Here is a 111169-nt window from a genome sequence, read left to right on the forward strand (position 1 = left end):
TTCTGCCGGTCGCCCAAGGGAGCGTCGTCGGCGACCATGGCCTGGGCGTTCTTGGTGGTGGCCAGGCTTTCACCGGTGAGCATGCTTTCGTCGGCCGCCACCGACTGGCTGTGCACCAGCCGGATATCGGCCGGCACCTTGTCGCCCGACGCCAGCATCACTAGGTCGCCGGGCACCAATTCTTCGATATCGACGGTCTTGGGCGCGCCGTCGCGGATCACCTTCGCCGTGCCCTTGACCATCTTGCGCAAGGCGGCGGCGGCGCGCGTGGCCGATACCTCCTGGATCGTGCCGATCACCGCGTTGAGCAGCAGGACGGCGACGATGAACACGCCGCTCGACATCTGGCCGAGCAGGAACGACACCGCCGCCGCGATCACCAGGATGTAGATGAACGGGCTTCGGAACTGGCGGAAGAACAGCGCCAGCGGCCCGGGCAGCGGCGGTTCGGGCAAGCGGTTGGGGCCATGTCGAGCCAGGGCGTCGGCAGCGGCGACGCTGGTCAGGCCCTCGTTCCGGGTCGCGGGCGCTGCTGCGCGGTTCAGGCCTTCCTGGCTGTCCATGGCGTCGCTTTCCTGTGGCGCTGTTTGACTCTTATATTGCAGCGCACACTAGCCGGTTCAAGCGACGGCCGCGTTACATGCCGCAGGCGTCCGAGATCGCGTTGTGCGCTGCGGTGAAGCCGCTCAGCGAATAGGTGTCGGTGGTCCGGGTGCCGCGGCTCGACGTGCCGGTGACCACCAGCTTGAGCCCGCGCTTCATGGCCTGGACCATCTTCGAATCGGCCTTGGCGTCATAGTTCCAGGCGCCGTCGCCCTGGGTGAACATCTCGAAGCTGGTCTTGCCGTCGATGGTGGCGCGCACGGTGGAGCCGTCCTTGAGCGGATAGCCCACATCGATGTTCACCTCGTCGCGGATTTTCAGCGACGGCTTGTGGCTGACCAGGATGTAGATGTCGCCGCGGGTGACGTTCTTGCGGCTGGCCTGCCATTTGTCCGGCTGCGAGACCATGAAACAGACCTTGGAGCCGTCGGAATAGAGCGCGCGCATGGCGTCCCAGTCCTTGTAGGAGCCGAGCAGGTGCTTTTGCTTCACCGACTGGGCCTCAGCCGCCGGCGCCGGCGTCATCAGCGCCACGCCCAACGCCGCCGCCATGGCGGCGACGCCTGCGCGCCAAGCCCTGGGAAACCGCCGCGAAGTCGCTGTCGTCATGCCTGTCCTCGTTGTTGCTTGCGTTGCTTGGGCCGCCCGTGGACGTGCGCGGGCAGCGGCTCGGCCGGACCGCCGGGCATCAAGGGGCGCTCGGCGAAGCGGCCGTGGGCGATCAGCCGGTCGTACATCACGATCGCGCCGGCGGTCGCCACGTTGAGCGAAAATTGGGTCGGAATCTTGATCACATGGTCGCAGCGGGCGAGCAACGCCGGGCTCAGGTCGACCCGCTCGGAGCCCAGGATATAGGCTGCCTTGGGCGGGTGATGAAAGCTCGGCATGGCGACCGCGTCGTCGGTGATCTCGACGCCCACTAACCGGCAGCCGCGCGGTAGCACCAGGGCGTCGAGGCTGTCATATTCGTAATAGGGTACGGTGTCGGCGACCCGGCTGGTATCGGCGAAGCGCTTGGCCTGGTCTGCCGGCAGCGGGTTGCGCCCGGCCCGGGCGCCGGCGGCCTCGTGGTCGTCGGCATTGGCGCGGTTGGCCGGGATGGGGGCGGCTTGGGGGGGCTTGTAGTCCGGCCGGATCGCGAACGCGAAGGCGGCGCCGAAGCCATGGGCGGTGCGGATCAGATTGCCCATATTGCCGGCCTTGGACACGCCGTCGATCCCGATTGCGAAATAGCCGCGCATGACACTCCTTCCCCGACCAAAGCATGGCGCGTGCGCGCGCCCGGCTCTCTCTTAACGCCGCAGCGCGCGCGCGCCAAGGCCGCCGCTGCCGGTTGACGGGGTCGGTTGCCCGTGCCACTTCCCAAGGCCAGAACAAGCCATGGAGGGTTTGGGAGCATGGTGAACAAAGTCTATGCCTCGGCGGCCGAGGCGCTCGACGGGTTGCTGGTCGACGGGATGACGGTGATGGCTGGCGGCTTCGGCCTGTGCGGTATCCCCGAATTGTGCATCGCCGCCATGCACGACAAGGGCGTGCGCGACCTGACCGTGATCTCGAACAATTGCGGCGTCGACGATTTCGGCCTCGGCATCCTGCTCCAGGCGCGCCAGATCAAGAAGATGGTCAGCTCCTATGTGGGCGAGAACAAGGAGTTCGAGCGCCAGTATCTCAATGGCGAGCTCGACTTGGAGTTCAACCCCCAGGGCACGCTGGCCGAGCGCATCCGCGCCGGCGGCGCCGGCATCCCCGGCTTCTACACCAAAACGGGCGTCGGCACGCTGGTCGCCGAGGGCAAGGAACACAAGGACTTCGACGGCGAAACCTATATCCTGGAGCGCGGGCTGACCGCCGACCTGGCGATCGTCAAGGCGTGGAAGGGCGACACCGACGGCAATCTGGTGTTTCGCAAGACGGCGCGGAATTTCAACCCGGAGATGGCCACCGCCGCCCGGGTGACGGTGGTGGAAGTGGAGGAACTGGTCGAGGTCGGCGAACTCGACCCCGACGGCATCCACACGCCGGGCATCTTCGTCCACCGCATCGTCCAGGGCGCGCACGAAAAGCGCATCGAAAAGCGCACCCTGCGCGAGGACTGAGCCCGGGCGCCGAGCCCGCACCCCGATCGAGAGGCTGAGGGCGCCCGTTCGGGCGTCGAGATGGAGGGACCCAATGCCCTGGACACGCGAACAGATGGCCGCGCGCGCGGCCGAGGAACTGGAAGACGGCTTCTACGTCAATCTCGGCATCGGCATTCCGACCCTGGTGGCCAATTACATCCCCGCCGACAAGGATGTGACCCTGCAGTCCGAAAACGGTATGCTCGGCATGGGACCGTTTCCCACCGAGGCCGAGGTCGACCCCGACCTGATCAATGCGGGCAAGCAGACGATCACCCAGATCAAGCGGTCGAGCTATTTCTCGTCGGCCGACAGCTTCGCGATGATCCGCGGCGGCCACATCGACCTGTCGATCCTCGGCGCCATGGAAGTGGCCGAGAATGGCGACATCGCCAACTGGATGATCCCGGGCAAGATGGTCAAGGGCATGGGCGGCGCTATGGACCTGGTGGCCGGCGTCAAGCGCGTGGTGGTGGTCATGGACCACACCAACAAGGCCGGCGAGCCCAAGCTGCTGAAGCGGTGCACCCTGCCGCTCACCGGCACCGGCGTGGTCGACCGCATCGTGACCAATCTGGGCGTGCTCGACGTGGTCGAGGGCGGCCTGAAGATCGTCGAATGCGCGCCCGAGGTGCGGGAAGCGGACATCCGCGCCGCCACCGAGGCCGCCATCGTCTGACCGGCTGTCGGTCGGTCCAGCCCGGCAATGGCGCCATAGGCCGCGTCGGGGCGACACCCGCCCCGTCATGGCGAGCGCCAGCGACGCCATCCATGGTCGCTCGCCCCGGGCCCTGGTGTCGCCGGGTATGCGCCGGCGGCGGCGGGGAGACCGCCGCCCTGGTCGGTGCGTGTTGGCATCGTCGGTTGGATGGCTTCGCTGGCGCTCGCCATGACGAGGGGGTGCGGCCGGCCGGGGCCTTGGTGGGGCTGTAGCGGCAGCGCGGGTGGAGACGTGGCCGGCCCGCCCGCGCCGTCGCGCGGGTCTTGGTCAGCTCAGCAACAGCACGATGAGCGCGCCGACCAGGGCGCCGATCACCCCGGCGGTCATCGGATGCGGGCGGTCGGGGCCCTTGAGGGCTGCCAGACTGCGCGGGTCGATGGGCAGGCCGTCGCGCTCGGCGCGTTCGAGCAGCCGGGCGCCGGCGCGCGCCAGGTCGGGCAGGCGGCCGATCGAGCGCCCGGCCTCGATCAGCGTGTCGGCGGCCTGGGCTTCAAGCCCGTATTGATCGCGGATCCAGCTTTCGATCACCGGCCGGCTCGACGCCCACAGATTGACCCGCGGGTCGAGCGTCGAGGCCAGGCCCTCGACCATCACCATGCTGCGCTGGAGCATCAGCAGTTGCGGCTGGGTCTCCATGTCGAACGCGGCGGTGGTGGCGAACAGTTGCGCCAGCATGTCGCCGGCGGAGATTTCTTCCACCGGTCGGTCGTGCACCGGTTCGGCGATGGCGCGCAGGGCCATGGCGAAATCGGCCACCGAGCGGTCGCCGGGCACATAGCCGGCCTTGAAGTGGCTCTTGGCCGCGCGCATGTAGTCGCGCTCCTGGAACGCCCACAGGATCTCGGCCAGATAAAGCGCCGACTCGCGGTCGAGCCGGCCCATGATGCCGAAATCGAGCGCCACCAGCGTGCCGTCGGCTTCGACCAGGAAATTGCCCTGGTGCAGGTCGGCGTGGAAATAGCCGTCGCGCATCGCCTGCTTGAGGAAGATCTGCACCACCCGTTCGGCCAGCGCGTGGCGGTCATGGCCGCGGGCGTCGAGGGTCGCCATGTCCGACAGCGGCGTGCCGTCGATCCACTCCATGGTCATCACCCGGCGGGCGGTGCGGTGCCAATCGATCTCGGGCACCCGATAGTGCGGTTCGCCGAGCATGGTCTCGCGCAGTTCCGACGCCGCGGCGGCTTCGAGGCGCAGGTCCAACTCGCGCTCGACGCCTTCGCGCAGGGTCTCGACCACGTCGGTGGCGCGCAGCCGGCGCGCCTCGGGGCTCAGCCGCTCGGCCCATTTGGCGGCCCAGGCGAAGGCGTCCAGGTCGCGGGCGAATTGCGTGCGGATGCCCGGCCGCGCCACTTTGACCGCCACGTCGCGGCCGTCGGCGGTGCGCGCCTTGTGGACCTGGGCGATCGACGCGGCGGCCACCGCGCGGTCGTCGAAGCGCGGGAACAGGCTGTCCACCGGCTGGCCCAGATCCTCTTCGATCACCTTGCGCGCCGCCTCGCCCGAGAACGGCGGCAGCCGGTCCTGCAGGGCGCCCAACTCCACCGCCAGGCCGGGGCCGACGATGTCGGGCCGGGTCGCCAGGGTCTGGCCCAGTTTCACATAGGCCGGCCCGAGCGCGTGGAGCGCGGCGACCAGGCGCTTGCCCTCGTCGGCCTCGTCGTCGCGGCCGGGGGCCGGCAGGGCGGCGAGCGACACCAACAGGCGCGCGGGCCAAGGCAGGGGCCCTAAGCGGCGAACGGCGAACCAGGCGCCGTGGCGCTTGAGCACCCACAGGACACGGGCGAAGCGGGCGGCGTGGCGCAGGGCGGCGAGCATCGTCGGCGCGGCTCCCTCGTTAAAGCTTGCGGCCGGAATGCAGCGCCACCACCCCGCCGGTCATGCGCCGGTAGCGCGCATGGGCGAAGCCGGCGTCGCGCATCATGCCGGCGAACTGGTCGGGGCCGGGGAACTGGCGGATCGATTCGACCAGATACTGGTAGCTCTCCCGGTCGCCGGCGATCATCTGGCCGATGCGCGGGATCACCGCGAAGGAATAGCGCTCGTAAAGCCGGTCGAGCGGCTTGATCGCCAGCTGCGAGAATTCCAGGCACAAGAAGCGCCCGCCGGGCTTGAGCACGCGCCGGGCTTCGCGCAGGGCGGCCATCCGGTCGGTGACGTTGCGGATGCCGAAGGCGATGGTATAGGCGTTGAAGCTGGCGTCGGGAAACGGCAGCGTCTCGGCATTGGCGGTCACCCAGTCCAGGTCGAGCCCGCGCTTGTCGGCGCGCCGCCGGCCCTCGGCCAACATCGCTTCGTTGATGTCGGACACGGTGATCTGGGCGCCGGGGGCGGCATTGGCGATGCGAAAGGCGATGTCGCCGGTGCCGCCGGCCACGTCCAGGAAGGTTTCGTGGGCGTGCGGGCGCAGGGTGTGGATCAGCGAATCTTTCCACAACCGGTGGGTGCCCGCCGACATCAAGTCGTTCATCAAGTCGTAGCGGCCGGCGACCGAATCGAAGACATTGCGCACCAAGCCCTGCTTTTCGGTGCGGGCCACGGTGCGGAAGCCGAAATCGATGGTCTGGCCTGGGTCTTTGGTCTGCGTCATTGTGCGATTTCCTTGGATCGGGCCGCGACCCTAGCCCAACGAAGCCGGACTTGCCATGCCCGAACTCCCCGAAGTTGAAACCGTGCGGCGCGGCTTGATGCCGCTTCTGACCGGCCGGCGACTGGTCCGCGTCGAGGCGCGCCGGCCCGACCTGCGCTTTCCCTTGCCCGCCGATTTCGCCGAGCGCCTGACCGGGTGCCGCGTCGCCGCCATCGACCGGCGCTCGAAGTATCTGTTGATCCGCACCGAAGGCGGTCCGGTGCTGCTGGTCCATCTGGGCATGTCGGGCCGGTTCGTCAGCGGCCCGCACAACCAGGTGCCGCCGCCCGGCCGCCACGATCATCTGCTGTTCGACACCGACGACGGTACCCGGCTTCTGTTCCACGACCCGCGCCGCTTCGGCATGGCCGATCTGGTGGCGCCTGCGGACCTGCCCGCCCACCGCCTGATCGCCGGATTGGGGCCCGAGCCCCTCGGCCCCGACTTCACCGTCGCGGCGCTGGCCGCCGGGCTCGCCGGCCGGCGCGCGCCCATGAAGGCGGCGTTGCTCGACCAGCGGCTGGTCGCCGGGCTCGGCAATATCTATGTGTGCGAGGCGCTGTTTCGTGCCGGTATCTCGCCGCGTCGGCGGGCGGGCAATGTGGCGGCGGCGCGGGTGCGCCGGCTTCATGGCGCCATCCGCGCGGTGCTCGAAGACGCGATCGCCAGCGGCGGGTCGAGCCTGCGCGACTTCGTCCGCATCAATGGCGAGTTGGGCTATTTCCAGCATCGGTTCGATGTTTATGGCCGGGCCGGTGAGCCCTGCCGCGTTGACGGCTGCGGCGCCACGGTCCAGCGTATCGTCCAGTCCAACCGATCGAGCTTCTATTGCCCGCGATGCCAACACTGACCCGCACCCTATGCCTTTGTCTCGTCCTTTCCTGGTCGTCGGCCGCGACTGCGGCGGCCGGGACCGCGCCGCCGCCGGCCGCCGAGGCGACGGCGTTCGTGGCCGGCCTGCCCGACGTGCCGCGGATGCCCGGGCTGGCCGAGGCCGCCGACGCGCGGCTGGTCTTCGACACGCCCGAGGGCGCGATCCTGGCCGCCACCCTGGTCGGCGAGCCGGGCGCCGACGCGGTGCGGCGGTTCTACCGGCGCACCCTGCCGACGCTCGGCTGGCAGCGCGCCGGGGCCGACCGCTACGCCCGCGACGGCCAGTGTCTGACGCTCGATATCGATCGGGCCGAGGGCGTGACGCGTCTGGTGGTCTCGGTCCAGCCCTGCGACGGCTGAGCATGGCTTGGCCCCCTTGGGCATGGGGGCGCGTTGCCGGCGCTGGGGCGCCCATTTCGGCGCCGTCGGCCGTCCGGGTAAGCCGCCGTCGGGGCGCCGGCAGCGGCGCATTTGCGGCGGCGTTCGGGGTCGCGGCGCCGGGGTTGGAGCGAAAATGGGTTTAAATCGCGGGGAGGCGGCGATATGGAAGGCCGCTGTCACGGCGGCTCCGGCCGGCCGGTGGCCGCTCATGCCCCAAGCCTTGGGCGGCCGGCCGCCCAAGGCGCGCCGGACCAGCGAATGAACGGTCGGGAGAGGCCTTATGTCTTACGAAACCCTGGTGTTCGAGAAGCGCGACGCGGTGGCCATCGTCACCCTCAACCGCCCGGACGCCTATAATGCGCTCAACGCGCAGATGATGACCGAACTGACCCATGCGTTGCGCGCCATCGAGGCCGACGACGAGATCGGCTGCACCATCATCACCGGCAGCCAGAAGGCGTTCGCCGCCGGGGCGGACATCAAGGAGATGGCGTCCAAGTCCTACATGGACGTGTTCATGGCGGACTTCATCACCGCCAATTGGGAAGAGGCGTCGCGCACGCGCAAGCCGTTGATCGCTGCGGTGGCGGGCTATGCGCTCGGCGGCGGCTGCGAGCTGGCGATGATGTGCGATATCATCATCGCGGCCGAAAACGCCAAGTTCGGCCAGCCGGAAATCAAGCTCGGGGTGATCCCGGGCGCCGGCGGCACCCAGCGCCTGACCCGCGCGGTCGGCAAGGCCAAGGCCATGGACATGGTGCTGACCGGCCGGCGCATCGACGCCGAGGAGGCCGAACGCGCCGGTTTGGTGGCGCGAGTCGTCCCCACCGAGGAATTGCTCGACGAGGCCCTGAAGACCGCCGAGACCATCGCTGAACTGTCGCGCCCGGCGGTGATGCTGGCCAAGGAATCGGTCGATCGGGCCTATGAGACCACGCTGGCCGAGGGCATCCGGTTCGAGCGTCGGGTGTTCCACTCGCTGTTCGCCACCGAGGACCAGAAGGAAGGCATGGCGGCGTTCGTCGAAAAGCGGTCGCCGCAGTTCAAGAATCGCTGAAGCCGGCGGCCGGCGGCGCCCAACGGCCCTTTGAGGGCGGTTGACCGGCGTCTCGGCCGATGATAGAGACACGGCTTCTTTTTGCACAGGCGCGGCCGGCTGCGTGCGGCCGGCCTCGGCCCGCTTGTCCCGTGCGGGCGTCAGTCAGGTAAATGAGGAACAGACCCCATGGCGAATACGCCCCAGGCACGCAAGCGCGTGCGCCAGAATGAAATCCGTCGCCAGCGCAATCACGCGCGGATGAGCCGGATTCGCACCTTCGTCAAGCAGGTGGAAACCGCCATCGCCTCGGGCGACAAGGCGTCGGCCGAAACCGCCCTGCGCGAAGCCCAGCCGGAAATCATGACCGGCGTGTCCAAGGGTGTGATGCACAAGAATACCGCGTCGCGGAAGGTGTCGCGCCTGGCCCGGCGCGTGCGCGACATGGTGCCGGCGTAGTAAAGCAGCCGGTCCGCCGGTTTCGGCTGGCCTGAGTCGCCTCCACAGACCCGTTTTTGACACCCGCGCTCCCGCTTGCCGGGGGTGCGGGCGTTTGCGTTTTCGGGCGCCCGGCGCCGGGGGGCGCCCGGCACCCTGCGTCGCGCAGATTTTGGGGGTTTGTGCCGTCCGTCCACCATTTCTTGAGTCCAGCGGATTCTTTCCGCGAGGGGTCTTGCGGGGGCTCGCGGGCCACGATACTGTCATGGCCCACGTGCAGATGGGCCGTGTGCAAGTGGAGCTGGGGAGATTAGTGATTTGGATTTTAGCTTTTCCCAATCATTAATACGCTCGCGACCGCCCGTCTTCTTCGGGTTTCTTTAGTCAAATCATCCTCTTCTTATTGAAGTGGGGCATGCCGGTCCTGCCGGCGGCGGGTTTTGTTGTGGCTTTTGTCGTCGCCTGAGGTGTCGGCAGAACCGTGCCTCGTGGCGGGGCGCGCGGTCTAGGCGGTGCAGGCGGCGATGTCGGATCAGGTCAGGCGGTCGGGGGACAACGACATGGAGGAACGGGCAGAGGTGGCGCACGACGACCCGCGGCAGCAGAGCCGGGCCCGGCAACCGGGCGGGGCTGTGTCGGCGCCCGCCTGGCAGAATGCGTGCGCCTATCTGCGCCGCGAGGTCGGCGAGGACGTGTTCAAAAGCTGGTTTGAGACGCTCGAATTCGCCGGCATCGAGGGCGACACGGCGGTGTTGCACGTGTCGACCCGGTTCAATCGCGACTGGCTGCGCGACAATTTCGGTGACCGGCTGCGCAGCGCGCTCAATTATGCCGGCTTCAAGGTGGCCCGCGTCCGGCTCGATCTGGCCGCCGGGCGACCAGCGGCCGCCGCCGCGCCTCACGCCCCACCCCCGGCGCCAACGCCAGCGCCGGCCCACCCCCAAGCCGGTGCCGCGTCGGCGGCATCCGCCGCGCCGGCGCGCAGCGGCCCGGCCAGCGTAGGGCAGGCGGCGGCCTCGGTGGCGCGCCAGGCCGGGCCGTCGACCGGCGCCGGCGAGGCGGTGCTCGAACCGCGCTACACCTTCGACCGGTTCGTGGTCGGCAAGTCCAACGAGCTGGCCTATGCCGCCGCCAGCCGGGTCGCCGACGCCGGCGAGGTGCCGTTCAACCCGCTGTTTCTTCACGGCGGCGTCGGCCTGGGCAAGACCCACCTGATGCATGCCATCGCCTGGGCGGTGCGCCAGCGCTCGCCCGAAAAGCGGGTCATGTACCTGTCGGCCGAGCGCTTCATGCTGCAGTTCATCCACGCCATGCGCCACCAGGATTCGGTGCGCTTCAAGGAGCAGTTCCAGAAGATCGACCTGCTGATGATCGACGACGTGCAGTTCATCGCCCACAAGGACCGCACCCAGGAAGAATTCTTCCACACCTTCAACGCCCTGGTCGACAACCGCCGGCAGGTGGTGATCTCCGCCGACCGCTCGCCCACCGACCTCGAAGGGATCGAGGAGCGGATCATTTCGCGCCTCGGCTGGGGCCTGGTCGCCGACATTCACCCGACCGACTACGAACTGCGCCTGGGCATCCTGCAATCGAAGGCGGAAAAGGCCGCCCACGTCACCTTCCCCGACGATGTGCTGGATTTCCTGGCCTATCGGATCACGTCCAACGTGCGCGAGCTTGAAGGCGCGTTCAACCGGGTGCTGGCCTATGCCGAGCTGGTCGGCCGGCCGGTCAGCCGCGACATGGCGCGCGAGGTGTTGCAGGATCTGCTGCGCGCCAACGACCGCAAGGTGTCGATCGAGGACATCCAGAAGGCGGTCGCCGACTATTACAATCTGCGCCTGACCGAGATGCTGTCGCAGCGCCGCGCGCGCACCATCGCCCGGCCGCGCCAGGTGGCCATGTATCTGTCGAAGCAGTTGACCAGCCGGTCGCTGCCCGAGATCGGCCGCAAATTCGCCGGCCGCGACCACACCACGGTCATGCACGCGGTCAAGACGATCGAGAATCTGCGCCAGACCGACAGCGCCATCGAAGACGATATCAACCGCCTGACCCGCGCCCTGATGGGCTGAGGCGCCCGCATCCGTGGTCTTGTCGGCGGGCGTGTCGGTGGCCTCGTCCAAAAGCCACGCGACGCTCGTTCTACCCTGGCGCGCAGTGCTGCTCGCCTGCCTTGCCTTGACCGTTTCAGTCCTCTAGGTTTGGCGGCCCGCAGCCGGCGGTGGGCAGGCGTCCCGCCGGGCCCGTCTTGATGGTGCCGTCCAGGGGTCCCCGACCGGTGGCCGCCAGGGACGCCAGTCGAGGGCCCGTTGCAGGACCATCGCACCGGCGGCGTTTCACAACGAGAACAAAGCACCCGGCATGAAGCTCACCATCGAACGGTCGTCCCTTCTCAAGTCCCTCGGCCACGTGCACTCGGTGGTCGAACGACGCAACACCATCCCGATTCTGTCCAACGTGCTGCTCGACGCGGCCGACGGCCGGCTGTCGCTGACCGCCACCGACCTGGACCTGGCCATCGTCGAGGCGACCGAGGCCCACGGCATCGAGCCCGGCGCCACCACGGTGCCGGCGCACACCCTCTATGACATCGTGCGCAAGTTGCCCGATGGCGCCGAGGTGTCGCTGTCGCTCGACGACAATCAGCGCCTGACCATCGAGGCCGGGCGCTCCAGCTTCAAGCTCGCCTGCCTGCCGCGCGACGACTTCCCGTCGATGACCGACGGCGACCTGCCGCACAATTTCGCCCTGCCGGCGGTCGAATTGAAGCGCCTGATCGACAAGACCCGCTTCGCCATCTCGACCGAAGAGACGCGCTATTATCTCAACGGCATCTATCTGCATGTGGCCCAGGGTGCGGACGGCCCGGTGCTGCGCGCCGTGGCCACCGACGGCCACCGGCTCGCCCAGGCCGACACCGTGGTGCCCGAAGGCGCCGCCGAGATGCCGGGCGTCATCGTGCCGCGCAAGACCGTGGGCGAGATCCGCAAGCTGATCGACGAGTTCGAGGGCGATGTGGAGGTGGCGTTGTCGGATACCAAGATCCGCTTCGGCTTCGGCCAGGCGGTGGTCACCTCCAAGCTGATCGACGGCACCTTCCCCGACTATTCGCGGGTCATCCCCAAGGGCAACGAGAAGGAGCTGTCGCTCGACTGCCGGGCGTTCGCCAATGCGGTCGACCGGGTGTCGACGATTTCCACCGACAAGTCGCGGGCGGTCAAGCTGTCGCTCGGCGACGACAGCATCACCCTGTCGGTGACCAGCCCGGAAAACGGCACCGCGACCGAGGAACTGGCCGCCGCCTATCAGGCCGAGGCCATGGATATCGGCTTCAATTCGCGCTATCTTCTCGATATCCTTGGCCAGGTGGAAGGCGACACCGTGGCCGCCCGGCTGGCCAGCCCCGACGCGCCCACCGTGGTCACCGACGAAGCCGACCAGGCCGCCCTCTACGTTCTGATGCCGATGCGGGTGTGACCCGGGTGACCAGCCAGCGCGGCGACACCGGCTCGGGGCAGACTGGCGCGGGTCAGGCCAGATCGGGTCAGGCCGGCTTGGGCCAGATTGGCCCGGATCAGTCTGGTCCGGATCAGTTTGGCCCGGCGCCCACGGCAAAGCCGGCCCGTGCGGCGGCGCCCGTGGCGGCGGCCGGCACGACCGAGATGACGGCGACGACCGGCGGGACCGAGATGACCGGCACGGCCGGTACGGCCGCCGCGTCTCGCTCGTCCATGGCGGCGTTGCCGGGGCCGGCGGTGGCGCGACTGCGGCTGAGCGATTTTCGCTGCTATGCGACCCTCGACCTGGACCTGGTGGCCGACCCGGCGCGGCCGGTGGTGCTCACCGGTCCCAATGGCGCCGGCAAGACCAATGTGCTCGAAGCGCTGTCGTTCCTGAGCCCGGGGCGCGGTCTGCGCCGGGCGCGGCTGGTGGAGCCGGCGCGCCATGGCGGTGCGGGGGGATGGTCGGTGGCGGCGCGGCTGGTGGCGGCCGATGGCCCGGTCGACCTGGGCACCGGCATCGATACTGCGGCGGCGGCTGCGCAAGCCAGGGCCAAGGGGCCGGCGGGCGCGCTGGACGCCGACGCTGACGCCGACGCTGACACCGATGGCGGCGGCGACGGCGGCGACGGCGGCGCGGATGAGGGCGAACGGAGCGGCGCCGATGGCAGCCGGTTGCGGCGCCGCTGCCGGATCGACGGCACCGAGGCCAGCGGTCCGGCCGCGTTCGACGAGCGGCTGTGCCTGGTCTGGCTGACCCCGGCCATGGACGGCCTGTTCACCGACGCGGCCGGGGTGCGCCGGCGCTTTCTCGACCGGCTGGTGGGCCAGGTGGCGCCCGGCCATGCCCGCGCGCTGGGCGCTTATGAGACCGCCCAGCGCGAACGCCAGACGCTGCTCGCCGAGCGCGGCTATCTGGGCGCCGACCCCGGTTGGCTGCGCGCGCTCGAAGGCCGCATGGCCGAACACGGCGTGGCGGTGGCCGCTGCCCGCCTCGACGCGGTGCGCCGCCTGGCCGCCACCGTCGAGGCCGGGCCCGAGACGGCGTTTCCCAAGGCGCGCCTGGCGCTCGCGGGGACGATCGAGGCGGCGCTCGCCGCCGGCGCCGAGCCCGCCGCCGCGGCGGACGCCTTCCGCGCCCGGCTCAAGGCGGCGCGGGCCGAGGATGCGCGCACCGGGCGCACCGGCTGCGGGCCGCAGCGCAGCGACCTGCTGGTCGACCACGCGCCCAAGGCCATGCCGGCGCGGCTGTGTTCGACGGGCGAGCAAAAGGCGCTGTTGGTCGGCCTGGTGCTCGCCCAGGCGCGGTTGACCGCCGAGCGGCGCGGCCAGGCGCCATTGGTGTTGTTGGACGAGATCGCCGCCCATCTGGACGGCGCCCGTCGTGCGGCGCTGTTCGACGCCTTGCGGCGGCTGGGCGGCCAGGTCTGGGCCACCGGCACCGACCGGGCGCTGTTCGCAGCACTCGACGGCACGGCACAGTTTTTCGAGGTGGCCGAGGGGCATATACTGGCGGCCGGGTGACCCACCGGCCGGCCGGGACCGCCCCGCCACCCATAACCGAGACGAGGACGCAATGAGCGACGACACCCAGCCCGGCGCAGCGCCGCAAACCGACAGCTATGGCGCCGATTCCATCAAGGTGCTCAAGGGGCTGGAGGCGGTGCGCAAGCGCCCGGGCATGTATATCGGCGACACCGAGGACGGCTCGGGCCTGCACCATATGGTGTTCGAGGTCACCGACAATGCGATCGACGAATCGCTCGCCGGCCATTGCGACCTGATCCGGGTGATGCTCAACGCCGACGGCTCGGTGACCGTCGAGGACAATGGCCGCGGCATCCCGGTGGACATCCACGAGGAAGAGGGCGTCTCGGCGGCCCAGGTGATCATGACCCAGCTTCACGCCGGGGGTAAGTTCGACCAGAACAGCTACAAGGTTTCGGGCGGCCTGCACGGCGTCGGCGTGTCGGTGGTCAACGCCTTGAGCGAGTGGCTGGAACTGCGCATCTGGCGCGACGGCGGCGAGTTCACCATGCGCTTCGAGCATGGCGAGCCCCAGGGCGACCTGGCCCGGGTCGGCGACGCGGCCACCAAGACCGGCACCCAGGTGACCTTCAAGCCGTCGGAAGCGACCTTCAAGATCGTCGATTTCGAGTTCGAGAAACTGGAGCGCCGGTTCCGCGAACTGGCGTTCCTCAATTCGGGCGTCCACATCCAGCTCGAAGACCATCGCCACGCCGACCCGCGTCAGGTCAATCTGCACTATGAGGGCGGCATCACCGAGTTCGTGCGTCACATTGACCGCACCAAGACCGCCCTGGTCACCGAGCCGATCACCATCCAGGGCGAGCGCGACGGCGTCACCGTCGAATTGGCCATGGAGTGGACCGACAGCTATCACGAGAACGTCTTCTGCTTCACCAACAACATCCCGCAACGCGACGGCGGCACCCACCTGGCGGCCTTCCGTGCCGCGCTGACCCGGGCGGTCAATGCCTATGCGGGCTCGTCGGGCCAGGCCAAGAAGGCCAAGGTGTCGATCAGCGGCGACGACGCGCGCGAGGGCCTGACCGCGGTGCTGTCGGTCAAGGTGCCGGACCCGAAATTCTCGTCCCAGACCAAGGAAAAGCTGGTGTCGTCCGAGGTCCGGCCGGCGGTCGAGGCGCTGATGAACGAGCAATTGGCCACCTGGTTCGAGGAAAACCCCAATGAAGCCAAGGCGGTGATCGCCAAGGTGGTGGACGCTGCGGCGGCGCGCGAGGCGGCGCGCAAGGCGCGTGAATTGACCCGGCGCAAGGGCGCGCTCGACGTGGCGTCGCTGCCCGGCAAGCTCGCCGACTGTCAGGAGCGCGACCCGGCCAAGTCGGAACTGTTCATCGTCGAGGGCGACAGCGCCGGCGGTTCGGCCAAGCAGGGCCGCAACCGCTCATTCCAGGCGATCCTGCCCCTGCGCGGCAAGATCCTCAATGTGGAGCGCGCGCGTTTCGACCGCATGCTGGCGTCGAACGAAATCGGCACGCTGATCACCGCGCTTGGCACCGGCATCGGCCGCGACGACTTCAACGCCGAGAAGCTGCGCTACCACAAGATCATCATCATGACCGACGCCGACGTGGACGGCGCGCACATCCGCACGCTTCTGCTGACCTTCTTCTATCGGCAGATGCCCGAGTTGATCGAGCGCGGCAATCTCTACATCGCCCAGCCGCCGCTCTATAAGATCACCCGCGGCAAGTCCGAGGTCTATCTGAAGGACGACCGCGCCTTGTACGACTATCTGGTCGACCACGGCACCGAGAACACCGTGTTCACCGACGGCACCGGCGCCCAGCGCAGCGGCCAGGACCTCAAGGACGCGGTCGGCGAGGCGCGCACCATTCGCAACCTGCTCGACGCCCTGCCGTCGCGCTATGACCGCACGCTGGTGGAGTATCTGGCGCTCGCCGGCGGCCTGGACGAGACCGTCGCCGCCGACCGGGCGGCCGCCGAGGCCATGGCGGGTCGGATCGCCGAGACGCTCAACCGGCTGGCCCAGGCCGAGGAGCAGGGCGGCTGGTCGGGGCGCGCGGCCGAAGACGGCGGCTATCATTTCGAACAGACCGTGCGCGGCGTCTCCGACCACCATGTGATCGACCTGGGGCTGACCAAATCGGCCGAGGCGCGGCGGCTGTCGCCGCTGGCCCAGCGCCTGGCGCCGGCCTTCGACGGCACCGCCACCCTGACCCGCAAGGACGATGTGCGCACGGTGCTGGCGCCCACCGATTTGTTCGAGGCGGTGTTGGAGATCGGCCGCAAGGGCATCGCGCAGCAGCGCTACAAGGGCTTGGGCGAGATGAACCCCGACCAGTTGTGGGAGACCACGCTCGACCCCGAGGCGCGGTCGCTGTTGCAGGTCAAGGTCAACCAGGCCGACGAGGCCGAGCAACTGTTCGCCAAGCTGATGGGCGACGTGGTCGAACACCGGCGCAGCTTCATCCAGGACAACGCGCTCAACGTGGCCAATCTGGACATCTGATCGGCGCGCGCCCATTTGGGTCGCAAGCGCCGACCCGATGGCGCCGATCCCAGGGATAAAGGCAGGGGCCATGACCGAGAGCGAGTTCCAGTCGGAAGACGAACTGGCCGCGTTGATCGACATGATCGGCGACGGCGACCCCGACGAAACGGTGTCCCTGCAAACCATCCTCGAAAGCGTCGGCGAGCGGGGCTTCGGCTCCATGTTCATGCTGTTGGGCCTGACCATGGTGTTGCCGCTCGGCGCGCTGCCGGGGGTGCCCATGTTGCTGGGTCTGGTGGTCAGCCTGGTGGCGGTTCAGTTGGTGATCGGCCGGCGCACGGTCTGGCTGCCCCGGCGGCTGCGCCAGTTGAGCGTCCGGCGCGGTCGCTTGCAGCCGGTGCCCGTTTGGGTGCACCGGCTGGCCGAACGGATCGACGGCCTGATGGGCCGGCGCATGACCTGGGCCGCCGGGCCGTTGGGCCAGCGCGCCGCCGCCGGCCTGTGCATCCTGTTGGCGGCCAGCACCGTGCCCCTGGGGCTGATCCCGTTCGGCGTCGCCGTGCCCGGCCTGGCGATCACCGTGTTCGGGCTCGCGATCCTGGGCCGCGACGGCCTGGTGATGATCATCGGCGCCGCCTTCACCCTGGCCGCCACCGCCGCCCTCGCCATCGTCTTCCTGTAGCGCGGCGGGACCCTTGGGCGCGATTGGCCGGCAGGACAGCAGCGGCGGCGGCCGCCGCGACGGTGCCGCGCTCAGCCCAGGGCGCCAAGGTCGCCCAGCATATCCTCGCCGAACAGCCGTTGCAGGATCAGCCGGCCCTGGATCTCGGCCAGCAAGCTGGTCGCCCGGCGTATGGCGTCGGCGGGGGCGGCGCCCATGTCGGCATAGGCGCGCGCGATGCCGTCGCGCCACGCCGCCGCCGTTTGGGCGAGCGCGGGGCCGAACAGGCGCTGGCCTTCGCCCATGGACAGGGCGTTGATCAGGCAGCCGGCGGGTTCCTGGGCATAGAAGGCGCGCACCCCGGCAAGCATGGCGGCCAGGCGCTGGTCGCCCGGCGCCGGGCCGCTCAACGGCTCGATCACCAGCCGGCGCAGCCGTGCGTCGGCGCGCGCCAGGGCGGCGTGGCCCATCTCTTCCTTGCCGCCGGGAAAATGGTGATAGAGCGAGGCGCGCTTGAGCCCGGCGGCCGCCGACAGCCGGCTGAGCGACGCGCCGTCATAGCCGGCCTGGCGGAACACCCCGGCGACCGCGTCGACCGGCAGACCCGAGGGGTCGGACATGGGCTTACCTCGCATACTCGCACGACGATGGACCGGGCCACCATAGGCGCGCCGGCCCGCGCCGCCAAGCGTCGATATTTATGGAAATTACGACTTGAATGCGTCTTGGTTAAGCTTATTTGATGTCTAGTCTGCTGTTCCCTTAAGGAGATCTAAAGCTATGGCGGTTTCAGAGCGTGAAATCACAATTGGTGTTATGCGTCTCGCGGCGCAGAAGCCGGATAATTTTGCTTCGTTTACGGTTCTGTACCAAAAATTGCCAGAAATTGTTCGCCTAGACCAAGAGGACTGGGAGGGGTCAGATACAAGAAACGGTGAACCTATGTGGTATCAGATTGTGCGGAATATTAAGTGCCACTATGAATCTGAGGGAAATGCAATTCATCTGGGCTGGCTAGAGAGTGTACCGAGTCAAGGGTATAAACTTACGGCCAAAGGACGTGAATACCTTAAGCGTCTTTAGCTAGGTGTATAGGGATTTGTATCCTGGCTTAAACCACCGTAGTTCTGTGGTTTTGTTCGCATCCTTATCCCAAACAAACCAAGCATACGCTGTTGTTCCGCTGCCTTTTATGGTCGCGCCAGCAGGGTAAAACGTAATGCGTTCGCTGAAAACCCATACTCTTGATGGTGGGAATTTCGAAAAAATTGTTTTTTGTCTATGCGCGCCTTCAAGAAAAGCCAGTCTTAACAGTAGCGCAAATTTTTTTTTGGATGCGCGTATTCCACTTTCAACGAAACCCTGCGCAGAATTATATGGAGGGTTGGTTACAATGTTTTCAGAGGTAATATCTGTATCTAGAAAATTCACTCCCACATCCCCAAATCCACGATCATAAAGATCAGAGCTTTGGATGTTGTTGCCCGTTTTCTCTAGAACTTTCGACATTGCTCCGTTCCCGCAGGCGCACTCCCAAATGTTTCCGTCAAAATTTTCGTTGTCAATAAGCGCATAAGTTGCCCAGGCAGGGGTCGGGTAAAAATCCGGCCCCTCTAGGTCAGCGTATCTTTTTAGCGCCGGTTTGAAGCTGCCATTGAGATTATATGTCTTGTCCATAGCGTGTTTTAATAGTTGAATCAGCGGTTTAGTCAAGAGGCATGTGGTAAATTTTGGATCCTGTTCTGCGAAACATAGTTTTGAAAATATTCGATACTTTTTAATTTTAGTATATGCAGTGTTTTGACGCCCCTCCCCCTTTTCGCGCGCGCATACAAACGCCAAAATCGGGCGCCAGAGTAGTGCTGTTGCCGTCAGAGGAGCGAGCCCGACCGTGAGCCGTGCCCCCCGAAGCCCGAAACCATCCCGCGCCCGCTCCTCCCGTGCCCCCCGTGCCTCTCGTGGCAAGGGCGGCGAGGGCAGCGGTGGTGCCGGCGCGCCGGAGCCAGCGGCGCCCCGGCGCCCGGCCAAACGCCGCCGGCCGTTGTGGCGGCTGGCCTATTGGTCGGTGGTGGTGGGCGTCTGGGCGGCGATCGCGGGCGTCGGCGGGCTGGTCTATCTGGCCCACGATCTGCCCGACCTGAACCGCCTGCCGGCGCCCAACCAGAAGCAGGCCATCGTGGTCAAGACCGCCGGCGGCCAGACGCTCGCCACCTATGGCGCGGTCTATAACGACTGGCTGAGCTATGGCGAGATCCCCGAGGTCATGGTGCTGGCGATCCTTGCCGCCGAGGATCGCCGGTTTTTCGACCATATGGGCGTCGACCCGCGCGGCGTGGCGCGCGCCGCCCTGGCCAATATCCGCGCCGGCGCGCTGCGCCAGGGCGGCTCGACGCTGACCCAGCAATTGGCCAAGAACCTGTTCCTGACGCCCGAGCGCAGCCTCAAGCGCAAGGCCCAAGAGGTCATGGTGGCGTTCTGGCTGGAACGCACCTTCGCCAAGTCAGAGCTGCTGGAGCTTTATCTCAACCGGGTTTATTTCGGTGCCGGAACCTATGGCATCGACGCCGCCGCGCGGACCTATTACGGCCATTCGGCGCGGCGTTTGAGCCTGGCCGAGGCGGCGTTGCTGGCCGGGTTGGTCAAGGCGCCGTCGGCCTATGCGCCCACCAACGACCCCGAGCGCGCGTTCGAGCGCGCCTCGGTGGTGTTGGGCGCCATGGTCGACGCCGGCCTGATCACCGAGATGGCGGCGCGCCGCGCGCGCGCCGAGCCCGCGGCGATCCAGCCGAGCGCGCGCGCCGGCGACGTGCGCTATTTCACCGACTGGGTGGTGCGCCGGACCCGCGCGCTGACCGCCGAGACCGAGCGGCCGCTGACCGTCTACACCACCCTCGACCGACAGGCCCAGGCGGCGGCCGAACGGGCGCTCGGCGGCGCGCTGGGCACGGCGGGGCCGGCGCGCCGGGTGGCGCAAGGCGCGCTCGTTGCCCTGGCGCCCGACGGCGCGGTCCGGGCGATGACCGGCGGGCGCGCCTATGCCCGCAGCGAATACAACCGCGCGGTCCAGGCGCGCCGCCAGATGGGCTCGGCGTTCAAGCCGTTCGTCTACGCCGCCGCGCTCGAAGCCGGCATGGGCCCCGATACCTTGGTCGACGACGCACCGATCGCGGTCGACGGCTGGTCGCCGGAGAATTACGGCCGGTCCTATCGCGGCCCGGTAACCCTGTCCGAGGCGTTGAGCGTGTCGCTCAACACCGCCACCGTGCGCTTGCAGGAGCGGGTCGGGCGCGACCGCATCGTGGCCTTGGCCCGGCGCCTCGGCGTCGACGCGCCGCTCGAACCGGTGCGCAGCCTGGCGCTGGGGCCCGAGGAGATGAGCCTGCTCGACATCACCGGGGCCTATGCCCCGTTCGCCAATGGCGGCCGCGCCGCCGAGCCCTATGCGATCCTGGAGATCCACGCGCTCGACGGCGAACTGCTCTACCGCCGCCGGGCGCTGCCGCCCGAACAGGTGCTGAGCGCGGAGGTGGCGCAGACCATGGCGACCATGCTGGAAAACGTGGTCGAGTGGGGGACCGGCAAGCGCGCCCGCATCGACCGCCCGGCGGCCGGCAAGACCGGCACCAGCCAGGGCTTTCGCGACGCGGTGTTCGTCGGCTTCACCCACGATCTGGTCGCCGGCGTCTGGCTCGGCAATGACGACGACACGCCCACCGACCGGGTCACCGGCGGCACCCTGCCGGCCGACATCTGGGCCGATTTCATGATCGAAGCCCATGTGGGCCGGCCGGTGCGGCCCCTGGGCGGCGGCGCCTTGAAGGCCACTTTTACCGGCCCCGAGGCGGGCTGAGCGGCAGCTCAGGCGGCCGCCGACCGGGGCTCGCTGCCCTCGACCAGGCGATAGGCGAACAGGCCGGCGCCCGAGCGCTTGAGCCACGCCTCGGCGCGGCGGCGGTCGGGCGTGGTGCGGTCGACCAGCGCCCAGAAATGCGGCGAATGGTTCATCTGGCCCAGATGCGCCACCTCGTGGGCGGCCAGATAGTCGAGCACATAGGGCGGCGCCAGGATCAGCCGCCAGGAAAAGCTCAAGGCGCCCTTGGGGCTGGCGCTGCCCCATTGCCGGCGGGTGTCCTTGACCGTCAGCCGGGCGACCCGGTGGCTGAGCCCGAGCCGCTCGGCGTGCACCGCCACCGCCGGCACAAGGTCGGCGCGCGCCTGATCCTTTAGCCAGCGGGCGAGCCGTCGGCCGGCCAGCTCCGCCGGGCCGCCGAGCACCAGGGTGTCGTCCGCCACGCGCGGCACACGCGGGGCTTGGGGGGCGTGGCGGACGGTCACCGGCACGCCGCGCAGCGGCAGCCGCGCGCCGGGCAGCACCGGCATGGGCGCGGGCAGGCTGGCGAGGGCGGCGTGCAGCCAGTCCGCCTTGCTCTCGGCGAACGCCAGCGCCTGGGCCAGGGCCATGCGCTCGGGCACCACCAGCACGGCGTCGCCGGCGACCCGGTCGAGCTTGAGCGTCGCGCGCCGCGCCCGGGCCGAGCGGCGCACCACCAAGGTCAGCGGCCCGTGCGGGCCGGCGATGCGGGCGCGCGTCGGCTCAGCCGAACGTCTCATCGATATGGTCCTCAAGCGCGCCGGCCTGCTGTTCGGGCACCATGCGCCCGCGCACCGAGATGCCGGCGCGGTGGACGGTTTCGGGGTCGCCCGAGACCAGCGGGTGCCACCAGGCCAGACCCTGGCCCTCCTGGACCAGGCGATAGGCGCAGGTCTCGGGCAGCCAGTGGAACTGGTCGACCAATTGCGGCGACAGGATCGCGCAGTCGGGCACCCGGCGCTTGCGGTTGGCATAGTCGCGGCAGCGCACGGTGTGGCGCGACAACAGCCGGCAGCCCACATTGGTATAGTGAACCTCGCCCGTGTCGGCGTCTTCGAGCTTGTGCAGACAGCATTTGCCGCAGCCGTCGCACAGCGATTCCCATTCCTCGGCGGTCATCTGGTCGAGCCGCTTGGTGCGCCAGAACGGGGCCGCGCCGGTGCGTTCAGCCCCCGACCGCCGGGTCGGCGACGCGCTCACAGGCACGCCCCGACCCGCCGGGCGATGGCGTCCGGGCCGTCCTGGGCGGTGAAGTGGGTGATGTAGTGGCCGTCGGGGCCCATGAAGTAGATCATCGCCGCATGGTTGATCAGATAGTCGTCGCCTTCGGGATCGCCGTCGATCGCGTAATAGACCCGGTAGGCCCGGGCGGCGGCGGCCACCTGTTCGGTGCTGCCGGTCAGGCCCAGGAAGCGGTCGTGGAACAGCGACAGATAGTCGCCGACCACCTCGGGGCGGTCGCGCTTGGGGTCGACGCTGACGAACACCGGCTGCACGCGGTCGAGATCGGCGCCGGTTTCGGCCAGCCGGTCGAGGGCTGCGGTGATCCGTTGCAACTCGGTCGGGCAGACGTCGGGGCAGTGGGTGAAGCCGAAGAACAGCAGCGCGTAGCGACCGTCGAGGGCGGCTTGGGTGACCGGCGCGCCGCTGGTGTCGACCAATTCGAACGCGCCGCCGATCGGCACCGAGGGGTCGCCGGCGCAGGCACTGGCCCCGGTTGCGTCGGCGCTGTCGTTGGGGCCGGGGTCGCAGGCGGCGAGGGCTGCGGTCAGCGCCGCCAGAGCGGCAAGGCGGGGCAACGGGGCCATGATCGTCCTCCTCCACACACCGGGTACCCGCAGGCACGGCAGGCCCGCACGGGCGGACGTGGACAATCCGCGTCCGCGATCCCTATATAAGGCGTTGACGGCGGCGGCGAAAGCGATGCGCGTGACGGTGTGTCGACGGTCGCCCAGACCCGGTTCCCTTGCCCGAGGATCATCGATCATGAAAGCGCTGCGATTAGGCTTTGTCCTGGCCATGACGATCGGCGGCGCCGGCGGTGCGGCTCTGTTGGGCCCGGCCGCAGTGGCGCAGTATTCGGACGGTTATCAGTTCATCAAGGCGGTCGAGGAAGACGACCTGCTCACCGCGCGGCAGAAGATGTTCAGCGGCGCCACCGCCAACGCCCGCAACGGCGACGGCGTGCCGGTGCTGGTCATGGCGGCCGACAATGGCAGCCTGAAGATGACCGACTTTCTGCTCGAAAACGGCGCCAATGTGAACATCAAGGACCGCCAGTCGGGCGAGACCGCCTTGATGCGCTTTACCCGGCGCGGCCATCTCGCCGGCGTCGAGGCGATGCTCAAGGCCGGCGCCGACCCCGACGTCACCGACCGCAACGGCGAAACCGCGCTGATGAAGGCGGCCCGCCTGCGCCGCTTCCGGGTCGTCGAGGCGTTGCTCGACGCCGGCGCCGATGTGGACAAGACCGACTATACCGGGCGCACCGCGCTCGCCTACGCCCAGGAAAACCGGGCGCGCAACATCTCGCGGGCGTTGATGGACGCCGGCGCGCGTTAGCGCCCATGGGCGCCGAGGCGGTCCTCGCCTGGCCGGCACCGGCGCTGTTGCTCGCCGCGCTGCTGCTCGATCTGGCGCTCGGCGGGCGCCGCGGGCTCGGCCGGCTGCCGGCGCTCGACCGTCTGGCCGATCGCCTGGTCGACGCGGTCGCCCGGCCCCTGGCCCCCGACAGCGCGGTCAACGGCCTGGCCCTGCTGGGGCTCAGCATGGGCGCTTGGGGGGCCGCCGGCTGGGCGCTCGACCGCGTCGCCCTTGGCCATTGGCAGACCTGGCCGGTGTTGGTCCTGCTGCTCGCCCGGACCGTGCACCAGCGCGACACCTGGGACGCCATGCGCCGGCTGGCCCGGCGGCTCGACCGCGCGTCCGAGGGCGACCAGCATGCCGGTGTCCGGCTTGGACTGGCCGAGGGGCTGCGCCGCCTGGCCGACGGGCTGGTGGCCGGCAGCCTGGCGTTTCTGATCGCCGGCTTTGCGGGCCTGTTGGCATGGCGCGGCGCCATGGCGGTGGCCGCACGGCCCGGCGAGGCGGCGTTGGTGCGCGCGCCGGGGGCGCTCGCCCGGCCGGCGGCGCTGGCCACTCATTTGGTCGGCCTGGTCCCCGGCGCCCTCGCCTGGGCGCTGCTCCGCACCATCGGCTGGGCCGAGCCGCCGGCGCCGAGCAGTGCGTCGCGCGCGGTCTATCCCGCCGGCGACCTGTCCACCCATGCGGGCCACGGCCACGCGCTGTTCCTGTTGCCATCGAGCGCCCTGGCGCGCACGCTCAAGCTTCAGTTCCGGGTCGAGACCGGGGCCCAAGTGCTGTGGTTCGGCCCTGCCGACGGCCGCGCCCGCGCCGACATCGCCGACCTTTTGGAAGGCACCCGGCTGTTGCGCAAGGCGGTCGCCGGCGTGGTCGTGGGGCTGATGCTGGTGGTCGGCGGGCAGATGCTGTGGGCGGTCTGGGGCGGCGGTTTTGTCCCCTAACGGCGGTGTGACGGTGCGCCTCATCCCGCTGGCGGGTCGGCGCGTATAAACGGAGCGGCCGCGGCGGCTCGACCGCGCTGTCTGTCTCAAGCCCACAAGGTGCTGCCATGGCGTTCGACGACACGGCCGGGACCGCCGGCGGACCTTTCGCCCCCTGGTCCCGTACCGACGATCCGCTGACCGCGCTGCCCACCGTGCGTCTGCGGATGCTGGTGTGGATCCGCTGGTGTGCGGTGTCGGGGCAATTGGCCACCCTGCTGATCGTGCAGTACGGGCTCGGGCTGGACTATTCGATGGCGCTGCCGGTGGCCATTGTCGGTGCCACGGCGGCCTACAACCTGTCGCTGCACCTTCAGTATCCGCCGACGCACCGGCTGTCCAACCGGGCGGCCATGCTGCATATGTTGTTCGATCAACTGCAATTGATGGCGCTGCTGGGGCTGACCGGCGGCATCGCCAACCCGTTCACGGTGCTGATGGTGGTGCCGGCAACGGTCGGTGCCATCACCCTGCCGCGTTGGGCCAGCCTGCGCCTGTTCGCGGCGACGGTGATGGGGGCGACGCTGATCGCCTTCGTTTATCGGCCCTTGCCCTGGGGCGACGACCCGTTGGTGCTGAACGACACCTATCTCGCCGGCTGTTGGATCGCGGTGATGACCACGGTCAGCTTTCTGGCTGCCTATGTGGCGCAGGTGTCGGTGGAGGCGCGGCGGCGCGACCGGGCCTATGCGACGCTCGAGCGGACGCTGGCGGGCGAGCGGCAACTCTCGGCGCTCGGTGCGCTGTCGGCGGCGGCGGCGCACGAACTGGGCACGCCGCTCGGCACCATCAAGTTGGCGGCGCGCGAGATTACCCAGGAACTCGACCCCGCGGACCCGCTGTATGAGGAAGCGGCGCTGATCGACACGCAGGCCACACGGTGTCGCGACATTCTCAAGCGCATGACCGAAGCGGGGCGGCTCGACGCGCCGTCGTCGCCGTTCCCGTTCGCGTCCCCCGAAGCGTTGATGCGCGAGATCGTCGGCCCCTATGAAAGCGACGAGCGCGGCCCGGAGATCGCCATCCAGGTGGAGCGTCCCGACCTCGACCCCGGGGCCGTGCCGGTCATTCCGCGTCGGCCGGAGATCATGCAGGCGCTGGGAAATTTCGTCGAGAATGCCACCGACTTTGCACGCGACCGGGTTGACGTTAACATCCGTTGGGATCGCGACACGCTGGCCATCGCCATCGTCGACGATGGCCCGGGATTCGACGCGACGATCCTGTCGCATCTTGGCGAACCCTATGTGTCGAATCGGCGCATCGGCTCGATCGAGCGGGCGGAAGCGCATGGCGCCGGCGGGCTTGGCCTTGGAATTTTTATTGCCAAGACCCTGTTGGAGAGAACCGGTGCCCGGGTCAAATTCGTAAATACGTCCGATAAGGGGGCTCGTGTGGATGTCATCTGGCCCCGGTCTCGCCTGGATGCCCAGGGCGACCCGGGGCTCCCGGGGCCAGCGTGCTAGGCTGGCCCGCGCGTAAGGAGACGTACGATGGATATGGTAGTCGAAAAGGAAGCGCCTGTGGCGGTCGAGACCGGCACGGTCCTGGTGGTCGATGACGACAAGCCCTTCCGGGAACGGCTCAGCCGCTTCTTCGAGCGCCAGGGGTTCGACGTGGTGTCGTGCACCGGCGTGGTCGAGGCGCGCGCCCAGGCGGCGCAATTGAAGCCGGCGTTCGCGGTGGTCGACATGCGCCTGGACGACGGCAATGGCGTCGATCTGGTCGAGGAATTGCGCGCGATCCGCGCCGACATGCGGGTGGTCATCCTCACAGCCTACGGCAATCTGGCCAGCGCGGTGGCGGCGATCCGCACCGGGGCGGTGGACTATCTGGCCAAGCCCGCCGACCCCGAAGATGTGGTCAAATCGCTGACCGCCGACCGCGGCGAACGGCCCGAACCGCCGGAAAACCCCATGTCGGCCGACCGGGTGCGCTGGGAGCATATCCAGCGGGTCTATGAATTGTGCAACCGCAACGTGTCGGAGACCGCGCGGCGGCTCAACATGCACCGCCGGACCCTGCAACGCATTCTGGCCAAGCGCTCGCCGCGCTAGGGCGGCTCGGCTTGCATGGGCGGTGCGGTTCTGCCCGGTGGCTGAGCGGCTCTAGCCGGCGCCGCCGCCCGACAGGGTGGCGCTGGCGATGGCGCCTTCGAACAGCCGAAAGCCCAATTGCCGGCCGGTGTCGATGGCACTGGCGCGATTGCAACCGAACAACATGACGCGCGCCGGGCCTAAGCCGCGGATCGTCTCCGCCAGGTGCTTGATCGCCGCTTCGTCGAGCGCCTTCACCACCGTGTCGCGGAACGGTATCGTGTAAAACTCGGCCGGCAGCAGGGTCCAGGATACGGCGCCGAAGGTCAGCAGGTCGATGCCGGTGACCGCGGTGCGCAACCCTCTGGCGCGCACCTGCCGGCGCGCTTCGAGATAGCGGTCGGTGGCGTGCAGCACGTCCTCGGCGCGGAAGCCGAGAATCACCTTGCCGCGCGAGCGTTGCGCCAGCTTGGTCTCGAAACTGGCCATGGCGTCCGGGTCGAGCGCGGCGTCGAGTTCAAAATCCAGCAGCAGGGGTGTCCCGTCGTCGGTGGGCAGATTGACGCCGCCCCGGCCGATCACCTGGCGGTTGAGCGTCTGATGCAGCTTGCGTGCGTAAGCCGCGTCGGCATCGAGCCGAAACTCCGGCATCAGCCGGGCCTCCACCCGCTCAAGCGAAAAGGTGTGATAGGTCAGCACGCGGCGCGGCTCGGTGCCGCGCGCCATCATGATGATCGGTCGCGTGGTGGCGAACACACTACCGTCGAGTCGACGCAGCGCATTGGCAAGCCTGTTGAACGACAGCGGGTCGAGCGGCGTCTGGCTGCGCGCCCGGTCGCGCACCACTTTGACCGTCGGTTCCGCCGCCGCGGTGTCGTCGTCTGCTCCGCCCGCGGCCTCAGTCCTCGCCTCGGCTCCGGACCCGTCGGCGCCCGCGGGTGCGTCGGCATCGGTACGGTCGCCGGGTGTGTCTGGGATTTCGCCTGTGTCGGTGGCGGTGTCGGCGTCGCTCGGCGCCCTGACCGGTTCCGCATTCTGCCAGGGGGAGGGGGCCGCGGCGGTTGCGGCGGCCGCCGCCTCGGCGTCCTGGCGCGCCTGTTCTTCGGCGTCGGCACGTATTTGGGCGACCAGGGCTTCCATGTCGGCGCGGAACCGCTCGTAGTCGCGCTCCAGATCGTACTGGGTGACCAGCAGGTCCTGATCCACCGCCTCGGCGGCCTTGAGATAGTTGTCCTTGCGAAACAGCATCCGCTCGCGGGTGGTATAGATATCCAGATCGGCCCGCGAGGCGCCCTTGACCACCACGATGATGTCGCTATTGGCGAGGCGGAACAACTGGCCTTCATAGCGGTTGACCAGCGGGCGGATCTCTTGCGCCGCCGACCGGACGAACGCGGCTTCCCGGTGGCGTCGTTCCAGGTCCGACAGGGCCAGACGGATCGCCGAGCGCTCCTGGGTGTGCCGCCGCAGACCCTTGAGATAGTCCAGCAGCAGGTCTTCTTGGTTGGCCCGCGCGCGTTGGGTGGTTGCCGGCACTATTCGACGCCCATCAAAGAACTGAAGGATTGGGGATCGTCCGGGCATCGCCGGCCGCAGCCCGTTTGGGCTCCATGCCACAGCGCCGGCCCGGAAGAAACCCGCCCGTGAGCCGTCAGGTGGAGTGCGCCCGCCGGCGCTGCCGTTTTTCCGTGCCGCATTCCCGGTAACGCCTTGCCTTTTCGTCGCCTTCGCCCGTGTCGCCCTCGCCCCGCGTTTCCCCGTCTTCGGGCGCTCGCCCTGCGGCGCTCGCTCCATGGCGCTCGGCGTCGCGCCGCCGCCGAGGGGGAACGGCGCCGGAGGTGCGCGGGCCTGCGGACTGCGTCGCCATTGCCGCCGGGCGCTTGAAACCTGATACCTTGATCGCTTTTTACATTAGGTCACAGATCAGGGGGCCGCAAGATCGCCGGTCTGGCCCAGCCGGTTGGCGCCGAGGCGCGCCAGGCGGATCAACAGCGCCTTGCGCCGCGCCGCCGCCATCGGGACCGCCTGGGCCTCGCGCACCACCGCGCCGTCATAAGCGTCGGCGACGATCAGCCCGACCCGATCGGGTGGCGCCGCCAGGTCCAGCACCTGCGCCACCGCCAGCCCCGGTGGCACGGCGAAATAAAACCGGTCGGCGAACGCCAGATAGTCGGCCCATTTGGTGTCGGCACGCAGGTCGGCGAGCCCGGATTTCACCTCGACGATAACGATCGCCCCGTCGGCCATGACACCCATAAGATCGGCGCGCCGCCCGTTGGCGATGGTCACTTCGGCCAGCGGCGGACAGCCCAGGGCGAGCAGCAGGCGTGCGGCGCCCCGGGTTACCGCGGCGGTGACCGCCGGGCGGTCGCCGGGTGCACCGGCGGGGTCGGACAGGACTGTGCGCGGGGCTGCCATGGCAGCAGTGTAGGCGGTCAGGCTGCCGGCTGGCCAGACAAAAGAACGCAACAAGAACAAGGCGCCGGTGTGCCGGCCGCCGCTGGCATGGGCTTGTCAGCACGGGGTATGATCCGTATCCACGCCCCACGGTATCGTCTGCCCCGCGATACCGGGCGTGCCGGCATCGTCCGGGGTGCCGTCGCCGACCCATACTGACCAGCGGAGACCAATGTGACCCAAGACGAGATCGGCAAGCTTGTCCGCCATTTGCGCCAAACCTTCAACAACGATGGAATCAAGATCGCCGAGCGCAAGCAGGACGATTCCGTCGAAGTGACCATCGACGGCGAGTTCATCGGCGTGATCTACAAGGACGAGGAAGAGGGCGAGACATCCTACGCCTTCAACATGGCGATTCTCGACATCGACCTGGAAGACGCCTGAGCCGTCGGCGACCCGCCAGCGGCGGCGATCCCGGTGTTGCCGGAACTATGGTCGATCGATCTGGGTCATGGCCCATGACCCATGACCCAGATTGGCCGAAAAAGAACACGCGCAGCAGCGTTGCAGGCTGCCTTAGCGCGGGCTGGCGCCGCAGACGGTGACGGGCGCCCGGCGCGTCGATGGTGGGTAAGCCCAAGGGCCGATTGTCGATCCGGCGGCGGCCCTCTCCTGAGGACCGGTGGTCCCAGAGATTTGACCGACACTAAGACGATACCGGGCCGGGAAAATGGTGGAGCCGAGGGGAATCGAACCCCTGACCTCAGCAGTGCGATTGCTGCGCTCTCCCAACTGAGCTACGGCCCCGTGGTCGTCTCGACCGACCCGCGGGCCTTGGGAGAGACCCGGGAGGGAATGGCGCGCTCGGGAGGATTCGAACCCCCGACCCCTAGATTCGTAGTCTAGTGCTCTATCCAGCTGAGCTACGAGCGCCCATGGTATCCGGCGGGGCTTTGTTGACCCGCCCGGAATAAGCGCGGACCCTAATGAGATGCCCCGGACCATGCAAGGGGTTTTTGTCAGGGAATTTTATTGTCGCCCCAGCGGCCCGGTTGGCCTAGAGATCGGGGCCGGATTGCGCGCGGGCAAGGCCCGGTTCGCCGGCTGGTCGAGGCTCCCAGCGACCATGGCCGGATCGACAGGCAGGACGGCGCATGGGGGCGGCGATAACGCGGACGGAGGCGACGATGGCACCACAGCGTGGGCAAGGGTCGACGGCGCGGCGGCTTGGCGCAGTGCTGGCCATGGCCTTGTTGTCGGGCTGCGCGGTCGGCGGCGGCTGGCCGAAGCTCAACGACCCGCTGCCCCAGCCGGCCGATGCGGCGGTGTCGGCGCGCTTCCCGACGCCGCCGGCGCCCGAGCACCCGCCCCGGCCCGACGACCCGGCCGCCCTGTGGGACCGGGTCGCCGTCGAGCGCCGGGCGTTCGCCGCAGCGCGCGCCGACGGGCTCGACGACCCGGCCAACCGGCTGGCCGCGCAAATGCACCTGACCCGGCTCGGCCGGCTGGCGCGCGCGCTCGCCGGCGCGCCCGACAGCGGCGATGTGGCCGGCCTCGACACGTTCGTGGCCGAAGCCCGGCGCGCCCTGGCCGGCCCGCAGCCGATCGGCTGAGCCCGGGGCTCTGCCGGTGTGTCTGGGGGCTTGCCGGTCTTAGGCGTTCGGGGCGGCTTCGGCCTCCCGGGCGGCCGCCAGCGCCTTGTCCACCGCGCGCACCAGGGCGTCGGCGGCCATGGTGCCGGCAAGCGCCAGGGCCAGGGGCGCGGTTTCCTGGCGCGGGCCGGCGAGCGGCTTGGCGCCGGTGGCGAGTGCGAACACCGTGTCGCCGTCAAAGGGCGTGTGCAGCGGCCGGATTGCCCGCGCCAGCCCGTCATGGGCCATGGTCGCCAGCCGCCGGCACTGCGCCTTGTCCAGATCCAGGTTGGTCGCCACCGCGGCGAGCGTGGTGTTGGCGCCCAACAGGGCGAGCTTCGGGAACTCGATGATCGCGGGGTCGGCGGCGGGGCCGCCAGCGGCGTCGGTGGGGCTGCCGAAGCTGTTGACCGCCACCAGCACGCCCACCGCCGTGCCGTCGGCGGCGACCGCGCTGGCGGTGCCGATGCCGCCCGGCCGGTCGCCGGCCTGGGCGCCGAAGCCCGCGCCGGCCCGGCCCTGCGCCACCTCGACGCCCGCCGCCTCGGCGGCCCGGATCGCCAGGTCGCCATAGGGCGGCCGGTCCCACGCCTTGTCGCCGCCGTTGAGCAGGTCGAACAAAATCGCCGCCGGCACGCCGGGCACCGGGCGCGCGGCCACCGGCAGGCCCACGCCGCGTTCGGACAGCCAATGGCTCAGGGCGTCGGCCGCGCCGAGCCCGAACACCGACCCGCCCGACAGGCACAGCGCGTGCACCTTCTCCACCAGACAATCCGGGCGCAGCATCTCGGTCTCGCGGGTGCCGGGGCCGCCGCCGCGCACGTCGACGCCCATGGCCACCGGCGCGTCGGGCAGAATCACCGTGACGCCGGTGCGCGCGCGGGCGTCGGCGGCCTGGCCGACGCGCAGGCCGGCGATATCGGTCAGCCGATCATGGGCGCCGGGGGCGATCTCGAACCGGGTGGCGGGTTTGGCCGGGGTTTGGCTCGGGCTTCGGCCCGGGGGCTGGTTTGGGGGCTGGCTCATCGGGCGTCTCCTGGGCTCGCGGGTGGGTCGGGGCTGATGCCGGGCTGGTCAGGGTTGAGTTGGCGGGCGATTCGATAGCATGGCCGGCCGGGCGGCGTCGCGCGCCCGACCTTGCCTTGACCCTGCCCCCGGCATTGCCCCGGCATTGCCCAAGGGGCTCATGCGGCTATGATGGCAGCCCATTTCGCTGGCCCAAGGGAGGATCGAACTCATGGTGGCTATCCCGACCGCCCGCCGGCGCGCCGGTGCGCGCCCAGCTCCGACATTGGCCCGACCGCTGGTCCGGGGCCTGGCCCAGACCTTGGCCCGAACGTTCGGCCTCGCCCTGGCCGTCACCCTGGCGGCACCGGTCGCGACACCGGTTCTGGCCGCCGAGACCGAGGCGCGCACCGCGCCGGTGGCCGAGCGCCACATGGTCGCCGCCGCCAACCCGCTGGCGGTCGAGGCCGGGCTTGAGATGCTCGACAAGGGCGGCACGGCGGTCGACGCGGCGATCGCCGTGCAGATGGTGCTGGGCCTGGTCGAGCCGCAGTCGAGCGGCATCGGCGGCGGCGGTTTCCTGCTCCACTACGACCCCGAAGCCGATGCCATGGTCGCCTATGACGGCCGCGAAACCGCACCCGCCGGCCTCGACCCGCGGCTGTTCCTGGACGCCGACGGCAAGCCTTTGGGCTATATGGCGGCGGCCCTCGGCGGCGCGGCGGTCGGTGTGCCGGGCAATGTGGCGATGCTGGCCATGGCCCATGACCGCCACGGCGCGCTGCCCTGGGCCGACCTGTTCGAGCCGGCGATTCGCCTGGCCCGCGACGGCTTCGAGGTGTCGCCCCGGTTGCACAAGGTGATCGGCGACTGGCTGCGCTATGGCGGCGCGGCGGCGGGCGAGTTGGACCGCATCGGCCCGGCGCGCGACTATTTCTTCACCGCCGAGGGCGAGCCGATCCCCGAAGGCATGCTGCTCAAGAATCCGGCCTATGCCCGCACCCTGTCGCGCATCGCCCAACAAGGCCCGGCCGGCTTCTATGACGGCCCGGTGGCCGAGGCGATGGTGGACGCGGTGCAGAACGCGGTGATCCGTCCGGGCGCGCTGAGCCTCGACGACCTGGCGGGCTATGAGCCGGTGGCGCGCGAGCCGGTGTGCGGCGCCTATCGGGCGACGCGGATCTGTTCCATGGGGCCGCCGTCGTCGGGTGCGACCACGGTGCTCGCCATCCTCGGGCTGCTGGACGGCTTCGACATGGGCGGCGCCGGCGTGCAGACAGCCGAGGCTGTGCACCTGTTCGCCGAGGCCAGCCGGCTGGCCTATGCCGACCGGGGCCGCTATCTGGCCGACCCGGCGTTCGCCGACGTGCCGGTGGCGGGCCTCATCGACCCGGCCTATCTGGCCGAGCGGCGCGCGCTGATCGACCCCGATCAAGCCATGGCCGCCGAGACCGTGGTGCCGGGCACGCCGCCGTCCAAGCAATCGCTGCGCTGGGGCGACGACATCAGCCCCGAACTGCCGGCCACCTCGCATATGACGGTGGTCGACGATGCCGGGCGGGTGGTGTCGTTCACCACCACGGTGCAGATCGCCTTCGGCAGCATGCTGATGGCCGAGGGCTTCCTGCTCAACAACGAGTTGACCGACTTTTCGTTCCGTCTTGAAGACGCGGCCGGACGGCCGATCGCCAACCGGCCCGAGCCCGGCAAGCGGCCGCGCAGTTCCATGTCGCCGGTGATCGCGTTCGACGACGACGGCCGCTTCGACTTCGCCGTCGGCTCGCCGGGCGGGGGCAGCATCATCAACTATGTGGCCAAGGCGATCGTCGGCCTGGTGGACTGGGACCTGACCATGCAGCAGGCGGTGGCGCTGCCCAACATGGTCGATCGCGGCCGGGGGCTGGTGCTCGACCCGGCGCTGGAGCCCTTGGTGCCGCGGCTTGAAGCCCTGGGCCATGAGGGCATCTCCGTGCGCGCCCAGACCTCGGGCCTGCACGGCATCCGCGCGATTCGCGACGATGCGGGCCAGGTGGAGTATTACCAAGGCGGCGCCGACCCGCGCCGCGAAGGCGTCGCCCGCGGCCGCTAAACGGCCCCAGTCGGCCCCGGGGTGCCTTGGGCGCCCCGGGGCCGGCTGGATCGGTTGGCTGAACGGCTCGGCCCCGCGGGGCTTGGCCGCACCGGCTGGTGTTGGCGCGTCCTCGGCCTGGCTTTGCGGGCACGACGTAGCTTCGATCCCGGGCGCTCGGCTCGCCATGGCCTGCGGGCATCACACGGGCCGCCCATTGGCCCCGGGTTCAGGTCCGCCGCGCCTTCACTTCAGGCCAGCAGCCGGGCGATCACGTCGGTGTAGATGTCGCTGAGTGCGGCGATGTCGGCCACCGGCACCTGTTCGTCGGCCTTGTGCATGGTCGCGCCCACCAGGCCGAACTCGGCCACCGGGCAGTGGTCCTTGATGAACCGCGCGTCCGAGGTGCCGCCGCTGGTCGACAGCGTCGGCTCGACGCCGAGGCGCGCGCCGATGGCGGCCACCAGCGCGTCCGACAGCGGCCCCGGCGGGGTGACGAACGCTTCGCCGGTGACCGTCAACTCCAGCTCATAATCGGTCACGGGCACGCCGGTGGCGGCCAGGGTCTCGGCGATCCATGCCTTGAGGCCGTCGCCGGTATGGGCGTCGTTGAAGCGGATGTTGAACAACGCCTCGGCCTCGCCCGGGATCACATTGTGGGCGGGGTTGGCGATGTCGATGCTGGTCACCGCCAGCGACGACGGCTGGAAGTGCGCCGTGCCGTCGTCCAGATGCGCCTCGGCCAGCGGCATCAGCAGGCGCATGGCCTTGGTGGCCGCATTGTCGGCCAGATGGGGATAGGCCACATGGCCCTGGGCGCCGTGCACCACCAGCCGGCCGTTGAGCGAGCCGCGCCGGCCGATCTTGATCATCTCGCCCAGGCGGCCGGGGTTGGTGGGTTCGCCCACCAGGCACAGGTCGGGCACGTGGCCGGCCTCGGCCATCCACTGGAGCACCCGCACCGTGCCGTTGACCGCCGGGCCTTCCTCGTCGCCGGTGATCAGGAACGACAGGCTGCCCGGCCGCTCGGCGCCTTGGCCGTCCCTCAGGTGGCGCGACACGGCGGCGGCGAAGGCGGCGATGGCGCCCTTCATATCGGCGGCGCCGCGGCCGATCAGCCGGCCGTCGTCGGTCAGGTCGGCGGCGAACGGGTCGACCGACCAGCGCGTCGCCTGGCCCGCCGGCACCACATCGGTGTGGCCGGCGAAGCACAGATGGCGCCCCGGCCCCGCCGGGCTGTCCCAGCGCGCGAACAGATTGTCGACCCGCGCCGTGCCCGGGCTGGCGAACGGCAGCCGCCAGCAGCGAAAGCCCAGGCCTTCGAGCGTCGCCTGCACCAGGTCGAGCGCGCCCTCGTCGCGCGGCGTCACGCTGGGGCAGCGGATCAGTGCCCGCGCCAGGGTCACGGGGTCGAGCACGCCGCGCGGGTCGGCCAGCGGCGGCAGCGGGTGGGCGGCGGAAAAGGTCGGCCCGGTCATGTGCGCAACAGATCGTTGACGGCGGTCTTGGCGCGGGTCTGGGCGTCGACGCGCTTGACGATCACCGCGGCTGCGAGCGCCGGCCCCGGGCTGCCGTCGGGCAGCGGCTTGCCGGGCAGGGTGCCGGGCACCACCACCGAATAGGCCGGCACCCGGCCGCGGAACACCTCGCCGGTCTCGCGGTCGACGATCTTGGTGGACTGGCCCAGGAACACGCCCATGGACAGCACCGCCCCTTCCTCGACGATGACGCCCTCGGCCACCTCGGCGCGGGCACCGACGAACACATTGTCCTCGATGATCACCGGGGCGGCTTGCAGGGGTTCGAGCACGCCGCCGATGCCGGCCCCGCCCGAGATGTGGACGCCGCGGCCGATCTGCGCGCACGAGCCGACGGTGGCCCAGGTGTCGACCATGGTGCCCTCGCCCACATACGCGCCCAGATTGACGAAGCTTGGCATCAGCACGCAGTCGCGCGCGATGTGCGCCGAATGGCGGACGATGGCGCCGGGCACGGCGCGAAAGCCGGCACGGGCGAAGTCGGCCTTGGTCCAGCCCTCGAACTTGGACGGCACCTTGTCGTACCAGGCGGTGTTGCGCCCCGGCCCGCCCTCGATCAATGCCATGGGCTGAAGCCGGAACGACAGCAGCACCGCCTTCTTCAGCCATTCGTTGACCGCCCATGCGCCGCTCGCCGGGTCCTTCTCGGCGACCCGCGCGCGGCCACTGTCGAGCAGGCCGAGAGCGGCCGTCACCGCAGCGGCGACTTCGCCGCCGGTCGCGGGGTCAAGCTCGGCGCGGACCTCGAAGGCGGCCTCGATGATGGGCTTGAGCGTGGCGGGATCGGCGGGCATGGACGGCATGGGGCGGGCTCTCCGGCAACGGGCACAAACGACCGGCACCATAGCCGCCGCACCGGGGCTGTCAATCGATGGCCGGCGGGGCGAAAAACCGCTGTCTGGCGCTTGACGGCCGCTTTGCCGCACCCAACATCTTCAGAGTGGCGATGCTCCGGTCATGGTCACTCAGCGGCCCCCCTTCCAAAGGGAGCTTTCGGCGCGGACGAGGTCACCAGCCCCTCGCCTGCGGCCGACCAGGGAAGAGCCCGTCGCCCCCGAGTGGGGAACGTCCGTGCGGGCTCTTCTTCTTTGCGGGGCAGGCTCCATGTGGACCCGTCGGCCCGCTCTTCGGCCGCTTCCCGATCAGTAACGAAACTGCGCTATCACGCGAAAGTCGCGGCCCAATTCGGGCAGGCCCTCGAAGCCGCCGGCGGTCAGCGTGGTGTGGTCGGTGTAGCGCTTGTCGAACAGATTGTTGGCCGCCAGGGTGATCGACAGGCCGGGCAAGGGGCTCGGGCGCCAGGACAGCCGCACATCGTGGACCATGTAGCCGTCCTTGACCGGGTCGCCGGCCGGCAGGTCGTCCAGGTCCCCGACCGCCGTCAAGGTGTAGCCGGCGACCAATTCGGGCAGGATCTCGACGCGGCTGTCCCACAGATAGCGGTCGCCAATGGCCGAGCCCAGGCGGCGCAGCACATTGACCGGCCGGCCTTCGGGGTCTTCGAGGTCGGCCTGGAGATAGCCGAGCCGGGTTTCGAAACGCTTGTTGGACCAGCGCGCGCTGGCCTCGAACCCCTTCGAGCGATAGGCGCCGTCCTCGTTGAAAAAGCGGGTGATGGCGCTGCCGCCCCGGCCGCCGGTGAACGAGATCACATTGCTCAACCGGGTGCGGAAGTAGCTCGCCTTTACCTCCAGCCGGCCATGGCGGGTGAACACGCCGTCGCGCTCGAACCGGGCGCCGGCGTCGATGGTCTTGGCGCGTTCGGGGTCCAGATTGTCGCCGTCGAGCGTCACGTCCTCGGTGATGTGGACCAGCCAGCCGACCGGGATCGTGCTCGCCCCGCGCACCGACTGACCGTAGCCGCCGAACAGCGTCAGCCCCGGCAGCACCTCCACATCGGCGCTGGCATTGGGCGCCACCGCCGTGCCGCGCGCCGTGGCGGTGCCATAGTCGGCCTTGAAGTCCTCATAGCGGAAGCCCGCAGACAGGCCGACGATGCCCCATTGCATCCGCTCCTGCATGAACAGGCCGATATTCTCGGTGGTGCCGGCGACGTTCAGCGGCTGCGGCTGGCCCTTTCGCGGCGCGCGGCTCTTGGCCTCGTCGTTGAGATAGTCGAAGCCCATGGTCAGTTCGTGGCCGGTGGCGCCGACGTCGAACCGGGCGGTGTTCTTGAGCGTGACGCCGTAATTCTCGGTCTTGTAGCCGCGATCCCAGTCGAGATTTTCCAGATGGTTGCGGCTGGCATAGGCCGACAGGTCCACATCGGCCAGCGGGCTGGCCGGGTCATAGCCGTAGCGCAGCGCATAGTGGGTCCGCTTGAGCTCCTGGCGCATCGGGCCGCCGCCCTTTTGGCCCTTGTCGTAGAAGTCCTGGTAGAAGTCCGGCGGTAGGTCGCCCGCGCCCCAGGGATAGAGGCCCTCGTTTTCGTGATGTTCGACCGACAGGCGCAGCGAGTGGCCGGCCTGGTCGAGCAGGCTGAGCTTGCCGAAATAGCTGGCGTCTTCGCTCGCCGCATTGGGGATGCGGTCGCCATCGCCGGCACGGTAGCGCCCGGCATCGAGGCGCGAGGCGTAGAGAACCAGGCCGAGGCCCTCGGCCAGTTCGCCAAAGCCCGCCACCGAGACCTGCTCGGCACTGGTCGCCGATTGGAAGCCGCCCTTGGCCAGCGCGCCGACCCGGCGCCGGGGGTCGAGCAGATCCTGGGCGTCGACGGTCTCCATCTCGACCGCGCCGCCGAGCGCGCCGGTCCCCTTGTCGGCTCCGACCGCACCGGTGGACAGCGCCACCCGCTTGAGCAGGAACGGGTCGAGCCGCATCAGCCCGCCCCGGTGTTGAAACAGGTTCTGGCTTTGGCGCACACCGTCGACGGTGATGTTGAGGTTGCTGCCCTCAATGCCGCGTACATAGAGCCGCTGATTGCTGGGCGTCCCGCCGCCGATGGTGATCGAGGGGCTGACCCGCAGGATGTCGTCCAACTCGGTCGCCGCTCGCTCGACGGTCACCTCGGGCGTGGTCAGGTCGCGATTGGTGCGCTGGCCGATCACCAGGATTTCTTCGATGGTGGCGTCGTCGTCGGCGGGTACGGCGTCAAGCGCCTGGGCCGGCACGCTCAGGCCGGCCGCCATCAGCCAGGGCAGCCGGGCGGCCGTGCTGCGCAGGACGGATTTGGAAGAGGTGGGGCGGAACGAGGGGGACGAGGTCATTACACAGCCTTTCGACTTGGCGGGGTCGGTAAGTATCGCAAATGCGAGTCAATCGCATGTTCTGTCCGCAGTCCGCGTCACGGTCAATGCTTTTTCGCGACACGCGATTAATTAGCTGTTGAAGAAAGTATTAAAGCTATACACTTGGAAAATTATCGGAATCGTCATCTGTTCCGACATCAAGCGCTTTTTGCTCAAGCGAAGCTGTGTTCGGGTCGGGTTTCGTCCGGCGCAGAGGCCAAGCGCCGGCGGCTTGGACGCGGTGGCGTCAGGGGCGGCAAGCGGCGTCGCTCAGCCCGCCAATTCTTCAAGCCAAGCCATCAGGTCGTCCACCTGATGGTGCACCGCCGCTTCGTCCACATGGACGCCGCCCCATTGATAGCAGGTGCGCAGCCACACCGTGGTCATGCCGAGCGCGGCGGCGGGCTTGAGGTTGCGCGCCATGTCCTCGACCATCACGGCGCGTCGGGGGTCGACCGAGAAGCGATCCATAAACTGCGCATAGGGGGCGGGTTGGGGCTTGGGCACGAAGTCGCCGGCGGCGATGTCGAACACGCCGTCGAACTGGTCGGCGACGCCCAGGCGGGCCAGCACCCGCTCCGCGTGGGGCTCGGTACCGTTGGTGTAGACCAGCTTGCGCCCCGGCAGCCGCGCCAACAGAGCGCCGAGCCGCGGGTTGGGCGGCACCGGCGACACGTCGATATCGTGCACATGGTGCAGAAAGTCGTCCGGCGCCACGTTGTGGCGGTCCATCAGGCCGCGCAGGGTGGTGCCATAATCCACAAAGTACTGCTTTTGGAGTCGGCGCGCTTCGGCATAGTCCACATTGAGTAGATTTTTAATAAAGTCGCCCATGCGCTGATCGATCTGATCGAACAGGTTACATTCTGGCGGGTAAAGTGTGTTGTCGAGGTCGAAAACCCAGGTTTCAACGGGTCCGGCGTCTGTCATCGGGCTTTTCAAGGAACCGTTAATCCTCTTTGTGTTTCTTTAGAGACCATTATATGGGGTCGATCATTTCAGGGTCCAGCCGGCGCTCGGCCGCCGGGCTGTTATTCAGAGGCAGCGCACAGCATGACCGAGGGTGCCGACGATAGCGAGCGGCCGGATACGCCGGCAAGCGGCGGTTTGCCGCCGGAGCAATTGTCCTACGAACAGTCGCGCGAGATTCTCGCCGCAGGCGCGCCGGCCCAGCTTACCGCGCTCGCCCGGCGCCCCGACCTGCGGCCCGAAATCCTCTACTACTTGGCCCAGCAAGGCCCGTCCGGGGCGCGGCGGGCGGTGGCCAAGAACCCGCACACGCCGATCCAGGCCGACAAGCTGCTGGCCGAAGACGATCTGGATGATGTGCGCAGCGAACTGGCGCGCAAGATTGCCCGCATCGTGCCCACCGCCACGGCGCAGGAAAACGCCCGGCTGCGCGAGGCCGCACTCGCCATCCTGGAGACCCTGGCCCAGGATCAGGTGCCCGCGGTGCGGCGGATCTTGGCCGAGGAAGTCAGCGCCATGCCGGAGATTTCTCACGCCCTGGCGTGCCAATTGGCCGCCGACCCGGACGAGGCCGTGCGCTGCCCGATGCTGGAATACTCACCGCTTCTGGGCGAGGACGATCTGCGCGAACTGATCGCTGCGGGGCTGACCGAGGCGGCCTTGACCGCCACCGCCAGGCGCGCCGACCTGCCGGCGGCGGTCGCCGACGATGTGGCGTCGACGCTGGAGGTGCCGGCGGTGGCTGCCTTGCTGACCAATGAAAGTGCCGCGATCCGCGAGCAGACCATGGAACGGATCATCGACCAGGCCGAACGGGTGCAGGCGCTGCACCAGCCGCTGGCCATGCGCCCGGGCCTGTCGCAGCGCGCCATGATGCGCATTGCCTCGTTCGTCGCCTCGTCGCTGGTCGAGGCGATGGCCGACCGCAACCGCTTGCCGGCGCGCGCCAAGGAGCAGTTGCTGGCGCGGGTCAAGAAGCGCATGCAGCGCGAGCGCGCCGCCAAGGAAGCCAGTGCCGAGACCCGTCAGACCGCGCGGCAGATGCTACAGAATGGCGAGATCGACGACCGCAGCATCACCGACCTGATCGAACAGAACCGGCGCGATTTGGTGACCGTGTGCCTGTCGCTCAAGTCGCGCATCCCGCTCGAAAACGTCAATAAGATCCTCGACTCGAAATCGCCCCAGGCGGTCACCGCACTGGCCTGGCGCTGCGGCTTGCGCATGCGCACCGCCTATCTGGTGCAGGCCAAGCTCGCCCTGATCCCGCCGGGCAAGCTGCTGGCCGCCCGGCAGGGGCAGTACTACCCCATGAGCCGGGCGGAGATGGAAAAGCAGATCAGCTTTTTCCTCTGACGCCAACAATCGCCAGCCCTTGCCGGTGATTGTCGCGCCTGGACGACCAATATCCGGCGGTCAGTCCATGTATTGGCCGCCATTGATGGTCAGGGTCGAGCCGGTGACGAAGCCGGCGTCGTCGGCGGCCAGGAACAGCACGCCGCGGGCGATTTCGTCGGCCTGGCCCAGCCGGCCCACCGGGATCTGGGCGACGATGGCGTCGAGCACCTCTTGTTTGACCGCCTTCATCATGTCGGTGTCGATATAGCCGGGGCAGATGGCGTTGACGGTGATGCCCTTGCGCGCGCCCTCGGCGGCCAGTGCCTTGGTGAAGCCCAGCAGGCCGGCCTTGGCGGCGGAATAGTTGGCCTGGGTGAACTGGCCCTTCTGACCGTTGATCGAGCTGATGTTGATTACCCGGCCGAAGCCGCGCTCGCGCATGCCGGCCCACACCGCATGGGTCATGTTGTAGGCCGAGCTCAGGTCGGTCTCGATCACCTTGGTCCAGGCGTCGGGGCCCATCTTGTGGAACGGCGCGTCCCAGGTGATGCCGGCATTGTTGACCAGCACGTCCACCGGCCCCAGGTCGGCCTCGATCTGGGCGACCGCATTGGTGCAGGCGTCATGGTCGGCGACGTCGAACTTGTAGGTGGGAATGCCGGTTTGATCGGAGAAGGCGCGCGCCTTCTCGTCATTGCCGGCGTAGCTCGCCGCCACCTTGTAGCCCGCGTCCTTCAAGGACCGGGCGATTGCGGCGCCGATCCCCCGAGTGCCGCCGGTGACCAGGGCAACGCGTTCGCTCATCTCTCTTCTCCCCTGTGTGTCTCGTCTTTGGTCTGTCTCGTCCTTGGACGGTCGCGTCGACGGGCACGGCGGGCCGGTGTCCGCACGCCCGGCCCGCGGCCGCCGCGCTCAGCGGTCGACGGCGAGCGCGATGCCCATGCCGCCGCCGATGCACAGCGTCGCCAGCCCCTTGCGGGCGTCGCGGCGCTGCATCTCGTGAAGCAGGGTGGTCAGCACCCGCGCGCCCGAGGCGCCGATCGGGTGGCCGATGGCGATCGCCCCGCCATTGACGTTCACCTTGTCGGTGTCCCAGCCCATGTCCTTGTTGACCGCGCAGGCTTGGGCCGCGAACGCCTCATTGGCCTCGATCAGGTCCAGCGCGTCGACCGACCAGCCGAGTTTGTCGAGCAGCTTGCGGCTCGCCGGGATCGGCCCGGTGCCCATGATCTGCGGGTCGACACCGGCGGTCGCCCAACCGGCGATGCGCGCCAGCGGCTTGACGTTGCGGCGTTCGGCTTCTTCCGCGGTCATCAGCACCAGCGCGGCGGCACCGTCATTGATGCCCGAGGCGTTGCCCGCCGTGACCGTGCCGTCCTTGGCGAACGCCGGGCGCAGGCCGGCCAGGCTGTCCGGCGTGACGCCGTCGCGGATATATTCGTCGGTGTCGACCACCGTCTCGCCCTTGCGGGTCTTGATGGTCACCGGCGCGATCTCGTCTTGAAACCGGCCGGCGTTGCGCGCCGCTTCGGCCTTGTTCTGCGAGGCGGCGGCGAAGGCGTCCTGTTCCTCGCGGGTCAATTGCCAGCGCTGCGCCACATTCTCGGCCGTCGAGCCCATGTGATAGCCGTTGAAGGCGTCCCACAGGCCGTCGTTGATCATCGTGTCGACGAATTCCAGATTGCCCATCTTCTTGCCGGCCCGCAGCGGTGCCGCGTGCGGCGCGTTGGACATGCTTTCCTGGCCGCCGGCGACGACGATGGCGCTGTCGCCGGCCTGGATCGCCTGGAAGCCCATGGCGACCGCGCGCAGGCCCGAACCGCACACCTGGTTGATGGTCATGGCGGTGCTGGCCTCGTCGAGGCCGGCATTGATCGCCGCCTGGCGTGCGGGGTTCATGCCTTGGGCCGCGGTCAGCACCTGGCCGAGGATCGCTTCGTCGACCGCGCCGGGCTCGACGCCGGCGCGGGTCAGGGCGGCGCGAATCGCCACCTCGCCCAGGGCGTGGGCCGAGAGCGGGGCAAGGCTGCCGTTGAAGGCACCGACGGGTGTGCGCGCGGCAGAGGCAATCACGACATCTTTCATGGATCGGGTCTCCGTGAAGGGGGATTGGTCAGGCAGTCGTCAAGGTGTCAGGCGAATAAAGGCGTCGGGGCGAACATACGGGCAGGCTATGGGGGGCACTCAAGCAACGGTCGTGACTCGACGACGCGGAGAAACGAGGGCGCCCGTCGGTGGACGCGGATCGTCAAACTGAAACCCTGCTGCACCCTGGGCCGGACGCGCACCGCACGCGGGATTGCGTGCGGATGGGGCACCGTGAGCCCGGGTGGCAACCGAATGCTATCAAGTATTTATGCGCAGGCGTCGAGCGTCAAGCCGGCGACCGGCCGGGCCGGTCACCCGGCGCGCCAGCCGCGGCCCGGCGCCGGGGGATGGCCGCCGTGGCGGTCCAGCGGCCGAGCCATTGACCGAGGGCGGTGTGGAGTTGCTGGCGGGCGCGGCCGACCACCATGCCCACATGCCCCGCCGGCGGTTCGATCACCATGGCCGCGGGCAGGGCGCGGGCCAGCGGCCGTGCCGATGCCGGCGGCACGATGCGGTCGCGTGCCGGGATCGCCACCAGCGACGGCACCGTGATCGCCTCGGGCCGCACCAACCGGTCGCCGACCGCCCAGGCGCCCGAGCCCGGTGCATTGTCGCGATACCAGCGGCCGAGCACCGTGCGCGCCACCGCCACCGGCAGCGGCGGCCCGCCATTGACCCAGTCTTCAAGCGCCACGAACAGGCGCGCCGCTTCGTCGGTCGGGTCGAGGCGGGCGAACTGGCTGTACTTCTTCAACGTCAACGCCGGGTCGAGCATGCCGAACGCCCATTGCAACACGGCGCCGGGCACCAGCCCCGCGCGCGGCCCGCCGGCGACCCAGGCGGCCAGGACCGGCGCCAGCGGGCCGAGCCCGCCGGGCACGGAAAAGTCCCATGGGGTCGCCAGAAGAACCAGTCCGGCGACCCGGTCGGGCACGTGGGCGGCCGCGGCCAGGGCCAGATTGCCGCCCATGCAATAGCCGGCCAGGATGACCGGCGCGCCGGTGGCGCTTGCCGCGCGGTCGATGGCGGGCAGGAACCGTTGCAGCAGATAATCGTCCACGTCGAAGGCGCGCTCGGCGTCGCCCGGCGTACCCCAGTCGAGCAGCATCGGACGCAGTCCGGCGGCCGCCACCGTGTCCACCAGGCTGCGGCCGGGCAGCAGGTCCAGCACTTCGGCGCCGTTGACCAGCGACGGGACCAGGATAACCGCCGGTGTGCCCGCGGCGATCTGGTCGTCGCCATAGTCGATCAACCGGCTGGCGCCGCGGCGCAGCAGGCAACGACCCGCGCGCGGCCGGCGGCGGAACGGATGGTGCCGATAGCGATCGAGCCCGCACTGCAGGCCGTCCAGGTCGGCCACCAACCGGTCGCCCAGGGCGGCGATCACGGCGGCGGGGTCGGCGGCGTCGAGCCGCGCCAACAGCGCATTGGCCTCGTCGGCCAGATCGGGGTGCCAGACCGCGCCGCCATGGAGCGTGGCCGACAGGGCAGGCAGGGCGCCCGTCGCCGTGGCCATGGCCATGGTGAGATGCCAGGGCAACGGACGCGGCCCGCCGCGGGCTCGGTCAGCCATGGTCACTGGGGTCTGTGGAGGGGGTGGCGGGGCGCCGGCCATGCCGATGATGCGGGGCCGGCCCTCCGGCCTGGTCGGGGCGCCCATGCCGGTGGTCGGGCGGAGGTCGGCGGTGCGATGGCGGCTCGCCGTCTGGTTGCTGGGGGGCGGTGGGCGGCGTTTCGGCGCGCTCGGCGGGTCGGTCGGTCGGTTCGGTGGCGGCCTTGGCGCGGGCGGGCAGGGCGCTCGGGTCGGCGGCCCAATGGGCCAGGTTGCGCTGCCATAGCGCCAGGAACGCCGTGGCCAGTTCCTGCGCTGTGGTGGTCTCTGCCATGCCTGCCTCGTCTCGCGCCGCGCGGCCGTCGCCGGTCCGCTCCGATGGTCGCCCCCGCTAGAGAGAAGCGGTCGCCGGTGTCGGCCGCTTCTCTCTAGCGGGGCGATCGCGCCGGGGAAAGCCTTGAGCCGACGGCGGGCCGGGCGCCGCCCACAGATTGCACCTTGCCCCGCGCCCATGGGTGCGCGACAATCCCGGCGCCAGCGTGGACAAGACGGCCGAAGGGAGTCAAAGACGTGACTGAATCCGCAAAAGAGGCGCCGGTCGTCATTAAGAAATATGCCAACCGGCGACTCTACAACACAGAAACGTCAAGCTATGTGACGTTGGATCATCTGGCAAGACTGGTCAAAGAAGGCCGTGAATTTGTTGTCCGCGATGCCAAGACCGGCGAGGATTTGACCCGGGCGGTGTTGACCCAGATCATCTTCGAACAGGAAGGCAAGGAAGAGACGTTGCTGCCGGTGTCGTTCCTGCGTCACCTGATCAGCCTGTATGGCGAGGGCATGCACACCATGGTGCCCGGCTTTCTGCAGGTCAGCATGGAAGGCTTCATGCGCAATCAGGAAAAGATGCGCGACGCGGTGCAGTCGTCGCTCGGCGCCAACCAGGCGCTGGCCGCGTTCGACGAAATGACGCGGCAGAATCTTGACCTGTTCGAAACGGCGATGGGTATGTTTACGCCGTTCGCCGCCGCCACGAAGGGCGGCGGTGGCGACCCGGCCAAGCGCAAGGCGGACCTGCAACGGCGCATCGCCGCGTTGCAGGCCGAGTTGGACGCGCTCGACAAGCGGTAGCGTCCGGCCGGACGGCGGGGCGGGCCGGCGGCCGGTGTTGCGCCCGGCGCCTGCCGGCCGTGCCTTTGGGGCCGCTCGACCCTGCGGCGGTCCATCGGACGGCCACAGGGCGATCGTGGGTCGACGGTCGGTTCGATCGGGACGCTGCCCGCGCAGCCATGGGTCGGGCGCGTCCGGTGCGCCCGGCAGCCCACCGGGTTGCCGCTTTGGCCCCCTGCGCGGCCGTTCCCGGGTCATCGTCTTGCCATCCGGTTCACCGGAATGCGGCGGCTTCCTTTCTGGGCGGCTGCGGCATTCCCAACAATGGATGTGAGTATGAAGCTATACAGCCAGTTGAAAGACCATATCTCCGTGCCGGTCTTCTTCGGCTCCACCATCGCCATTTTCGCGGTGGTGATCCTCGGCGTCGCCGACCCGGCCATGGTCGGCCAGTGGGCCGAGCATGTACGTGGCTGGATTTCCAACACCTTTGGCTGGTTCTACATTCTTCTGGTCGCGATCATGCTGGGGCTGGTGGTGATCCTGGCGCTCGGCCCGGTGGGCCGGGTCAAGCTGGGGCCCGACACGGCGGAACCCGATTTTTCCTACGTCAGCTGGATCGCCATGCTGTTTTCGGCCGGCATGGGGATCGGGCTGATGTTCTTCGGCGTCTACGAGCCGATCACCCATTTCGCCAATCCGCCCACCGCCGAGCCGCAATCGGTGGCTGCTGCGCGCGAGGCGATGGAGATCGCGATCTTCCATTGGGGTGTGCACGCCTGGGGGATCTATATTCTGGTCGGCCTCGCCCTGGCCTATTTCGGCTATCGGCGCGGCTTGCCGCTGACCATCCGTTCGGCGCTCTATCCGATCATCGGTGACCGGATCTATGGCCCGGTGGGGCATGCGGTCGATATCTTCGCGGTTATCGGTACCATGTTCGGCGTCGCCACCTCGCTCGGCCTCGGGGTCAAGCAGGTCAATGCCGGGTTCAATTATCTTTTCGGCCTGCCCCAGAACACCGGCGTGCAGATCGGCTTGATCGCCATCATCACCGCGTTCGCCACCGTGTCGGTGGTCGCCGGCCTCTATGGCGGCATCCGCCGGATCAGCGAGGCCAATCTGGTCGCCGCCCTGGCGCTATTGCTGTTCGCGCTGTTCGCCGGGCCGACGGTGTTCTTGATGACCGCGTCGGTGGAAAATTTGGGCCAGTATATGAGCACCCTGGTCGCCCGCACGTTCGAGCTGTTCGCTTTCGACGACAAGCCTTGGCTGGACGATTGGACGCTGTTCTACTGGGCTTGGTGGATCGCCTGGTCGCCGTTCGTCGGCATGTTCATCGCCCGGATCAGCCGCGGCCGGACGATCCGCGAGTTCGTCATCGGCGGGCTCGCCTGGCCGTTGGGCTTCACGGTCATGTGGATGACCGTGTTCGGCTCGGGCGCCATTCAGATGCAGATGACCGGCGCGGTGGACCTGGCCGCCGCTGCGGCAGCCGACAGCGCCAAGCCGCTGTTCATCTATCTCGAACACCTGCCGTTCACCTTCGTCAGCGCCCTGTTGGCCACGGTGCTGTCGATCACCTTCTTCGTCACCTCGTCGGACTCGGGCTCGCTGGTCATCGACATCATCACCGCCGGCGGCGACGACGACCCGCCCAAGGCGCAGCGCATCTTCTGGGCCGTGACCGAAGGCGTGGTCGCGGCGGTTCTGCTGCTGGCCGGCGGTCTGGGCGCCTTGCAAGCGGCGTCGATCGCCGGCGCGCTGCCGTTTTCGTTCGTGCTCTTGGCGGTCATGTTCGGCCTGTTGCGCAGCCTGCAGGGCGAATATGCGCGCTATATGAGCCACCGCACCACGTCGGCGGCGGCGGTGCCGGGGGCGCCACAATCCTGGCGCCGACGCTTGCACGCGCTGCTGCACACGCCCGACCTCGCCGATGCCGAGCGGTTTCTGACCGAGACCGTGCGCCCGGCGCTCGAAGCGGTGGAGGCGGAGGTGGCCAAGTACGGCTATGAGGCACAGGTGATCGACGCGGCGATCGACGACGGGCGGCTGGCGCTCCAGGTCGGCTCGGGCGACCACGCGTTTCATTACGAGGTGCAGATCCGGCCCTATCGGGTGCCGAGCTTCGCCATGGCCGAACTGGCGCCGCGCCACCGCCCGGCGGCCGAACACTATCGCGCCGATGTGCACCTGACCGAAAGCGGTGCGCCCTATGACATTCTGGGGATGAGCCGCGAAGAGGTGATCGCCGACGTGCTGGTCAATTATGAAAAGCACACCAACTATGTGCACCTGCACCTGGGCGAGGGCGCGCCGCTGACCAGCGACGCCGACACCGACGATGCCGAGACCGAACCGGACCAAGACGCGGTCGACGACCAGGCCGTCCGTCCGGCCAAGGCCTAGCGGGCGCGCCACAGCGGGCCGGGCTCCGGGGCGGGGCTCGGCCCCTTTCCTGGGGGGGCGGCCGATTCCCTGCGTCGGCGGTCAAGGGCCGCAGACCGGCCGTCTGGTCGCTTGCCGTTGCCCGGCACCGCTGATAGAAGGTGGCCATGTCTTGGGTTCAGGCGCTCTCGATACAGCGAATTACCGGCCCGGCGCGCCGCTGAGCCGCCGGGACCCAGTGGCCCGTCTTCGGGCCCGTTCGCCTTTGTACCGTTTTTCTGAGAGGGCTCCGCTGGCGGAGCTTTAGCCCATGGCCGACGACACCCAAGCCGACCGCGATTATCGCGACACCCTGTTCCTGCCCGAAACCGATTTTCCCATGCGGGCCGGGCTGCCCAAGGCCGAGCCGCGCTGGCTCGACCGCTGGGCGGCCGACGGCACCTATGCCCGCCAGCGCGAGAACAGCGCCGGCCGGCCCAAATTCATCCTCCACGACGGCCCGCCCTATGCCAATGGCGACATCCATATGGGCCACGCCATGAACAAGGTGCTCAAGGACGTGATCCTTCGGGCGCGCCAGATGCAGGGCTATGACGCGCCTTATGTGCCCGGCTGGGATTGTCACGGCCTGCCGATCGAGTGGAAGATCGAAGAAAAGTACCGCAAGAAAAAGAAGAACAAGGACGAGGTCGACCCGGTCGAGTTCCGGCGCGAATGCCGCGCCTTCGCCGACCAGTGGATCGACGTGCAGAAGGCGCAGTTCAAGCGGCTCGGCATCTGGGGCGATTGGGACAATCCCTATATCACCATGGACTATGAGGCCGAGGCGACCATCGTCGAGGAGCTGCTGAAGGTGGCCGGCACCGGCGCGCTCTATCGCGGCTCCAAGCCGGTGATGTGGTCGCCGGTGGAAAAGACCGCGCTGGCCGAGGCCGAGGTGGAATATCACGACCACATCTCGACCCAGATCGACGTGGCGTTCCCGGTGGTCGAGACCGCGCTGCCCGCCCTCGACGGTGCCGAGGTGGTGATCTGGACCACCACGCCCTGGACCATCCCCGGCAACCGGGCAATCTGTTACGGCCCCGAAATCGATTATGCGGTGGTGCGCGTCGTCGCCGTCGCCGAGGGCGCGCGGGTCGCGCCGGGCCGGGTGTTGGCGCTGGCCGAGGCGCTGGCGCCGCAGGTCTGGGCGCGCCTTGGCGTCACCGAGGTGGCGGTGTTGGCGCGGTTCCGGGGCGCTGAGCTTGCCGGCACGGTGTGCGCGCATCCCTGGCGCGGCCACGCCGAGGCCGCCGGCGGTTACGACTTCGACGTGCCGTTGCTGCCCGGCGACCATGTGACCGTCGACGCGGGTACCGGCTTCGTCCACACCGCGCCCGGCCACGGCCAGGAAGACTATGAGGCCGCCCATCTGGGCCACGGCATCGAGGTGCCGCACACGGTCGACGCCGACGGCCGCTATTACCCCCATGTGGCGCTGGTGGCCGGCGCCCATGTCTACAAGGTCAACGAGCCCGACGGCCCGGTCTGCACCGCGTTGGGCGAGCGGCTGCTGGCGGCGTCCAAGTTCGCCCACAGCTACCCCCATAGCTGGCGCTCCAAGGCGCCGCTGATCTTCCGCAACACGGCGCAATGGTTCATCTCGATGGAGCGCACCGGCCTGCGCGAGCGGGCGCTTACGGCGCTCGACGAGGACGTGCGCTTCGTGCCGGCGGCGGGCAAGAACCGCATCCGCTCGATGGTCGCCGACCGGCCCGACTGGGTGATCAGCCGCCAGCGCGCCTGGGGCGTGCCGATCACGCTGTTCGTGCGCAAGGGCACCGACGAGTATCTGGTCGACCCGGCGGTCAATGCGCGCATCGTGGCGGCGGTGCGCGACGGCGGCGCCGACGCCTGGTTCACCACCGATCCCCAGGAGCTGCTCGGCCCCGACCATGACGCCGCCGAGTTCGAGCGCGTCGACGACATTCTCGACGTCTGGTTCGACAGCGGCAGCACCCACGCCTTCGTGCTGGAAAAGCGCGCCGAGTTGCAAAGCCCCGCCGACCTCTATCTCGAAGGCTCGGACCAGCACCGGGGCTGGTTCCAGTCGTCGCTGCTGGAAAGCTGCGCCACGCGCGGCCGGGCGCCCTACAAGGCGGTGGTCACCCACGGCTTCGCCCAGGATGCCCAGGGCCGCAAGATGTCCAAGTCGCTGGGCAATGTGGTCTCGCCGCTCAAGCTGGTGGACCAGTATGGCGCCGACATCGTGCGCCTGTGGGTGGTCTCCACCGACTATTTCTACGACGTTCGCATCGGCGACGAGATCATCAAGGGCCAGGTGGACGCCTATCGCAAGATGCGCAACACGCTGCGCTTCCTGCTCGGCACGCTCAACGGTTTCGACGCCGCCGAACGGGTGGCGGTGGGCGACATGCCGGCGCTTGAGCGCTGGGTGCTGCACCGGCTGGCCGAGCTGGACGATCTGGTCCGCCGCGCCGCCGACGATTACGACTTCGTGCCCTATTATCAGGCGCTGTTCGCCTTCTGCGTCAACGACCTGTCGGCATTCTACTTCGACATCCGCAAGGACTGCCTCTATTGCGACGCGCCCGACAGCCTGCGCCGGCGGGCGGCGCGCACGGTGCTCGACGCGGTGTTCGACCGGCTGATCCTGTGGCTGTCGCCGATCCTGGTGTTCACCGCCGAAGAGGTCTGGCAGACCCGCCACGGCGGCGCCGCCGAGAGCGTGCACCTACAAACCTTCCCCGCGACGCCGGCCGATTGGCGCGACGACGCGCTCGGCCAGCGCTGGGAGACCATCCGCCGGTTCCGCCGGGTGGTCACCGGCGCGCTCGAAGGCGAGCGCCGGGCCAAGCGCATCGGTGCCAGCCTGCAAGCGGCGCCGCGCGTCCATGTGAGCGACTCCGCGATCGTCGCCGCCCTCGACGGGCTCGACCTGTCGGAACTGTGCATCACCTCGGGTCTGACGCTGACCGACGCGCCGGCGCCCGACGACGCCTTCCAACTGGACGATGTGGCCGGGGTGGCGGTGGTGCCGGCGCTGGCCGCGGGCGACAAGTGCGCGCGCTGTTGGCGGATTCTCGACGAGGTGGGCGCGCGCACCGACCATCCCGCGCTGTGCGGCCGCTGCGCCGAGGCGGTGGTAGCGCTCGACGCCGCGCGCGGCGCGCCGGTGTCGGCCTGAGCGGAGCGCGCGCCGTGACCGACGCCACCGAGCCGCGCCCCGGCGCCAGACAGTGGGGCCTGCGCGGCGGCTTGATCGCACTCGCCGTCCTGGTCGCCGACCAGGCGTCCAAGCTGTGGATCGTCCACGGCCTCAAGCTCGGGCTCGGCGACAGCATCGCGCTGTTGCCGGTGTTGAGCCTGAGCCGGGTGCACAATTACGGCATCTCGCTGGGCCTGTTCCAGGCCGGTAACGACTGGGCGCGCTGGGGCCTCGTGGCGCTCACCGTGGCGATCGCGGTATGGCTGGTGCGCTGGCTGCGGCGCGCCGAGCATTGGCGCGTCGGGCTTGGCGTGGCGCTGATCCTCGGCGGCGCGGTCGGCAACATCATCGACCGCAGCCTCTATGGCTATGTGGTCGATTTCGTCCACGTCCATGTGGGTGGCTGGTCGTTCTATGTGTTCAATGTGGCCGACAGCGCGATCACCATCGGCGTGGTGCTGCTGTTGTGGGACAGCCTGACGGGCGCGCGCACCGCGCAGACGCGGGGTTGAACCGCGCCGTGGCCCGCGCTATCGCGAACAGACGCAAGGCCGGTGCGGGGTGCCCCACCGGCCGGCAGGGCCTGACGGACAGGGCCTGCCCGATCACAGAGGGAGACCCGATGACCGAGCGATTTTTCCCCGCCCGCCGGCGGTTGCTGCGCGGTGCCGCCGTGGCGGTTCTGGCCTCCGTGGTGGCGGCGTGCGGCATGGGCGGCGCGTCGCCCGACGAGTTCGTCGTCGTCTCCAAGCCCAATCTGGCGGTGCCGCCCGACTTCGAGCTGCGCCCGCCGCGCCCGGGCAAGCCGCCGGTCCAGGATATCGACGTCACCCGCCAGGCGATTCAGGCGCTGTTCCCCGGGCGCACCGAACTGCCGCCGCCGTCGCCGGGCGAACAGGCGCTGATGCGCGAATTGGGGGAGGTCAGCCACAGCGCACGCGCCGAATTGCGCGCCACCGAAGATATCGTGGTCGCCAAGTCGCTGCTGTTGCCGACCATCCTGGGCATCGACGACCGCGAGATGGCCGGTGAAGGCGCCATCATCGATCGGGTCGCCAGCCGCCCGCAGGGCCGCTAAAGGCGCCCGCAGCGCCGATAAGGCCGCCTGCCTGGCCTGTTTGGATGACCGGCCTCTACAGGCTCAGGGCGTCGCCTGTCGCCCGCCGGCCCGCTAAGGGTTCGCCTGAAGGGGGCGCCGGGCGGCCCCTGTCGTCACAAGATTTAGCTTACTGTGTCTGGCCGGCCCCTTCATCTGGGGGCGCTGGCCTGTTAGGCTGAGGCCATGGACGCCCCTTCGCCTTCCCGCCCGACGATCCGCCGCCTGGGCCGCACCACCGTCGACCGCATCGCCGCGGGCGAGGTGGTCGAGCGGCCAGCCAACGCGCTCAAGGAGCTGGTCGAGAACGCTCTCGACGCCGGCGCCGCCCATATCGACGTGACCCTGGAGGCCGGCGGCAAGCGGTTGCTGGCGGTCGAGGACGATGGCTGCGGCATGGACGCCGAGGCGCTGGCGCTGGCGGTGGAGCGCCATGCCACGTCGAAGATCGACGACGACCACGACCTGACCGACATCCGCACCCTGGGCTTCCGGGGCGAGGCGTTGCCGTCGATCGGCGCGGTCGCCCGGCTTGCCCTGACCAGCCGGGTGCCGGGCAGCGACTGCGCCTTCGCGCTCACCGTCGAGGGCGGCGCGGTGGGCGCGGTCAAGCCCGCTGCGCGCGCGGCGGGGACCCGCGTCGAGGTGCGGGATCTGTTCTTCGCCACGCCGGCCCGGCTTAAATTCCTGCGCACCGACCGCGCCGAGACCCAGGCCTGCGTCGACGGCGTCAAGCGCCTGGCCATGGCCCATCCCGGCGTCGCCTTCACCGTGCGCGACGGCGCGCGGTTGGTGTTCCAGGCCGCCCGGCGGCTGGAGACCGGCGAGGCGGCGTTGCGCGCCCGGCTGGCCGCCGTGCTCGGCCGGCAGTTCACCGACAACGCCCTCGACATCGTCGCCGAGCGCGACGGCGTGCGCCTGGGCGGGCTCGCCGGCCTGCCCACCTATCACCGGGGCAATGCCCAGCAGCAGTATCTGTTCGTCAACGGCCGGCCGGTGAAGGATCGGCTGCTGACCGGCGCGGTGCGCGCGGCTTATCAGGATTTTCTGGCCCGCGACCGGCACCCGGTGCTGGCGCTGTTCCTCGACCTGCCGGCGGGCGAGGTGGATGTGAACGTGCACCCGGCCAAGGCCGAGGTGCGGTTTCGCGACGCCGGCCGGGTGCGCGGGCTGATCGTCTCGGCGCTGCGCCACGCGCTCACCGCCGCCGGCCACCGGGCCGCCGACGACACCGCCGACCGCGCCGTCGCCGCCTTCGCCCGGACCCCGGGTGCCGGCAGCGGCGCCTGGACCGCTGCCGCGCGGCCCTCTGCGGCCCAGATGGGCGCGGCCCACGCGTTCCAGGCGCCGCTGCCGGCGGCCGGCCAGGCGCCGCTGCCGGCGGCCGCTGGCCCGGGCTTGGGCGAAGCCGGTGCGCCGACGCCTTATCAGCCGGCCCATGACCTTGGGGGGCCTTCCTGGCCCGTTGGCGACCCTGGCGCTGATCGGGGCGGCGAGGCGGCGGGTGCCGAGGGGCTGGGCGGTGCGGGCGCTTATGGGTCCCTGGACCCTGGCCTCGACGCGCCCTCGGCGCGCGCCGAGGCGCCGGGCGCCGACGATGCCGCCCTGGTGCGCCATCCCCTGGGCGCGGCGCGCGCCCAGATCCACGAGACCTATATCGTCGCCCAGAGTGGCGAGGGGCTGGTGCTGGTCGACCAGCACGCCGCCCATGAGCGGCTGGTCTATGAGCGCATGAAGCGCGCCTTGGCCGAGGGCGGGGTGGCGCGCCAGATGCTGCTGCTGCCCGAGGTGGTGGAACTCGACGACGGCGCCGGCGTCGCCGCCCTGGTCGACCGGGCGGCAGAGTTGGCCGGCTTCGGGCTGGTAGTCGAGCCGTTCGGCGACGGCGCGGTGGTGGTGCGCGAGGTGCCGGCGTTGCTCGGCGACACCGATGTGGCGGGGCTGGTGCGCACGCTGGCCGACGAACTGGTCGACCTGGACGAGGCGCTGGCCCTGAAGGACCGGCTGTTTCACGTCTGCGCCACCATGGCCTGCCATGGCAGCGTGCGCGCCGGCCGTCGGCTCACCGTGGCGGAGATGAACGCGCTGCTGCGCGAGATGGAGGCGACGCCGCATTCGGGCCAGTGCAACCACGGCCGGCCCACCTATGTGAGCCTGGACCTGGACCAGATCGAGCGCCTGTTCAGCCGCCGCTGACGTTGATCGCCGGGTGTGCGGCGCCGGCGGTGCACCGCAGCCTCGATGACAGGGACCGGGCCTGAGCCGCGGCGGCCGCGCTGGACATCACGGATCCGTCAAAAAATTTCACACTTGGGTTTACACCGAAAACTGCAAGTGATAACGCCTCGCAATCACAATTTTCTTGGTGAGGTGATCCGGTGTATTCCCGACCCCTGGCGGCGTCCGCCCTGTCCCTTTTGTCGACCCCTCTGCTTCTGTCCGCGCCGGTGTTGGCGCAATCGCCCGACCCGTCCGCTCCGACCGCCGACCGCAGCGCGGCGGCGCCGGCCGACCAGATGGTCGAGGAAATCGTCGTTACCGGCACACTGTCGCGCTATGGCGCCGCCAAGGCCGCGGTGCCGATCGTCGAGGCGGTGCGGTCGATCTCCATCGAGACCGAGCAGCAGTTCCGCGACAAGGGCGCGCTGACCCTCGACGACACGCTCAACTATACCGCCGGCGTGGTCGGCGACACCTTCGGCTTCTCGTCGCGCGGCGATTTCCCGACCGTGCGCGGTTTCGACGCCGCGGAGTACCGCGACGGCCTGCAAGTGTTGTTCGGCAGCTATAACAACACCCGCTCGGACGTGTATTTCCTCGACCAGGTGGAGGTGCTCAAGGGTCCGGCCTCGGTGCTTTACGGCAAGGGCACGCCGGGCGGCATCGTCAACGCCATCTCCAAGCTCGCCGGTCCGGATGAGGAAAACGAGCTGCTGGTCGATATCGGCAACCGCGACCGCTATCAGGTTTCGGGCGATCTCAATGCCGACCTGGGCAACAATCTGTATGCCCGGTTGGTGGGCATTTACCGCAACAGCGGCAGCCAGGTGGATTTCGTCCATGACGACGCGCTGATCTTCATGCCGTCGATCACCTATGAGACCGCCCGCACCAGCATCACCGCCATGGCCGAAGTGATCGACCGCGACGGCGACACCGCGCACCAGTTCCTGCCGCTGACCGGCACCGGCTGTGTGTCCGACCAGGTGACGGTGAGCCCGGCGGCGTTTTGCGCCAACGCCACCGGCCAGCGCATCGAGGATGACACCTATCTGGGCGACCCGGGCTTCAACCGCTACGACACCAACTCGACCATGGTCTCGCTGCTCGGTCACCACGACATCACCGACTGGGTGACCCTCGAAGGGGTGGCGCGCTACAAAAAGGGGCGCTCCGACTATCGTCAGGCCTGGATCGGCTTTACCGGCGGGCCGCGCATCGATGCCCAGGGCAATGGCGCCCGTACCTTCTATGTGAGCGATAGCGAGTCGGAGCAGGCGGCGGTTGACGTGCGGGCGCGCTGGCAGTTCGAGACCGGGCCGCTGCGCCACGAGCTGTTCACCGGCATCGCCTATCAACACGTGCAGACCGATAACGACACGGCCATCCAGCGCGGCGTCGGTGTGCTCAACGCCTACCGGCCGGTCTATGGCAATGTCCCGGCCGACCTGCTCGACCCGGCGGCCCTGGCCGACGGGCCGGAGCAGACGGCGCAGGATCTGGGGCTTTATGTGAACAACCAGATTTCGCTCGGTCGCTGGCGGGCCAATCTGGGGCTGCGCTACGACGACACCGAAACCCGCACGGTGGACGCCACCGACGCGCGCACCGAACAGGACGATTCCGCCGCGTCGTTCAGCGCCGGGTTGCTCTACAAGTTCGATTTCGGCCTGTCGCCCTATGCCAGCTTTGCCGAATCGTTCAACCCGGTGATCGGCACCGACGGTCTGACCGCCGAGCCCCTGAAGCCGCGCGAAGGTCGGCAGTGGGAGGTGGGCCTGAAGTACCAGCCGCCGGGCACGCCCACCTTCATCACCGTGGCGCTGTTCGACATCAAGGAAAGCAATCTGCCCAACCCGTCGAGCCTGATCGACCAGCCGGACAGCCAGCAGGAAGGTGACGGCCGGGTGCGCGGCGTCGAGATCGAGGCGCTGACCCGGTGGCGCGATTGGTCGTTCGAGGCCAATTACAGCTATCTGGACACCGAGAACGCCGACGGTGTGGATTTCGACAGCGTGCCGTCGAACCAGGCGTCGGCCTGGGTTCAGTACGCGCCGAGCGCCGGCCTGCTGGACGGCTTTCGGGTCGGCGGCGGTCTGCGCTACCAGGGCGAAAACCGCAGCACGGCGGTGGTCGGCGGCGTGCCGGCGGCCGAGATCGTCACCGACGGCGTGGTGCTCGGCGACATCCTGGTCGGTTATCGTTATCGCCAGTGGGACGTGACGCTGAATATGCGCAACGTGACCGACAAGTCTTACTATGGCACCTGTCTGGCGCGCGGCGATTGCTTCCCCGGCGAGCGACGCACCATCGTCGCCCGCCTCGGCTACCACTTCTAGGCGGGGGGCGACGATCATGGCCGAGACGATCCCCGACCGCGTGCCGGAGCAACGCCGATGACCGGCGCGATGGCCGCGTCGACCGCCCTGGCCGGCTCGGCAGCGCTGCTGGCTGGCCTGGGCTTGCTCTATGCCGCCTGGGCGCGGCCGGCGCGCGGGCGCTGGCCGGTTCTGGCCGGCTGGATGGCGGCGCTTGTCGGTGCCGTGCTGTGGGGCCTGGCCGATGGCGGTGATCGCGGCGTGGCCGTGGGCGTGGTGGTGTTCGTCGCTCTGGCGCTGGCGGTCCTGCTGTGGCGGCGCCGCCGCGGGCCGGTGGCGGCGGTGCGGGCCGGCAGCGCCGGGCGGGCCGCCCCGACCGTCCCGACTGCCCCGACTGCGACGACCGGTGCCGGTCAGGCCGGTCTTGGCCGACGCATCGGCGTCGGTCTGCTGGTCGGGCCAGGGGCGGGGCTTGCCGCGGTGGCGCTGGTATTGGCGCTGTTCGGCGCCCTGGACCGGGCCGGCGCGCATGTAACCGCGGCGATCGTTGCGGGCTATGTGGTCTTGCCGCTTTTGTGGGCGGGCTTGGCGGTCTGGGCGCTGATGGCGCCCGGGCTGGCGCGCAAGGTGGCGGTGGTCGCCGGGCCGGGCGCGCTTGGTGCCGGCCTGTTTTGGCTTCTGGTATAGGGAGAGTCCGTTGACCCGATCCGCTTCCTCGCGGACCCGCCCGGCGGCGGCTTCGCGTTGGCCCAAGGCGTCGCCCCTGCGCGTCGCCCGCGCGCTCACCGCCCATGGGGCGATTGCGTTGGCGATCTCGGCGCTGCTTTATGTGCTGTGCGTGACCGGCACGCTGGCGGTGTTCCAGGCCGAGTGGCAGCGCTGGGAACAGCCGGCCGTGTCAGAGTTCGCGACCGTCAGCCCGGCCGCCGCCGAGCGCGCCGCCCGGGCCATGCTGGCCCGCGACCCGCGGCCCACCGACCATCTCTATCTCAACCTGCCGACGCCCGACATTCCGCGTCTGGTGGTCACCACCGACCATGACGCCTGGGTCGCCGACGCCTCGGGGGCGCTGGTGGCGCCCGAGGCGCATCCGTGGACGCAGTTTTTGCTCGACCTGCATTACTATCTGACATTGCCGCACACCGCCGGGCTGATCGTCGTGGGCATTCTGGGCGTGTTGTTGTTGGCCGCGTCGCTGTCGGGCTTTCTGGCCCATCCACGGATCTTCCGCGACGCCTTCGTTTGGCGGCGCGGGTCGGGCCAGGCGGCCGAGGCGGATCTGCACAACCGGCTGAGCGTGTGGACCGCGCCGTTCCATCTGTCCGTCGCCTTGACCGGTGCCATGCTCGGCCTGTCCACGGTGTTGGCGATCGCGCTCGGCGCGGCGTTCTTCGACGGCGGTCCGCGCGCCGTGTTCGACCCCATCTTCGGCGCCGAGCCGGCGGGCGACGACCGTCCCGCCGATCTGGCGGCGATCGCGGCGCCGCTCGGCCACATGGCCGAGACCCATCCCGACCTGACGGTCGCCCATGTGATCGTCCACGACCCCGGCACGGCGGGGCAACATACGGCGATCATCGCCCGCCACGCCGACCGGCTGATCTTCGGCGAATACTATCTGTTCGACGCCGAGGGCCGGTTCACCGGCACGGTGGGTCTCGCCGACGGCACCGTGGGCCAGCAGGTCGCGGCCTCGGTCTACCAGGTCCATTTCGGCAGTTTCGGGGGACTGCCGGTGAAACTGGCCTACGGGGTCTTCGGGGTGGCGTTGTGTTGGATCGTCGCCAGCGGCATGACCCTCTACTTCACCAAACGCGCCCGTCGCGGCCGCCCGGCGCCGCGCCTTGAACGGGCCTGGACCGGGGTGGTCTGGGGCACGCCCGGGGCGCTGGGGGTCACATTGGTGGCCCGGCTGGTCGGTTTGACCAGCGCGGCCGGCTTGGCGGGGCTGTTTTGGGCCGCCTTGGCGGTCGCGGTGATCGCTGCGGTGTGCTTGAACGCCCGCGCGCGGGCGGGGCGTTGGGGGCGGGTCTGGGCCGGTGGCCTGCCGATCCTGGCGATCCTTCTGCACGCCTTGCGCCATGGCGGGGCGGCAGCGGAGCCTTTGGCGCTGGGGGTGTCGGCCGCCGGCATTCTGGTCGCCTTGGCGGCCTGGCGTTCGCTGGCGCTGCGGCCGGTCAAGTCATAACCCCGGCCCTGTCGTGCGGCCGCCGCGCCGACCGGTCTGTCGCGGGCGACATAGTGCCGGCATCGCCCGGGGCTGAAGGCCGCCGACCGGATCGCCAAATGCCTTAATGGTTGCGTCCGGCACCGCGGCCGGGGGGCAGGGCGTCCGCCGGCCAGGCGGTGTCGAGCGACCTGGCTTTGCCCGGCGCATCGCCCGGCTGGCGGGGCGCACTTCTTCCCTCGGCCATGACTTCCATGATCGCAAGCTTAATGTGCAGAACGGCGAGGTTGAAGCCCGCTTGCTCGGCGTCTTTCTGGATGTAACGCAAGCACTGTTTAATGGCATTGGCGTCTTCAATGCGGCTCTCGGTCATGATGCGCCCCATTTCCTGCGCTGATAAGGCTAGGGAGACATGGAAAATACTCGGATAAAGCTTATCACGAGTCCAACTTCGCGCAATTGAAAAGTGTGACTAGGTTAGAAATCGCCTAATGAGTGTAGGTATATAGCACAAGCTGTGTGTTTTTTTGGTTGCGCCGGTCCCGCTCGACCAGGCTCGACGGCGGCGTGATCGTCTCTTGGGCACTGCTTTCCACGGCGACGAGTCCGCCCGGCCGCAGCCAGCCGCCGGCGGCCAGCGCGGCCAGCGTCGGCGTGATCAGGTCTTTGGCATAGGGCGGGTCGAGCAGAATCAGGTCCATCGCCGGGCCGGGGCAGCGCGGCAGCCGGGTTGCGTCGGCGGCCAGGATGGCCACTTGGTCGGCGACGCCCAAGCGGTCGCGGGTCCGGGCGATCAGGCGCCGGGCTTCGGGGCTTTGATCGATGAAGCTCACATGGGCGGCGCCCCGCGACAGCGCTTCGAAGCCGAGCGCGCCGGTGCCGGCGAACAGGTCGGCGACCCGGGCGCCAGCGAGGCTCGGATCCTGGCGGTGTTGGAGGATGTTGAACAGCCGCTCGCGCAGCCGGTCGGTGGTCGGCCGGATTGCCCGGTCCGTAGGCGAGGGCAGGTGAACGCCGCGATAACGGCCGGCGACGATGCGCATCGGGTCTCAGCCTCGCGGTCGCTTGGGCGCGGGTTTGGGGGACGACTGTCGGCCCGGTTTCGACGTTGGTTTCGGCGCCGGTTTGGGCCGCGTTTTGCTGCCGGACGGGGCGGCCGCTTTGGGTCCCTTGTTGCCGGCGTGGGGCCTTGGCGTTGGGGCGCTGAGCGTGGCCCGGCCTGTTTTTCCCGTCTGGCGACCCTCGGCCTTGTTGGCCTGCGTGCCGGCCCGCGGCGGGGCGGCACGGCGGCGCTCGCCGGCGTCGCTCGGCGGCGTCTCGGCGGCGCGCGGGCGCGCGGGAGGGCGCGATTTGGCGCGGGTGCTGTCTGCCCGGTCTTCCTGGCGATTGTCGCGCTTGCCGGTCTTGGCTTTTGCTTTTGCCTTGGGGCCGGTCTTGGGCTTGGCTTTGGCGCGCGCCCATTTCGACGGGTCGGGGGGCGGGGCAACCAGGCCTGGGGCGGCGTCGCCGCTGGCGGCCTCGTCGCCGAAATAACCGCCGAGGGCTGCTCGCAGCGCCTTGACCGGCACCGCGTCCACTTGCCCCGGCTTCATCTGGCCGAGCGTGAACGGCCCATAGCCGAGCCGGATCAGACGGTTCACGTCGAGGCCCAGATGCGCCATCAGTTTGCGAATCTCGCGGTTCTTGCCTTCGTGCAGGGTCACGTCGAGCCAGGCATTGCTGGTCTGGCGCCGGACGACGGCCACCTTGACCGGGCCATAGGTGACGCCGTCGACGGTGACGCCCTGGGCCAGGCCGGCGAGCGCGTTGGCGTCGGGCTGGCCGAACACGCGGACCCGGTAGCGGCGCGGCAGGCCGGTGGCCGGCAATTCCATCCAGCGCGCCAGGGCGCCGTCATTGGTCAGCAGCAGCAGACCTTCGGTGTTGAGGTCGAGCCGGCCGACGCACACCACCCGGGGCATCGACGCCGGCAGCCGGTCGGCGATGGTCGGCCGGCCTTCGGGGTCGCGCGCGGTGGTGACCACGCCGCGCGGCTTGTAGAAGCGCCACATCCGGGTCGGCTCGGCCGGGGCCACCGGCTTGTTGTCGACGCGCACCCGGTCGAGCCGGTCGATCAGAAACGCCGGCGTCTTGAGCACCTCGCCGTCGACGCGCACGCGCCCGGCCTCGATCAGCCGTTCCACGTCACGCCGCGACCCGATGCCGGCGCGCGCCAGCGCCTTGGCGATGCGCTCGCCGCCGCCGCCAGTCGCGTCGGAGCCGGGCGTGTCGGGGCCAATCGCGTCGGGGCTGGGTGCGGCCGGACGGTCGGCGCTGGATGGGGGTGTTTGGGATGTCTTGTCGGTCATGGGGGCGGTCTAGTGCATTTGGCGACCGAACAGAAGCCTTTCGCGCGGCCGGCCCCGGGTGACAGCGCGCGCGGTCATGGTATCGTCTCGGCTGGTAACGATTTTTCGGACAAGGACGGGAGACGGCATGAGCCATGTGATCGTGGTCGGCGCGGGCATGGGCGGGCTGGCGGCGGCGGCCGACCTGGCGGCGCGCGGCGCGCGGGTGACGCTGGTGGAGAAGGCGCCGGCGCCCGGGGGCAAGATGCGCCGGCTCGACCCGGGCGGCGGCGAGACCGCGGCGGCGGGGGCTGTGGGCAATGACGGCATCGACGCCGGCCCCACGGTGTTCACCATGCGCTGGGTGTTCGAGGGCCTGTTCGACGACGCCGGCGCGTCGTTCGAGCGCTATGTGAGCGCGCGACCGGCCGACATTCTGGCCCGTCATGCCTGGGACGATGGCGGCCGGCTCGACCTGTTCGCCGACCTCGACCGTTCGGCCGCCGCCGTCGAGGCCTTCGCCGGTCCAGAAGATGCCGCAGGCTTCCGCGCCTTCGCCGCCCGCAGCGCCGAGATCGCCGCCACCCTGACGCCCCCGTTCATGGCCGCCGAGCGCCCGGGGCCGCTGTCGCTGGTGCGCCGGGTCGGCTTCGACCGGTTGGGCGCCATGCTGCGCATCGACCCGTTTTCGACCCTGTGGGGCGCCTTGGGGCGGTATTTCTCCGACCCGCGGTTGCGCCAATTGTTCGGCCGCTACGCGACTTATGTGGGCTCGTCGCCGTTCGAGGGCCCGGCGACCCTGATGCTGATCGCCCAGGTGGAACAAGAGGGCGTGTGGCTGGTCGACGGCGGCATGCACGCTCTGGCCCGGGCGGTGGAGCGACTCGGCCGCGACCGGGGCGCCGTCTATCGCTATGGCAGCGGTGTGGCGCGGATTGTGGTCGAGGGCGGTCGCGCCGTGGGCGTCGAGTTGGACAGCGGCGAGCGGCTGACCGGCGACGCGGTGGTGTTCAACGGCGACGTGTCGGCCCTGGCTGGCGGTTTGCTGGGCGCGTCGGCACGCCCGGCCGCGCGCGCGGTGCCGGCGCGTGCGCGCGGGCTGTCGGCGATCACCTGGGCGACCCGTGCGCACACCGACGGCTTCGACCTGCACCGCCACAATGTGTTTTTCTCCGCCGACTATGCCGACGAATTCGACGCCGTGTTCAAACGCCGCGACATCACCCGCCGGCCCACGGTCTATGTGTGCGCCCAAGATCGCGGTGAGGGTCGGGAGGGGAAGCGGGGCGAGGAGCGCGGTGCCGAGCGGCTGCTGTTGCTGGTCAACGCGCCGCCCGACGGCGACCGGGGCGAGCTGGCGCCCGCCATGCTGGACCATGCCGAGCGCGAAGCGTGGGAGTTGATGGCGGCGTGCGGGCTGCGCCTCGACCGCCCCGATGCGGCGCCCACCGTGCGCACCACGCCGGCGGGGTTCGAGCGGCTGTTCCCGGCCACCGGCGGCGGGCTTTACGGGCGCCGGGTGCAGGGCAGCCTGGGCACCTTCAAACGCGCCGGGGCGGTCACGCGCCTGCCCGGGCTTTATTGCTGCGGCGGGTCGGTGCACCCGGGCCCGGGCGTGCCCATGGCGGCGCTGTCCGGGCGCATCGCTGCGGCCCGGGCGCTCGACGATCTGGCCGCCCGGCGCCGCGGCGTGGTCGCGCTCGACACGCCGTTCGGTCGGCTCGGCGGCTGAGCCGGGCGGCGGCGTCGCTTCGGGCCTTTGGGACCGCTCGGTCAGGCCGCGCGGTCCTGGGCCACCGCTGCGGCCGGCTCGACGCTGCGCGGCGCGGCTTGGGCCTCGGCGGCCTTTTCAGCACGCCGGCGCTTGATGTCGCGGTCCATGACGATCCATTCGCGGATCAAGAAGGCGATCAGGGCGCCCTTGAGCACGAACAGTTCGGCGAAGAAGATCCAGTTTGCGGGCATGGGAGACCTCCAATTTCGGGAACTGTCACCCTAACACACAAGCTGGCGGCGCGTCTGCGGGGGCCTATCGTCGCTGCTGGCGCAGGCGTTCGTGGCGCGCCTGGCGGTCGAACAGGGTCAGCACCCAGCCCAGATTGTCGTCGATGACCTGCTGACTTTCCGGCGTCGGCGGCGTGGCGACCACGGCGTCGATGAACGGTTCGGCCTCGGGCAGGCACAGCGCGTCGCTGCCTGGCTGGGGTCGGCGCGCGGCCCAGCCGGCGCGCGCGATCAGCGCCAGCTTGCGCCGGCCGGTGACCACCGCGCGGCTGCTGATCGAATCGCAGCCCTGGTCGCGGATCACCCGGCCGATATCGGCATAGATGTAGCGCGCGGCGTAGATCGAGCTGCGGCAGTCCTTGGGCAGGGCGTCGATGCCCGGTTCGGCGCGGGCGTAGAGCCGGTCGGCCTCGGCGAGCAGGCGTTCGACCACGCTTGCCAGCCCTGGCCCCATGGTCGGTCGGGCGAGCCAGGCGTCCACGTCGAGCCCGGCCTCGGCGAACCAGGTGCGCGGCAGGTAGAGTCGGCCGGCATTGGCGTCTTCGCCCACGTCGCGGGCGATGTTGGTCAACTGCATGGCGATGCCCAGGTCGCAGGCGCGGGCCAGGGCGGCGCGGTCGCGCACGCCCATCAGCACCGCCATCATCACGCCCACCGTGCCGGCGACGCGCACGCCATAGGCGCGCACGTCGGACAGGGTTTCATAATCGCGGCCCTGGGTGTCCCAGGCGAAGCCGTCGAACAGCCACTCGAAGGTGACCTTGGGGATCGAGTGTTGGACCACGGTGTCGGCCAGCGCCCGGTCGACCGGTTGGTCGAGCGGGTCGCCGGCATAGGCGCGGTCGAGCCGCTCGTGCAGCCGTTCGAGCGCGCCCCGACCGTCGACGGCGTGGTCGACGCCGTCGTCGGCGAGCCGGCAGAAGGCATAGACCACGGTCGCCGCCTGGCGCAGCCGGTCGGGCAGCAACTGGGCGGCGGCGTGGAACGACTTGGACCCCTCACGCAGCATCACCCGGCAGCGGGCATGGTCCGCCGGCCGGGAATGCCGGGTCTCAAGCAAAGGTGTTGGCATCGGGGACGACCTCGTCGAGCACACGGGCGGACGACACCACGCCGGGCAGGCCGGCACCGGGATGGGTGCCGGCGCCGACCAGGAACAGATTGTCGACCTCTTCGCTCTTGTTGTGCGGGCGGAACCAGGCGCTTTGCAACAGGCTCGGCGCCAGCCCGAAGGCCGCGCCCTTCTCCGACAGCAGCGTGTCCTGGAAATAGGGCGGGGTGATCATGTGCGAACTGACCACATGCCGGCCCAGGTCGGGCAACAGCGTCTCCGACAGCGCCTGTTCGATCTTGGCGCGATAGGGCTCGGCGGCGGTCTCCCAGTCGATATCGGCGTCCAGGTGCGGCACCGGCGACAGCACATAGAAGGCGTCGCAGCCCTCGGGCGCCAGCGACGGGTCGGTGGCGGTCGGCCGGTGCAGATAGAGGCTGAAATCGTCCGGCAGGTCCTTGGCCTGGAAAATCTCGTCGACCAGGGCGCGATAGCGCGGGCCGAGCAGGATGGTGTGATGCTCCACATCCTCGTAGCGCTTGTCGGTGCCGAAGTACCAGACCATCAAGCTCATGGAATAGCGCGACCGGTCGAGCCGCTTGTCGGTCCAGCGCTTGCGATAGCGCGCCGGCAGCAGGCGCCGGTAGGTGGCGGCACTGTCGGCGTTCGACACCACCACGTCGGCGGCGATGGTCTCGCCCGAGGCCAGCCGCACGCCCGAGACCTTGCCCTGGTCGACGGTGATCTCGTCGACGGTGGCCTGGAAGCGCACCTCATTGCCCTGGCCGCGGATCAGGTCGACCAGCCCTTCGGCGAGCTTGCCGGTGCCGCCCATGGCGAAGTGGACGCCCCATTCGTGCTCCAGATAGCCGATCAGATTGTAGACGGCGGTGGTGCTGAACGGGTTGCCGCCCACCAACAGCGGGTGGAAGCTGAACACCGTGCGCAGATACTCGCTCTTGAAGTACTGCGAGACCGAGCCGTAGACGCTGCGATAGCCGCCCAAGCGGACCAGATCGGGCGCGACCTTGATCATGTCGGTGAAGCGGCCGAACGAGGCGTGCCCCAGTTCGGTGAAGCCGATGTCGAACACTTCCTTGCTGTACTTCATGAAGCGGTCGTAGCCGGCGACATCGTCGGGATTGAACTTGGCCACCTCCTGGCGCATCAGGTCGGTCTTGCCGGTATAGTCGAAATGCTTGCCGTCGTGGAATTGGATGCGGAAGAACGGCTGGATCTCGCGCAGCTCCACATGGTCGGCCATGCGCTTGCCGCACATCTCCCACAGCTCTTCAAACAGGAACGGCGCGGTGACGATGGTCGGCCCGGCGTCGAACACGAAGCCATCCTGCTTGAACACATAGGCGCGGCCGCCCGGCGCATCGAGATGCTCCAGCAGGGTCACCCGATAGCCGCGCGCGCCGAGCCGCACGGCGGCGGCCAGACCGCCGAAGCCGGCGCCGATCACCACCGCGTGCGGGGCCTTGCCGCCGGTGAGGTCCTGGGAACTGGGGGTCGGGGTCTGCAACATGGTCCGCCTCGTTAGCTGTCGTTGTGGTTATTCAGGGAATCGGTCAATCATGGTCGGCGTCGTCGCCGACCAGCTTGCGGCGCACCCGCTGGATCACGCCCGCCGCGATCAGGATCACCACCGGGATCGCCAGCCCGGTGGCCACGTCCGGGTTGATCGGCGCACCGGCCTTTTCCGCCGCCTTGGCGGCATAGCCCACCAAGCCGACCACGTAATAGGTGATCGCGGCCACCGACAGACCTTCGACCGTCTGTTGCAGGCGCAATTGCAGCTTGGCGCGCCGGCTCATGGTCTCCAGCAGAAGCTGGTTTTGGGCCTGGCGATCGATGTCGACCCGGGTGGACAAAAGCTGGGTGGCGCGCGCCGCTCGCACCGATAGCGAATCCTGGCGCTCGGCGACCGCACGGCAGGTTGCCACGGCCGGCGCCAGCCGGCGTTCGGTGAACTCGCGCAGGTGCTGGACGCCCGGGTAGCGCTGTTCGCGCAACTCCTCGATGCGCGCATTGACCAACTGGTAATAGGCTTCCGCCGCGCTGAAGCGATAGGCGCTGCTGGCATGGCCCTTCTCGATCCCGCCCTGAAGGCGGGTCAGCCGGTCGAGTAGCTTGGGCTCGTCTTCCTGGGCGGCGGTCTCCATCTCGAAGGTGATGTCGATCAGTTCCTGTTCGAGCGCGCGCAGGGTAGGCAATTGGCGCCGGGCGATGGGTAGCGCCATGAGCGCCAGCAGGCGGTAGGTGTCGATCTCGAACAGGCGCTGCAGCATGCGCCCGGCGCGGCGCTCCGACAGCCCGCGATTGATCACCAGCAAACGGCCGAAGCGGTCGCCGTGGATGCGGAAATCGGTCAGGGCGACCGCCTCGCCGTCGCCGATCTGCGAGCCGAGCAGCACATTGCCGTTAAAGAAGCGCGCCGCGAGCGTGTCGGTCTCGTTGGGAATGTCGCCGGGGTGGACGAGCGCGGCGTGGGTGGCCACCAGCAACTCCCCGGGCAGGTTCTCCAGCCAGTCCTTGGGCAGCATGTTCACCGCCGGGTCGGCGAACGGGTCTTCGCCGGCGCCCGGTGCGATGATGGTATAGCGGGTGAATTCGGTATGGCGCTCCCACTTCAGCCGGAACCGGCCGAAGTCGGCGAAATAGTGGTTGGCGCCGGGTCGCGGTGGCAGCGCCTCGAAGCGCTCGGCCAGATCGGCGAGCGGCTGCCAGTCGCGCTCGTCCAGCGACCAGTCGGTGTAGAACGCGATGTAGGTGATGCGCGACGGCGTGCCCATGGGCTCGAACGGCCGGGCGTGGACCTCGTCGTTGAGCTGGTGGCGGTGGGGGTGATCGTCGGGAAGGGAGACGCGGACCATGGTCACACAACCGTCCGGCCGGACACGCCGAGCCCCGGCACGGCCGGACCCAGCGGGTGGCGGACGCTCGAAACGCGGAACGGCGGCATGGGGTGTCCTCGACAGAAAGGGCAGCAAACCGGCGCCCATGGGGAGCGCCGCGCCACCAGACAATACCCGTTGACGTGGAAAAGTGTAAACTAAGATTTACGCCCGTGCGCGGGCTGCGGATGGGGGGCGGGCGCCGGTCGGTGGCGGTCGGGGCGCGCCGGTGGCCCGGTAGCCGGCGGATGCGGGGCCTCAGCCGGCCGTGTCGGGTGCGTCCTTTTGCCCGCCGACGGTCGCCAGCGTCTCGGCGATCAGGTCGGCGGCCGCCTGCGGGGCCTCCTCATGCGCCAAATGGCCCAGATCCGGCCACTGGACGATCCGGGCATGGGCCAGCCGTTCGGCCACCGCCTCGGCCTCGGCCGGTGGGACGGCGGTGTCGCCGGTGCCGACCACCAGGGTCACCGGACAGGCCAGTTTGCCCATCTGCCGGCCCAGGGGCGCCAGATCCCAATTGGCCATCATCGCCAGCGTCGCGGAGACATGGCCCGACCGGCGCATGAGCCGCCGGTAGCAGTCGAGCCCGCGCGCGTCGATGGTCGAGCCGGTCTGTTCGATCAGCCGGCGGATCGCTTTTTCGTCGCTGGCCCGGAACGCGGCGATCGCCGGGATCACCGGGTTGAGCGCCAGCATCTTGGCGAGCGGCGAGAAGAACTGGCTGGCCTCACCGCGGAACGGAAACAGCGCGCTGTTGAAGCCGATCAGCGCCCGTGGCGCGAACGCCTCGCCGCCGTCGAGGATCGCGCGCATCAAGATCGCGGTGCCGGCGGAATGGCCGACCGCCACGCAGGGGTGCACGTCGAGCGCGCGGGCCAGGGCGCGCACCGCCACCGCCATGCCGGCCAGGCCCAGCCGGCCGCGCGGCGGCGTTTCGGTGAAGCCGTGACCGGGCAGGTCGGGGACGATGACGGTGGCGGTCCGGGCCAGGATCGGCGCCACGTCGCGCCAGGAATGGCTGGCCGCGCCGGTGCCGTGGATCAGCAGCACCACCGGCGCGCCGCTGCCGACCGGCGGCCCCATCACCTGCACGTGCCAGGCAAGCCCGTCGGCTTCGACGAAGCGGCTGGCCTCGCGGTTGGGCCAGTCGGCGCCGTCGCGCCCCCACAAGGGTTTGTCGAACGCCGGTAGCATCCCCGCGCCCTAACCGTCGGCGTCGGCGGGCGTGCGGGCACGCACCGCGGTCGACAGCGCGCGCGCGTCGGCGGCCGGCAGCGGCAGATACTCCGCGCCCATGGCCGCGGCCACCTCGCGCGCCAGGGCCTTGCCGCGCATCCGGCCGCGTTCCGAGGTGTCGACGAACAGCGCCTGAACGCCGGCGGCGCGCATCGCCTGGGCGGATTTCAACGCGTCTTCCTTGGCCTGCGCCCGCCCGGCCGCGCCGGCGCGGTCGATGTTGGCACCGCCGTCGGACAGCACCACGACGATCGGCCGCCGGCCGCGTCGGCGCTCGCCCTCGGCGACGCCCAGGGCGGCGTCGAGGCCCAGCGCCAGCGGCGTGCCGCCGCCGCCCGGCAGCGCCGACAGCGAGCGCTTGGCGCGCGCCGACGAGCGCGTCGGCGGCAACAGCACGTCGGCCTTGGTGCCGCGGAAGGCGACCAGCGCCACCTCGTCGCGGCGCACATAGCAGTCGGCGAGCAGAATCTCGACCGCGCCCTTGGCCTCGGCAAGCCGTGCCAGGGCCGCCGAGCCCGAGGCGTCGACCACGAAGATGCTGGTGGTCTCGGCGCGCTGCTTGAACTTGGTGATTCGGAAATCGTCGGCGCGCACCTGCACGCCGTCATGGGCGACCTGGCCCTGGGCGCGGCGCAGCGGCTGCCAGGGCGCTGCCGAGCGCAGGGTCTCGATCACGTTGAGCCGCTCGCCGCCGCCGGGCATGCCGCGCCGGGTGCCGGTGGGCCGGCCGCGCCGGGCGCCGGCGATCTTCTTCTGCTTGCCCTTGGCGCTGCGATTGGCGGCCCGGGCGCCCTGGCCGGCGATCAGCCGGTTGAGCAGGTCCTGCGGGATTGCCGCTTGCGCCGCGTCGACCATGCGGTCCTCTTCGCCGGCATTGTCGGCCAGGTCGTCGCGGTCGGTGTCGGCCTCTGGCTCGTCCGGCTGGTCGGGCAGGTCGGGCGGCGTTTCGGGCTCATCGGTTTGCGCGTCGTCTTCGGGCGGCGGCGGGGGTTGTTGCTCGTCGTCGTCTTGCTGTTGCGGCGGCGCCGGCAGCGCGCGCGCCCGGTGCGACAGCACCAGCCGGGCGGCCAGCAGGGCGTCGTCTTCGTCGACCTCGCGCCGGCCGTCGAGCGCGGCCGAGGCACAGGCGGCGCGCACCGCCAGCAACTCGGCCCGGATCGAGCCGATGGCAAGCGCCGCAGCGGTCCGGCACAGCGCCTCCACATGGGGGTCGCCGATGGTTACCTTGGGCAGCCGCTGGCGCGCGGCGGCCACTTCCTCGGCCAGGAACAGCGCCGGCAAGTCGTCGTCGTGGCGCAACCCTTCGAGGGTCAGCGAGAACGCCAGCCGGTCGAGCAGCGCCGCCGGCGGGCCGTCTTCGTCGGTGTCCGATTCGTCGAGCGCGATCAGCCCGAAACGGGTGTCGAACTGGCGGGTCAGGCCGTCGCGTTCGAGGGTCACCGCGCCCCGGTCCATGGTCTGGGTGATCCGCGCGGCGGTTTCGGTGGCCATGCGCTCGGCCATGGTGGCCACCAGCACGCCGCCGTCGGCCTCGGCCAGCAGCCCCTTGGCGACCATCGGTCGGCCGGCTTCAAGGGTCGCGGTCAGGTCGAGCCCGCCGAGCAGCCGCGACTCAGGTGCCGATACCGGAACCCAGCGAAACGGCCGGCCGGGGCCCATCATCTCTTTCATCAGGTCGAGCCAGCGGTGGCGTACCGGGCTCGGCCACGCCTTGATGTGCACGCCGCCGAGCCCGGCCGGGTCGACGGCGATCAAGGCGGCGATCATCGCCGCGTCGGTCCAGACGGCGGCGCGCGCCTCGGCGGCGTCGTCGCCCGCCGCGGCCATCGCTGCGGCGTCTGGCGCGTCGGTCGCCGGCGCGTTGGAGGCGTTGGCCATGGGCTCAGCCCACCGCTTGCGCGGACCCCGGGGCGCCGGCGGCGGCGGGGCCGAGCACGGTGTCGATGGCCCGGCCGACGCGCGCGCCCGAGCCGGTTTCGTCCAGCGGGTCGCGGCGCAGGCGGTGGGCCAGCGCCATCGGCGCCACCCGACGCAGATGGTCGAGGGTCACCGCCGGCGCGGCGTCGAGGGCGGCGAGCGCGCGGCTGGTGCGGATCAGGGTCAACTCGCCGCGCAGGCCGTCGGTGCCCAGTTCCATGCACAATTCGGCCGCCTTGGCGAGCACCTCGTCGGGCACCTGGACCGAGCCGATATGGCCCTGGGCTGCGACGATGCGCGCGCGCAGCGCCTTTTCCTCGTCGGCCCACCGATCGAGGAACGCTTCGGGGTCGCGTTCGAACGCGTCGCGCCGGCGCACCACCTCGACCCGGGTGGCGATCTCGCCCGGCGTGCCCACCTCGACCGACAGGCCGAAGCGGTCGAGCATCTGCGGGCGCAGGTCGCCTTCTTCGGGGTTGCCGCTGCCGATCAGCACGAACTTGGACGGGTGGCGCACCGACAGGCCCTCGCGCTCGACCACCGTCTCGCCCGACGCGGCGGCGTCGAGCAGCAGGTCGACGATATGGTCTTCAAGCAGGTTGACCTCGTCGATGTACAGAAAACCGCGGTTGGCGCGCGCCAGCAGGCCCGGCTCGAACGCCTTCTCGCCCTTGGTGAGCGCGCGTTCCAGGTCGAGCGCGCCGACCACCCGGTCTTCGGTGACGCCGAGCGGCAGGTCGACCACCGGCACCGGCTTCATGTGGCTCTTGACCTCGCTCTGGTCGCCTTCGGGGCGCGGACAGCCTTCGCCGCACGGGCCCGAGCCTTTCGCCGGGTCGCAGCCATAGGGGCAGCCCTCGGTGACGCGGACCTCGGGCAGCAGCCGGGCCAGCGCGCGCACGGCGGTGGACTTGCCGGTGCCCCGGTCGCCCAGGATCAGCACCCCGCCCACGGCCGGGTCGACGGCGGCGATCATCAGGGCTTGGGTCATCTCTTGCTGCCCGACCAGGGCGGAAAACGGAAATGTCGGCTTCATGATTGCCCTTCGAACTTGGCTGGCACGGCGATACGCGAGGGTCATAGCATTAAGGGTGAACCCGGCGCCAAGTCCAGAGCGCAAAACCGCCGCCGGGCCGGTTGCCGGTCGCGGCTTCGGCTGCGGTGGGCGAGGCGATGTTGTCCGGCCCTCCGGCATGCTATGATCGGTCCCGGAAAGCGACTCTGCGGACCGAAGCAAACCAGCGGAAGGGGCGGCCATGGGTGGACCGGTGCGGACGATCAAGGGACTGGGCCTGGCTCTCGGGTTGGGCGTGGCGGCGAGCCTGTGGCTGGGGGTCGCCCCGGCGGCCGAGGCCGGCGGCGTGGTTCGGATCGGCTATGGATTTGGGACGCCCTGGTGGGGCGGCGGCTATCGCTATGGCTCCTGGTGGCGACCGCAGATCGGGGCTGGTTACTATCATGGCTATGGCTGGCCACGGTATCGCTATCGTCGCGGCGGTGCGGATGCGGCCGAGATCGCGGCGGCGGCGGTGCTGGGCTTGGGGGCGGGGCTGGCGCTGGCCGATCTGGCCGGGCGTGACGACCCGCCGCGCCGGGTGATCGTGCCGCAAGACCGGCCGGTTCGGCGCTCAGCGCCGCGTCCGGGGCCGGTGCCCATGCCGGCGCCGCGGGTCGCTCAGGGCGCCGAGCGCCCGGCTTGGGCGCCCGACAGTTTCCCCGGCGAGCGCTGCTTGGTGGTGCGCGAATACCAGACCGAGATCGTCGTCGCCGGCGAGACCCGGGCGGCCTATGGTGCGGCGTGTCTCAAGCCCGACGGCAGCTGGTTGCGCGGCCCGGCCCAGCCGGTGCCCGACACGCCGTCCTGAGCGTTTTGGCGGTTCTGACAGCAAATCCGGCAAAACGCCGATTCAAAGGGTTGCGCCCCACGAACCGCTGTGGCAAGAGACCGCCACCGCACGCACCGGTGTCTGGCTGGTGCGGCGACCGGGCCGCTGTAGCTCAGTGGTAGAGCGCACCCTTGGTAAGGGTGAGGCCGAGAGTTCAATTCTCTCCAGCGGCACCATTTCTTTCTTCCCCCCCCTTCTCCGCGATCATTACGCGCGCAGCGACGCAAATCAGTCGCCGCGGCGCATGAGCGAACCCTGGCAAAGCGCCGGTCTGCCGCTTTCGTCCCGGGGGCTGTGCGCCTTGCCGCGGTTGGCGATGGCGGCACGGGAGGGACCGGCGGGCTCGGCCACGCCGGGGCGGACATGGGGCCCACCGCTTCGCCACCTCAAGCACAAAAAAACCGGCGACCCCGTCATGGAGCCGCCGGTCGGTAAACCGGTCATGCCGGTGGTCAGTTCATGGCGTCGTCGGTGCGCCGCAGTTCGATTTCCACCCGGCGGTTCTGGGGTTCCAGCACGCCGTCGGCGGTCGGCACCAGCAACTCGGATTCGCCGCGGCCGGCGACGGCGATCTCGCCGGCGTCGAGCCCCATGGCTTCAAGCGCTGCCTTGACCGCGTCGGCGCGGCGCTTGGCCAGGCGGTCATTGTACCAGGCCGGGCCGGTGGTGTCGGTGTGGCCGGTGGCCGAGATCGACGCGACGCCATAGTCGCGATAGGCGTCCACCGCCTCTGCCAGCGTGTCGCGGGCCGAGGCCGACAACTCGGCGCTGTCGAGGGCGAAGAACACCAGGAACGGCGGCGGCAGGTCGGCCGGCGCGATGTCCAGGCGCACGGTGCCGGTGGCGCCTTCGCCGGCGCTGTCGACGATGCGATAGGTGAAGCGGTCGCTGCCCTCGAAGTCGGCCGGCGCGCGGTAGGTGATGGTGCCGTCGGGGTTGCGCCGCACCTGGCCATGGTCGGCCGCGCCGGTGCTGGTGATGCTCAGCCGGTCGCCGTCGGGGTCGCGGTCGTTGCCCAGCACGGCGATGACGATGTCCTGGCCGGCCTTGCCCGAGACCCGGTCGTCCACGGCGGTGGGGGCGCGGTTGGGCGCCACCGGCGCCGCGGCGGGCTTGGGCGCCGGCTTGGTGGTCCCGCCACCGAACTGCCATTGCAGGCCGACGAAGGCGGTGTGGGCTTCATAGTCGGTCTTGACGCTGCCGGCGTTGCGCAGCGACAGGCGCACATTCGGCACCACATGATAGCGATAGCCCACCTGCAGGCGCAGATGGTCGGTCAGATAGCTTTCCAGGCCGGCGATGCCCTGCATGGCGAAGCGGGCGTCCTGATCGTCGTCGAGGATCGCCTGGCTCTGGCTGCTCAGCCGCATGGAATCATAGTCGACCACCGAGACGCCGATGCCGCCGCCGACGAACGGCTGGACCGGAAAGTCGATGTCCGGCGAGTAAAGCGCGTTGCCCATGACGCTGACGGTCTTGGTGGTGGCGCTGACCAGATTGCGGTCGCCGGCACCGAGCACGCCGGCGCCCTGGCTGACCAGCAGGCTGTCCAGGTCGTTGTCGCGGTAGGAGAACTCGGCCTCGAATCGGACGCCCTGGCCGAACAGGTCGACCTCGCGGCCGAACACGCCGCCGATCATATAGCCGGCGTCGGCATTCGGCCGGGCGAGAAAATTGCTGTCCTGGCCAACGAAGGTTTCGTCGGTCTGCACGTTCACGCCGCCGATTACGCCGATATAGGGGCCATTATCCCGATCGACCTCGGTTTCCTGAGCCAGGGCCGCCGGGCCCAGGGCGAGTGCGGCGGCGGAAAGAAGAAGTGCACCGCGTGACGTCATGGTCGTTCCCTCATCATCGTTGGCCGGTCTCGCCCCGGTGAGGCAAGCTTGACCAGATCGTAAGTGGTTACCGGTCGCATTGTCGAGCGGTGAACACGCTTAACGGGCATGGCGTCGACGATCCGACCGGTTTCAACCTTATGAACATCTCCGGATAGGGCGAGAAAAAGACATTGGCGTGTCTATTTTTTTGCAATCGGGTGGGCGAGCGCCGGGGATGAGGGAGCCTTTGGGGGATCGCCGGGCTTGCACGCCGGTTGGTTGCGATCAGGTCTCGATCAGCCCATGGGTGCGCAAGGCGGCCAGCAGCGTCGCCAGGGCGGCGCGGCATTCGGCATCGACCGTGGTGCCGCCGTCGGGGTCGGCAATCGCCCCCTGGCGCGCGCCGATCACCTGGTGGCCGTCGATTTCCAGACCGGTGGCCGCCAACGAGCCGATGACCCAGGCACCATCGCGATAGACCGCCGGTAGCGCCCGATCGGCAAGCCACAGGGCGAGACCTTCGACCGGCGCAATGAACCGCCAGCCCCCGGTCGTGAACACGGCCAGCGCGTCTGCGCGGCCGGCCCATTCGCCGGTGGCCGGCGCGGCGACAAGCCAGGTCTGTCCGGGCGTCGGGGCGGCCGGCGGAGCGGCCAGGTCGGCGCTCTCGGCGCTGGCATGGACCAGTGCGTCGAGCAGCACCAGGGCCTCGTTGTGGGTGATTTCCTTCTGCGCCTGGGCGGTTTGCAACAGCGGCAGGACAAGGCGCGACGTCGTTTCGGTCATGGTCGTCTCCGGAAGCGGACGCGGGGGCGTATCGGATGTTCGCTGGAAGGCTTATCGGTGGGCCGGCCGGGTGGCGACGGACGGTCAGAGGGTGGCGCTGCGCGACCGGCCGCGGCCGACAGCGGCGCTGATCTGGGCCACCCGCACGGTCACCGTCGGCGGCGGCGTGCCGAAGTCGGCGCCCTGTTGGGCGGCGGTGTAGATGGCATCGGGCGCGCTGACGTTGAGCGTCCGCACGATGGTGCCATCGGGCCCCAGGATGTCCACCGCATAGGCTTCGCGTTCCTCGCCCAACGGTACGTCGGTGCCGTCGAGCCAGTCGCCGGCCACGCGCGTGCGGCGGATCCAGCGCAGGGACAGATCGCCCGTGGCATTTCGACGGCCGGTCAGATGCACCGGCGACAGCGGTCGGAGCGCCCGGGCTTCGGGCGTGAGGGGGATCGCATCGACCGCTTCGGCCGAACCGCCGACGCTGACCGCCTTGACCAGCACCGGCCGCCCGCGCTGGCCCGAGGGCACGCCGAGGCGGATGAAGTCGCCCGGGCTGATCAGCACGAAGCGGCTGCCGGCGGGGTGCCCGCCGGTTGGGATCGCGCTGCCCAGCCGGCCGCGCAACAGGCCGTCGAGGCGAAGGGTGTCGTCGCCGACCGGCAGGGCGGTGCGAAACTGGATCACCTCGTCGCCCACCAGGGCCAGATTGGCCCCGTTCAAGACCGCCAGAGCGGATCGGCTCACCAGCGTCTGACCGGGGCGGGTCAACCGGACGGTCAGCGTGTGGCACTCATCCCACAGATCGGCGGGGCCGGCGGCGAGGGCGGCGAGGGTGTCGCCCATGACCGCGGCGATGCCGGTTGCGCCGGCCGAGATGTAACTGTCGCCCTGGTCGGTGGACCAGAATACCCGGCCGCCGCGCCAGCCGGTGGCGGCTCCGGTGAGCGCGGCGAACAGGTCGAAGCGACCGGGCGTGTCGGCTTGGCCCGGCAGCAGCGGCAGGTCGAGCACGGCCCAGCGGGTTTCCCCCACGGGCGCCACGGTCTGACCGGGAAAACGGCCGGTGTCGGCGGGCGGGGGTGCGAGCGCCGTCGACGCGGTTCCGCCGCCGCGGCCGTCGAGCGCCACCAGGCCCGGGCCAATCGTCAGCCGGTCGACGATGATGTCCTGGCCGGGGACCGCCGCCGGGTGGTCGGTCAATTGCAGCCGGTCGCCCGGTTCGAGCGCGGCGAGGCTCATCGGCCCGACCAGCCGCATCCGATCGTCGTTGGACCAGATCCGTTGCAGCCGCCGCCCGGCCAGGGCCTTGGCTTGATTGGCCGCCAGGGTCATCGGCAGGTCGAGCGTCTCGCGCCGGCCGCCGGCACCGGGCCGTCGGCCGGCGCGTTGCAGGCCCGGTTGATAGTCGCGTGCCGGATCGGCATAGCGTACCGCCACTTCGCGCGGGCGGCGGGCGAGGTTGGCGCGGGTCCGCTGCAGCACCCCGTCGGGCGCGTCGCCGGCCGGCCGCGCATCCAGCCGATCGCGGCTGAGGCCAAGGTCCGCCTCGGTGCTTGGCAGGCGCAGGCGCAAGCCGCCGCCGCGGGTCGCGACCCGAACCGGCGCCAGGTCGAACAGCCCGGCCAGCCCGTCGCGCGCCGGCCGGTCGCCGGGCACGAACAAGCCCGGCACGGTCGGCATCCCGGCATCCTCGCCGTCGAGCGGCACGCCGACCCGGGCGCTGAGGTCGGCGGCGATCTCGGTCAGGGTTGGCGCCTCGCTCTCCGCGATCACCTCGAAGGTCAGGTTGGGGATACGGTTGCCGAAGTCGCCGAGCGCCAGATCCTCGAACACCGCATAGGCCAGGCCGCGAAAGGCCGGCGTGGCGTCGAGCCCCTCATGGGCCTGGATCAGCGCGTCGGGGGCTTGGTCTTCGGTGCCCCGGTGGAGCCGCCAGCGCCCCGGCACGTCGAGCGCGCCGCCGGCCTCGCGGATCAGCCGGCCGTCGGCCCAGATGCGGCCCACGTCGACGATCGCCCGACCGGCCAGCGCGACCGCGAACGAGGCCGAATAGACATAGGTCACATTGGTCACGCTCTGAGACCGGCCGCCCTTGCCGCCCACCTCTTCGGTGGTTTCCTCGCGCCGTTCGATCAGGCCGGTGGACCAGATCACGTTCCCGGCCGCTCGCCAGCGCCCGTAGATCAGCGGGATCGGGCTGCCGAGCGCGGAGCTCTGGACCGACAGGTCTTCGAGCCGCGGGCCTTCGCGCACCAGGCTTGGCGAGGGTGCGAGCGCGCGGGCGGCGGCGAAGGCGGCCGTGGACACCGCGGCCTGTGCCACGGCGAGCAGTACCAGTGAGGCCATGGCGTCAGACCCCGGGGAAGCGATAGGCGGCGGTCAGTGCCTCGGCCCAGTCGGGCGACAGCCGGTGTTCGACCACGCGCCCCACCTGGCCCCAGGCGTGGATCATGCCGCGCCCGGTCCTCAGCGCCACGTGGCGCGGCCAGCGGTCGAGCGTAAACACCAGCACGTCGCCCGGCACCGCCTCGGCCGGGTCCACCGGGTGCAGTCCGGCGGCCGCCAGCGCGGTTTCCAGCAATGTGCCGCGCGGAATGCGGCCATAGTCGCGGCGGTCGCGGGGGCGGAAGCCGGCGGCCCGGGCGGCAATGACGATCACGCCGATGCAGTCGAGCCCGAGGCCCGGTTCGCGGCCCTGGTGGCGGAACGGGGTGCCGAGGCAGGTGCGCGCGCCGGCGATCAGGCGCCGGGCCAACGGCGTCTGCCTTCTTCTCAAAGCGGTCTCGGCCATGCTAGCTCGTTTTCAGGGGTTTCAAGGAAACGACCACCGGGTCACAGACGAAAGGGGGGCGCTGCCATGGATCGGACCACGCTGGCGATCTACATCCAGGAACTGAATTCCCAGTGCGGCTTCACCCGCGCCGCGCTGGAGGTCTACAATCAGTCGGGGCGCCAGGAGGCCCAGGTGGGCGTGTTGTTCGCCGCCCAGGCGGCGGTCACCGCGGCGTCGCAGGTGGCGTCGATCCTGTGGCCGAGCCGGGCGCGGTCGCGGCGGCGCGGCGAGGTGCTGCGCGAGGCGCTCGGCCTGCCCGAGAAGCACCCGCTCGGCGACCGGCGGTTCGCGGAACTGTGGGACAATGCCGACGAAAAGATGGACCGCTGGGTCGATACCCACCGTCACGGCCAGGCGGTGTTCGACGCCATCACGCCGTTGGAAAAGCTGACCGCTGCCGGGGTCACCGAGGACGATCTGTTTCGCGCCCTCGACCCCAAGACCGGGCGGTTCTATTTTCGCGGTCAGGGGTACGATCTGAATGCCCTGTCGCGCAGCATCGCCGATGTGGCCGACCGGGTGGCGCGCCTTGCCCAGCAACTGGACTTGGAAGCCCGGGCTGCCCAACAACAGGCGGCGCAACAGGCTGACGAGGACGACGCACAGGACGACGCAGCGGGTGGGGCGACCGGCGGATCGCAGGGCGCCTGACGCTGCCCGGCCTCCAGCGCGCTCAGCCGCTCGACGGCGGCCGGCCGGGATATTCCAGCAGCGCGTCGATGCCGGGAACGAACGGTTCGCCGCGAAAATTCTCCACATTGTCGAACCGGGTCCGGCAGGTGACCAGCCGCTTGTCGCAGCCGGCCTGGATCTCGAACCGGTCGCCGGCGGCGATGGCATGGGGCAGCGCCATGAACAGCTCGACCCGGGCGCCGGCCTGGGTGGCGACATCCATGGCCAGGCCGGCATTGGCCCCGGTCCAGAAGCGCACCCGGCCCGCGTCGGCCCAGCCGGCGGGACGCGGTGTTTCCCAGGTGAACCAGTCGCGCCCGCCGCCGCCGGCGCTTGCCACCCGGCCCTGAACGGTCCAGGCGCGCAACGCGATGGTGCAGCGCTTGTCGCCCAGATCGGCCCGGCATTCGGGCGAGTAAGCCTCGCCCACCGGGTTTTCGAGCGCCTGGGCGACGCTGCGCAGCTCGGCTTGAAACCGGCCCTGGGCATTCACCACGTCGCCGATGCTGCCCACGAACAGCGGCACTTGCCCCAAGTCCGGTGCCGACCAGTCGACCAGGAACAACGCCACGGTGGCGTCTTCGAACCGGCCTTCGGCCAGGTCGGCCGCGTCCAGGCCGCCGAGCCCCAACACCCCCTCGGCGCTGAACGAGCCGACGCTCAAATCGCCGGGGTCGGTGGCGGCACTGGCGCTGAAGCCGCCGCGGGCGCGATAGGCCAGCCCGTCGATGGCCAGGTCGCGGTCGTGACTGGTGAAGCCGAGGCGCGCGCCGTCGGTGCGGTCGACCCGCCAGCACAGCGCCAGCCGGGTCACCGGGTCGCCGAGCCGGGCGCGCAAGCCCGCCGGGATCGGGCGCATCAGGCGGCGTCCTCGTCGCGCACCTCGACCAGGCGGATGCTGTCGACCATGCCGGCGCGCATGTCGGCCAGGCTGAGGCTCAAGCGGTCGTCGGCGAAGCGCACCGGCACGTCGAAATCGAAACCGGCGGTGATCCGGTCGCCGGGCGCCGGCGGGGTGTCGAAGTCCAGCCAGCCGGTCGCGGGGTCGACCTGCCAGCCGTCGGGGCGCTCGACGCCGGCGACCGCCACGCGCACGCTGCCGGCCACCGGTTTGGTGATCCGGCGCACCTGTTCGACCCCGGCGGCGGTGTAGCGCTTGACCAGGGCGAAGCGGGTGGTCTGGCCGTCGCCGGTGGCGATCACCTGATCGAGCGGCGTCGGCGCCAGATCGGTGGGGCCGGAGCGCCAGTCGGTCCAGTCCTGGAAGCGGAAGGCGAAGGCCCGGCCCTGACGCGCCCGGAAAAAGGCCAGCAGCGCGGCCAGGTCCGCTTCGGCGCGGATCGCCGGGGCCAGGTCATACTCCGAGCGGGACTGCGCCCAGTTGACGTTGCGTTGTTCGTAGCCCGAGGCGGTCTCGATCACGTCGGTGGAGAAGGCCGGCCCGCCGCTCGACCCGAAGCTGATGGTGGCGGGCAGGCGGACATCGTGAAAGCCCTGCATGGCATCCTCTTGAGGGGTTTGGGGGCTGGCGAAGCGCACATAGCCGTCACGCGCGACCTGCGATTGCGCCCACACGAACACCCGGTCATAGCCCTCTGAAAGCGCCAGATCGGCGGCCCGGTCGATGGCCGCCCACTGGTCGCGGTCTTCCGGTCGTAGCACGAAGCCGGCGAAATAGTCGCTGTCGCGCCGGTCATAGCCCAGGTCGGCCAGCGCCCGGTCGAGCCCGCGCTGGCGCGCCCACCAGTCGGAACGGGTGACGTGGGTATAGTCTTCCAGTTGCAGCCGGTCGAAGGCGGGGGCGGCCCAGCCGGCCGGCAGGTTGATCCGGGCCAGCATCGGCGCCGTCTCGTCGAGCACCTGCGGGGTGTAGAACAGCATCAGGATCTGGGCGCCGGGATGGGCCGCGCGCACCCGGTCGCCGAGCGCGTTGGTGGCCTCGGCCAGTTTGGCGCCGAGCCAGTCCAGATAGTGCGCCTGATCGGCGGTCGGGATTTCGGTGACCAGACGGTGGCGCGGTTCGGGCACCGGCCGGCCGGTCTCGGCGCTATAGGCTTGCCTGGCGCTGGCGTCGTAGATCGCCGGCCGGCGCACGCCGCCGAGCCCCGACCACCACCAGGGCTCGCCGATCTGGGCGCGCACCGGCGCACCGGCGGCGGCCTGGAGCGCGCTGAACGCCAGCATCACGTCGCCCACATAGGTCATGGCGTCGGCGTTGGCCGGTGACAGCAGCGTCGAGGGCGGGTCCCAGCCGGTCAGCGCGCGGCTGCCGTCATAGGCGCGCTGGGCCCACGCCCTTGGCGCATGGGCGTCGAACAGCTCGAACGATACCGAGGCGATGGTCTCAAGGCCCAAGCCCTGGGCGCGGGCGAACAGATCGGCGAACCAGGCTTGCGCGGGCTGGTTCAAGGGCCGCGCGGGGTCGACCAGGAAACGGCCTTCGCCGGCGTCCCAGGCGAGCTGGAAATAGTGGCTCATGCCCACATAGATGTTGAGCGCCCCGCGATAGCCCAGGTGCAGACCGTCGCGCAGCAGCCGCTCGGGCGTCTGGGACAGCACATCGTCATAGCCGGTGGCGAGCGCCAGCCCATGGGGCTTGACGCCCGTGTCGCCGAGCGCCAGCGTCCGCCGCGTCCCGCTGACCGCGATCTCTGACAGCGTCAGCGTGGCGTCGGCGGGGGCGGGCAGCGGGCCGTCGTCGCCCGGGTCGTAGCCCGGCGGCACGGCACTGATGAACAGCCGGTCGATGCGGCGCGGGTCCACCGGGTCGGCCTGGTCGGGCAGCACAAAGCCGCCGGCCAGATGGTCCATGTCCAGCGTCACCCACGCGTCGGTGGGCGTGCCGTCGGCATAGTTCCACAGCCGCACATACCAGGTGCGCGGGGCGCCGGCGGCGTCCCGGCCTTCGATGGTCAGGGTCGGCCCGAACACCGCGTCGAGCCCGCGCAGGCCGGTGGACCGCCAGCGAAAGCGCAAGGTCAGGCCCGAATAATCGCGCGCCGTCTCATAGGCGAGAAGCGGATGGTCGAGGCGATCCTCGGACCACCAGATCAGGCCCGCCAGGTCGCTGCGGCGGTAGAAAACGCAGCGCAGCACCAGCGTGTCGGCGCCTTCGGTGACCAGGCTGGCCATCATCGGGCGCGGGAAATTGACGGTCCAGAACGCCGGGTCGAAGCGGTGGCAGAAGGTCCGCGCGCGCTGATCTTCGGCCTTGGCGAGCCAGTACATCGGCGGCGCTCCTAGCGGTCGCGTTCGGCCTTGAGGAGCGCGCGGCGCACCTCCTGGGCCACCTGCGCGCCCGAGCGGCGCAGCGCATCGGCGCCGGTGACGCCGGTCACCTGGACCACGATCGGCGGCAGCGGCCGCGGCCCGGCGGCGCTCAGGGCCGCCGGCGGGACCACCTGGCCCGCGGTCGCCGGGACGATCAGTTCCGGGCCGCGCTCGCCGACCCAATAGGGCCGGTTGGGGGCGATGGGTCCGCCGTCGGCCCGACCGCCGATGCCGAACAAGCCGCCGAGCAGCGACGACAGAAGGCCCCCACCCCCGAAGCTACCCCCGAAACCGCCCCCGAACAGGCCGCCCAAGCCGTCGCGTGCGAACAGCCGGTCGAACACCCCGCCGAGGCTGTCGAGCGCCGATTGCGCGATCGCGTCAAGGGTGCTGGCCGCCACGCTGCGCAGGTCCTCGAAGCCGAGCCGGCCGGTCTGCAACGTCCGGCCGAGCACGCCTTCCAGTTCGTCCATGGCGACGGCACCGGCCCGGCCCAGATCGACCAGCGCCGCTTCGGCGCTGTTGGCAAGACCGCTGAGGTCGCGGCTGCTGGCGGCGCTGGCCTCGCTCAGATGCTGGTTGGCGGCGGCGCTCAGGCTGTCCAGCGTGCTTGAGGCCCGGGCGTCGAGCCCGGCGAGCGTCTGGTCCAGACCGGCGATGGCGCGGTCCACGGGCGCTAAGTCGGCGCGCACGGTGACCAACAGGCCGTCCAGTTCGATGGTCATGCAGGGGCTCCCACACAGATTGGGTCAGCGGTCGGGAAAGCGGCGGATAAGGGCGCGCAGTTCGGCCCGGCCCATGGGGTGCCGGGCCGGGCCGCCGCTGCCCGCCCCAGCGATCAGCGCCAGGGCTGCGGCCAGTTCGCGCGGCGTGGCGGCCCAGAACACCGCCGGCGGCCAGCCGAGCCGGACCGCCGCCAGCGCGGCGAGCCCGGCCCAGTCCCAGCCGTCTCCCGCGCGGTCCGCCGCGCCCGCCGGCGCGCCATCGGGGTCGGGCGCGCCCGTGGCGCTGTGGGTCATGGCCGCTCGCCACCGGGGTGCGGCCCGCCCAGGATCTGTTCCATCAGCGCGCGGAAGGCGGCCAGGGCTGCGGTCATGCCGGTTTCCAGGATCAGCGCGCCGAAGCCGTCGGGCTCGGGGGCGACGGGGTCGGCGGCGCGGGCGCAGTGGTGGAACAACACCGCCAGCGCCGCCACCGTCACGCCGTCCTCGCTCGCCCGGCGGGCCAGGGCGATCAGCGGGCCGAGGGCGGCTTCGGCGGCCACCAGCGCCTCGAAACTGGGGCGCAGCACATGGGCGTGCCCGCGCGCATCGGTGAAGGTCACGTCGCCGCGATAGGGATTGGCCGGGCCGGACGGGGTGGTCGGGCCAGACGGGGCGGTCATGGCGTCGTCCCGGCGCTAAAGGCCACGGGGCCCGAGCTTTCCAGCTGAACGGTATAGCTGCGTTCGCCGTCATGGTCGCCGGCATAGGCGAGCGCGGTGACCAGGAACCGGCCTTCGAAGCTATCGCCATTGGCGAACACCAGTTGATAGCTGGCCAGCCGGCCGTCGAGGGCGTTCTGGCGCACGCGCGTTTCGGCGCTGGCGTCCATGAACACCCCGGCGGCCGAGACCGACAGGCTGCGCACGCCGGCCCGGCCCAGCAATTCGCGCCAGCCGCCCGAGCCCTTGTGGGTGATGTCGACGCTGCCGGCGTTGACGGTCATCGACGTGCTCCGCAGCCCGGCCAGGGTGGTGTAGTTTTCCGGGCTGCTGCCGTCGCCGGCCTTGAGCAGGAAGCCGGCGCCTGATTCTGCGGTCATGGGGGCAGCACTCCTTATCGCATCAGGGGGTCAGGGAAGACGGGTCGAGGGTGGTGACCTCGACGCGCAGGATGGTCTGGACCAGGCGCTCGGCCGGGTCGGTCACGGTCTCGTGCAGCAACGGGCGCACCGCGATGCAGTCCTGGCCGTCGATCTCCAGCGGCGCTTCGGTCATCAGCGCCAGGATGCGGTCGGCGGCGATCTTGGTGCGCGCCTGGCCGCGATGGTCGGCGTGGACGATCAGGTCGAGCCGGTGGCGCGCGCCGCGTTCGGTCTTGGTCGACCAGTCGACGACGCCGCTGCGCCCCAGCGCCACATAGGGCAGGCGCGCGCCCGGCGGCGGCTGGTCGTGGACGCCGCAGACCAGCCCCGCCAGCACCGGGTCGCCGGCCAGCCGGGCGATCACCGCCTTCTGCACCGCCAAGGCCCCGGTCATCGGGGGGGCTCGGCGACGGTTCCGTGGCGCGTGCGCCCGCTGTCGGCGCGCGCGGCGACCACGGGCCGAAGCCCCTGGCTGGCCGCCTGTTCGACCGCCGGGCTCAGGAACGGGTCGGCGCCTTGGCGCGCGGTGCCGAATTCCACGAACACCGCATGGGCGGCGCCGGCGGCGACCGTCCAGGCCAGCGGGTCGCGGGTCGGCCCGGCGTCGATCGAGCCGGCCAGTATGCTCGGGCCCGGGCGGTCGGGGGCGCGGTTGGCCCGCACCCGGGCGCGGGCGTCGCGGGCCACCGCCCGGCTCAGCCGCGCCAGGACGGCGGACAGGGCCGGCGTCAGCCCGGCGCGTGCCTGCGCCTGGCGGCGGCTTTGAAGGGCGTCAAGGGGCGCTGTCATGGGGCGCAGATCTCCTCGGCATCGATGGCCAGCCACAGCCGGCGGCCGGTGGGGTCGAGCACGGCGCGCAGGTCGAGCACATGGCCCGGCGCGGTCAGCCGGTCGCCGGGTGCGGGATGGGGGTCGGTGAACCGGCAGCGCACGGTCCAGGGGCGGACCAGGCAAGGCCGGCCGGCGCGCACGGTCTCGCTCGCACGGCCGGGCTCGGCGCTGATCCACAGCGGGCCCTGGGGCGCGTAGCTCAGCGCCCGGCCGCCGGCCGTGTCGTCCTCGGCCACCGCCTTCAGCCAGGTGGCGCGCACATGCAGCCGGCCGGGGTCGCGCACCGACCGGTCGGCGGACCGGCTCACAGCCCGATCATCCGATAGCCGGCGACCAGCGCGCGGGCGCCCGGCGGCAGCGCGGTGTCGCCGTCGCGGCGGTCGTACCAGTGGGCGACGGTCATCACGATGGCACCGCGCAGGTCGTCGGGCACCTGGTTCCAACCGGCGCCGTAGCCGGCGGTGAAGGTCAGGGTGACCGCCCCGGCGGGGCCTTGCGGCGCCGGCAGGGCGGAGGCGCGCACCGGGGTCAGCAGCCCCGGCTCGGCGTCGGTGTCGACGTGGTAAAGGGCTGGGTCCACCGGTTGCTCGGTGCCCTGGGCGTCGGTGACGGTCACCGCGTCGACCGCGATCAGCGGCGGCCGGGGCAGCCGCACCGCGCCGAGGGGCCACTGGCCGAGGCGCAGGCGGAAGCGCTGTTCGATCAACGCCCGGCGCAGGTGGCGTTCGAGCGCCTCGGTCGCTTGGGCGATCAGCGGTTCCAACCCGGCGATGGCGTCGGCGTCTTCGAGGCGCAGATGGGCCGCCACCGCCTGGGTGGCCACGGCGGGGGCGGCCGGCGCGTCGATGCGCTTGAGCGAGGCTCTCATGGCCCGGCCCTCACGACCCGGCGAAACGCAGGAGCTTGATCGCCTCGCTGTCGGTGACCGCGCCGCCGACGCGCTTGGTGGTGTAGAAGTGGACGAACGGCTTGTTGGTATAGGGGTCGCGCAGCACCCGCGTGCCCAGCCGGTCGGTGATCGTGTAGCCGCGGCGGAAATTGCCGAACGCGATGGCGTCGGCGCCGGCGGCGATCTCGGGCATATGGGCGCTTTCGACCACCGGGAAGCCCAGCAGGCCCGCCGGCTGCCCGGCGTCGAGCCCCGGCGACCACAGATACTGCCCGTCGCCGTCCTTGATCTTGCGCACCGCGGCCAGCGTGGCGGCGGTCATCATGAACGCGGCCTCGGCCCGGTGGCCGGCCTTGAGTGCATAGACCAGGTCGAACAAGCGGTCGGCCGGCGCGTCGGTGGCAAACCCGCCGGCGGTGCCGGTGGCCAGATATTGCACGGTGCCGAACGCGCGCACGCTGTCCTTGGTCCCGCTGGTCGGCTGGTCGAGGAAGCCGCGCGGCTTGTTGGCGCCGTCGCCGGCGACGAAGGCGGCCGACTCGCGCTCGGCGAACTCGTCGGCCAGGTCGTCGGCCAGCCACGCCGCCACGTCGAAGAAGGCGTCGTCGAGCATGGTCTGGGTGGCGGCGGGGTTGGCGTAAAGCTCGCCCAAGGGCGGCGCCACCTCGGCGAAACTCGGCGCCTCGGTCTCGGCGCGCGGGTCGGTCTCGCCCACCCAGCCGGACACGGCGCCGCGGTCGCTGATCAGCTTCTTATAGTCGCCCGAGCCGATCTGGACCACGGTCGCCACCTGGCGCACCGGCGAGATGGCGCGCAGCCGCCGGTCGATGGCGCGGTCGAGTTCTTCGGGCACGGCATAGCCGCCGTCGGCGTCGCTGTCGGTGGCCAGCGCCTTGAATTCCGGGCGGGTGAGGTCGGTATCGCGACCGCGCCGCACATAGCCCTCGAAGAAGGCGTGCGCGTGGGCGCGGCCGGCGTCGTCGCCGGGCGCTGCGGGGCCGGCGAGGGCCGGGCGGCTGGCGGCGTCGGTGACGCTTTTCAATTCGCGGTCGAGGCGGTCGATTTCCTGGCTCAGACGGCCGAGCTTGGCGTCCACGAGCGCGTCCGTTTGGCCGCGCAGGCTGCGCTCGATCTCGGCGCGGTCGTTGGTCTGCTTGAAGGCTTCGAACGCCTGGCCAAGCCGGTCGACGGTGGCTTTCACTTCGGCCATGGCGGGTCGGTCGCTAAGGGGCGGGGTCGCGCTGGTCATCGCTGGCTCCTCAAGGTGGCAGGGGTCGGTCGGTCAAACGGGCATGGTGGTCGCGGCGGTCAGGGGCTGTCAGGGGGCGGTCATGGCCCGTTCGAGCCGGGACAGGCCGGGCAGCAGCCCGGCGACGCTGTCTTCGGGTGCGCCGGTCTCGGCGAGTTCGGCGAATTCGGTGGTCTCGGCGGTGTCGGCCGGCGGCCAGGGGCCGAGCCGGTGGACCCGCGCCAGGCGCTGCATGGGGAAGGTCACCAGCGACACCTCGATCAGGTCCACGTCGGTCAGGATGCGCAGGCCGGTGGCCGGGTCGCGGCCGCTGTGGCGGGCGCGAAAGCCGATCGACAGGCCGTCGAGCGCGCCGACCCGCAACAGCGCCAACGCCTCGGCGCCGGGGCGCAGCGCCCGCATTACCCGGGCGCGCACATGCAGGCCGCGGGCGTCCTCGCCGAGGGCGAGGATGGTGCCGACCGGTTGGGTCGGGTCGTGCTGCCACAGCAGCTTGACGTCGCGCGCGGCGCGGTCGGCCAGGCTGCGGGCGAAGGCGCCGGGGCGGATCAGGTCGCCGCCGTCGTCGGCATGGTCGAAGATGCTGGCATAGCCGTCGATCACCGCGTCGCCCGGGGCGTTCGATGCGGCCTTGCTGGCCGGGGCGGTCGGGGCCGTCGGGGCCGTCCAGATCGGCCAGCGGCCGGGCCGCCGACTGTGGCGCGCGACGTCGAGACGGATGGTATCCATGGGGGCTCTCCAAGGCGGTGGCGGCCCCGAAAAAAGACCGGGCGGCGCCGGCGAACCGACGGCCGCCCGGCCAGGGGCACGCGAGGGGAACCGGGTAAGGCGCGGGGGCGGCGCGCCGGGCCGACGCGGCGCCGAGGTCAATCGGCGTCGGGCGGCGTGCCGGGCAGGCGGTCGCCGCCTGGCAGCGGGTCGAGGCCCAGTTGCGCGCGTTGTTCGTTGACGGTCAGGAACGGCGCGGCGGCCACCCGGCGCCACAACGCCTCCTGGTCGGCGGCGAGCGCCGGCAGGGCGTTGCGGTCGGCGGCCAGGGCCAGCCGCTCGCCATACCAGCCCGACAGCCAGCGGCTCAGACTGTCGAGCGTGCGCGCGACCAGCGGCAACAGGGTCAGCCGCCAGAAGGCGCGGTTGGCCTCTTGATAATTGGCGTAGGTGTTGTCGCCGGGAATGCCCAGCAGCATCGGCGGGACGCCGAAGGCGAGCGCGATGTCGCGGGCGGCGGAGTGTTTGAGTTCCATGAAATCCATGTCCGCCGGGGTCAGCGCCATGGGCTGCCATTTCAGCCCGCCTTCAAGCAGGAACGGCCGGCCGGCATTGCCGCCGCCCTGATACTGCTCGGCCAGTTCGGCCTTCAGCCGTTGCACCTGATCTTCCGACAGGGTCGCCGGGCGGCCGTCGCCGGGGTCGAACACCAGCGCGCCCGAAGGCCGGGCGGCGTTGTCGAGCAATCCCTTGTTCCAGGCCACCGCCGCATTGTGCACGTCGACCCCGAAGGCGGCGGCGTCCAGCGGGCTGAGGCCGTATTGGTCGTCCAGGGGGTGATAGGTCTTCAGGTGCAGCACCGGGCGCCGGCCCCGGGTTTCGGCCACCGGCAGGCGGCGGGTGCGGCCGTCCACCTGATAGTCATAGGCGCGCGGCCAGCCCGCCGGCCCCGGCACCACCCGGACCCGGTCGGGACGCAGCGGGTAAAGCGCGCGCGGCCGGCCGTCGGCGTCCGCCATGGCCTCGATGAAGGCGTTGCCGCCGATCTGCAACTGGGCGTGGACGGTCTCCAGGAACGCGGTGCCGCCGGTCTGCGGGTTCGGCTCGGCCAGCAGCCGGCGCACCGGATGGTCGTCGGCGGCGCGCGTGGTGCCGGCGCTCAGCGTCAATGGCACGGCGGCGGCGCATTCGGCGATCAGCCGGACGCAGCGATGGGCGACCACATTGCGGCGATAGCCTTCCTCGGCCAGGCGGTGGTAGGATCGCGCGCCCCAACGGGCCTGCGACGACAGCAGCCAGGTGGCAGCCCCCGGCGCCGGGGCGAGCGTCTTGGTGTGCGCGGCGGCTTGCGCGGCGGCGGGCGGCCGGTTTGGCCCCGGTCGGCGCCGGAACGGGTTAAACGAAGCCATGGGCAGGGTCCTTGTGCAGCCCGGCGCGGTGCGCCTTGACGGCGCCGGCGGGGCGTGCTCCACGAGGGGACAAAGCTGGGAGACGGATGAGCATGGGCAAATCGGTGCATTGGGCGGCGATGGTCGCCGGGTTGACGGTGGCCGCGGCGGCAGGCTTGACGCCGGCGTCGGCGCAGTCTCGGACCACCGCGGGCGGCACGTCGGTGGATCTGTCCGAGGCGATGGACTGCGGGGCGCCGCCCGAGCGGCCGGCCGCGTTGCCCGACGGCGAGCGGGCGACGGCGGAAGACCTGCGCCAGGCGCGCCAGCAGGTGTCGCGCTATTCCAAGGCGGTGACCGCGTGGCTCAACTGTCGCGACCGGCGCGCCAAGGTGGTGTTCACCTTCATGACCGACGAACAGAAGGAACGCTGGAACGAGGACCTGGACGCCATCCACACCCGCCGGGTGGCGGTGGAGCGCGAGATGAACCAGGCGATCCGCACCTTCAACGACCGGCTGGAACGCGAACAGCGCGGCGGCACCGGCTAAGACGCGGCGCCGGGTCGGGCGCGGCCCGTTGCCGCTCCTGCTCCTATGGTTAAAGGCGCCGGACCTGCGGGCGGCCGCCGGGGGTCAGCATCAACTCGGTCAACGCCCAGACCAGCGCGTCGAGCCGGTCGGGGCTGGTCTCGCCCGGCTGGCCGGTGAACCGGCACATCTGGTCTTCCAACTCGGGCCAGGCGCCTACATGGGCCACAAGCCCGCGTTCGTAGAGGGCGGCCACCGGCTCGGCCCGGGCGATCTTGCCGTGGCTGGCGCGGACCGGGCGATAGGCGGTCTCGGGCGCCATCTGGCGCACCAGCGTTTCCACCAGATCGCCGCCATTATTGACCTCGGCAACCAGCCGGTCGGCGTCGTAGCGGCCATAAAGCGCCAGCGCCCGGGCCATCCAGGTGGCCGGGCTGGCGCGCGCCAGGGTGGCGTCTTCCAGCACATAGGCGCGGCCATCCTCGCCCAAGGCCGCGATCACGATGCCGCAGGCGTCCGAGCCCTTGTGGCCGGTCACCGGCGGGTCGACCGCCACCACCGTGCGCCGACATGAACCCGGCGCCCGGGCGACGCGCTGATCCTCGATCAGCGCGCGGGTCCACAAGGCGCCTTCGGCATCTTCCAGAATCTCGCCGCCCAATTCCTGTCGGCCGATCCGGGTGCGGCCGTACTGGCGCTCCATTTCGGCCAGAAACGGCCTGGCCAGATGGGCCCGGTTGTCCAATGTGCCGCCGCGCGTCACCACCGTGTTGGGGTCGTTTGCCAGCCGCTTGAGCCAGGCCAGGGGCCGGGGCGTGGTAGTGGCCATGACCCGCGGGGCATCGCCCAAGCGCAGGCCCATCAGCAGATTGGCCCAGGCGACATCGCCGGCGGGCCATTTGGCGATCTCGTCGGCCCAGGCCAGATGATGTTGCGGGCCGCGCAACTGATCGGGCTCGGCGGCGGCGAAGATCTCGGCCACCGCGCCATTGGCCCAGGTCAGCCGGCGCCGCGACGGCTCGAAGACCGGCCGGCGGTCGGGCGGGCTGCACGCCAGGATGCCGCTGTCGCCCTCGACCATCACGCCGCGGACATCGGCCCAGGTCTCGCCGATCAGCGCCAGCCGCCGGCCGGCGGTGCCGGGCGCGGCGGTCAGCGGGGTCGGCCCTTCCATCTGCGCGCGCACCCATTCCGCGCCCATGCGCGTCTTGCCGAAGCCGCGCCCGGCCAAGACCAGCCAGCAGAACCACGGGCCTTCGGGCGTGCGCTGGCCCGGTCGTGCCCAGAACGACCAGTCATAAAACAGCGCCCGGCAGTCCTCGGCCGGCAGTTGGGCGAGCACCGCAGCGCGCCGGGACGATGGCAGGCGCGCCAGCTTTTCGGCCGGCGAGGCGCCCGGGCCGGCGTTGCGACCGGTCATGGGGTGTCGTCGTCGTCCGGGCCGGCCAGTCGCTCGCCCATGGCGTCGAGCACGGCGCGCAGCCGGTCGCGCGCGGCCGCCGCCTCGTCCTCGGCCGTGGGCGGGCCGGCTTCGCCCTCGGCGTAGCGGCCGGGCCGGTGCGCCTTGAGCAGAAACATGCCCACGCTGTCGGCATAGGCCTTGACCGCGCCGACCGGCTTGCCGGCATAGAACACCGGCTTTTCGGTGCCGGCGAGCGCGCGCTGGCGCAGGGCAAACTCCAGATCGTCCAGCGAGTCGTCCATCGCCGCGGCCCAATCGGCAGCGAACTCGGCGTCGCGGGCCTTCAGCCGGTAGGCCGAACGACGCGGCATCTCCGCCGCCCGGGCCGCCGCACTGACATTGCCGGTGCGCCGGAGCACGTCCAGAAAGACGGCGCGGCGCTGTCGTGTCCAATTGGATCGGGTCAAAGGCTCAGGCGGCAGAAGCGGCGTTGACGGGCCAGCGGCTCAATGGTGGACGCGTGTATCGACCATGTCTGATGTGATATCCCAAAGCGTCACGCTTGTCAATCAAAAAGTGCCGATATGGTTATTTTTGGCTGTTCGGCCGTCATAATGGTCGGCGGCCCGGTCGAGCGCCAGGCCGAGCACCAGCTTGCCCGACCGCACCGGCCAGTGGAGCGCGCGCTCGGCCGCTTCCAGTCCCTCCAGATAGCAGCAGACCCGCACGGCGATGTCGGCGAGGCCAGGCCCCATGGCGTCGAGGGCGCGTTGATAGCGCCGGCGGGCATCGATCTGGCGGTCGGTGGGGTCGCCGGCGCGCGGGGCCGGGCGCCGCCCGCGGCTCGGCGGCAGGGGGGCATAGCTGCCGGTGACCCTTGGCGTCAGCCCGGCCAGGTCGAAGTCGGTCCGGAGCCGGTCGCCGGCGGCCACTTGGCGTTCGGTCAGCAGCGGCTGGCCGCCCTTGGTTTTGCGCCGTGCCAGCGCTTTCAAGGGCGATTCGGTCAGATTGACGGCAACGGTCCGCCGATCGCCGGGTTCGACCGGGCGATGTACCACCACCCGGTGCTGCGCGGCATAACCGTCAACGTCACCGGACGCCCGAGCGCGGGTGCGGGCGAGCAGCGCGGCGCCAGCAGCGCTGGCGACAACCCGGCCGTCGCGCTCCGCCAGCAGGCCACGGCGCAGCAGTTTTTCCGCCACCGATGCCGGGACGCTCAAACTGCCCAGCCGCAGGCCGCCGTCCACGCTTCGTTTGCCATTGGTGGCCTGCGTACATTTCCGCAAAACCCGAAGCTCGAAGCGGCTTAAGGGAGCAGAATCGTGGTTCATCAGCCTTATTCCTGACTATTTGTGCCAATATGGTTATATCTCTGTTTGACCGGTTTGGCAAAAATATTTTTCCGAGCGACGATATGGGTTATTCTTGATGCCAGGGCGCCCTGCGACAGTCAGAAAACGGGAGATAGAGCGATGATTCATGCCCGCATCCGCGAAATCCGCAAAGCAAAGGGAATGACTCTCCAACAGGTTGCCGAGCGGGTGCGCCCGCAAGCCACCACGGCCCAGACCATTGGTCGGCTGGAAACCGGGGCGCGGGCCTTGACGCTCGACTGGGTGGACAAGATCGCCGTGGCGCTGCAGGTGGACCCGGCCGATCTGCTGGCCCTGCCCGATGACGGGGATTTGCTGGTCAACGCCAATGTGGGCGCCGACGGGCGCGTGCGCGAAAGCCAGGAGGGCGTGGTGGCGCTGCGCCTGTTCGCCCATTCGCCGATCGCGCTGCGCGTTTCGGTCAATCTGGGCCAGTACCGCGATGGCGACACGGTGGTTTGCGAAACCGTCGGCGAGGGCGATGCGGATGCGGCGCTGGGGCTCGACTGCTATGCGGAAGACGCCGACGGCAACCGCTATTTCGCCAAGCTGGCCCCGGGGAGCCGGGCCGGGTGCTATAGCCTGCTGCCCTTGTCGCCCGGCGGGGTGCTGCACCAGGACATGGCGTTGACCCGCATCGCCCCGGCGGTGACGTTGATCCGGGAGTTGTCCCGCTAGAGACGCTCTGGCCCGTTGACCGGATCGGCGGGCCGCGCCATGGTGAGCCTCATTCATTATAAGGGGAGGGGCGCTCATGTTGCCGCAACGGGATGTCTACGACAGCGATCATGCGGTGTTTCGCGATTCGGTGCGCAAGTTTCTGGCTCAAGAGATGCACCCGCACCAGGACGCCTGGGCCGAGGCCGGCACGTCGCCCAAGGCGTTCTGGCGCAAGGCGGGCGAGGCCGGGCTGCTGTGTCCCCAGGTGCCCGAAGCCTATGGCGGCCCGGGCGCCGACTTTCGCTATAATTGTATCGTTGACGAGGAAATCGGTTATGGCGGTGCGCCGATTGCGCTGTCGGTCCATTCCGACATCGTGGCGCCCTACATTTTGAACTACGGCTCGGAAGAGCAGAAACAGACCTGGTTGCCGCGCATGGTGTCGGGCGAGACCGTGGCCGCGGTGGCGATGACCGAGCCGGGGACGGGCTCTGACCTACAATCGATCAAGACGACCGCCGAGCGCGACGGCAACCACTATGTGCTCAATGGCCAGAAGACGTTCATTTCCAACGGCCAGAACGCCGACCTGATCCTGGTGGTGGCCAAGACCACGCCCGAGGGTGGCGCCAAGGGCACCAGCCTGATCCTGGTGGAGGCCGAGCGCGACGGCTTCAGCCGCGGTCGCAACCTCAAGAAGATGGGGCAGAAGGCAGCCGACACGTCGGAGCTGTTCTTCGACAATGTGCGGGTGCCGATCACCAATTGCGTCGGCAACGAGAACCAGGGCTTCATCTATCTGATGCAGGAGTTGCCGCAGGAACGCCTGGTCATTGCCGTGGCGGCGGCGGCCGCAGCCCAGCACGCCTTCGACATCACCGTGGACTATGTGAAGCAGCGCCAGGCGTTCGGCCGCGCGGTGGCGAAGTTCCAGAACACCCGCTTCAAGCTCGCCGAGATGAAGACCGACCTCAAGGTCGGCTGGGCATTCGTCGACCAGTGCATCGCCAAGCACATGGACGGCCGGCTGACCGCCGACGAGGGGGCCATGGCCAAGCTGTGGCTGAGCGAGATGCAGGGCCGGTTGGTGGACGACTGCGTCCAGCTTCACGGCGGTTATGGCTATATGATGGAATACCCGATCGCGCAGCACTATGTTGACGCGCGGGTGCAGCGGATTTACGGCGGCACCTCGGAGATCATGAAGGAACTGATCTCCCGGTTCATCTAACCCTTGGGAGAAACGCGGTGCAGCGGAAAGTGACGCTCCAGGCCAGGCTGGGGCGGGGAACGTTCTATTGGGTGTGTACGGTGCACGCGGATAGCGACGAGGAAGCCATCACAGCGGCCGAAAACCTGTTCATGGAAGAGGTCCGCTCCGGTCGCGAATGGGAGTTCGAGGACTTCGAGATCGACCCCGTCGGCTGAGCGCCACGGCCGCCCGACCGCCTTCGGTCGGGCGTAGCGTGGCCCGGCGGCCCCGCGCCGGTGACCCGGTTGGTCACCGGATCGGCGCGCTGCCGGTGACCCGGTGCGCTAGCTGACGATCTTCCAATTGCCGTCGGGCTGGCGGCAGGCCGTGCCATAGGCCTTTTCTTCGCGGCCGCCGACGATGATCATCTGTTGGAATTCGCGGCAATACTGGCCGTCAGGCCGCTGGTAGGTGCGGGTCGGCTCGATGCGGCCGCGATGGCCGGTATCGGGGTTGCGCCATGTGCTGGCATAGCCGGTGCGGTTGGTCTCCAGCGCGTATTGGGTCGTGCGGGCGTGCATCCGCTTGTCCTCGGCGTCGAGCGCGCTACCGACCGCGCCGCCCAGCAAACCGCCAATCAGCACGCCGGCGGCAATGCCCTCGGCGCCGCCATTGGCCGACGCCGCCAGCAGCCCGCCAGCCGCCGCCCCGAGCGCCGAGCCGAAGCTGGCCTTGGGATTCTCCTCGCAGGCCCCAAGTGCGGTCGCCATCGCGGCGCCCAGCAGCAGCCCCTTGGCGGTTCGTCCGGTCGTGCGCGGCGCGCACGGGCGGTGGGGCGTTGCGGTGGATCGTGTTTGAACGGTGCCCATGATGATCGGCCTCCTCCATAGCGCTGTGCCGCTTGCCCTTGTTAAAATAGGGCGGCGGTCGGGACGGGCAAGCCGCCGGTGCGGCCCACCGATCACCCTTCACCCTAAGGTCGACCGACCGACACGACCAGTCTAGCGCTGCCGTCTGAACGCCGCATTGCTATGATCGCCCGGTCGGGCTAAGCCCGGGGGCGACCGGCGTTGCCGTCGCTCCGCCCGTGCTCCGACTGTGCTCGGGGCCGCCACTCCCGGCCGCCATGGCGCGGTCACCGCCGCACCCCGGCGCCCCGGTCGGCGGCCCGCTATCGGTTCCAGGGCCAGCCCCCGGGGGGCGATGGCGCGTCGTCCGGGCGGCTGTGGCCGCTGGTTCCTTTTCCGCCGCCTGCAACCGTGTTCGACCCATGCCCCTTAGTCTGCGCCGCCCGCCTTGCCTGCTGCTCGACGACAGCCGTCGCCAACGGGGTCTGTTGTTCGCCGATCCGGTGGAGATCATTCAGGCCGACCGGCTTGACGCGGTCGTGCCGGCGCTAGAACGGCTGGATGCGGTGCTCGCCGATGGCTGTCATGCGGCCGGCTGGATCGGGTATGAAGCCGCTGCGGCATTCGAACCCCGCGTCGCTGCGGCCACCCGAGGGTTGCCGCCCGAACCCCTGGTCTGGCTGCTGGTGGTGCGCCGGCCCCAGCCGCTCGCGGGTCACGACCTGCATCGGCATCTGGCCGAAGCGCGTGGCGGCACGGCTCGTCACGGCGCCCTGATCGGGCCCGATCCGACGGATTTCGCGGCCTGGTATGCCGCCGGCTTTACCGGGGTGATGGAGCGCATCGCCGCCGGCGAGGTCTACCAAGCCAATCTGACCTTTGCCCCCTCGGTGCGGGCGACAGGCGATCCGCTGGCGATTTATCAGGCCCTGCGTCGGGCCCAGCCGACACCCTACAGCGCCTATATCGACACCGGGGCCTGGCGGGTGCTGAGCGTGTCGCCGGAATTGTTCGTGTCGATCCGGGGCGGGGATATGATCGTCCGACCGATGAAGGGCACCGCGCCGCGCCGACCCTGGGGGGCGTGGGACGATGCGGCTGCCGTCGCCTTGGCCGCCGACCCCAAGGCCCAGGCCGAGAACTTGATGATCGTCGACCTGATGCGCAACGACCTGTCGCGGGTGGCGGTCGACGGCTCGGTCCAGGTGGCGCGGCTGTTCGAGGTGGAACGGTATCCCTCGGTCCTGCAACTGACCTCCACGGTGCGCGCCGAGCGGCGGCCCGGGCTCGCCGCGTCGGCGCTACTCGGCGCGCTGTTTCCGTGCGGTTCGGTGACCGGGGCGCCCAAGATCCGGGCCATGGAAGCTATCGCCATGCTGGAAGCCGGGCCGCGCGGGGTTTACACGGGGGCCATCGGCCATTTCGCGCCCAATGGCGATCTGGCGCTGAACGTGGCGATTCGCACCGCGATCCTGGATCGGCAGGGGCGCGGCCGGTTTGGGCTCGGGTCGGGCCTGGTGGCCGATAGCGATCGCGGTGAGGAGTGGCGCGAATGTGCGCTGAAAGCGGCATTCACCCGGCGCGCCGGTCCGGCCGCCGAACGCGACGAGGCGCAGGATTTCGCCCTGATCGAGACCATGGTGTGGACGCCGGCCGACGGCATCGCCCTTTTGGACGGTCACATGGCGCGACTGCGCGCGTCGGCGCACCGGCTCGGCTTCGCCTGCGACAGTGCGGCGGTGCACGCGGCGATCAGCGACGCGCTGACCGCCGCCCTCGGCCCGGCGGCGGGCGCGTGCGGCGGCGCAGTTTCGGCATCGGATGGCGGATCGGCCCAGGGGTCTATGACGGGATCGGCCGAGGGGCGGATCTGGGCGGGCGTCCAGGGGAGCGCGGGCACCGGACGCCATAAGGTGCGCCTGCTGCTGGCCCGCGATGGCGCTGCCACCGTCACCGTCGAGCCGCTGGGTAATGACCCGCTGTGGCAACAACCGCGGGTAGTGTTCGCCGACCAGCCGCAACGCTCGGACAATCTGTTTCTCTATCACAAGACGACCCGCCGGGCGCATTACGACGTCCCGTTGCAGCATGCGCGGGCTCGCGAAAATGTGACCGATGTTTTATTCCTGAACGAGAGTGGCCAGCTGACCGAGGGGGCGCTATCGAACCTGTTCGTGGCGATTGGCGGGCGCCTGCTCACGCCGCCGCGCGAGGCCGGTCTGCTGGGCGGGGTGTTGCGCCAGATGCTGTTGACACGGGAGAGAAAACCGGCTGTCGAGGCACCCCTGACACCGGCCGATCTGGCGCGTGCCGAGGCGGTCTATATCGGCAATGCGGTGCACGGTCTGCGGCCTGTTAAAATCCTTCAGAAAAGTTGAACAACCGACCCGCGGCGTGTCCGGCGGTGCCGGGGCTGGTTGGCGTTTTGCTGCGGGTTTGGCGCTTATGCAATTATATTACAAAACTTTTCCCTTGGAATCCCGCAGAAATCTTGGATTATTAGGCGCCGATCGGTGTCCTGGAGGGGCCGCGACAAAGTCAATCGCTGCGCGGCATGGGCACAGGTTTCAGCTAAATGGCACTGGGGGGCTGCGATCGCGTGCCTTGCAACGCAGGGCGATTTGTGGTGTCCCTCGGATTGCCAACATAATAGGGAGTATGCGGGACCTCACCGTGGGATCTGATGGCGAGGCGGCCTCGTGGGCGCTGTTTGAGCGTGTGTGCGGCTTTGTTCATCGGCGTAGCCCTTCGTTGCTTCACCATGGGGGCGAACGCCCGAGCCGTCGGCTGCGCGCCTAGCTGGGCCTATGACGTGGCGGTGCGGGCGCTCCCTCAAGGACAATTTCGTGGGAAGACCTATGCAGCACTATCAAATCAAAAGACTATTAGCGGCGACGGCCTCGGTCGTGGCTGTCGCATTCATGGCGACAACCGCGTCGGCGCAAGAGTCCGAAGATGTCGGGCCGACGCCCGAGGAGAAGGCTCAGCGACGGGCCGCCGCGGAACAGCGCCTGGAACAGCGCACCGACAAGTTGGGGTCGATTTTCGACGAAGCTGCCGAACTCAACAAGATCGCCCAAAACGCCCAGGAAGAGATCAACGATCTGAGCAACCAGACGAGCCGCTTGGTCTCGGAATACACCCAGTTGCTCAAGCAGATCGAGGGCCTGAAGGCGTACAACGCTCAGCAAGAGCGTCTGATCCAGTCGCAGGAAGAAGAGAAGGCGGAATTCCGGGTCTCGATCCGCGACGTGCAGAGCGTGCGCCGGCAGATCACGCCGCTGATGCTGCGCATGGTTGGCGCGCTCGAGCGGTTCGTGGAACTGGACATGCCGTTCCAGCTCGACGAACGGCGCGAGCGGATCGCCGGTCTGCGTGACCTGCTCGACCAGTCCAATGTGGCGACGCCGGAGAAGTTCCGCCGCGTGCTCGAGGTCTATCAGATCGAGAACGAATACAGCCGCTTCCTGAACGCCTATGAGGGCACGCTGACCATCGGTGGCGAAGAGAAGGAAGTGAAGTTCCTGCGTGCCGGCCGCGTGGCGCTGGTCTACGAGACCCTCGATGGCTCCAGCGTCGGCTTCTACAACAAGAATACCGGCTCGTTCGAGCCGCTCGGCGACCAATACCGGTCGGCGATCGAGAAGGGGCTTGAGGTTGCCAACCAGCAGGCTTCGCCGTCGATCATCAGCCTTCCCGTGTCGGGCCCGGAGCAAGTGCAATGACTATGAAGAAGATCCTTTTCGCCGCGGCGATGGCCGCCGGCCTGCATGCCTTTACCGTGCCGTCGCTGGCCCAGGAGGCCCAGGAGGCTGAAGCCCCGGCGGCTCCCGAACAGCCGGTGCCCGAAAGCTCCGCCGCGTCGCTCGACGAACTGCTCCAGGACGTGGTCCAGGGCAAGCTGTCGGAATCCGAGATGCACCAACAGCGCGTCCAGGAGTTCCGTCAGCAGAAGTCCGAGCAGGAACGGCTGCTGCAACAGGCGCGCAATGAAAAGGCGCGGCTTGAGCGGCGCTCGGCCGACCTGGAGGATACCCGGGCCAAGAACGAGGAAGAGCTGATCCAGCTTCAACAGCAGCTCGACGAGGCCAAGGGCGAACTGCGCGAGCTGTTCGGCGTGCTGCAACAGGTCGCCGGCGATACCCGCAGCATTGTGACCGGGTCGCTGGTGTCGTTGCAGACCCGCGCCAAGGGTATCGATCGCGAACAAGCGCTCGCCGATCTGATCGAGAAGTCGAGCCGGGCGTCGTCGCTGCCGTCGATCGACGAGATCGAGGTGCTGTGGCAGGAGCTGCAACGCGAGTTGACCGAAAGCGGGAAGGTGACGCAGTTTGCCTATGACGTGATCAGCGCCGACGGCACCCGCGAACAGGTCGACCTGGTGCGTGTGGGCGCCTTCAACCTGGTCTCGGAAGGCAAGTACTACACCTACAACGCCTCGACCGGCGAAGTGATCGAACTCGGCCAACAGCCGGCGAACTATGTGGCGGGGACGCGCCAACTGGCCAATGCCGCGCCGGCCGAAACCGTGCGCTTCGGCCTCGATCCGACCCGTGGGCAGTTGTTGCAGCTGTTGATCCAGAAGCCGGACCTGATGGAGCAGGTCGACCAGGGTGGCGCCATCGGCTACATCATCCTGGCCATGGGGGCGTTCGCGGTGCTGATCGTCATCTACAAGGTGGTGGCGCTGCTGCTGACCCAGATGAAGGTGAAGTCGCAGATCAAGAGCGACCAGGCCAACACCAACAACCCGCTGGGCCGTATCCTGAGCGTCTATCAGGAAAACCGCTCGGTGGACGTGGAAACCCTGGAGCTCAAGCTGGATGAAGCGATCCTGCGCGAGACCCCGGCGATCGAGCGGTTCTCCACCTTCGTCAAGATCATCTCGGCGGTGGCCCCGCTATTGGGTCTGCTCGGTACGGTGACCGGCATGATCGCCACCTTCCAGGCGATCACCCTGTTCGGCACCGGCGATCCCAAGCTGATGGCCGGCGGTATCAGCCAGGCGCTGGTGACCACCCAATTGGGCCTCGTGGTGGCGATCCCGACCCTGCTGTTGCACAGCCTGGTGGCGGGCATGTCGCGGAACATCATCCAGATCCTGGAAGAGCAGTCCGCCGGCATTATCGCCCTGCACGCGGAGAAGGAGCGCGCCTGATGCTCGGCTTTGGAGAAGCCCTCTATGCGATCAGGCAGTTCATGGACCAAGGGGGCCCCGTGCTGTACGGGGTCCTCGCGGTCACCTTCGTGATGTGGACCCTGATCCTCGAACGGGTCTGGTACTTCGGCGTGGTCGCCCGCCGCGACATCGACCGGGCGCGCCAGAACTGGGAGCAGCGCCGGGAGCGCAAGTCCTGGTATGCGCACAAGATCCGCTCGGCGATGATCTCGGAGGTGAAGGCCAGCCTCAGCGCCAATGTGAGCATGATCAAAACCCTGGTGGCCACGTGTCCGCTGGTCGGTTTGCTCGGCACGGTGACCGGCATGATCGCGGTTTTCGACGCCATGGCGGTGTTCGGCAGCGGCAATGCCCGCGCCATGGCCGACGGGGTCAGCCAGGCCACCATCCCCACCATGGCCGGCATGGTCGCCGCGCTGTCGGGGGTGTTCATGAGCACCTTCATCGAACGGTGGGCCAAACGCGCGTCGGAACGGCTCGAAGACAGCCTGACCACCGACCATTAATGCGCAGGGTCGCGGCGGTGGCTCCACAGGGGCCGTCGCCGCGATCAAGATGAGACCGCCGATCGGTCCGGCCGTGCGAGACGGCCCAACGCGCTCGATAACGGGAACACTGTGATGCGAAAATTCGCTCGAAAAGAGGAAGAGGCGGAAGTCAACATGACGCCGATGCTCGACATCGTGTTCATCATGCTGATCTTCTTCATCGTGACCGCCTCTTTCGTCAAGGAAACGGGGCTTGATGCCAACAAGCCGCCCAACAACAATCAGCCGCCGGACGATCCGGACAAAAAGAATTGTTTGATCCGCATCGACAGCAACAATAATATCTTTTTCGGGGTGCGGCGCATCGATGTGTCGTCGATCCGTCCGAACATCGAACAATGCCGGGCCAAGAACCCCGAAGCCACGGTGGTGATCCAGCCCGAAGCGGACACCCACACCGGCTATATCGTGCGGGCGTATGACGAGGCGCGGAAGGTGTCGCGCGATATCCCCGTATCGCTGGCGGACCCGGCCTAAGCGCCGCCGCCGTCCCGCCGGCCGAGGAGAAATGCCATGAGAAAACACGCCCAAGAAGACGAAGAAGATACCGAAATCAACATGACGCCGATGCTCGACATCGTGTTCATCATGTTGATCTTCTTCATCGTGACCGCGACCTTCATCAAGGATGCCGGCGTCGATGTGCGCAAGCCAACGGCGGATACGGCGGAGAAAAAAGACAAGGCGGCGATTCTGATCGCGGTGACCGATACCGACGAGGTCTGGATCAACCGGGGCGAGGTTGAGGTCGATGCGGTTCGCAGCGAAGTTGAAAAATTGCACGCCGAAAACCCGCGTGGTACCGTTGTGGTTCAGGCCGATACCGCTGCTAAGGCCAAGCTGGTGCTTGACGTGATCGAAGCCGCGCGCGCCGCCGGTGTGCCCAATGTCGCCCTTTCCGCGGAGACGTGATGATGGTTGCCCGTTATGGAATTGCCCTGCTGCTGGCCAGCGCCGTCACGTTCGGCCTGTTTTATCTGATGCAGAGCCTGGTGGTGGACCAGGACGCCAAGCTGGGTGAAGACGATTCCGTGCGCCTGATGGACATCGTCCAGCCGCAGCGCGAGGAAAAGGTCCAGCAGAAAGAACGCGAAGTCGAGAAGCCGCCCGAGGTGAAGGACCCGCCGCCTGAGATGAAGATGGAGGTCAACACCGACGTGAGCGCCGATGCCGGGCTTGGCAACTTCGACGCCGACGTGCGGGTGGACACCCAATTGTCGACCGGCGCGATCGGCGCGCCGACCGATGGCGAGTATCTGCCGATCGTGAAGGTGCCGGCCCAGTATCCGCGCCGGGCGCAGGAGCGCGGTGTCGAGGGTTGGGTGATGCTCGAATTCACCGTGACCAAACAGGGGACCGTGACCGACATCTCGGTGATCGACGCCGATCCCAAGGGCTATTTCGAGCGCGCCGCCAAGCGCGCCGCGGCGAAATGGAAGTACAAGCCCAAGGTGGTCAACGGCCAGCCGATCGCCGTGACCGGGGTGCAGCACAAGGTGACCTTCGAGATGGCCGACGGCGGTCGCCGCTGAGGGTCGGGCGACGGGCGGCGCGGTTGGGTTGACCGACCGCGTCGCCTTCGACGCGCGCTTGAGCTTGGTCTTTTGCCGCGTCGGTCGCCTCGGTGGTCCGGCTGTGAAGATCGCGGTGGTCGGTCGTCGACACGCCGCACGGCCATGGCGAAACCCGGCCACCGTCAGGCAAGCCAGATCCGCCTTGGCGCCAAGGTGCACCCAGCGCCGCCCGGGGACCGCGGGGAAGGTTCAAACAGGGATATTTTGTGAGACAGACTATGGCAAAAAACGCGAACGCTCCGTTTTCCGTGCGCCTGTCGGCGGCACTGCTCGCGGGCACCTTCTTGGCCGTGGCGCCCATGCCGGTCGGCGTCGGCCCGGATCAGGCCGCCGAGGCTTTCCAGCGGACCCGCGACGACGACGACGAGCAGCGTCGCACACGCCGGTCGCAGACCTTGAGCCAGCGGGTCTATGAGGAAGTCACCGAGGCCAACGCCAAGTACGAAGAAGGCGAAACGGGCGAAGCCTACAAGCAGATCAACAAGCTGCAGGAAAAGGCCGAAGACCTGTCCGATTACGAGCGGGCTTTTGTCTATGTGACGCTGGCCAACTGGGCGTACACGGAAGACGATATCGATAAGACGATCCAGTATTTCGAGAAGGTGCGCGAGCAGGCGGGCGCGCCGCGGTCGTTCCTGGATCAGGCGACCTACAATTTGTCGATGATCTATCTGGGGCAGGACAAGCCGGCCAAGGCGGTCGATTACATGCTCCAGTACATCGAGACGCAGGAACGCATCACCAGCGTCACCCCCTACATCATTCTGGGCCAAGCCTATTACCAGCTCGAGGATTACGACAAGGGGATCGTGAATGTGGAAGAAGCGATCTCGATCGCGCGGGGGTTGAACCAAGAGGTCCGGCGCGACTGGTGGCAGCTTCTGCGCGCCATGTACTTCTCGCAGGATAATTACGAGAAGGTCGCCGACATTCTTGAGATCATGGTGGTCGAGTATAACGACCCGTCCGATTGGCGGCAGTTGTCGGCGATCTATGGCGAGTTGGAGCGCCGCGAAGAGCAATTGGCTGCGCTTGAGGTTGCCTATCAACAGGGCTTCCTGACCAAGGGCTCGCACCTGAAGAATTTGGCGCAGTTTTATATGTTCTTCGAGGTGCCGATCAAAGCGGCCTGGGTGCTGGAGAAGGCATTCGAGGAAGACAAGCTGGAGCGCGATGGCGACAATATGGAGTTGCTGGGCCGCGCCTATCTGATGGCGCAGGAAACCGGCAAGGCGCTTGAGCCGATGCGGCAGGCGGCACTGGAAAAGCAGGAATCCGATGCGTGGCGCACGCTTGGCCAGGTGCTGATGGGCGAGCAGGAATGGAAGCGTGCGGCCGATGCCCTGGAACGCTCCATCGCGCTCGGCGGTCTCGACAATCCCGACCAGGTGCGCATGGTCCTCGGCTCGGCCTATGTGAAGTTCTTCGCGTTCGACAAGGCCGAAGAGGTGCTGAAGGAAGCGCGCAAGAACAAGAACTATCGCAAGCGCGCAGACCAGTGGCTCGCCCATGTGAACGAAGAGCGTGAGCGCGCCAAGTTCATCGACAAGTATCTGGGCACCAACTACGTGTCGAACCAATAGCGGCGACCGGTGACCTAGGATCGTCGAAACCGGTTACCCAAGACATGTCCGGAACGGCCACCCCACCGCGGGGTGGCCGTTTTTTGTCGGTCGCAGTCCGGGGCGCCGGGGGCAGGGGAGAGCCAACCGCGCACACGGTGCCACCCACCGCCAAGGCCCGGCGGGTCGGTCTTGCATCGATGAAAGAGATGGTGCCCCCGGCCCGAGTCGAACGGGCACTCCCCGAAGGGAACCAGATTTTGAGTCTGGCGCGTCTACCAATTCCGCCACGAGGGCTGCGGCTGTGCGGCTGACCATAACGCCCCTTGCCGTGGGGTCAAGAGAGCGTTTGGCAATTGCGCGCAACGAGGGCCGTTGCTAAGCCGTCCTGGCGTCTCGCGCGGTCAATACCGGGGAAAGGGTGGTATGTTCCGAGGACTGTACGACTGGACCCTTGACCGGGCCGGGCGGCCCGCCGCGCGCTGGTGGTTGGCCGGAATCTCATTCGCGGAAAGTTCCTTCTTTCCCATCCCGCCCGACGTGATGCTCCTGCCCATGGTGTTGGCGGACCGGGCGCGCGCCTGGCAGATCGCCGCCATCTGTACCGTGGCCAGCGTCGCAGGCGCCATGGCCGGCTATCTGATCGGCGCGCTGCTGTTTCAATGGCTGGGGCAACCGCTGCTGGACTTCTACGGCTATCAGGACGCCTTCGCCCACGCCCGCGGGGTCTTCGACACTTGGGGGCTTTGGGCGGTGTTGATCGGCGGGCTGACCCCGATCCCGTTCAAGGTGGTGACGATCGCCGCAGGGGTGTTCGGGTTCGATCCGGTGCTGTTCATCGTCTCGGCCTTGATCGCGCGCGGATTTCGGTTTTTTGTAGAGGCAGCCCTTCTGTGGCGCTTCGGCCGGCCGATCCGCCGCTTCGTCGAACGCCGTCTCAACGTCTTGGTGACCGCCGGCCTGGCTTTGCTGATCGCCGGTTTCGTCGTCCTCAGGGGACTGTAAATGACCCGCTTGGTTTCGTTTTTCCGGACCTATCCGCTTGGCGTGCTGTTGGCGCTGATCGCCGCCACAATCGTTGCTGTCATGGTGATGGAGCATGGGTTTGGGTATGCGCCCTGCAAGATGTGCTATTGGCAGCGCTGGGCGGTCTATGCTGCCGGCGGCGTGGCTCTGGTCGGCCTGGTAACCGGGCGTGTGGGGGCCGCTTTGCCGGCGATCGCGGGGCTGTTTCTGGTTGGCGGTGGCATCGGTTTCTATCAGATGGGCCTGGAGACGGGCTGGTGGCCGGGGCCGTCGTCCTGCACCGGCTCCAGCCTGAGCGACGATATCGATGCGGTGATCGCCAACCTCAACGCCGCGCCGGTGATCTCCTGCGACGATGCGGCGCTGACCCTGTTCGGTTGGTCGCTGGCCGCGTACAATGTGGTGTGGTCGGCAATGCTGGCCGCGCTCACCCTGTGGCTATGGCGTGCATGGAGATGATCCGATGACCGAGACGGTTGGCAAGCCCACCCCGCCCGCGACCGACGCCGAAAACCAGCCGCGGCCGCTGCGCCCGCTGCCCGGCGACCGGCCGCTGTCGGAGGAAATCAAACGGATGATCCGGGTCGATCATGCGGGCGAGTATGGCGCGGCGCAGATTTATGCGGGCCAGCTTGCCGTGCTCGGCCACCAGCACCGGCTGAGCTCACAGATCCGCCACATGAAGGAACAGGAACAGCGCCACCTGGACACCTTCGACCGCCTGGTGATCGAACGCCAGGTGCGTCCGACCGCCGTGCAGCCCTTGTGGCGGCTGGCCGGCTTCGGTCTGGGGGCGGCCACCGCGTTGATGGGCGAGCGCGCCTTGATGGCCTGCACCGCCGCGGTCGAAGAGGTGATCGACGACCATTATGCCGACCAGGAGCGCATGCTCGCGGGCCAGGACGCAGATCTCGCCGCCACGGTGGCCGAATTCCGCGCCGAAGAAGCCGAACACCGCGACATCGCCATCGAGCATGGCGCCGAACAGACACCCGGCTATGGCCTGATCTCGGGCGCCATCAAGGCCGGTTGCAAGGCCGCAATTTGGGTGTCCAAGCGCCTGTAAGCCGAGGTGCCGGCGTCGGCGCGCGGCCGCCGGGCGGTCGCTCTCAGGGCTCCAACTCGCTGTCCCAATAGAGATAGTCGCGCCAGCTTTCGTGCAGATAGTTGGGCGGGAACTTGCGGCCGTTTTCGATCAATTGGCGCGAGGTGGGCCGGTAGGGCTTGATCCGCGTCTGCATCTGCGCCTCGGCCGGGGTGCGCCCGCCCTTGGCCAGATTGCACGGCGCGCACGCCGTGGTCACATTGGCCCAGGTGGTCTTGCCGCCATAAGCGCGCGGCACCACATGGTCGAAGGTCAGGTCTTCGCCGCGGCCGCAATACTGGCAAACGAATTCGTCGCGCAGAAACAGATTGAACCGGGTGAAGGCCGGATACTTGGCCGGCTTGATGTATTTCTTGAGCGAAATGACGCTGGGCAGGCGTAGCTCCAGCGTCGGCGAGCGCACCGTCCGTTCATACTCCGAGACGATGTTCACTCGATCCAAAAAAACCGCCTTCAAGGCGGTTTGCCAGTTCCAAACGGAAAGCGGGAAGTAACTCAGCGGCCTGTAGTCCGCGTTCAGAACCAACGCGGGGCAAGCCTCTGGGGAAGGAAGGGAACCGTGTTGCATCGCCATACCGTCGCCCTGTCATAACCGACATTCGGGCGACGGCTGAGGTGCCAACCCACCCGCGCCCGCAACGCTTTTACAAGATACAGCGTTATATCTTTATGACAATACCGTATCTTCCCGGCGCGGTCGCGCGATGGTGCGGCGCTTTGGCTAGAAATTTTCCGTCAGAAACGACTCCAGAACCAGCCAATATTCCTTATGGTTCGGCGACTTGCGCGGGATCAGCGCAACCGCGCCATGGGCACCGCGACCGTCCGGGTGCAGGCCGCGGCGGCTCAATTCGTCGGGCAGCGCGTCATAGATCGGCTTCCAGGCGCGGCTTTCGCTCTGCATGCCGGTGATGAACACCGGTTGGTCGATGTAGCGCGCCGCCGCCACCAGGTCGATCTTGCCGCGGAAATAGTCGCCCGGCGAAAACGCCACCACGCCGTCGATCAGGTCGCGGTGCCGGCTGGCCAGATAGAGGCTGAGCGACGCCGAATAGGACGACCCCCAGGCGACCACCCGGGCGCCGCGCAACTCGGTGTCGGCATAGCGAAGCGCGGCCAGCATGTCGGGGATGGCATCGCGATAGCCGGTGTCGAGCCCGGCGGCTTGGGCGCGCCGGGCGGTCTGGTTGTCCACATCGGCGTAGCGTTCGCCGGCGCGCAGGTCGACGGCGAGGGCGGTATAGCCCTTGTCCGCCAGGCGCGGCGCGATGGTGCGATATTCGCCACGGCTCGACCGGGCCTGGTGGAACAACACCATGACCGTGAAACTGCGGGTCTCGGGTTCGTAGAGGTCGGCGGTGATGTCGAGCCCGTCGTCGCCCGGGATGGTGATGGTGCGATAGGCCGGTTGGCTGTCATCGGCCGACGGGGGCGGCGGCACATCTTGCTGGGCCCAAGCCATGGGCGCCCAACCGGCGGCCAACGCCGCCCCGGCCAGGGCGAGCCGGCGCAGGCCGGCGGCGGTGAACGAGCGGCAGGTCATGAAAGCACCTCCTTGAGGAAGTCGAGCCCCTGGGCCAGACCGTCGGCGCCGATGGAATGGGGCACGTTCTGGGATAGATGGTGGCGCACGGTGACGCCATTGGCTTCGAGCGCGCCTTTGGCCTCGAACATCAGCGGGAAGGGCAGCACCTCGTCATGGGTGCCGTGGATCAGGAGCACCGGCGGCCGGCTCTGAATCTCGTGGCGCAGCGCCGCCGGCGCGCCGAGACAGCCCGAAAAGCCCAGAATACCCGCCGGTTCGGTGGTCCGGCGCAGGCCCACATGGAGCGCCATCATGGTGCCCTGGCTGAACCCGGCGAGCACCAGGCGCCGGTCGTCCAGATCGAAGCGGGTCAGGCTGTCGGCGACGAACCGGTCGAGCGTCGGCCCGGCCTTGACCACGCCGGTGTCGCGCTCGGTCGGGTCGAGACGGCTGAGCCCGAACCATTGATAGCCGCCGGGCGCGCCGGGGCAGGGCTCGGGCGCGTTGGGCGACAGGAAGGCGGTGCGCGGCAGGTGCGGGGCGAGCTGTTGTGCCAAGCCGTGCAGATCCTGGCCGTTGGAGCCGTAGCCATGGGCCAGGATGACCAGGCTGTCCACCGTGTCGGGCACGATTTCGGGGCCGGTAAGCGGGCTGGTGGGGCTGTCCATCAAGGTCTCCTTGGTCCATGGCGTGGTCGAGAGAATGACGCTAAACAGTTGAGGTCGCATTGCAACCGGTCAAGCCACCGGCCGGTTCGCGCGGCCCACACCCAGTCGGGCCGCAAGCCCGCGCGAGCTTGGCCCTGGCCCGGCCCGGCTCGGTCCAATCCAGCCAGTCCAGCCCCGGCCCGAAACCCGCAAACCGAAGGTCCAAGCCCGGAACCGCGCGCCATGATCACCCGCTTCGCCCCCAGCCCCACCGGTCGGTTGCACCTGGGCCACGCCTATTCGGCGCTTTTGGCCCATGACCGGGCGCGCGCCGCCGGCGGCACCTTCCTGCTGCGCATCGAGGATATCGACACCGGCCGCTGTCGGCCGGCGTTCGTCGAGGGGATCTTCGACGATCTGGCGTGGCTCGGCCTGTCCTGGCCCGAGCCGGTGTGGCGCCAGTCTGCGCGGCTGGCGGTCTATGGCGACGCCCTCGAAGCCTTGAAGGCGCGCGAGCTGGTCTATCCCTGTTTCTGCACGCGCGCCGAGATCGCGGCCGAGGTGGCGCGCGCCGCCTCGGCTCCGCATGGGCCCGAAGGCGCGCTCTATCCCGGCACCTGCCGCGCGCTGGGCCGGGCCGAGCGCGCCGCGCGCCTGGCCCGCGGCGATGCCCATGCCTGGCGTCTCGACCTGGGCCGGGCGCGGGCGACGCTCGACGGGCCGCTTTATTGGCACGACGCCGAGGCCGGGCGGGTCCGGGCGACGCCCGAGGCGCTGGGCGACGTGGTGCTGGCGCGCAAGGATGTGGCCACCAGTTATCACCTGTCGGTGACCGTCGACGACGCGGCCCAGGGCGTCAGCCACATCGTGCGCGGGCGGGATCTGTTCCACGCCACCCATGTGCACCGGCTGTTGCAGGCGCTCTTGGACCTGCCGGTGCCGGCCTATGAGCACCACCCGTTGATCCTGGGCGACGACGGCCGGCGGCTGGCCAAGCGCGACCGGTCGATGACCCTGGCGGCGCTGCGCGACGCCGGTGTGGCGCCCGGCGATATCCGGGCACGCCTGGGGCTCGCCCCGCCGGCGGGTGGCGCGGATTGAGACCCGGGCGCACCGCATCGGCGCCGCCCCGCCCGGGGCGACGCCGGCGCGGTCAGAGTGCGGCGCTCACCACCTGTTCGATCTTGGCCGGCGGGTGGTTGGTCAGGTCCTTGTCGATCTCGGCGATCAGCCGGCTTTTGACCTCGCTGTGCAGGGTTTCGCGCAGGCGGCCGAGCAGGCGCGGCGGGGCGACCAGGATCAGCTTGTCGGCCTCGCCGCCATGGACGCGTTTGTACAGCAGGTCGGCCACCTGGTCGGCGAAGCGGTCCTCCTCGATCTGGTGGAAGTCGGTGGTCTCCACCGCGCTGCGGCCGACGCCGCCGTCGTTCAGCCGCCCGGGGCCGTCGGTGGCGTGGTCGCGGTTGGCGGGATTGTCCTGCTCCTGCTTGTGGATGACCTGAAGGTTGGGGTATTCGGCGTCGCCTTCATTGTGCAGGATCAGCAGCTTCGATCCATCGGCGACCACCACCAGGGCATTGTGCGGAATGGCCATCAAGGCGCTCCTTCTTATGTTTGACCCATGCCTTTCACCTTGCCCCGAGGCGGGCCGCAATCAAGGGGCGGCGTCGGTCATGGGCGGTGAAAGATGACCCGTTTCAAGCTGACGCTGGAATATGACGGCCGCCCTTATGTGGGCTGGCAGCGCCAGGACAATGGCCCGTCGGTGCAGGCGGCGCTGGAGGCAGCCCTCGCCGCCTTCAACGGCGCGCCGGTGGCGACCGTGGCGGCCGGGCGCACCGATGCCGGCGTGCACGCGCGCGGCCAGGTGGCCCACGCCGACATTACCAAGGATATGACCGGCTATCGGGTGATGATGGCCGCCAACCACCATCTGCGCCGCGCCGGCGAGGCGGTGGCGGTGCTCGCCGCCGAGCCGGTCGCCGACGATTTCTCGGCCCGGTTCGACGCCCTCGGACGGTCCTACACCTATCGCATCGTCAACCGGCCGGCGCCGCTGACCGTCGACCGCGGGCTCGCCTGGCAAGTGCCCCAGCCGCTCGACGCCGCCGCCATGCACGCCGCCGCCCAAGTGCTGGTGGGCCGCCACGACTTCACCACCTTCCGCGCCGCCCAGTGCCAGGCCGCCTCGCCGGTCAAGACGCTCGACCGGCTGGACGTGGAGCGCCAGGGCGAGACGATCCTGATCCACGCCGCCGCGCGCAGCTTTCTGCACCATCAGGTGCGTTCCATGGTCGGGTGTTTGGCGCTGGTCGGGCGCGGCCACTGGACGGCGGATGACCTGCGCGCCGCGCTCGACGCATGCGACCGCCGGGCGCTCGGCTACAACGCCCCGCCCGACGGCCTCACCTTCATGGCCGTGCGTTATCCGGCCGAGCCGGAGCGCTCGTCGCTGCTGGCCTGAACCCGGTCGTCGCGGGCGCCCACGGCCCGCCGGGTGGCGGTCAACAGGTCCGGCCGGTGCGCCCAGACCAGGCAGAACAGCCAGCCGATGGGCTGCCAACCGGCGACCACATTGACGAACGCCAACAATGCCAGTTGCGGGTGGCGCCGGCGGGCGGCGAGCAGGCTCGGCATGATCATCACGATGAACACGATGGTGGCGTGCAACAACCGCTCGCCCGGGTCTTCCGAGACGCCGTAGCCGGCCAGGTCGACGATCCGCAGCACGAGCCGGTCGGCGCCCGAGACCGAGAAGAAGATCGCCGCCAGCGCCACCGGGCAGACGAAGCCCAGCAGGTTGAGCCACGCCTTGTAGAGCCGGTCCGAAATGCCGGTGACTTCGCTGCGCACCGCCTCGGGGTTCATGAACCAGGCGACGAACACCGCGATGCCCAGACCGCCCAGGGGCATCATCACATTGTTGGTGATGAAGTCGATATTGTCGAGCACGGTGCCGCGCCAGAAGGTGACGTCCGACCAGACGTTGAACGACATCACCGAGCCGATGCCCACCAGATAGATCGCCAGTCCGCCCCAGACCGCCGCCTTGGCCCGGGCGATGCCGCGCTTTTCTTCAAGCCACGACACGGTCGGCTCCAGAAGCGAGATCGCCGAGGTCAGCGCGGCGATCGACAGCAGCAGGAAGAACGCGCCGCCGACGATGACGCCGCCGGGCATTTCGGCGAACGCCAGCGGCAGGGTGATGAATACCAGGCCGGGGCCGGCATTGGCTTCGAGCCCGTACTGAAACACCAGCGGGAAGATCGCCAGGCCGGCCAGGATCGCCACGGCGGTGTCGGCCGCAGCGATGATGAACGCCGAGCGCGGCAGCGAATAGTCGCGCGGCACATAGGCGCCATAGGTCATGATCGCGCCGAGCGCCAAGGACAATGAGAAGAACGCCTGGCCCAGCGCCTGGAGGATATTGTCGGTGGTCAGGTCGGACAGCCGCGGCTGGAACAGAAACTGAAGCGCCTTCCCCGCCTCGCCGACGCTCAGCGAATAGATCACCATGCCCACCAGCAGGACGAACAGGGCCGGCATCAGATAGGTGACCGCCTGTTCCAGGCCGCCCTTGATGCCGCGCGCGACGATGAACACGGTCAGCACCATGAACAGCGTGTGCCAGCCGAAC

Annotated in this window: 106 protein-coding genes, 3 tRNA genes and 1 other RNA gene (2 of these 110 cut by a window edge); 50 read left to right on the forward strand and 60 right to left on the reverse strand. The window is 69.5% G+C overall.

Annotated elements, in window-relative coordinates; genetic code table 11:
- From EV659_RS05350 to EV659_RS05360, 3 genes are all read right to left on the reverse strand, one after another.
- Positions 1–563: the start of a cation-translocating P-type ATPase gene (locus EV659_RS05350; protein WP_132707831.1), read on the reverse strand. It extends 2107 nt beyond the left edge of the window; the window shows 563 of its 2670 coding nt (coding positions 1–563); its start codon is at positions 561–563; its stop codon lies beyond the left edge, outside the window.
- A 73-nt stretch (positions 564–636) separates the two neighbouring features.
- A complete protein-coding gene (locus EV659_RS05355; RefSeq protein WP_132707832.1) occupies positions 637–1212 on the reverse strand; it encodes an invasion associated locus B family protein in 576 nt (191 codons plus the stop codon).
- Positions 1209–1844: an RNA methyltransferase gene (locus tag EV659_RS05360; RefSeq protein ID WP_132707833.1), complete on the reverse strand. Its 636-nt coding sequence runs from the start codon at positions 1842–1844 to the stop codon at positions 1209–1211. Before EV659_RS05360 ends, EV659_RS05355 begins: the two co-directional genes overlap by 4 nt.
- Before the next feature lie 159 nt (positions 1845–2003).
- On the opposite strand from EV659_RS05360, the gene EV659_RS05365 reads away from it, so the two are divergent.
- Positions 2004–2699, forward strand: coding sequence for a CoA transferase subunit A (locus tag EV659_RS05365; RefSeq protein ID WP_132708034.1), 696 nt, complete (start codon positions 2004–2006; stop codon positions 2697–2699).
- Positions 2700–2772: 73 nt separating this feature from the next.
- Entirely contained in the window at positions 2773–3399 is a 627-nt protein-coding gene (locus EV659_RS05370) for a 3-oxoacid CoA-transferase subunit B (RefSeq protein ID WP_132707834.1), read from the forward strand.
- 309 nt (positions 3400–3708) lie between these two features.
- On the opposite strand, the gene ubiB is transcribed toward EV659_RS05370, so the two are convergent.
- Both ubiB and ubiE read right to left on the reverse strand, forming a co-directional pair.
- On the reverse strand, positions 3709–5256 hold the full coding sequence (gene ubiB, locus EV659_RS05375) for a 2-polyprenylphenol 6-hydroxylase (RefSeq protein ID WP_132707835.1): 1548 nt from the start codon (positions 5254–5256) through the stop codon (positions 3709–3711).
- Positions 5257–5275: 19 nt separating this feature from the next.
- Positions 5276–6028, reverse strand: coding sequence for a bifunctional demethylmenaquinone methyltransferase/2-methoxy-6-polyprenyl-1,4-benzoquinol methylase UbiE (ubiE, locus tag EV659_RS05380; RefSeq protein WP_132707836.1), 753 nt, complete (start codon positions 6026–6028; stop codon positions 5276–5278).
- 55 nt (positions 6029–6083) lie between these two features.
- Between ubiE and mutM the strand changes: the two genes are divergently transcribed.
- The 9 genes from mutM to EV659_RS05425 all read left to right on the forward strand — a co-directional run bounded on the left by mutM (position 6084) and on the right by EV659_RS05425 (position 16983).
- On the forward strand, positions 6084–6917 hold the full coding sequence (gene mutM, locus EV659_RS05385) for a bifunctional DNA-formamidopyrimidine glycosylase/DNA-(apurinic or apyrimidinic site) lyase (RefSeq protein WP_132707837.1): 834 nt from the start codon (positions 6084–6086) through the stop codon (positions 6915–6917).
- Between the two features lie 98 nt (positions 6918–7015).
- Positions 7016–7300, forward strand: a complete 285-nt coding sequence (locus tag EV659_RS05390; RefSeq protein ID WP_132707838.1) for a hypothetical protein — start codon at positions 7016–7018, stop codon at positions 7298–7300.
- A 301-nt stretch (positions 7301–7601) separates the two neighbouring features.
- A complete protein-coding gene (locus EV659_RS05395) occupies positions 7602–8378 on the forward strand; it encodes an enoyl-CoA hydratase (protein WP_132707839.1) in 777 nt (258 codons plus the stop codon).
- A gap of 168 nt (positions 8379–8546) precedes the next feature.
- Positions 8547–8816, forward strand: coding sequence for a 30S ribosomal protein S20 (gene rpsT, locus EV659_RS05400; protein WP_132707840.1), 270 nt, complete (start codon positions 8547–8549; stop codon positions 8814–8816).
- A gap of 539 nt (positions 8817–9355) precedes the next feature.
- On the forward strand, positions 9356–10873 hold the full coding sequence (gene dnaA, locus EV659_RS05405; protein ID WP_132707841.1) for a chromosomal replication initiator protein DnaA: 1518 nt from the start codon (positions 9356–9358) through the stop codon (positions 10871–10873).
- A 289-nt stretch (positions 10874–11162) separates the two neighbouring features.
- Positions 11163–12278, forward strand: a complete 1116-nt coding sequence (dnaN, locus tag EV659_RS05410) for a DNA polymerase III subunit beta (protein ID WP_132707842.1) — start codon at positions 11163–11165, stop codon at positions 12276–12278.
- A 185-nt stretch (positions 12279–12463) separates the two neighbouring features.
- Positions 12464–13825, forward strand: coding sequence for a DNA replication/repair protein RecF (locus EV659_RS05415; RefSeq protein WP_200287424.1), 1362 nt, complete (start codon positions 12464–12466; stop codon positions 13823–13825).
- 52 nt (positions 13826–13877) lie between these two features.
- Positions 13878–16319 (forward strand): DNA topoisomerase (ATP-hydrolyzing) subunit B, encoded by a 2442-nt coding sequence (gyrB, locus tag EV659_RS05420; protein ID WP_132707843.1) that lies wholly within the window; start codon positions 13878–13880, stop codon positions 16317–16319.
- 70 nt (positions 16320–16389) lie between these two features.
- The gene (locus tag EV659_RS05425) at positions 16390–16983 is read left to right on the forward strand and encodes an exopolysaccharide biosynthesis protein (RefSeq protein WP_165878742.1); all 594 of its coding nucleotides are present in this window, start codon (positions 16390–16392) and stop codon (positions 16981–16983) included.
- Between the two features lie 71 nt (positions 16984–17054).
- On the opposite strand, the gene EV659_RS05430 is transcribed toward EV659_RS05425, so the two are convergent.
- Positions 17055–17582, reverse strand: coding sequence for a TetR/AcrR family transcriptional regulator (locus tag EV659_RS05430; RefSeq protein WP_165878743.1), 528 nt, complete (start codon positions 17580–17582; stop codon positions 17055–17057).
- A 160-nt stretch (positions 17583–17742) separates the two neighbouring features.
- Between EV659_RS05430 and EV659_RS05435 the strand changes: the two genes are divergently transcribed.
- On the forward strand, positions 17743–18045 hold the full coding sequence (locus EV659_RS05435; RefSeq protein WP_132707846.1) for a hypothetical protein: 303 nt from the start codon (positions 17743–17745) through the stop codon (positions 18043–18045).
- Here the strand turns inward: EV659_RS05435 and EV659_RS05440 are convergent, their stop codons facing one another.
- Entirely contained in the window at positions 18046–18804 is a 759-nt protein-coding gene (locus EV659_RS05440; RefSeq protein WP_200287426.1) for a hypothetical protein, read from the reverse strand.
- A gap of 199 nt (positions 18805–19003) precedes the next feature.
- Here EV659_RS05440 and EV659_RS05445 point away from each other — a divergent pair, with 199 nt between their 5' ends.
- Entirely contained in the window at positions 19004–20812 is a 1809-nt protein-coding gene (locus EV659_RS05445) for a transglycosylase domain-containing protein (protein WP_132707847.1), read from the forward strand.
- 8 nt (positions 20813–20820) lie between these two features.
- Here EV659_RS05445 and EV659_RS05450 read toward each other — a convergent pair whose 3' ends face one another.
- The 3 genes from EV659_RS05450 to EV659_RS05460 are packed head-to-tail and all read right to left on the reverse strand — an operon-like array spanning position 20821 to position 22641.
- The gene (locus EV659_RS05450) at positions 20821–21573 is read right to left on the reverse strand and encodes a M48 family metallopeptidase (protein WP_132707848.1); all 753 of its coding nucleotides are present in this window, start codon (positions 21571–21573) and stop codon (positions 20821–20823) included.
- Positions 21557–22033 carry a YcgN family cysteine cluster protein gene (locus EV659_RS05455; protein ID WP_132707849.1) on the reverse strand — a complete coding sequence of 159 codons (477 nt, stop codon included), beginning with the start codon at positions 22031–22033 and terminating at the stop codon, positions 21557–21559. Before EV659_RS05455 ends, EV659_RS05450 begins: the two co-directional genes overlap by 17 nt.
- Entirely contained in the window at positions 22030–22641 is a 612-nt protein-coding gene (locus EV659_RS05460) for an SCO family protein (protein ID WP_165878744.1), read from the reverse strand. Before EV659_RS05460 ends, EV659_RS05455 begins: the two co-directional genes overlap by 4 nt.
- Positions 22642–22819: 178 nt before the next feature.
- Here EV659_RS05460 and EV659_RS05465 point away from each other — a divergent pair, with 178 nt between their 5' ends.
- From EV659_RS05465 to EV659_RS05480, 4 genes are all read left to right on the forward strand, one after another.
- Entirely contained in the window at positions 22820–23395 is a 576-nt protein-coding gene (locus EV659_RS05465; RefSeq protein ID WP_165878745.1) for an ankyrin repeat domain-containing protein, read from the forward strand.
- A 5-nt stretch (positions 23396–23400) separates the two neighbouring features.
- Entirely contained in the window at positions 23401–24357 is a 957-nt protein-coding gene (locus tag EV659_RS05470; protein WP_132707852.1) for a hypothetical protein, read from the forward strand.
- A 107-nt stretch (positions 24358–24464) separates the two neighbouring features.
- Entirely contained in the window at positions 24465–25862 is a 1398-nt protein-coding gene (locus EV659_RS05475) for an ActS/PrrB/RegB family redox-sensitive histidine kinase (protein ID WP_132707853.1), read from the forward strand.
- Positions 25863–25889: 27 nt separating this feature from the next.
- Entirely contained in the window at positions 25890–26453 is a 564-nt protein-coding gene (locus EV659_RS05480; RefSeq protein WP_274600021.1) for an ActR/PrrA/RegA family redox response regulator transcription factor, read from the forward strand.
- A 51-nt stretch (positions 26454–26504) separates the two neighbouring features.
- Here EV659_RS05480 and EV659_RS05485 read toward each other — a convergent pair whose 3' ends face one another.
- The gene (locus tag EV659_RS05485) at positions 26505–27968 is read right to left on the reverse strand and encodes a hypothetical protein (RefSeq protein ID WP_132707854.1); all 1464 of its coding nucleotides are present in this window, start codon (positions 27966–27968) and stop codon (positions 26505–26507) included.
- Between the two features lie 387 nt (positions 27969–28355).
- The gene (locus EV659_RS05490) at positions 28356–28904 is read right to left on the reverse strand and encodes an MmcB family DNA repair protein (protein WP_274600022.1); all 549 of its coding nucleotides are present in this window, start codon (positions 28902–28904) and stop codon (positions 28356–28358) included.
- Between the two features lie 159 nt (positions 28905–29063).
- Between EV659_RS05490 and EV659_RS05495 the strand changes: the two genes are divergently transcribed.
- Positions 29064–29276, forward strand: coding sequence for a DUF3126 family protein (locus EV659_RS05495; protein WP_132707855.1), 213 nt, complete (start codon positions 29064–29066; stop codon positions 29274–29276).
- A gap of 287 nt (positions 29277–29563) precedes the next feature.
- Here EV659_RS05495 and ssrA read toward each other — a convergent pair.
- Together ssrA and EV659_RS05505 are read right to left on the reverse strand one after the other, a co-directional pair.
- Positions 29564–29639, reverse strand: a transfer-messenger RNA (tmRNA) gene (ssrA, locus tag EV659_RS05500).
- A gap of 49 nt (positions 29640–29688) precedes the next feature.
- Positions 29689–29765 (reverse strand) — tRNA-Arg (locus EV659_RS05505).
- 254 nt (positions 29766–30019) lie between these two features.
- On the opposite strand from EV659_RS05505, the gene EV659_RS05510 reads away from it, so the two are divergent.
- The gene (locus EV659_RS05510; protein ID WP_132707856.1) at positions 30020–30445 is read left to right on the forward strand and encodes a hypothetical protein; all 426 of its coding nucleotides are present in this window, start codon (positions 30020–30022) and stop codon (positions 30443–30445) included.
- Between the two features lie 39 nt (positions 30446–30484).
- On the opposite strand, the gene EV659_RS05515 is transcribed toward EV659_RS05510, so the two are convergent.
- Positions 30485–31489 (reverse strand): P1 family peptidase, encoded by a 1005-nt coding sequence (locus EV659_RS05515; RefSeq protein ID WP_132707857.1) that lies wholly within the window; start codon positions 31487–31489, stop codon positions 30485–30487.
- A gap of 301 nt (positions 31490–31790) precedes the next feature.
- On the opposite strand from EV659_RS05515, the gene ggt reads away from it, so the two are divergent.
- On the forward strand, positions 31791–33557 hold the full coding sequence (ggt, locus tag EV659_RS05520; RefSeq protein ID WP_165878746.1) for a gamma-glutamyltransferase: 1767 nt from the start codon (positions 31791–31793) through the stop codon (positions 33555–33557).
- A gap of 230 nt (positions 33558–33787) precedes the next feature.
- Here ggt and dapE read toward each other — a convergent pair whose 3' ends face one another.
- From dapE to EV659_RS05540, 4 genes are all read right to left on the reverse strand, one after another.
- On the reverse strand, positions 33788–35014 hold the full coding sequence (gene dapE, locus EV659_RS05525; RefSeq protein ID WP_132707859.1) for a succinyl-diaminopimelate desuccinylase: 1227 nt from the start codon (positions 35012–35014) through the stop codon (positions 33788–33790).
- Positions 35011–35868, reverse strand: coding sequence for a 2,3,4,5-tetrahydropyridine-2,6-dicarboxylate N-succinyltransferase (gene dapD / locus EV659_RS05530; RefSeq protein ID WP_132708039.1), 858 nt, complete (start codon positions 35866–35868; stop codon positions 35011–35013). The genes dapE and dapD overlap by 4 nt, the downstream gene beginning before the upstream one ends.
- 348 nt (positions 35869–36216) lie before the next feature.
- The gene (locus tag EV659_RS05535) at positions 36217–38280 is read right to left on the reverse strand and encodes a TonB-dependent receptor domain-containing protein (RefSeq protein ID WP_132707860.1); all 2064 of its coding nucleotides are present in this window, start codon (positions 38278–38280) and stop codon (positions 36217–36219) included.
- 291 nt (positions 38281–38571) lie between these two features.
- Entirely contained in the window at positions 38572–39231 is a 660-nt protein-coding gene (locus EV659_RS05540; RefSeq protein WP_132707861.1) for a pyrimidine 5'-nucleotidase, read from the reverse strand.
- A gap of 123 nt (positions 39232–39354) precedes the next feature.
- On the opposite strand from EV659_RS05540, the gene EV659_RS05545 reads away from it, so the two are divergent.
- The gene (locus EV659_RS05545) at positions 39355–40626 is read left to right on the forward strand and encodes a DUF2336 domain-containing protein (protein ID WP_132707862.1); all 1272 of its coding nucleotides are present in this window, start codon (positions 39355–39357) and stop codon (positions 40624–40626) included.
- 60 nt (positions 40627–40686) lie between these two features.
- On the opposite strand, the gene phbB is transcribed toward EV659_RS05545, so the two are convergent.
- From phbB to EV659_RS05565, 4 genes are all read right to left on the reverse strand, one after another.
- A complete protein-coding gene (phbB, locus tag EV659_RS05550; RefSeq protein ID WP_132707863.1) occupies positions 40687–41412 on the reverse strand; it encodes an acetoacetyl-CoA reductase in 726 nt (241 codons plus the stop codon).
- Between the two features lie 108 nt (positions 41413–41520).
- Entirely contained in the window at positions 41521–42693 is a 1173-nt protein-coding gene (locus EV659_RS05555) for an acetyl-CoA C-acetyltransferase (protein ID WP_132707864.1), read from the reverse strand.
- 289 nt (positions 42694–42982) lie between these two features.
- Positions 42983–44269 carry an alpha/beta fold hydrolase gene (locus tag EV659_RS05560; RefSeq protein WP_207894056.1) on the reverse strand — a complete coding sequence of 429 codons (1287 nt, stop codon included), beginning with the start codon at positions 44267–44269 and terminating at the stop codon, positions 42983–42985.
- Positions 44262–44582 (reverse strand): hypothetical protein, encoded by a 321-nt coding sequence (locus tag EV659_RS05565; protein WP_132707865.1) that lies wholly within the window; start codon positions 44580–44582, stop codon positions 44262–44264. The genes EV659_RS05560 and EV659_RS05565 overlap by 8 nt, the downstream gene beginning before the upstream one ends.
- 164 nt (positions 44583–44746) lie before the next feature.
- Here EV659_RS05565 and phaR point away from each other — a divergent pair, with 164 nt between their 5' ends.
- The 9 genes from phaR to EV659_RS05610 all read left to right on the forward strand — a co-directional run bounded on the left by phaR (position 44747) and on the right by EV659_RS05610 (position 58779).
- Positions 44747–45379, forward strand: coding sequence for a polyhydroxyalkanoate synthesis repressor PhaR (gene phaR, locus EV659_RS05570; protein WP_200288031.1), 633 nt, complete (start codon positions 44747–44749; stop codon positions 45377–45379).
- A 315-nt stretch (positions 45380–45694) separates the two neighbouring features.
- The gene (locus tag EV659_RS05575) at positions 45695–47767 is read left to right on the forward strand and encodes a BCCT family transporter (protein ID WP_200288033.1); all 2073 of its coding nucleotides are present in this window, start codon (positions 45695–45697) and stop codon (positions 47765–47767) included.
- 289 nt (positions 47768–48056) lie between these two features.
- Positions 48057–50936, forward strand: coding sequence for an isoleucine--tRNA ligase (gene ileS, locus EV659_RS05580; RefSeq protein WP_132707867.1), 2880 nt, complete (start codon positions 48057–48059; stop codon positions 50934–50936).
- A gap of 14 nt (positions 50937–50950) precedes the next feature.
- A complete protein-coding gene (lspA, locus tag EV659_RS05585; RefSeq protein ID WP_200288035.1) occupies positions 50951–51469 on the forward strand; it encodes a signal peptidase II in 519 nt (172 codons plus the stop codon).
- Between the two features lie 110 nt (positions 51470–51579).
- Positions 51580–52035 (forward strand): DUF3035 domain-containing protein, encoded by a 456-nt coding sequence (locus EV659_RS05590; protein WP_132707868.1) that lies wholly within the window; start codon positions 51580–51582, stop codon positions 52033–52035.
- 204 nt (positions 52036–52239) lie between these two features.
- Positions 52240–54249, forward strand: a complete 2010-nt coding sequence (gene mutL / locus EV659_RS05595; protein ID WP_132707869.1) for a DNA mismatch repair endonuclease MutL — start codon at positions 52240–52242, stop codon at positions 54247–54249.
- Positions 54250–54431: 182 nt separating this feature from the next.
- A complete protein-coding gene (locus EV659_RS05600) occupies positions 54432–56612 on the forward strand; it encodes a TonB-dependent siderophore receptor (protein WP_132707870.1) in 2181 nt (726 codons plus the stop codon).
- 57 nt (positions 56613–56669) lie between these two features.
- Positions 56670–57278 carry a hypothetical protein gene (locus EV659_RS05605; RefSeq protein WP_132707871.1) on the forward strand — a complete coding sequence of 203 codons (609 nt, stop codon included), beginning with the start codon at positions 56670–56672 and terminating at the stop codon, positions 57276–57278.
- Positions 57279–57288: 10 nt separating this feature from the next.
- Entirely contained in the window at positions 57289–58779 is a 1491-nt protein-coding gene (locus EV659_RS05610) for a PepSY-associated TM helix domain-containing protein (RefSeq protein ID WP_132707872.1), read from the forward strand.
- A gap of 103 nt (positions 58780–58882) precedes the next feature.
- Here the strand turns inward: EV659_RS05610 and EV659_RS05615 are convergent, their stop codons facing one another.
- From EV659_RS05615 to EV659_RS05625, 3 genes are all read right to left on the reverse strand, one after another.
- Positions 58883–59131 (reverse strand): hypothetical protein, encoded by a 249-nt coding sequence (locus EV659_RS05615; RefSeq protein ID WP_132707873.1) that lies wholly within the window; start codon positions 59129–59131, stop codon positions 58883–58885.
- Between the two features lie 115 nt (positions 59132–59246).
- Positions 59247–59801: a 16S rRNA (guanine(966)-N(2))-methyltransferase RsmD gene (rsmD, locus tag EV659_RS05620; RefSeq protein ID WP_132707874.1), complete on the reverse strand. Its 555-nt coding sequence runs from the start codon at positions 59799–59801 to the stop codon at positions 59247–59249.
- 6 nt (positions 59802–59807) lie between these two features.
- Entirely contained in the window at positions 59808–61106 is a 1299-nt protein-coding gene (locus EV659_RS05625; protein ID WP_132707875.1) for a pseudouridine synthase, read from the reverse strand.
- A gap of 127 nt (positions 61107–61233) precedes the next feature.
- Here EV659_RS05625 and crtD point away from each other — a divergent pair, with 127 nt between their 5' ends.
- Positions 61234–62817: a 1-hydroxycarotenoid 3,4-desaturase CrtD gene (gene crtD / locus EV659_RS05630; protein WP_132707876.1), complete on the forward strand. Its 1584-nt coding sequence runs from the start codon at positions 61234–61236 to the stop codon at positions 62815–62817.
- A gap of 41 nt (positions 62818–62858) precedes the next feature.
- Here the strand turns inward: crtD and EV659_RS05635 are convergent, their stop codons facing one another.
- The 7 genes from EV659_RS05635 to bchI form a co-directional block, all read right to left on the reverse strand.
- Positions 62859–63050 (reverse strand): hypothetical protein, encoded by a 192-nt coding sequence (locus EV659_RS05635; RefSeq protein ID WP_132707877.1) that lies wholly within the window; start codon positions 63048–63050, stop codon positions 62859–62861.
- A 64-nt stretch (positions 63051–63114) separates the two neighbouring features.
- The gene (locus EV659_RS05640) at positions 63115–64161 is read right to left on the reverse strand and encodes a phytoene/squalene synthase family protein (protein ID WP_132707878.1); all 1047 of its coding nucleotides are present in this window, start codon (positions 64159–64161) and stop codon (positions 63115–63117) included.
- Positions 64142–65671, reverse strand: a complete 1530-nt coding sequence (locus EV659_RS05645; RefSeq protein ID WP_132707879.1) for a phytoene desaturase — start codon at positions 65669–65671, stop codon at positions 64142–64144. Before EV659_RS05645 ends, EV659_RS05640 begins: the two co-directional genes overlap by 20 nt.
- Before the next feature lie 43 nt (positions 65672–65714).
- On the reverse strand, positions 65715–67019 hold the full coding sequence (locus EV659_RS05650) for a DUF3422 family protein (protein WP_165878747.1): 1305 nt from the start codon (positions 67017–67019) through the stop codon (positions 65715–65717).
- Positions 67020–67298: 279 nt separating this feature from the next.
- Positions 67299–68234, reverse strand: a complete 936-nt coding sequence (gene bchO, locus EV659_RS05655; RefSeq protein ID WP_132707881.1) for an alpha/beta fold hydrolase BchO — start codon at positions 68232–68234, stop codon at positions 67299–67301.
- Between the two features lie 9 nt (positions 68235–68243).
- Positions 68244–70154: a magnesium chelatase subunit D gene (locus EV659_RS05660; protein ID WP_200287949.1), complete on the reverse strand. Its 1911-nt coding sequence runs from the start codon at positions 70152–70154 to the stop codon at positions 68244–68246.
- A 4-nt stretch (positions 70155–70158) separates the two neighbouring features.
- Positions 70159–71229, reverse strand: a complete 1071-nt coding sequence (gene bchI, locus EV659_RS05665; protein ID WP_132707882.1) for a magnesium chelatase ATPase subunit I — start codon at positions 71227–71229, stop codon at positions 70159–70161.
- A gap of 220 nt (positions 71230–71449) precedes the next feature.
- Here bchI and EV659_RS05670 point away from each other — a divergent pair, with 220 nt between their 5' ends.
- Both EV659_RS05670 and EV659_RS05675 read left to right on the forward strand, forming a co-directional pair.
- Positions 71450–72058 (forward strand): hypothetical protein, encoded by a 609-nt coding sequence (locus tag EV659_RS05670; RefSeq protein ID WP_132707883.1) that lies wholly within the window; start codon positions 71450–71452, stop codon positions 72056–72058.
- 122 nt (positions 72059–72180) lie between these two features.
- Positions 72181–72255: transfer RNA gene (locus tag EV659_RS05675), tRNA-Thr, on the forward strand.
- Positions 72256–72531: 276 nt separating this feature from the next.
- Here EV659_RS05675 and EV659_RS14650 read toward each other — a convergent pair.
- From EV659_RS14650 to EV659_RS05695, 4 genes are all read right to left on the reverse strand, one after another.
- Entirely contained in the window at positions 72532–73917 is a 1386-nt protein-coding gene (locus EV659_RS14650; RefSeq protein ID WP_165878748.1) for an Ig-like domain-containing protein, read from the reverse strand.
- A gap of 267 nt (positions 73918–74184) precedes the next feature.
- On the reverse strand, positions 74185–74685 hold the full coding sequence (locus tag EV659_RS05685) for a DUF2793 domain-containing protein (protein ID WP_132707884.1): 501 nt from the start codon (positions 74683–74685) through the stop codon (positions 74185–74187).
- 84 nt (positions 74686–74769) lie between these two features.
- A complete protein-coding gene (locus EV659_RS05690) occupies positions 74770–77022 on the reverse strand; it encodes a phage tail protein (protein WP_132707885.1) in 2253 nt (750 codons plus the stop codon).
- A 4-nt stretch (positions 77023–77026) separates the two neighbouring features.
- A complete protein-coding gene (locus EV659_RS05695) occupies positions 77027–77467 on the reverse strand; it encodes an NlpC/P60 family protein (RefSeq protein WP_132707886.1) in 441 nt (146 codons plus the stop codon).
- 66 nt (positions 77468–77533) lie between these two features.
- On the opposite strand from EV659_RS05695, the gene EV659_RS05700 reads away from it, so the two are divergent.
- Positions 77534–78160 (forward strand): hypothetical protein, encoded by a 627-nt coding sequence (locus EV659_RS05700; protein WP_132707887.1) that lies wholly within the window; start codon positions 77534–77536, stop codon positions 78158–78160.
- Between the two features lie 22 nt (positions 78161–78182).
- Here the strand turns inward: EV659_RS05700 and EV659_RS05705 are convergent, their stop codons facing one another.
- The 13 genes from EV659_RS05705 to EV659_RS05765 all read right to left on the reverse strand — a co-directional run bounded on the left by EV659_RS05705 (position 78183) and on the right by EV659_RS05765 (position 88382).
- On the reverse strand, positions 78183–79040 hold the full coding sequence (locus tag EV659_RS05705) for a DUF2163 domain-containing protein (RefSeq protein ID WP_132707888.1): 858 nt from the start codon (positions 79038–79040) through the stop codon (positions 78183–78185).
- A complete protein-coding gene (locus EV659_RS05710; protein ID WP_132707889.1) occupies positions 79040–81409 on the reverse strand; it encodes a DUF2460 domain-containing protein in 2370 nt (789 codons plus the stop codon). The genes EV659_RS05705 and EV659_RS05710 overlap by 1 nt, the downstream gene beginning before the upstream one ends.
- Before the next feature lie 11 nt (positions 81410–81420).
- Positions 81421–82176: a hypothetical protein gene (locus EV659_RS05715; protein ID WP_207894058.1), complete on the reverse strand. Its 756-nt coding sequence runs from the start codon at positions 82174–82176 to the stop codon at positions 81421–81423.
- A gap of 24 nt (positions 82177–82200) precedes the next feature.
- The gene (locus EV659_RS05720; protein WP_132707890.1) at positions 82201–82470 is read right to left on the reverse strand and encodes a phage tail assembly chaperone; all 270 of its coding nucleotides are present in this window, start codon (positions 82468–82470) and stop codon (positions 82201–82203) included.
- Complete coding sequence (locus tag EV659_RS05725; protein ID WP_132707891.1) at positions 82467–82835, reverse strand: GTA-gp10 family protein; 369 nt, start codon at positions 82833–82835, stop codon at positions 82467–82469. The genes EV659_RS05720 and EV659_RS05725 overlap by 4 nt, the downstream gene beginning before the upstream one ends.
- Positions 82832–83254, reverse strand: a complete 423-nt coding sequence (locus EV659_RS05730) for a phage major tail protein, TP901-1 family (RefSeq protein WP_132707892.1) — start codon at positions 83252–83254, stop codon at positions 82832–82834. Before EV659_RS05730 ends, EV659_RS05725 begins: the two co-directional genes overlap by 4 nt.
- Positions 83255–83276: 22 nt before the next feature.
- The gene (locus EV659_RS05735) at positions 83277–83690 is read right to left on the reverse strand and encodes a DUF3168 domain-containing protein (RefSeq protein WP_132707893.1); all 414 of its coding nucleotides are present in this window, start codon (positions 83688–83690) and stop codon (positions 83277–83279) included.
- Entirely contained in the window at positions 83687–84085 is a 399-nt protein-coding gene (locus EV659_RS05740; RefSeq protein ID WP_132707894.1) for an HK97-gp10 family putative phage morphogenesis protein, read from the reverse strand. Before EV659_RS05740 ends, EV659_RS05735 begins: the two co-directional genes overlap by 4 nt.
- Positions 84082–84435, reverse strand: a complete 354-nt coding sequence (locus EV659_RS05745) for a head-tail adaptor protein (RefSeq protein WP_165878749.1) — start codon at positions 84433–84435, stop codon at positions 84082–84084. The genes EV659_RS05740 and EV659_RS05745 overlap by 4 nt, the downstream gene beginning before the upstream one ends.
- A complete protein-coding gene (locus tag EV659_RS05750; RefSeq protein ID WP_132707896.1) occupies positions 84432–84995 on the reverse strand; it encodes a head-tail connector protein in 564 nt (187 codons plus the stop codon). The genes EV659_RS05745 and EV659_RS05750 overlap by 4 nt, the downstream gene beginning before the upstream one ends.
- 10 nt (positions 84996–85005) lie before the next feature.
- Entirely contained in the window at positions 85006–86265 is a 1260-nt protein-coding gene (locus EV659_RS05755; protein WP_200287656.1) for a phage major capsid protein, read from the reverse strand.
- Positions 86266–86334: 69 nt separating this feature from the next.
- Positions 86335–86994 carry an HK97 family phage prohead protease gene (locus EV659_RS05760; protein ID WP_132707897.1) on the reverse strand — a complete coding sequence of 220 codons (660 nt, stop codon included), beginning with the start codon at positions 86992–86994 and terminating at the stop codon, positions 86335–86337.
- Between the two features lie 137 nt (positions 86995–87131).
- Positions 87132–88382 (reverse strand): phage portal protein, encoded by a 1251-nt coding sequence (locus EV659_RS05765; RefSeq protein ID WP_132707898.1) that lies wholly within the window; start codon positions 88380–88382, stop codon positions 87132–87134.
- A gap of 86 nt (positions 88383–88468) precedes the next feature.
- Between EV659_RS05765 and EV659_RS05770 the strand changes: the two genes are divergently transcribed.
- Positions 88469–88912 (forward strand): hypothetical protein, encoded by a 444-nt coding sequence (locus tag EV659_RS05770; RefSeq protein WP_132707899.1) that lies wholly within the window; start codon positions 88469–88471, stop codon positions 88910–88912.
- A 49-nt stretch (positions 88913–88961) separates the two neighbouring features.
- Here the strand turns inward: EV659_RS05770 and EV659_RS05775 are convergent, their stop codons facing one another.
- The 3 genes from EV659_RS05775 to EV659_RS05785 form a co-directional block, all read right to left on the reverse strand.
- On the reverse strand, positions 88962–90311 hold the full coding sequence (locus EV659_RS05775; protein ID WP_132707900.1) for a DNA-packaging protein: 1350 nt from the start codon (positions 90309–90311) through the stop codon (positions 88962–88964).
- A complete protein-coding gene (locus EV659_RS05780) occupies positions 90308–90664 on the reverse strand; it encodes a hypothetical protein (RefSeq protein ID WP_132707901.1) in 357 nt (118 codons plus the stop codon). Before EV659_RS05780 ends, EV659_RS05775 begins: the two co-directional genes overlap by 4 nt.
- A gap of 198 nt (positions 90665–90862) precedes the next feature.
- A complete protein-coding gene (locus EV659_RS05785; RefSeq protein WP_200287652.1) occupies positions 90863–91624 on the reverse strand; it encodes a DUF6456 domain-containing protein in 762 nt (253 codons plus the stop codon).
- 141 nt (positions 91625–91765) lie between these two features.
- Between EV659_RS05785 and EV659_RS05790 the strand changes: the two genes are divergently transcribed.
- Positions 91766–92344: a helix-turn-helix domain-containing protein gene (locus EV659_RS05790; protein ID WP_132707902.1), complete on the forward strand. Its 579-nt coding sequence runs from the start codon at positions 91766–91768 to the stop codon at positions 92342–92344.
- Positions 92345–92420: 76 nt separating this feature from the next.
- Positions 92421–93557, forward strand: a complete 1137-nt coding sequence (locus tag EV659_RS05795; RefSeq protein WP_132707903.1) for an acyl-CoA dehydrogenase family protein — start codon at positions 92421–92423, stop codon at positions 93555–93557.
- A 305-nt stretch (positions 93558–93862) separates the two neighbouring features.
- Here EV659_RS05795 and EV659_RS05800 read toward each other — a convergent pair whose 3' ends face one another.
- Entirely contained in the window at positions 93863–94387 is a 525-nt protein-coding gene (locus EV659_RS05800; RefSeq protein WP_132707904.1) for an RT0821/Lpp0805 family surface protein, read from the reverse strand.
- A 401-nt stretch (positions 94388–94788) separates the two neighbouring features.
- Here EV659_RS05800 and pabB point away from each other — a divergent pair, with 401 nt between their 5' ends.
- The 8 genes from pabB to EV659_RS05840 all read left to right on the forward strand — a co-directional run bounded on the left by pabB (position 94789) and on the right by EV659_RS05840 (position 103250).
- Complete coding sequence (gene pabB / locus EV659_RS05805) at positions 94789–96744, forward strand: aminodeoxychorismate synthase component I (RefSeq protein WP_165878751.1); 1956 nt, start codon at positions 94789–94791, stop codon at positions 96742–96744.
- Between the two features lie 543 nt (positions 96745–97287).
- Positions 97288–98091, forward strand: coding sequence for a DUF3450 domain-containing protein (locus EV659_RS05810; protein WP_165878752.1), 804 nt, complete (start codon positions 97288–97290; stop codon positions 98089–98091).
- Positions 98088–99524: a MotA/TolQ/ExbB proton channel family protein gene (locus tag EV659_RS05815; RefSeq protein ID WP_200287650.1), complete on the forward strand. Its 1437-nt coding sequence runs from the start codon at positions 98088–98090 to the stop codon at positions 99522–99524. The genes EV659_RS05810 and EV659_RS05815 overlap by 4 nt, the downstream gene beginning before the upstream one ends.
- Entirely contained in the window at positions 99524–100051 is a 528-nt protein-coding gene (locus EV659_RS05820; protein ID WP_132707907.1) for a MotA/TolQ/ExbB proton channel family protein, read from the forward strand. The genes EV659_RS05815 and EV659_RS05820 overlap by 1 nt, the downstream gene beginning before the upstream one ends.
- Positions 100052–100165: 114 nt before the next feature.
- Entirely contained in the window at positions 100166–100570 is a 405-nt protein-coding gene (locus EV659_RS05825) for an ExbD/TolR family protein (RefSeq protein WP_132707908.1), read from the forward strand.
- Positions 100571–100606: 36 nt separating this feature from the next.
- Entirely contained in the window at positions 100607–101005 is a 399-nt protein-coding gene (locus EV659_RS05830; protein ID WP_132707909.1) for an ExbD/TolR family protein, read from the forward strand.
- Positions 101005–101625 (forward strand): energy transducer TonB, encoded by a 621-nt coding sequence (locus tag EV659_RS05835; protein WP_200287648.1) that lies wholly within the window; start codon positions 101005–101007, stop codon positions 101623–101625. Before EV659_RS05830 ends, EV659_RS05835 begins: the two co-directional genes overlap by 1 nt.
- A 260-nt stretch (positions 101626–101885) precedes the next feature.
- Complete coding sequence (locus EV659_RS05840) at positions 101886–103250, forward strand: hypothetical protein (protein ID WP_132707910.1); 1365 nt, start codon at positions 101886–101888, stop codon at positions 103248–103250.
- 189 nt (positions 103251–103439) lie between these two features.
- Here the strand turns inward: EV659_RS05840 and EV659_RS05845 are convergent.
- Positions 103440–103526: transfer RNA gene (locus tag EV659_RS05845), tRNA-Leu, on the reverse strand.
- A 129-nt stretch (positions 103527–103655) separates the two neighbouring features.
- Here EV659_RS05845 and EV659_RS05850 point away from each other — a divergent pair.
- From EV659_RS05850 to EV659_RS05860, 3 genes are read left to right on the forward strand one after another with little or no spacing between them, the layout of a single operon-like run.
- Positions 103656–104234: a YqaA family protein gene (locus EV659_RS05850; RefSeq protein WP_132707911.1), complete on the forward strand. Its 579-nt coding sequence runs from the start codon at positions 103656–103658 to the stop codon at positions 104232–104234.
- On the forward strand, positions 104235–104714 hold the full coding sequence (locus EV659_RS05855) for a disulfide bond formation protein B (RefSeq protein WP_132707912.1): 480 nt from the start codon (positions 104235–104237) through the stop codon (positions 104712–104714).
- Positions 104715–104718: 4 nt separating this feature from the next.
- A complete protein-coding gene (locus EV659_RS05860; protein ID WP_132707913.1) occupies positions 104719–105321 on the forward strand; it encodes a demethoxyubiquinone hydroxylase family protein in 603 nt (200 codons plus the stop codon).
- A gap of 43 nt (positions 105322–105364) precedes the next feature.
- Here EV659_RS05860 and EV659_RS05865 read toward each other — a convergent pair whose 3' ends face one another.
- From EV659_RS05865 to EV659_RS05875, 3 genes are all read right to left on the reverse strand, one after another.
- A complete protein-coding gene (locus EV659_RS05865) occupies positions 105365–105928 on the reverse strand; it encodes an HNH endonuclease (RefSeq protein ID WP_132707914.1) in 564 nt (187 codons plus the stop codon).
- Between the two features lie 153 nt (positions 105929–106081).
- Positions 106082–106903, reverse strand: a complete 822-nt coding sequence (locus tag EV659_RS05870; RefSeq protein ID WP_132707915.1) for a dienelactone hydrolase family protein — start codon at positions 106901–106903, stop codon at positions 106082–106084.
- Complete coding sequence (locus EV659_RS05875; RefSeq protein ID WP_132707916.1) at positions 106900–107553, reverse strand: alpha/beta hydrolase; 654 nt, start codon at positions 107551–107553, stop codon at positions 106900–106902. The genes EV659_RS05870 and EV659_RS05875 overlap by 4 nt, the downstream gene beginning before the upstream one ends.
- A gap of 222 nt (positions 107554–107775) precedes the next feature.
- Here EV659_RS05875 and gluQRS point away from each other — a divergent pair, with 222 nt between their 5' ends.
- Entirely contained in the window at positions 107776–108633 is an 858-nt protein-coding gene (gene gluQRS / locus EV659_RS05880; RefSeq protein WP_132707917.1) for a tRNA glutamyl-Q(34) synthetase GluQRS, read from the forward strand.
- 52 nt (positions 108634–108685) lie between these two features.
- Here the strand turns inward: gluQRS and EV659_RS05885 are convergent, their stop codons facing one another.
- Complete coding sequence (locus EV659_RS05885) at positions 108686–109126, reverse strand: host attachment family protein (protein WP_132707918.1); 441 nt, start codon at positions 109124–109126, stop codon at positions 108686–108688.
- Between the two features lie 93 nt (positions 109127–109219).
- Here EV659_RS05885 and truA point away from each other — a divergent pair, with 93 nt between their 5' ends.
- Positions 109220–109996, forward strand: a complete 777-nt coding sequence (truA, locus tag EV659_RS05890) for a tRNA pseudouridine(38-40) synthase TruA (protein WP_132707919.1) — start codon at positions 109220–109222, stop codon at positions 109994–109996.
- Here truA and EV659_RS05895 read toward each other — a convergent pair.
- Positions 109957–111169, reverse strand: partial view of a sodium-dependent transporter gene (locus EV659_RS05895; protein ID WP_200287644.1) — the 3' portion only. It continues 461 nt past the right edge of the window; 1213 of the gene's 1674 nt are visible here — the last part of the coding sequence; its start codon lies off the right edge, out of view; it ends in the stop codon at positions 109957–109959. The genes truA and EV659_RS05895 overlap by 40 nt on opposite strands.

The organism is Rhodothalassium salexigens DSM 2132 (assembly GCF_004341375.1).
GTDB classification, from domain to species: domain Bacteria; phylum Pseudomonadota; class Alphaproteobacteria; order Sphingomonadales; family Rhodothalassiaceae; genus Rhodothalassium; species Rhodothalassium salexigens.

What these genes read in the sequence shown, in the direction of transcription:
- EV659_RS05510 (WP_132707856.1), top strand. Translation starts at nt 30,020, where the DNA reads ATGGCACCACAGCGTGGGCAAGGGTCGACGGCGCGGCGGCTTGGCGCA.
- EV659_RS05475 (WP_132707853.1), top strand. Translation starts at nt 24,465, where the DNA reads ATGGCGTTCGACGACACGGCCGGGACCGCCGGCGGACCTTTCGCCCCC.
- EV659_RS05750 (WP_132707896.1), bottom strand. Translation starts at nt 84,995, where the DNA reads ATGAGAGCCTCGCTCAAGCGCATCGACGCGCCGGCCGCCCCCGCCGTG.
- EV659_RS05560 (WP_207894056.1), bottom strand. Translation starts at nt 44,269, where the DNA reads ATGGCTGACCGAGCCCGCGGCGGGCCGCGTCCGTTGCCCTGGCATCTC.
- EV659_RS05765 (WP_132707898.1), bottom strand. Translation starts at nt 88,382, where the DNA reads ATGGCTTCGTTTAACCCGTTCCGGCGCCGACCGGGGCCAAACCGGCCG.
- EV659_RS05870 (WP_132707915.1), bottom strand. Translation starts at nt 106,903, where the DNA reads ATGACCTGCCGCTCGTTCACCGCCGCCGGCCTGCGCCGGCTCGCCCTG.
- EV659_RS05590 (WP_132707868.1), top strand. Translation starts at nt 51,580, where the DNA reads ATGACCGAGCGATTTTTCCCCGCCCGCCGGCGGTTGCTGCGCGGTGCC.
- EV659_RS05720 (WP_132707890.1), bottom strand. Translation starts at nt 82,470, where the DNA reads ATGACCCACAGCGCCACGGGCGCGCCCGACCCCGATGGCGCGCCGGCG.
- EV659_RS05875 (WP_132707916.1), bottom strand. Translation starts at nt 107,553, where the DNA reads ATGGACAGCCCCACCAGCCCGCTTACCGGCCCCGAAATCGTGCCCGAC.
- EV659_RS05635 (WP_132707877.1), bottom strand. Translation starts at nt 63,050, where the DNA reads ATGCCCGCAAACTGGATCTTCTTCGCCGAACTGTTCGTGCTCAAGGGC.
- rsmD (WP_132707874.1), bottom strand. Translation starts at nt 59,801, where the DNA reads ATGCGCATCGTCGCCGGCCGTTATCGCGGCGTTCACCTGCCCTCGCCT.
- EV659_RS05355 (WP_132707832.1), bottom strand. Translation starts at nt 1,212, where the DNA reads ATGACGACAGCGACTTCGCGGCGGTTTCCCAGGGCTTGGCGCGCAGGC.
- mutL (WP_132707869.1), top strand. Translation starts at nt 52,240, where the DNA reads ATGGACGCCCCTTCGCCTTCCCGCCCGACGATCCGCCGCCTGGGCCGC.
- EV659_RS05625 (WP_132707875.1), bottom strand. Translation starts at nt 61,106, where the DNA reads ATGACCGACAAGACATCCCAAACACCCCCATCCAGCGCCGACCGTCCG.
- bchI (WP_132707882.1), bottom strand. Translation starts at nt 71,229, where the DNA reads ATGAAGCCGACATTTCCGTTTTCCGCCCTGGTCGGGCAGCAAGAGATG.
- ileS (WP_132707867.1), top strand. Translation starts at nt 48,057, where the DNA reads ATGGCCGACGACACCCAAGCCGACCGCGATTATCGCGACACCCTGTTC.
- gyrB (WP_132707843.1), top strand. Translation starts at nt 13,878, where the DNA reads ATGAGCGACGACACCCAGCCCGGCGCAGCGCCGCAAACCGACAGCTAT.
- EV659_RS05535 (WP_132707860.1), bottom strand. Translation starts at nt 38,280, where the DNA reads ATGACCTCGTCCCCCTCGTTCCGCCCCACCTCTTCCAAATCCGTCCTG.
- EV659_RS05725 (WP_132707891.1), bottom strand. Translation starts at nt 82,835, where the DNA reads ATGACCGCCCCGTCTGGCCCGACCACCCCGTCCGGCCCGGCCAATCCC.
- EV659_RS05825 (WP_132707908.1), top strand. Translation starts at nt 100,166, where the DNA reads ATGCGAAAATTCGCTCGAAAAGAGGAAGAGGCGGAAGTCAACATGACG.
- EV659_RS05415 (WP_200287424.1), top strand. Translation starts at nt 12,464, where the DNA reads ATGACGGCGACGACCGGCGGGACCGAGATGACCGGCACGGCCGGTACG.
- EV659_RS05865 (WP_132707914.1), bottom strand. Translation starts at nt 105,928, where the DNA reads ATGCAACACGGTTCCCTTCCTTCCCCAGAGGCTTGCCCCGCGTTGGTT.
- EV659_RS05780 (WP_132707901.1), bottom strand. Translation starts at nt 90,664, where the DNA reads ATGCCGCGTCGTTCGGCCTACCGGCTGAAGGCCCGCGACGCCGAGTTC.
- EV659_RS14650 (WP_165878748.1), bottom strand. Translation starts at nt 73,917, where the DNA reads ATGACGTCACGCGGTGCACTTCTTCTTTCCGCCGCCGCACTCGCCCTG.
- rpsT (WP_132707840.1), top strand. Translation starts at nt 8,547, where the DNA reads ATGGCGAATACGCCCCAGGCACGCAAGCGCGTGCGCCAGAATGAAATC.
- EV659_RS05465 (WP_165878745.1), top strand. Translation starts at nt 22,820, where the DNA reads ATGAAAGCGCTGCGATTAGGCTTTGTCCTGGCCATGACGATCGGCGGC.
- EV659_RS05540 (WP_132707861.1), bottom strand. Translation starts at nt 39,231, where the DNA reads ATGACAGACGCCGGACCCGTTGAAACCTGGGTTTTCGACCTCGACAAC.
- EV659_RS05855 (WP_132707912.1), top strand. Translation starts at nt 104,235, where the DNA reads ATGACCCGCTTGGTTTCGTTTTTCCGGACCTATCCGCTTGGCGTGCTG.
- EV659_RS05615 (WP_132707873.1), bottom strand. Translation starts at nt 59,131, where the DNA reads ATGACCGAGAGCCGCATTGAAGACGCCAATGCCATTAAACAGTGCTTG.
- EV659_RS05735 (WP_132707893.1), bottom strand. Translation starts at nt 83,690, where the DNA reads ATGACCGGGGCCTTGGCGGTGCAGAAGGCGGTGATCGCCCGGCTGGCC.
- EV659_RS05705 (WP_132707888.1), bottom strand. Translation starts at nt 79,040, where the DNA reads ATGCGCCCGATCCCGGCGGGCTTGCGCGCCCGGCTCGGCGACCCGGTG.
- EV659_RS05425 (WP_165878742.1), top strand. Translation starts at nt 16,390, where the DNA reads ATGACCGAGAGCGAGTTCCAGTCGGAAGACGAACTGGCCGCGTTGATC.
- EV659_RS05810 (WP_165878752.1), top strand. Translation starts at nt 97,288, where the DNA reads ATGGCGACAACCGCGTCGGCGCAAGAGTCCGAAGATGTCGGGCCGACG.
- EV659_RS05575 (WP_200288033.1), top strand. Translation starts at nt 45,695, where the DNA reads ATGAAGCTATACAGCCAGTTGAAAGACCATATCTCCGTGCCGGTCTTC.
- crtD (WP_132707876.1), top strand. Translation starts at nt 61,234, where the DNA reads ATGAGCCATGTGATCGTGGTCGGCGCGGGCATGGGCGGGCTGGCGGCG.
- EV659_RS05565 (WP_132707865.1), bottom strand. Translation starts at nt 44,582, where the DNA reads ATGGCAGAGACCACCACAGCGCAGGAACTGGCCACGGCGTTCCTGGCG.
- EV659_RS05775 (WP_132707900.1), bottom strand. Translation starts at nt 90,311, where the DNA reads ATGACCGGTCGCAACGCCGGCCCGGGCGCCTCGCCGGCCGAAAAGCTG.
- EV659_RS05790 (WP_132707902.1), top strand. Translation starts at nt 91,766, where the DNA reads ATGATTCATGCCCGCATCCGCGAAATCCGCAAAGCAAAGGGAATGACT.
- EV659_RS05640 (WP_132707878.1), bottom strand. Translation starts at nt 64,161, where the DNA reads ATGCCAACACCTTTGCTTGAGACCCGGCATTCCCGGCCGGCGGACCAT.
- EV659_RS05785 (WP_200287652.1), bottom strand. Translation starts at nt 91,624, where the DNA reads ATGAACCACGATTCTGCTCCCTTAAGCCGCTTCGAGCTTCGGGTTTTG.
- dnaN (WP_132707842.1), top strand. Translation starts at nt 11,163, where the DNA reads ATGAAGCTCACCATCGAACGGTCGTCCCTTCTCAAGTCCCTCGGCCAC.
- EV659_RS05850 (WP_132707911.1), top strand. Translation starts at nt 103,656, where the DNA reads ATGTTCCGAGGACTGTACGACTGGACCCTTGACCGGGCCGGGCGGCCC.
- EV659_RS05800 (WP_132707904.1), bottom strand. Translation starts at nt 94,387, where the DNA reads ATGGGCACCGTTCAAACACGATCCACCGCAACGCCCCACCGCCCGTGC.
- EV659_RS05695 (WP_132707886.1), bottom strand. Translation starts at nt 77,467, where the DNA reads ATGGCCGAGACCGCTTTGAGAAGAAGGCAGACGCCGTTGGCCCGGCGC.
- EV659_RS05690 (WP_132707885.1), bottom strand. Translation starts at nt 77,022, where the DNA reads ATGGCCTCACTGGTACTGCTCGCCGTGGCACAGGCCGCGGTGTCCACG.
- EV659_RS05860 (WP_132707913.1), top strand. Translation starts at nt 104,719, where the DNA reads ATGACCGAGACGGTTGGCAAGCCCACCCCGCCCGCGACCGACGCCGAA.
- dapD (WP_132708039.1), bottom strand. Translation starts at nt 35,868, where the DNA reads ATGCCCGCCGATCCCGCCACGCTCAAGCCCATCATCGAGGCCGCCTTC.
- EV659_RS05450 (WP_132707848.1), bottom strand. Translation starts at nt 21,573, where the DNA reads ATGAGACGTTCGGCTGAGCCGACGCGCGCCCGCATCGCCGGCCCGCAC.
- gluQRS (WP_132707917.1), top strand. Translation starts at nt 107,776, where the DNA reads ATGATCACCCGCTTCGCCCCCAGCCCCACCGGTCGGTTGCACCTGGGC.
- EV659_RS05840 (WP_132707910.1), top strand. Translation starts at nt 101,886, where the DNA reads ATGGCAAAAAACGCGAACGCTCCGTTTTCCGTGCGCCTGTCGGCGGCA.
- EV659_RS05650 (WP_165878747.1), bottom strand. Translation starts at nt 67,019, where the DNA reads ATGGTCCGCGTCTCCCTTCCCGACGATCACCCCCACCGCCACCAGCTC.
- EV659_RS05730 (WP_132707892.1), bottom strand. Translation starts at nt 83,254, where the DNA reads ATGACCGCAGAATCAGGCGCCGGCTTCCTGCTCAAGGCCGGCGACGGC.
- dnaA (WP_132707841.1), top strand. Translation starts at nt 9,356, where the DNA reads ATGGAGGAACGGGCAGAGGTGGCGCACGACGACCCGCGGCAGCAGAGC.
- dapE (WP_132707859.1), bottom strand. Translation starts at nt 35,014, where the DNA reads ATGACCGGGCCGACCTTTTCCGCCGCCCACCCGCTGCCGCCGCTGGCC.
- EV659_RS05435 (WP_132707846.1), top strand. Translation starts at nt 17,743, where the DNA reads ATGGCGGTTTCAGAGCGTGAAATCACAATTGGTGTTATGCGTCTCGCG.
- EV659_RS05795 (WP_132707903.1), top strand. Translation starts at nt 92,421, where the DNA reads ATGTTGCCGCAACGGGATGTCTACGACAGCGATCATGCGGTGTTTCGC.
- mutM (WP_132707837.1), top strand. Translation starts at nt 6,084, where the DNA reads ATGCCCGAACTCCCCGAAGTTGAAACCGTGCGGCGCGGCTTGATGCCG.
- EV659_RS05685 (WP_132707884.1), bottom strand. Translation starts at nt 74,685, where the DNA reads ATGACCGAAACGACGTCGCGCCTTGTCCTGCCGCTGTTGCAAACCGCC.
- EV659_RS05670 (WP_132707883.1), top strand. Translation starts at nt 71,450, where the DNA reads ATGGGTGGACCGGTGCGGACGATCAAGGGACTGGGCCTGGCTCTCGGG.
- EV659_RS05770 (WP_132707899.1), top strand. Translation starts at nt 88,469, where the DNA reads ATGAGCATGGGCAAATCGGTGCATTGGGCGGCGATGGTCGCCGGGTTG.
- EV659_RS05700 (WP_132707887.1), top strand. Translation starts at nt 77,534, where the DNA reads ATGGATCGGACCACGCTGGCGATCTACATCCAGGAACTGAATTCCCAG.
- EV659_RS05715 (WP_207894058.1), bottom strand. Translation starts at nt 82,176, where the DNA reads ATGACCATCGAACTGGACGGCCTGTTGGTCACCGTGCGCGCCGACTTA.
- EV659_RS05710 (WP_132707889.1), bottom strand. Translation starts at nt 81,409, where the DNA reads ATGTACTGGCTCGCCAAGGCCGAAGATCAGCGCGCGCGGACCTTCTGC.
- EV659_RS05835 (WP_200287648.1), top strand. Translation starts at nt 101,005, where the DNA reads ATGATGGTTGCCCGTTATGGAATTGCCCTGCTGCTGGCCAGCGCCGTC.
- EV659_RS05555 (WP_132707864.1), bottom strand. Translation starts at nt 42,693, where the DNA reads ATGAAAGATGTCGTGATTGCCTCTGCCGCGCGCACACCCGTCGGTGCC.
- pabB (WP_165878751.1), top strand. Translation starts at nt 94,789, where the DNA reads ATGCCCCTTAGTCTGCGCCGCCCGCCTTGCCTGCTGCTCGACGACAGC.
- ubiB (WP_132707835.1), bottom strand. Translation starts at nt 5,256, where the DNA reads ATGCTCGCCGCCCTGCGCCACGCCGCCCGCTTCGCCCGTGTCCTGTGG.
- EV659_RS05815 (WP_200287650.1), top strand. Translation starts at nt 98,088, where the DNA reads ATGACTATGAAGAAGATCCTTTTCGCCGCGGCGATGGCCGCCGGCCTG.
- truA (WP_132707919.1), top strand. Translation starts at nt 109,220, where the DNA reads ATGACCCGTTTCAAGCTGACGCTGGAATATGACGGCCGCCCTTATGTG.
- EV659_RS05740 (WP_132707894.1), bottom strand. Translation starts at nt 84,085, where the DNA reads ATGACAGCGCCCCTTGACGCCCTTCAAAGCCGCCGCCAGGCGCAGGCA.
- phbB (WP_132707863.1), bottom strand. Translation starts at nt 41,412, where the DNA reads ATGAGCGAACGCGTTGCCCTGGTCACCGGCGGCACTCGGGGGATCGGC.
- EV659_RS05545 (WP_132707862.1), top strand. Translation starts at nt 39,355, where the DNA reads ATGACCGAGGGTGCCGACGATAGCGAGCGGCCGGATACGCCGGCAAGC.
- EV659_RS05395 (WP_132707839.1), top strand. Translation starts at nt 7,602, where the DNA reads ATGTCTTACGAAACCCTGGTGTTCGAGAAGCGCGACGCGGTGGCCATC.
- EV659_RS05360 (WP_132707833.1), bottom strand. Translation starts at nt 1,844, where the DNA reads ATGCGCGGCTATTTCGCAATCGGGATCGACGGCGTGTCCAAGGCCGGC.
- EV659_RS05645 (WP_132707879.1), bottom strand. Translation starts at nt 65,671, where the DNA reads ATGTTGCAGACCCCGACCCCCAGTTCCCAGGACCTCACCGGCGGCAAG.
- EV659_RS05660 (WP_200287949.1), bottom strand. Translation starts at nt 70,154, where the DNA reads ATGGCCAACGCCTCCAACGCGCCGGCGACCGACGCGCCAGACGCCGCA.
- EV659_RS05480 (WP_274600021.1), top strand. Translation starts at nt 25,890, where the DNA reads ATGGATATGGTAGTCGAAAAGGAAGCGCCTGTGGCGGTCGAGACCGGC.
- EV659_RS05760 (WP_132707897.1), bottom strand. Translation starts at nt 86,994, where the DNA reads ATGGATACCATCCGTCTCGACGTCGCGCGCCACAGTCGGCGGCCCGGC.
- EV659_RS05755 (WP_200287656.1), bottom strand. Translation starts at nt 86,265, where the DNA reads ATGACCAGCGCGACCCCGCCCCTTAGCGACCGACCCGCCATGGCCGAA.
- EV659_RS05430 (WP_165878743.1), bottom strand. Translation starts at nt 17,582, where the DNA reads ATGTCCGACCCCTCGGGTCTGCCGGTCGACGCGGTCGCCGGGGTGTTC.
- EV659_RS05470 (WP_132707852.1), top strand. Translation starts at nt 23,401, where the DNA reads ATGGGCGCCGAGGCGGTCCTCGCCTGGCCGGCACCGGCGCTGTTGCTC.
- ubiE (WP_132707836.1), bottom strand. Translation starts at nt 6,028, where the DNA reads ATGACGCAGACCAAAGACCCAGGCCAGACCATCGATTTCGGCTTCCGC.
- EV659_RS05830 (WP_132707909.1), top strand. Translation starts at nt 100,607, where the DNA reads ATGAGAAAACACGCCCAAGAAGACGAAGAAGATACCGAAATCAACATG.
- EV659_RS05515 (WP_132707857.1), bottom strand. Translation starts at nt 31,489, where the DNA reads ATGAGCCAGCCCCCAAACCAGCCCCCGGGCCGAAGCCCGAGCCAAACC.
- EV659_RS05820 (WP_132707907.1), top strand. Translation starts at nt 99,524, where the DNA reads ATGCTCGGCTTTGGAGAAGCCCTCTATGCGATCAGGCAGTTCATGGAC.
- EV659_RS05885 (WP_132707918.1), bottom strand. Translation starts at nt 109,126, where the DNA reads ATGGCCATTCCGCACAATGCCCTGGTGGTGGTCGCCGATGGATCGAAG.
- EV659_RS05370 (WP_132707834.1), top strand. Translation starts at nt 2,773, where the DNA reads ATGCCCTGGACACGCGAACAGATGGCCGCGCGCGCGGCCGAGGAACTG.
- EV659_RS05460 (WP_165878744.1), bottom strand. Translation starts at nt 22,641, where the DNA reads ATGGCCCCGTTGCCCCGCCTTGCCGCTCTGGCGGCGCTGACCGCAGCC.
- bchO (WP_132707881.1), bottom strand. Translation starts at nt 68,234, where the DNA reads ATGCTACCGGCGTTCGACAAACCCTTGTGGGGGCGCGACGGCGCCGAC.
- EV659_RS05605 (WP_132707871.1), top strand. Translation starts at nt 56,670, where the DNA reads ATGACCGGCGCGATGGCCGCGTCGACCGCCCTGGCCGGCTCGGCAGCG.